The organism is Streptomyces krungchingensis (assembly GCF_054729265.1).
In genome coordinates this window covers 849544-961677 of record NZ_JBPUKY010000001.1, presented here as the reverse complement: position 1 = coordinate 961677, position 112134 = coordinate 849544, and the positions used below count along the sequence as shown (strand labels likewise).

The 112134-nt window shown below is 72.1% G+C and carries 107 protein-coding genes and 2 pseudogenes (2 of these 109 cut by a window edge); 56 read left to right on the top strand and 53 right to left on the bottom strand.

What is annotated here, in order from left to right; genetic code table 11:
- Both ACSYGO_RS04475 and ACSYGO_RS04470 read right to left on the bottom strand, forming a co-directional pair.
- Positions 1-729, bottom strand: the 5' portion of a protein-coding gene (locus tag ACSYGO_RS04475) for a SpoIIE family protein phosphatase (protein ID WP_460385814.1). Its footprint begins 1812 nt before the window's first position; the window shows 729 of its 2541 coding nt (coding positions 1-729); its start codon is at positions 727-729; its stop codon lies off the left edge, out of view.
- 215 nt (positions 730-944) lie between these two features.
- Positions 945-1859 carry a LysR family transcriptional regulator ArgP gene (locus ACSYGO_RS04470; protein ID WP_460385813.1) on the bottom strand — a complete coding sequence of 305 codons (915 nt, stop codon included), beginning with the start codon at positions 1857-1859 and terminating at the stop codon, positions 945-947.
- A 66-nt stretch (positions 1860-1925) separates the two neighbouring features.
- Between ACSYGO_RS04470 and ACSYGO_RS04465 the strand changes: the two genes are divergently transcribed.
- The 4 genes from ACSYGO_RS04465 to ACSYGO_RS04450 all read left to right on the top strand — a co-directional run bounded on the left by ACSYGO_RS04465 (position 1926) and on the right by ACSYGO_RS04450 (position 5323).
- Positions 1926-2537 carry a LysE/ArgO family amino acid transporter gene (locus ACSYGO_RS04465; RefSeq protein ID WP_426679318.1) on the top strand — a complete coding sequence of 204 codons (612 nt, stop codon included), beginning with the start codon at positions 1926-1928 and terminating at the stop codon, positions 2535-2537.
- A gap of 103 nt (positions 2538-2640) precedes the next feature.
- Positions 2641-3951 (top strand): MFS transporter, encoded by a 1311-nt coding sequence (locus ACSYGO_RS04460; RefSeq protein WP_460385812.1) that lies wholly within the window; start codon positions 2641-2643, stop codon positions 3949-3951.
- A 37-nt stretch (positions 3952-3988) separates the two neighbouring features.
- Positions 3989-4807 (top strand): methyltransferase domain-containing protein, encoded by an 819-nt coding sequence (locus ACSYGO_RS04455; protein WP_426679316.1) that lies wholly within the window; start codon positions 3989-3991, stop codon positions 4805-4807.
- Between the two features lie 147 nt (positions 4808-4954).
- Complete coding sequence (locus ACSYGO_RS04450; RefSeq protein ID WP_359504270.1) at positions 4955-5323, top strand: DUF6479 family protein; 369 nt, start codon at positions 4955-4957, stop codon at positions 5321-5323.
- 40 nt (positions 5324-5363) lie between these two features.
- Here ACSYGO_RS04450 and ACSYGO_RS04445 read toward each other — a convergent pair whose 3' ends face one another.
- On the bottom strand, positions 5364-6347 hold the full coding sequence (locus ACSYGO_RS04445; RefSeq protein ID WP_460385811.1) for an ATP-dependent DNA ligase: 984 nt from the start codon (positions 6345-6347) through the stop codon (positions 5364-5366).
- 156 nt (positions 6348-6503) lie between these two features.
- Entirely contained in the window at positions 6504-7403 is a 900-nt protein-coding gene (locus ACSYGO_RS04440; protein WP_460385810.1) for a Gfo/Idh/MocA family protein, read from the bottom strand.
- 274 nt (positions 7404-7677) lie between these two features.
- On the opposite strand from ACSYGO_RS04440, the gene ACSYGO_RS04435 reads away from it, so the two are divergent.
- Positions 7678-9102 carry a M1 family metallopeptidase gene (locus tag ACSYGO_RS04435; RefSeq protein ID WP_460385809.1) on the top strand — a complete coding sequence of 475 codons (1425 nt, stop codon included), beginning with the start codon at positions 7678-7680 and terminating at the stop codon, positions 9100-9102.
- A gap of 39 nt (positions 9103-9141) precedes the next feature.
- On the opposite strand, the gene glgB is transcribed toward ACSYGO_RS04435, so the two are convergent.
- The 5 genes and pseudogenes from glgB to ACSYGO_RS04410 all read right to left on the bottom strand — a co-directional run.
- Positions 9142-11400: a 1,4-alpha-glucan branching enzyme gene (gene glgB / locus ACSYGO_RS04430; RefSeq protein ID WP_460385808.1), complete on the bottom strand. Its 2259-nt coding sequence runs from the start codon at positions 11398-11400 to the stop codon at positions 9142-9144.
- Positions 11397-12776, bottom strand: a complete 1380-nt coding sequence (locus ACSYGO_RS04425) for a maltokinase N-terminal cap-like domain-containing protein (RefSeq protein WP_460385807.1) — start codon at positions 12774-12776, stop codon at positions 11397-11399. Before ACSYGO_RS04425 ends, glgB begins: the two co-directional genes overlap by 4 nt.
- A 53-nt stretch (positions 12777-12829) precedes the next feature.
- A complete protein-coding gene (gene treS / locus ACSYGO_RS04420; protein WP_460385806.1) occupies positions 12830-14551 on the bottom strand; it encodes a maltose alpha-D-glucosyltransferase in 1722 nt (573 codons plus the stop codon).
- Positions 14548-16533, bottom strand: coding sequence for an alpha-1,4-glucan--maltose-1-phosphate maltosyltransferase (locus ACSYGO_RS04415; RefSeq protein ID WP_460385805.1), 1986 nt, complete (start codon positions 16531-16533; stop codon positions 14548-14550). The genes treS and ACSYGO_RS04415 overlap by 4 nt, the downstream gene beginning before the upstream one ends.
- 81 nt (positions 16534-16614) lie before the next feature.
- Positions 16615-16806, bottom strand: a pseudogene (locus tag ACSYGO_RS04410) (DUF5133 domain-containing protein); the annotation flags it as partial.
- 305 nt (positions 16807-17111) lie between these two features.
- On the opposite strand from ACSYGO_RS04410, the gene ACSYGO_RS04405 reads away from it, so the two are divergent.
- The gene (locus ACSYGO_RS04405) at positions 17112-17627 is read left to right on the top strand and encodes a pep a2 (protein WP_432176036.1); all 516 of its coding nucleotides are present in this window, start codon (positions 17112-17114) and stop codon (positions 17625-17627) included.
- A 241-nt stretch (positions 17628-17868) separates the two neighbouring features.
- On the top strand, positions 17869-19263 hold the full coding sequence (locus ACSYGO_RS04400) for an FAD-binding oxidoreductase (RefSeq protein WP_460385804.1): 1395 nt from the start codon (positions 17869-17871) through the stop codon (positions 19261-19263).
- Here the strand turns inward: ACSYGO_RS04400 and ACSYGO_RS04395 are convergent, their stop codons facing one another.
- From ACSYGO_RS04395 to ACSYGO_RS04380, 4 genes are all read right to left on the bottom strand, one after another.
- Complete coding sequence (locus ACSYGO_RS04395) at positions 19264-20073, bottom strand: SAM-dependent methyltransferase (RefSeq protein WP_435225383.1); 810 nt, start codon at positions 20071-20073, stop codon at positions 19264-19266.
- Between the two features lie 35 nt (positions 20074-20108).
- Positions 20109-20609 carry a hypothetical protein gene (locus tag ACSYGO_RS04390; protein ID WP_426679955.1) on the bottom strand — a complete coding sequence of 167 codons (501 nt, stop codon included), beginning with the start codon at positions 20607-20609 and terminating at the stop codon, positions 20109-20111.
- Between the two features lie 197 nt (positions 20610-20806).
- Positions 20807-21043, bottom strand: coding sequence for a DUF397 domain-containing protein (locus tag ACSYGO_RS04385; protein ID WP_426679956.1), 237 nt, complete (start codon positions 21041-21043; stop codon positions 20807-20809).
- 3 nt (positions 21044-21046) lie between these two features.
- Entirely contained in the window at positions 21047-21913 is an 867-nt protein-coding gene (locus ACSYGO_RS04380) for a helix-turn-helix domain-containing protein (RefSeq protein WP_460385803.1), read from the bottom strand.
- A gap of 254 nt (positions 21914-22167) precedes the next feature.
- Here ACSYGO_RS04380 and ACSYGO_RS04375 point away from each other — a divergent pair, with 254 nt between their 5' ends.
- Complete coding sequence (locus tag ACSYGO_RS04375; RefSeq protein WP_426679958.1) at positions 22168-23580, top strand: hypothetical protein; 1413 nt, start codon at positions 22168-22170, stop codon at positions 23578-23580.
- 55 nt (positions 23581-23635) lie between these two features.
- On the opposite strand, the gene ACSYGO_RS04370 is transcribed toward ACSYGO_RS04375, so the two are convergent.
- Positions 23636-24457, bottom strand: a complete 822-nt coding sequence (locus ACSYGO_RS04370; RefSeq protein WP_460385802.1) for an SDR family NAD(P)-dependent oxidoreductase — start codon at positions 24455-24457, stop codon at positions 23636-23638.
- A 146-nt stretch (positions 24458-24603) separates the two neighbouring features.
- Between ACSYGO_RS04370 and ACSYGO_RS04365 the strand changes: the two genes are divergently transcribed.
- The 3 genes from ACSYGO_RS04365 (at position 24604) to ACSYGO_RS04355 (ending at position 26860) form a co-directional block, all read left to right on the top strand.
- Positions 24604-25245: an ATP-binding protein gene (locus ACSYGO_RS04365; RefSeq protein ID WP_460385801.1), complete on the top strand. Its 642-nt coding sequence runs from the start codon at positions 24604-24606 to the stop codon at positions 25243-25245.
- 284 nt (positions 25246-25529) lie between these two features.
- The gene (locus tag ACSYGO_RS04360; RefSeq protein ID WP_460385800.1) at positions 25530-26153 is read left to right on the top strand and encodes a DUF6624 domain-containing protein; all 624 of its coding nucleotides are present in this window, start codon (positions 25530-25532) and stop codon (positions 26151-26153) included.
- Between the two features lie 188 nt (positions 26154-26341).
- Positions 26342-26860 carry a hypothetical protein gene (locus ACSYGO_RS04355; RefSeq protein ID WP_426679961.1) on the top strand — a complete coding sequence of 173 codons (519 nt, stop codon included), beginning with the start codon at positions 26342-26344 and terminating at the stop codon, positions 26858-26860.
- Between the two features lie 16 nt (positions 26861-26876).
- On the opposite strand, the gene ACSYGO_RS04350 is transcribed toward ACSYGO_RS04355, so the two are convergent.
- Positions 26877-27419 carry a hypothetical protein gene (locus ACSYGO_RS04350; protein WP_426679962.1) on the bottom strand — a complete coding sequence of 181 codons (543 nt, stop codon included), beginning with the start codon at positions 27417-27419 and terminating at the stop codon, positions 26877-26879.
- 401 nt (positions 27420-27820) lie between these two features.
- Between ACSYGO_RS04350 and ACSYGO_RS04345 the strand changes: the two genes are divergently transcribed.
- Entirely contained in the window at positions 27821-28390 is a 570-nt protein-coding gene (locus tag ACSYGO_RS04345; protein WP_460385799.1) for a YbhB/YbcL family Raf kinase inhibitor-like protein, read from the top strand.
- Between the two features lie 264 nt (positions 28391-28654).
- Complete coding sequence (locus ACSYGO_RS04340) at positions 28655-29305, top strand: DUF4360 domain-containing protein (protein WP_359501837.1); 651 nt, start codon at positions 28655-28657, stop codon at positions 29303-29305.
- A 111-nt stretch (positions 29306-29416) separates the two neighbouring features.
- Here the strand turns inward: ACSYGO_RS04340 and ACSYGO_RS04335 are convergent, their stop codons facing one another.
- Complete coding sequence (locus ACSYGO_RS04335; protein ID WP_426679964.1) at positions 29417-29623, bottom strand: hypothetical protein; 207 nt, start codon at positions 29621-29623, stop codon at positions 29417-29419.
- Between the two features lie 211 nt (positions 29624-29834).
- On the opposite strand from ACSYGO_RS04335, the gene ACSYGO_RS04330 reads away from it, so the two are divergent.
- From ACSYGO_RS04330 to ACSYGO_RS04305, 6 genes are all read left to right on the top strand, one after another.
- Entirely contained in the window at positions 29835-30071 is a 237-nt protein-coding gene (locus ACSYGO_RS04330) for a chaplin (protein ID WP_426679965.1), read from the top strand.
- Between the two features lie 439 nt (positions 30072-30510).
- Positions 30511-31392, top strand: a complete 882-nt coding sequence (locus tag ACSYGO_RS04325; RefSeq protein ID WP_460385798.1) for a hypothetical protein — start codon at positions 30511-30513, stop codon at positions 31390-31392.
- 130 nt (positions 31393-31522) lie between these two features.
- Positions 31523-31774 carry a hypothetical protein gene (locus ACSYGO_RS04320; protein ID WP_359501830.1) on the top strand — a complete coding sequence of 84 codons (252 nt, stop codon included), beginning with the start codon at positions 31523-31525 and terminating at the stop codon, positions 31772-31774.
- Between the two features lie 15 nt (positions 31775-31789).
- A complete protein-coding gene (locus ACSYGO_RS04315; protein ID WP_426679967.1) occupies positions 31790-32989 on the top strand; it encodes an SPFH domain-containing protein in 1200 nt (399 codons plus the stop codon).
- Between the two features lie 210 nt (positions 32990-33199).
- Positions 33200-34753: a VCBS repeat-containing protein gene (locus ACSYGO_RS04310; RefSeq protein WP_460385797.1), complete on the top strand. Its 1554-nt coding sequence runs from the start codon at positions 33200-33202 to the stop codon at positions 34751-34753.
- A 453-nt stretch (positions 34754-35206) separates the two neighbouring features.
- Positions 35207-36673, top strand: a complete 1467-nt coding sequence (locus tag ACSYGO_RS04305; protein WP_460385796.1) for an FAD-binding protein — start codon at positions 35207-35209, stop codon at positions 36671-36673.
- A gap of 67 nt (positions 36674-36740) precedes the next feature.
- Here ACSYGO_RS04305 and ACSYGO_RS04300 read toward each other — a convergent pair whose 3' ends face one another.
- The 4 genes from ACSYGO_RS04300 to ACSYGO_RS04285 all read right to left on the bottom strand — a co-directional run bounded on the left by ACSYGO_RS04300 (position 36741) and on the right by ACSYGO_RS04285 (position 39672).
- Positions 36741-37688, bottom strand: coding sequence for a TauD/TfdA dioxygenase family protein (locus tag ACSYGO_RS04300; RefSeq protein ID WP_426679970.1), 948 nt, complete (start codon positions 37686-37688; stop codon positions 36741-36743).
- Complete coding sequence (locus tag ACSYGO_RS04295; RefSeq protein WP_432176047.1) at positions 37685-38536, bottom strand: class I SAM-dependent methyltransferase; 852 nt, start codon at positions 38534-38536, stop codon at positions 37685-37687. Before ACSYGO_RS04295 ends, ACSYGO_RS04300 begins: the two co-directional genes overlap by 4 nt.
- Before the next feature lie 291 nt (positions 38537-38827).
- Complete coding sequence (locus ACSYGO_RS04290; protein WP_095932136.1) at positions 38828-39295, bottom strand: peroxiredoxin; 468 nt, start codon at positions 39293-39295, stop codon at positions 38828-38830.
- Entirely contained in the window at positions 39292-39672 is a 381-nt protein-coding gene (locus ACSYGO_RS04285) for a DoxX family protein (protein WP_426679972.1), read from the bottom strand. Before ACSYGO_RS04285 ends, ACSYGO_RS04290 begins: the two co-directional genes overlap by 4 nt.
- Positions 39673-40174: 502 nt before the next feature.
- On the opposite strand from ACSYGO_RS04285, the gene ACSYGO_RS04280 reads away from it, so the two are divergent.
- Positions 40175-40348 (top strand): CsbD family protein, encoded by a 174-nt coding sequence (locus ACSYGO_RS04280; RefSeq protein ID WP_078629094.1) that lies wholly within the window; start codon positions 40175-40177, stop codon positions 40346-40348.
- Positions 40349-40711: 363 nt separating this feature from the next.
- Here the strand turns inward: ACSYGO_RS04280 and ACSYGO_RS04275 are convergent, their stop codons facing one another.
- The 4 genes from ACSYGO_RS04275 to ACSYGO_RS04260 form a co-directional block, all read right to left on the bottom strand.
- Positions 40712-41056, bottom strand: a complete 345-nt coding sequence (locus ACSYGO_RS04275) for a hypothetical protein (protein ID WP_432189280.1) — start codon at positions 41054-41056, stop codon at positions 40712-40714.
- Between the two features lie 228 nt (positions 41057-41284).
- Positions 41285-41641, bottom strand: coding sequence for a hypothetical protein (locus tag ACSYGO_RS04270; RefSeq protein ID WP_426679974.1), 357 nt, complete (start codon positions 41639-41641; stop codon positions 41285-41287).
- A gap of 137 nt (positions 41642-41778) precedes the next feature.
- Positions 41779-42159: an ATP-binding protein gene (locus ACSYGO_RS04265; protein ID WP_432189281.1), complete on the bottom strand. Its 381-nt coding sequence runs from the start codon at positions 42157-42159 to the stop codon at positions 41779-41781.
- A 153-nt stretch (positions 42160-42312) separates the two neighbouring features.
- Entirely contained in the window at positions 42313-42573 is a 261-nt protein-coding gene (locus ACSYGO_RS04260) for a WhiB family transcriptional regulator (protein ID WP_426679976.1), read from the bottom strand.
- 252 nt (positions 42574-42825) lie between these two features.
- Here ACSYGO_RS04260 and ACSYGO_RS04255 point away from each other — a divergent pair, with 252 nt between their 5' ends.
- The 3 genes from ACSYGO_RS04255 (at position 42826) to ACSYGO_RS04245 (ending at position 44934) form a co-directional block, all read left to right on the top strand.
- Positions 42826-43530, top strand: coding sequence for a GAF and ANTAR domain-containing protein (locus tag ACSYGO_RS04255; protein WP_426679977.1), 705 nt, complete (start codon positions 42826-42828; stop codon positions 43528-43530).
- A 271-nt stretch (positions 43531-43801) separates the two neighbouring features.
- On the top strand, positions 43802-44212 hold the full coding sequence (locus tag ACSYGO_RS04250) for an ATP-binding protein (RefSeq protein WP_095932128.1): 411 nt from the start codon (positions 43802-43804) through the stop codon (positions 44210-44212).
- Positions 44213-44496: 284 nt separating this feature from the next.
- Positions 44497-44934, top strand: coding sequence for a MarR family winged helix-turn-helix transcriptional regulator (locus ACSYGO_RS04245; protein ID WP_460385795.1), 438 nt, complete (start codon positions 44497-44499; stop codon positions 44932-44934).
- Between the two features lie 80 nt (positions 44935-45014).
- Here ACSYGO_RS04245 and ACSYGO_RS04240 read toward each other — a convergent pair whose 3' ends face one another.
- The 6 genes from ACSYGO_RS04240 to ACSYGO_RS04215 form a co-directional block, all read right to left on the bottom strand.
- Positions 45015-46784 (bottom strand): PP2C family protein-serine/threonine phosphatase, encoded by a 1770-nt coding sequence (locus ACSYGO_RS04240; RefSeq protein WP_426679979.1) that lies wholly within the window; start codon positions 46782-46784, stop codon positions 45015-45017.
- The gene (locus ACSYGO_RS04235) at positions 46781-47854 is read right to left on the bottom strand and encodes an anti-sigma regulatory factor (protein ID WP_432176051.1); all 1074 of its coding nucleotides are present in this window, start codon (positions 47852-47854) and stop codon (positions 46781-46783) included. The genes ACSYGO_RS04240 and ACSYGO_RS04235 overlap by 4 nt, the downstream gene beginning before the upstream one ends.
- Positions 47851-48246 (bottom strand): anti-sigma regulatory factor, encoded by a 396-nt coding sequence (locus ACSYGO_RS04230; RefSeq protein WP_426680034.1) that lies wholly within the window; start codon positions 48244-48246, stop codon positions 47851-47853. Before ACSYGO_RS04230 ends, ACSYGO_RS04235 begins: the two co-directional genes overlap by 4 nt.
- Positions 48247-48293: 47 nt before the next feature.
- A complete protein-coding gene (locus ACSYGO_RS04225) occupies positions 48294-48713 on the bottom strand; it encodes an STAS domain-containing protein (protein WP_432176052.1) in 420 nt (139 codons plus the stop codon).
- A complete protein-coding gene (locus ACSYGO_RS04220) occupies positions 48710-49609 on the bottom strand; it encodes an STAS domain-containing protein (protein ID WP_432176053.1) in 900 nt (299 codons plus the stop codon). The genes ACSYGO_RS04225 and ACSYGO_RS04220 overlap by 4 nt, the downstream gene beginning before the upstream one ends.
- Before the next feature lie 133 nt (positions 49610-49742).
- Positions 49743-50963, bottom strand: a complete 1221-nt coding sequence (locus tag ACSYGO_RS04215; protein WP_432176054.1) for a PP2C family protein-serine/threonine phosphatase — start codon at positions 50961-50963, stop codon at positions 49743-49745.
- A 197-nt stretch (positions 50964-51160) separates the two neighbouring features.
- Here ACSYGO_RS04215 and ACSYGO_RS04210 point away from each other — a divergent pair, with 197 nt between their 5' ends.
- The gene (locus ACSYGO_RS04210; protein ID WP_426679984.1) at positions 51161-51592 is read left to right on the top strand and encodes a MarR family transcriptional regulator; all 432 of its coding nucleotides are present in this window, start codon (positions 51161-51163) and stop codon (positions 51590-51592) included.
- Positions 51593-51804: 212 nt separating this feature from the next.
- Here ACSYGO_RS04210 and ACSYGO_RS04205 read toward each other — a convergent pair whose 3' ends face one another.
- On the bottom strand, positions 51805-52182 hold the full coding sequence (locus ACSYGO_RS04205; RefSeq protein ID WP_435225415.1) for an STAS domain-containing protein: 378 nt from the start codon (positions 52180-52182) through the stop codon (positions 51805-51807).
- 191 nt (positions 52183-52373) lie between these two features.
- On the opposite strand from ACSYGO_RS04205, the gene ACSYGO_RS04200 reads away from it, so the two are divergent.
- From ACSYGO_RS04200 to ACSYGO_RS04190, 3 genes are read left to right on the top strand one after another with little or no spacing between them, the layout of a single operon-like run.
- A complete protein-coding gene (locus tag ACSYGO_RS04200; protein ID WP_432176056.1) occupies positions 52374-52829 on the top strand; it encodes a MarR family winged helix-turn-helix transcriptional regulator in 456 nt (151 codons plus the stop codon).
- On the top strand, positions 52826-53797 hold the full coding sequence (locus ACSYGO_RS04195; RefSeq protein ID WP_426679987.1) for an ABC transporter ATP-binding protein: 972 nt from the start codon (positions 52826-52828) through the stop codon (positions 53795-53797). The genes ACSYGO_RS04200 and ACSYGO_RS04195 overlap by 4 nt, the downstream gene beginning before the upstream one ends.
- Positions 53757-54620: an ABC transporter permease gene (locus ACSYGO_RS04190; protein WP_426679988.1), complete on the top strand. Its 864-nt coding sequence runs from the start codon at positions 53757-53759 to the stop codon at positions 54618-54620. Before ACSYGO_RS04195 ends, ACSYGO_RS04190 begins: the two co-directional genes overlap by 41 nt.
- 43 nt (positions 54621-54663) lie before the next feature.
- Here ACSYGO_RS04190 and ACSYGO_RS04185 read toward each other — a convergent pair whose 3' ends face one another.
- Positions 54664-57396 (bottom strand): SpoIIE family protein phosphatase, encoded by a 2733-nt coding sequence (locus ACSYGO_RS04185; protein ID WP_460385793.1) that lies wholly within the window; start codon positions 57394-57396, stop codon positions 54664-54666.
- Positions 57397-57608: 212 nt separating this feature from the next.
- Here ACSYGO_RS04185 and ACSYGO_RS04180 point away from each other — a divergent pair, with 212 nt between their 5' ends.
- Positions 57609-57848, top strand: coding sequence for a DUF6296 family protein (locus tag ACSYGO_RS04180; protein ID WP_345645868.1), 240 nt, complete (start codon positions 57609-57611; stop codon positions 57846-57848).
- Here ACSYGO_RS04180 and ACSYGO_RS04175 read toward each other — a convergent pair.
- Positions 57809-58366 (bottom strand): GNAT family N-acetyltransferase, encoded by a 558-nt coding sequence (locus ACSYGO_RS04175; protein WP_426679990.1) that lies wholly within the window; start codon positions 58364-58366, stop codon positions 57809-57811. The genes ACSYGO_RS04180 and ACSYGO_RS04175 overlap by 40 nt on opposite strands.
- A 6-nt stretch (positions 58367-58372) precedes the next feature.
- Here ACSYGO_RS04175 and ACSYGO_RS04170 point away from each other — a divergent pair.
- A pseudogene (locus ACSYGO_RS04170) lies at positions 58373-58687 on the top strand (SMP-30/gluconolactonase/LRE family protein); the annotation flags it as partial.
- A gap of 357 nt (positions 58688-59044) precedes the next feature.
- On the opposite strand, the gene ACSYGO_RS04165 reads toward ACSYGO_RS04170, so the two are convergent.
- The gene (locus ACSYGO_RS04165; RefSeq protein ID WP_460385792.1) at positions 59045-59653 is read right to left on the bottom strand and encodes a hypothetical protein; all 609 of its coding nucleotides are present in this window, start codon (positions 59651-59653) and stop codon (positions 59045-59047) included.
- Between the two features lie 276 nt (positions 59654-59929).
- Between ACSYGO_RS04165 and ACSYGO_RS04160 the strand changes: the two genes are divergently transcribed.
- On the top strand, positions 59930-62320 hold the full coding sequence (locus ACSYGO_RS04160) for a M4 family metallopeptidase (RefSeq protein ID WP_432176062.1): 2391 nt from the start codon (positions 59930-59932) through the stop codon (positions 62318-62320).
- A 160-nt stretch (positions 62321-62480) separates the two neighbouring features.
- Here ACSYGO_RS04160 and ACSYGO_RS04155 read toward each other — a convergent pair whose 3' ends face one another.
- Entirely contained in the window at positions 62481-63101 is a 621-nt protein-coding gene (locus tag ACSYGO_RS04155) for an L-threonylcarbamoyladenylate synthase (protein ID WP_460385791.1), read from the bottom strand.
- Positions 63102-63236: 135 nt separating this feature from the next.
- Between ACSYGO_RS04155 and ACSYGO_RS04150 the strand changes: the two genes are divergently transcribed.
- Both ACSYGO_RS04150 and ACSYGO_RS04145 read left to right on the top strand, forming a co-directional pair.
- Positions 63237-64310, top strand: coding sequence for an NAD(P)H-dependent amine dehydrogenase family protein (locus tag ACSYGO_RS04150; RefSeq protein WP_460385790.1), 1074 nt, complete (start codon positions 63237-63239; stop codon positions 64308-64310).
- 8 nt (positions 64311-64318) lie between these two features.
- The gene (locus tag ACSYGO_RS04145) at positions 64319-64798 is read left to right on the top strand and encodes a carboxymuconolactone decarboxylase family protein (RefSeq protein ID WP_460385789.1); all 480 of its coding nucleotides are present in this window, start codon (positions 64319-64321) and stop codon (positions 64796-64798) included.
- 33 nt (positions 64799-64831) lie between these two features.
- On the opposite strand, the gene ACSYGO_RS04140 is transcribed toward ACSYGO_RS04145, so the two are convergent.
- Positions 64832-66475, bottom strand: a complete 1644-nt coding sequence (locus tag ACSYGO_RS04140; protein WP_460385788.1) for a GMC oxidoreductase — start codon at positions 66473-66475, stop codon at positions 64832-64834.
- A gap of 251 nt (positions 66476-66726) precedes the next feature.
- Between ACSYGO_RS04140 and kstD the strand changes: the two genes are divergently transcribed.
- The gene (gene kstD, locus ACSYGO_RS04135; RefSeq protein WP_460385787.1) at positions 66727-68532 is read left to right on the top strand and encodes a 3-oxosteroid 1-dehydrogenase; all 1806 of its coding nucleotides are present in this window, start codon (positions 66727-66729) and stop codon (positions 68530-68532) included.
- 9 nt (positions 68533-68541) lie between these two features.
- Here kstD and ACSYGO_RS04130 read toward each other — a convergent pair whose 3' ends face one another.
- From ACSYGO_RS04130 to ACSYGO_RS04090, 9 genes are all read right to left on the bottom strand, one after another.
- Positions 68542-69657 (bottom strand): PP2C family protein-serine/threonine phosphatase, encoded by a 1116-nt coding sequence (locus ACSYGO_RS04130; protein WP_426679999.1) that lies wholly within the window; start codon positions 69655-69657, stop codon positions 68542-68544.
- Positions 69658-69888: 231 nt separating this feature from the next.
- Positions 69889-71748 carry a M1 family metallopeptidase gene (locus ACSYGO_RS04125; protein WP_460385786.1) on the bottom strand — a complete coding sequence of 620 codons (1860 nt, stop codon included), beginning with the start codon at positions 71746-71748 and terminating at the stop codon, positions 69889-69891.
- A 433-nt stretch (positions 71749-72181) separates the two neighbouring features.
- Positions 72182-72844 (bottom strand): spherulation-specific family 4 protein, encoded by a 663-nt coding sequence (locus tag ACSYGO_RS04120; RefSeq protein ID WP_426680001.1) that lies wholly within the window; start codon positions 72842-72844, stop codon positions 72182-72184.
- Positions 72841-73767 (bottom strand): NAD-dependent epimerase/dehydratase family protein, encoded by a 927-nt coding sequence (locus ACSYGO_RS04115; RefSeq protein ID WP_460385785.1) that lies wholly within the window; start codon positions 73765-73767, stop codon positions 72841-72843. Before ACSYGO_RS04115 ends, ACSYGO_RS04120 begins: the two co-directional genes overlap by 4 nt.
- A 7-nt stretch (positions 73768-73774) precedes the next feature.
- Positions 73775-74488 (bottom strand): nucleotidyltransferase family protein, encoded by a 714-nt coding sequence (locus tag ACSYGO_RS04110; protein WP_426680003.1) that lies wholly within the window; start codon positions 74486-74488, stop codon positions 73775-73777.
- 31 nt (positions 74489-74519) lie between these two features.
- Positions 74520-75521, bottom strand: a complete 1002-nt coding sequence (locus ACSYGO_RS04105) for a GDP-mannose 4,6-dehydratase (RefSeq protein WP_460385783.1) — start codon at positions 75519-75521, stop codon at positions 74520-74522.
- Positions 75522-75686: 165 nt separating this feature from the next.
- Positions 75687-77060, bottom strand: coding sequence for a hypothetical protein (locus tag ACSYGO_RS04100; protein ID WP_460385782.1), 1374 nt, complete (start codon positions 77058-77060; stop codon positions 75687-75689).
- Positions 77057-78598, bottom strand: coding sequence for a GT4 family glycosyltransferase PelF (gene pelF / locus ACSYGO_RS04095; RefSeq protein WP_460385781.1), 1542 nt, complete (start codon positions 78596-78598; stop codon positions 77057-77059). Before pelF ends, ACSYGO_RS04100 begins: the two co-directional genes overlap by 4 nt.
- An 83-nt stretch (positions 78599-78681) precedes the next feature.
- Positions 78682-78954, bottom strand: a complete 273-nt coding sequence (locus ACSYGO_RS04090; RefSeq protein ID WP_432176072.1) for a hypothetical protein — start codon at positions 78952-78954, stop codon at positions 78682-78684.
- Between the two features lie 600 nt (positions 78955-79554).
- Here ACSYGO_RS04090 and nhaA point away from each other — a divergent pair.
- From nhaA to ACSYGO_RS04060, 6 genes are all read left to right on the top strand, one after another.
- Positions 79555-81444, top strand: a complete 1890-nt coding sequence (nhaA, locus tag ACSYGO_RS04085) for a Na+/H+ antiporter NhaA (protein ID WP_435225439.1) — start codon at positions 79555-79557, stop codon at positions 81442-81444.
- A gap of 174 nt (positions 81445-81618) precedes the next feature.
- The gene (locus ACSYGO_RS04080; RefSeq protein WP_460385780.1) at positions 81619-82506 is read left to right on the top strand and encodes a hypothetical protein; all 888 of its coding nucleotides are present in this window, start codon (positions 81619-81621) and stop codon (positions 82504-82506) included.
- Between the two features lie 37 nt (positions 82507-82543).
- On the top strand, positions 82544-83392 hold the full coding sequence (locus ACSYGO_RS04075; RefSeq protein ID WP_460385779.1) for a hypothetical protein: 849 nt from the start codon (positions 82544-82546) through the stop codon (positions 83390-83392).
- Positions 83393-83846: 454 nt separating this feature from the next.
- Positions 83847-85820 carry a M48 family metalloprotease gene (locus ACSYGO_RS04070; protein WP_460385778.1) on the top strand — a complete coding sequence of 658 codons (1974 nt, stop codon included), beginning with the start codon at positions 83847-83849 and terminating at the stop codon, positions 85818-85820.
- 233 nt (positions 85821-86053) lie between these two features.
- Entirely contained in the window at positions 86054-87253 is a 1200-nt protein-coding gene (locus ACSYGO_RS04065) for a beta-1,3-glucanase family protein (RefSeq protein WP_460385777.1), read from the top strand.
- Between the two features lie 90 nt (positions 87254-87343).
- Positions 87344-88201: a DMT family transporter gene (locus ACSYGO_RS04060; protein WP_426680013.1), complete on the top strand. Its 858-nt coding sequence runs from the start codon at positions 87344-87346 to the stop codon at positions 88199-88201.
- A 124-nt stretch (positions 88202-88325) separates the two neighbouring features.
- Here ACSYGO_RS04060 and ACSYGO_RS04055 read toward each other — a convergent pair whose 3' ends face one another.
- Positions 88326-89207 carry an RNA polymerase sigma factor SigF gene (locus ACSYGO_RS04055; protein WP_426680014.1) on the bottom strand — a complete coding sequence of 294 codons (882 nt, stop codon included), beginning with the start codon at positions 89205-89207 and terminating at the stop codon, positions 88326-88328.
- A gap of 531 nt (positions 89208-89738) precedes the next feature.
- Here ACSYGO_RS04055 and ACSYGO_RS04050 point away from each other — a divergent pair.
- Both ACSYGO_RS04050 and ACSYGO_RS04045 read left to right on the top strand, forming a co-directional pair.
- Positions 89739-90674, top strand: coding sequence for an anti-sigma factor RsbA family regulatory protein (locus tag ACSYGO_RS04050; RefSeq protein WP_432176078.1), 936 nt, complete (start codon positions 89739-89741; stop codon positions 90672-90674).
- A gap of 147 nt (positions 90675-90821) precedes the next feature.
- Entirely contained in the window at positions 90822-91193 is a 372-nt protein-coding gene (locus ACSYGO_RS04045) for a DUF5133 domain-containing protein (protein ID WP_432176079.1), read from the top strand.
- 89 nt (positions 91194-91282) lie between these two features.
- On the opposite strand, the gene ACSYGO_RS04040 is transcribed toward ACSYGO_RS04045, so the two are convergent.
- Both ACSYGO_RS04040 and ACSYGO_RS04035 read right to left on the bottom strand, forming a co-directional pair.
- Positions 91283-91693, bottom strand: a complete 411-nt coding sequence (locus ACSYGO_RS04040; RefSeq protein WP_426680017.1) for an STAS domain-containing protein — start codon at positions 91691-91693, stop codon at positions 91283-91285.
- 459 nt (positions 91694-92152) lie between these two features.
- Positions 92153-92299, bottom strand: coding sequence for a hypothetical protein (locus ACSYGO_RS04035; protein ID WP_426680018.1), 147 nt, complete (start codon positions 92297-92299; stop codon positions 92153-92155).
- A gap of 324 nt (positions 92300-92623) precedes the next feature.
- Between ACSYGO_RS04035 and ACSYGO_RS04030 the strand changes: the two genes are divergently transcribed.
- The 6 genes from ACSYGO_RS04030 (at position 92624) to ACSYGO_RS04005 (ending at position 97218) form a co-directional block, all read left to right on the top strand.
- On the top strand, positions 92624-94282 hold the full coding sequence (locus ACSYGO_RS04030; protein WP_432176395.1) for a PP2C family protein-serine/threonine phosphatase: 1659 nt from the start codon (positions 92624-92626) through the stop codon (positions 94280-94282).
- Positions 94279-95388 (top strand): cobalamin B12-binding domain-containing protein, encoded by a 1110-nt coding sequence (locus ACSYGO_RS04025; RefSeq protein WP_460385776.1) that lies wholly within the window; start codon positions 94279-94281, stop codon positions 95386-95388. Before ACSYGO_RS04030 ends, ACSYGO_RS04025 begins: the two co-directional genes overlap by 4 nt.
- The gene (locus ACSYGO_RS04020) at positions 95385-95768 is read left to right on the top strand and encodes an STAS domain-containing protein (RefSeq protein ID WP_460385775.1); all 384 of its coding nucleotides are present in this window, start codon (positions 95385-95387) and stop codon (positions 95766-95768) included. The genes ACSYGO_RS04025 and ACSYGO_RS04020 overlap by 4 nt, the downstream gene beginning before the upstream one ends.
- Before the next feature lie 215 nt (positions 95769-95983).
- Positions 95984-96352, top strand: a complete 369-nt coding sequence (locus ACSYGO_RS04015; protein ID WP_426680022.1) for a PRC-barrel domain-containing protein — start codon at positions 95984-95986, stop codon at positions 96350-96352.
- 51 nt (positions 96353-96403) lie between these two features.
- Positions 96404-96775 carry an STAS domain-containing protein gene (locus tag ACSYGO_RS04010; RefSeq protein ID WP_460385774.1) on the top strand — a complete coding sequence of 124 codons (372 nt, stop codon included), beginning with the start codon at positions 96404-96406 and terminating at the stop codon, positions 96773-96775.
- Positions 96772-97218, top strand: a complete 447-nt coding sequence (locus tag ACSYGO_RS04005) for an ATP-binding protein (RefSeq protein WP_426680024.1) — start codon at positions 96772-96774, stop codon at positions 97216-97218. Before ACSYGO_RS04010 ends, ACSYGO_RS04005 begins: the two co-directional genes overlap by 4 nt.
- A 36-nt stretch (positions 97219-97254) precedes the next feature.
- On the opposite strand, the gene ACSYGO_RS04000 is transcribed toward ACSYGO_RS04005, so the two are convergent.
- Together ACSYGO_RS04000 and ACSYGO_RS03995 are read right to left on the bottom strand one after the other, a co-directional pair.
- On the bottom strand, positions 97255-98205 hold the full coding sequence (locus tag ACSYGO_RS04000) for an ornithine cyclodeaminase family protein (RefSeq protein ID WP_460385773.1): 951 nt from the start codon (positions 98203-98205) through the stop codon (positions 97255-97257).
- Positions 98202-98978, bottom strand: coding sequence for an IclR family transcriptional regulator (locus ACSYGO_RS03995; RefSeq protein ID WP_460385772.1), 777 nt, complete (start codon positions 98976-98978; stop codon positions 98202-98204). Before ACSYGO_RS03995 ends, ACSYGO_RS04000 begins: the two co-directional genes overlap by 4 nt.
- 109 nt (positions 98979-99087) lie before the next feature.
- Between ACSYGO_RS03995 and ACSYGO_RS03990 the strand changes: the two genes are divergently transcribed.
- The 3 genes from ACSYGO_RS03990 to ACSYGO_RS03980 all read left to right on the top strand — a co-directional run bounded on the left by ACSYGO_RS03990 (position 99088) and on the right by ACSYGO_RS03980 (position 102621).
- On the top strand, positions 99088-100470 hold the full coding sequence (locus ACSYGO_RS03990) for an amidohydrolase family protein (protein ID WP_460385771.1): 1383 nt from the start codon (positions 99088-99090) through the stop codon (positions 100468-100470).
- Positions 100467-101546 carry a dipeptidase gene (locus tag ACSYGO_RS03985; protein ID WP_426680028.1) on the top strand — a complete coding sequence of 360 codons (1080 nt, stop codon included), beginning with the start codon at positions 100467-100469 and terminating at the stop codon, positions 101544-101546. The genes ACSYGO_RS03990 and ACSYGO_RS03985 overlap by 4 nt, the downstream gene beginning before the upstream one ends.
- Positions 101547-101634: 88 nt before the next feature.
- Positions 101635-102621, top strand: a complete 987-nt coding sequence (locus ACSYGO_RS03980) for an LLM class F420-dependent oxidoreductase (RefSeq protein WP_432176388.1) — start codon at positions 101635-101637, stop codon at positions 102619-102621.
- A 14-nt stretch (positions 102622-102635) separates the two neighbouring features.
- Here the strand turns inward: ACSYGO_RS03980 and ACSYGO_RS03975 are convergent, their stop codons facing one another.
- Entirely contained in the window at positions 102636-103406 is a 771-nt protein-coding gene (locus tag ACSYGO_RS03975; protein ID WP_460385770.1) for a hypothetical protein, read from the bottom strand.
- A 322-nt stretch (positions 103407-103728) separates the two neighbouring features.
- Here ACSYGO_RS03975 and ACSYGO_RS03970 point away from each other — a divergent pair, with 322 nt between their 5' ends.
- Positions 103729-105081 (top strand): transaminase, encoded by a 1353-nt coding sequence (locus ACSYGO_RS03970; protein WP_460385769.1) that lies wholly within the window; start codon positions 103729-103731, stop codon positions 105079-105081.
- 44 nt (positions 105082-105125) lie between these two features.
- Positions 105126-105566 (top strand): Lrp/AsnC family transcriptional regulator, encoded by a 441-nt coding sequence (locus ACSYGO_RS03965; RefSeq protein ID WP_028801407.1) that lies wholly within the window; start codon positions 105126-105128, stop codon positions 105564-105566.
- A gap of 94 nt (positions 105567-105660) precedes the next feature.
- On the opposite strand, the gene ACSYGO_RS03960 is transcribed toward ACSYGO_RS03965, so the two are convergent.
- Positions 105661-107856, bottom strand: coding sequence for an FUSC family protein (locus tag ACSYGO_RS03960; protein ID WP_460389672.1), 2196 nt, complete (start codon positions 107854-107856; stop codon positions 105661-105663).
- Between the two features lie 284 nt (positions 107857-108140).
- On the opposite strand from ACSYGO_RS03960, the gene ACSYGO_RS03955 reads away from it, so the two are divergent.
- A complete protein-coding gene (locus ACSYGO_RS03955) occupies positions 108141-108797 on the top strand; it encodes a GNAT family N-acetyltransferase (RefSeq protein ID WP_435228711.1) in 657 nt (218 codons plus the stop codon).
- A gap of 164 nt (positions 108798-108961) precedes the next feature.
- Here the strand turns inward: ACSYGO_RS03955 and ACSYGO_RS03950 are convergent, their stop codons facing one another.
- Complete coding sequence (locus ACSYGO_RS03950) at positions 108962-110416, bottom strand: MFS transporter (RefSeq protein ID WP_432187912.1); 1455 nt, start codon at positions 110414-110416, stop codon at positions 108962-108964.
- A 170-nt stretch (positions 110417-110586) separates the two neighbouring features.
- Between ACSYGO_RS03950 and ACSYGO_RS03945 the strand changes: the two genes are divergently transcribed.
- From ACSYGO_RS03945 to ACSYGO_RS03935, 3 genes are all read left to right on the top strand, one after another.
- Positions 110587-111042 (top strand): MarR family winged helix-turn-helix transcriptional regulator, encoded by a 456-nt coding sequence (locus ACSYGO_RS03945; RefSeq protein ID WP_426680509.1) that lies wholly within the window; start codon positions 110587-110589, stop codon positions 111040-111042.
- A gap of 98 nt (positions 111043-111140) precedes the next feature.
- Positions 111141-111755, top strand: coding sequence for a 3'-5' exonuclease (locus ACSYGO_RS03940; RefSeq protein ID WP_460385767.1), 615 nt, complete (start codon positions 111141-111143; stop codon positions 111753-111755).
- 88 nt (positions 111756-111843) lie between these two features.
- Positions 111844-112134, top strand: partial view of a LamG domain-containing protein gene (locus tag ACSYGO_RS03935; RefSeq protein WP_460385766.1) — the beginning only. Its footprint extends 399 nt past the window's final position; 291 of the gene's 690 nt are visible here — the first part of the coding sequence; the start codon lies at positions 111844-111846; its stop codon lies beyond the right edge, outside the window.

Genomic DNA, 112134 nt, shown 5'->3' with positions numbered 1-112134 from the left:
GGCCGCGGTCTCGCGCAGGGCGGCCATGAACAGGAGGGGTTCGTCGGGGGCGACGGCCGCGGCGAGGGCCTCCAGCGTTCCGGTGAATCCCGCGTGGTCGCTGCCGAGCAGGGCCCACAGACCGTCGTCCGCGATGACGCCGCCGTCGCCCGGGTCCCACGTGAACCGCCCGACGCAGCGCGCCGTGGGACCGTCGGCCGGGGGCCGCGTGCACATCGGCTCCCCGTCCCACCGGACGCCGGGCCCGTCCTTGTCCAACGCGGCCAGCGCCGCGCCCAGTTCCTCCGCCACCGCCGTCATCCGGTCCCGGTCCGGCAGCACCTCGGTGGCGTCCGAGGCCGACGGCCGCAGCACCGTGAGCACGCCGTACGACGTCGAGGCCCCCACCACCGGGACGTACAGCGAACCGAACGGGAACGGCAGGCCCGCCGCGAGCTGTGGATAGCGGCGCATGGTCTCGGTCGCGTCCGTCAGGAGGACCTCCACACCGAGCCGGTGGGCGTCCGCGACGGGGAAGGGCCGGTGCACGTCCATGCGCCACCAGGGCCGGAACAGCGGTCCCGGCAGACCCGCGAGCACGGCGAGCCGCAGCAGGCCCGGCGTGCTCGAACGCAGATAGACGCCCCCCGCGAAGCCGCGAGCCGCACGGATCGCATCCGTCACGGCCCCGCTGAGCAGGGCATCCAGGCTCTCCAGCGCCTGGACCTCACGCTCGGCGCTCCCAGTCATCGGTCTGCCCTCGTCCGCCCACCGTCAGGGGGGTACCACAGCAAGAATGCGCCTTCGAGGCCCCTGACCGCACCTCGGCGCCCGTACCGGGACAGGGCCGTGCGGCACCCTCGATCAGGGACGCGCCCGGCCGTGCCCAGCGCGAACATACAGGCTCACCGGGATGTTCAGGAGCCGTCCGGCACCTTGTGCTTCAGGAACCGTTCCGCGGTGATTCAGGAGCCGTCCCGCGTGACGAGGGTCTCGGCCGCGACGGCCGCGACAGCATCGGCCACCGACGCCAGCGCGGGGGAGTCCAGCTTCCACTGCTGCCAGTACAGGGGGACGTCGACGATCCGGCGTGGCGCCAGCCGGACCAGTCGCCCGGCACGCAGCAGTGGTCCGGCCTGCGCCTCGGGCACCATGCCCCAGCCCATGCCGGCCACGACGGCGTCCACGAACCCTTCCGACGTGGGCATGAAGTGCCGCAGCGCGCTCGCGGCGCCGCCGCCTCGCAGGGCACGCACGAACTCGTCCTGGAGGCCGTCGTTGCGGTCGAACACCACCAGGGGCATGTCGGCGATCACGTCGCGCAGCGGCGTCTCCGCCCTCAGCCACCGTGCGGCGAGGCCGGGGCTCGCGACCGGCAGATAGCGCATCCGGCCCAGGGCCCGCACGGAACAGCCCGTCACGGGGTCCGACGAGGAGGTCACGGCCGCCATGACCAGCCCCTCGCGCAGCAGTGCGGCGGTGTGGTCCTGGTCCTCGCGGCGCAGCTCGAAGCAGAGACGGAGGTCCTCGGGGACCCGGGTGAGCGCCGGGAGGAACCAGGTGGCCAGCGAGTCGGAGTTCACCGCGATGGACACACGCGTGGGCTCCCCGGGGCCGGCCATGCCGAGCGCCGCGTGCGCGTCGCGTTCCAGCCGGGCGAGCTGACGCGCGAAACGCACGACGACCTCGCCGGACTCCGTGGGCCGCACCGGCTTCGTCCGCATCAGCAGCACCCGGCCGGTGCGTTGTTCGAGCGCCTTGACGCGCTGGCTGACCGCCGACGGAGTCACATGGAGCGCCAGGGCCGCCGCGTCGAAGGTGCCCTCGTCGACCACGGCGAGCAGCGTGCGCACCTGGTCCACGGGCAGATCTGTCATCACGAGCGCTAATGATACGTAAGAATCTTTAGCTGTACTCCCGGCGATGTGCTCCATAACGTCGACGGCATGACAGCCGCTCTCACCGCCGCGACCGCGGGCTTCTGCACCGGTCTCTCGCTCATCGTCGCCATCGGCGCGCAGAACGCCTTCGTCCTGCGCCAGGGCATCCGCCGCGACGCGGTCCTCGCCGTGGTGGCCATCTGCGCGCTGTCGGATGCCGTCCTCATCGCCCTGGGCGTCGGAGGCGTCGGCGCGGTGGTCGTGGCATGGCCCGCCGCGCTCACCGCGGTCGGGCTGATCGGCGGCGGCTTCCTCCTCGTGTACGGGTTCCTCGCCGCACGCAGGGCCCTGCGGCCCTCGGCGCTGCAGCCGTCGGCCGCGCCGGCGGACTCACGACGGCGTGCCGTGCTCACCTGCCTGGCGCTGACCTGGCTCAACCCGCACGTCTACCTCGACACCGTGTTCCTGCTCGGCTCCGTCGCGGCCGACCGCGGGCCGCTGCGCTGGACGTTCGGGCTGGGCGCGGCGACGGCGAGCCTGTGCTGGTTCGTCGCGCTCGGCTTCGGCGCCCGGCTGCTCGGCCGGTGGCTGGCCCGGCCCGCGTCGTGGCGTGTGCTGGACGGTCTGGTCGCCACGACGATGATCGCCACCGGTGGCCTCCTGATCGCCGGGGCGTGAGGTCCGGCTCTGTGAACGTTGCGTCCCCCGGAGGACACGAACCGTTCCCGCTCGGTCATAGTGATCCCTGAAGCGAAAGATGTATCGAGCAATCAGGACGAGTGTGGACACGAGCGAAAGCAGCAAGGACAGCGGCCCCGGGACACACGACGAGGCCCCCGGGACACAGCCGCCGAACCGGAACGGGTGGCGCCGGTGGACCATGGACACCCGGCCGCTGCGCCGCCCCGCCTACCGTCGGCTGTGGTCCTCGACCATCGTCACGGCGGTCGGCAGCCAGCTCACCGCGGTCGCCGTGCCCAAGCAGATCTACGACATCACCGGCTCCTCGGCCTGGGTTGGCTACGCCAGCCTCGCCGGACTGCTGCCGCTGGTGGTCTTCGCGCTGTGGGGCGGCGCCATCGCGGACAGCATGGACCGGCGCAAGCTCCTGCTCGTCACCAACACCGGCATAGCCGTCACCTCACTGCTGTTCTGGGCGCAGGCGGTCGGCGGACTCGACTCCGTACTCGTCCTGATGGTGCTGCTCGCCCTCCAGCAGGCGTTCTTCGGCCTGAACTCCCCGGCGCGCAACGCCTCCATCGCCCGGCTGGTCCCGGCGGAGGAACTGCCCGCGGCCAACGCGCTCGGCTCCACCGTCATGCAGACCGGCCTGGTGGCCGGGCCGCTGCTCGCCGGCGCGCTCATCCCCGTCATCGGCCTGCCCGAGCTCTACCTGATCGACGCCCTCGCCCTGTGCGTCACCGTGTGGGCCGTGGCGCGACTGCCCGCCCTGCCGCCCCTGACCGACGGGCCGTCCAGGCGGGCGGGATGGCGCGAGGTCGCCGCCGGGTTCCGCTACATCTCCGTCCACAAGGTGCTGCTGCTGTCCTTCCTCGCCGACATCATCGCCATGGTCTTCGGCATGCCCCGCGCGCTGTTCCCGGAACTCGCCGCGCAGACCTACGCGCCGTACGGCGAAGGGCTCGCGCTCGGCCTGCTGTTCGCGGCGATCCCCATCGGCGCCGTGATCGGGGGCCTGATGTCGGGCACCTTCTCCCGGGCCCGGCGGCACGGCCTCATGGTCATCGTCGCGGTCGCGGCCTGGGGAGCCGCCGTCACCGGGTTCGGACTCAGCACCAGTCTGTGGGTGGCGGTGGCCTTCCTCGCCGCGGCCGGGGTCGCCGACATGGTCTCCATGGTGTTCCGCGGCGCGATCCTGCTGTCCGCCGCGACCGACGAGATGCGCGGGCGGATGCAGGGCGTCTTCACGGTCGTCGTCGTCGGCGGGCCGCGCCTGGCCGACGTCCTGCACGGCACGGTCGGCTCGCTCTTCGGACCGCGCGCCGCGGTCGCGGGCGGCGGCCTGCTGGTGATCGCCGCCGTACTGGGCCTGGCAGCCGTGACCCCCGCCCTGAGGCGTTACACGATCTGACGCCACAGCGGGCCGGGGTGGCTCTAGAGTGATCGCCATGGGGGCGACACGACCTACATCGCAGTTCCACGCGCCGAACAGCGGTGCCTCGACGGGCGTCGACCGGCTGGTGGGGGCGCTCGACGCGCAGGACGCCAATGACGGCGTCCGCCGACTGCGCGCCTGGGCGCACACGGCACTGGACGTACGGCCGGGGGAGCGGGCGCTCGACATCGGCTCCGGCACCGGTTCGCAGACCCGGCACCTAGCGGCCGCCGCGGCGCCCGGCGGCGCGGCTCTCGGCATCGAGCCCAACCCGGGGCTGCGCGCCGTGGCCGAGCAGCGCACGGAACCGGGCGGCCGGGCCCGCTTCATGGACGGCGACGCGCTCTCCCTGCCCGTGCCCGACGGCTCGATCGACGTGGTGTGGTGCGAGCGCGTGCTCCAGCACCTCCTCGAACCGGAGAAGGCCGTCGTCGAGATCGCCCGCGTCCTGCGCCCCGGCGGGCGGGTGGCCCTGCTCGACACCGACTGGGCGACCACGATCCTGCACCCGGGGGACCCGGAGACCGTCGCGGCCGTCACCTCCGGCGCGCTCTCGGCGGCGGCCGACCCGTACTCGGGACGCAAGCTCGTGGGCCGGCTGGCGGCGGCGGGACTGGTGGTCGACGACCGGGGTTCGCAGGCACTGCTCCAGGACCACACCACGGTCGCCTGGCCGCTGATCCGCATGCTGGGCGAGTCCGCCGTACGCCGCGGCCTCGTCACCGAGGCGCAGCGCGACCGCCTCTACGAGGACCTCACCGAGGCTGCCGCACAGGGGGCGCTGCACATGTCCGTGACCATGTTCGGGGCGGTGGCGCACCGCCCCGGGTGACCCGGTCGGCGTACCGGAGCGAGCGGTGGTCACCACGTCCGGTTTGAATGGGCATATCGTCCGAATCAAAGCGGAATACAATGGTATGGCCGTCGTCGCTGACGGAGGTACCGCAGTTTCCCCTGGCATTGGGGGTACACGAGCAACATGAACACCGCGACCTATGAAGTGATCGCAGCCAGCTCCGCGGTGAACGCGATCGCCGCCTTCGTCGGTGGTCTCGTCATCGCAGGTGCGCTCGTCTGGGCCGTCCGGATGGGCATCAGCGTGCGGCGCGAGGAGCTGGACCCGCCCACCCCCGAGGAGCAGCCCAAGCTGCCCGCCGAGGGGGCGATCCACGAGATCCGGGAGATGCGGGAACCCGACGAGGTCCCGCACGCCGTGGACGAGAGCGAACGGCTGATGCCGTACAACCTCCACGCCGCGGGCAGCAAACACGCCGACGATCAGCATCGCAAACGCTGGGTTCCCGGATCCAGCGGTTCCTTCGGAAGCGGCGGCCCCGGCAGGACCTGAACGGGCCGCGCGCAGCGGACATGACCGCCCCGTCGGGCGGTCATGTCCGTCTGTCGTGGGGGAGGTCGGCCGCCGAGTCCTCCGGGGCCAGGTCGGGGCGCAGCCGCAGCCAGGACGGCTGCCGCAGCAGACCGGCCCGGGTGCGGGTGCTGTAGCGGACCTCGCCCACCAGCCGTGGCAGCACCCAGTGCGCCCCGGTCACCCTCGGCACCGGGGTGAAGGGGCAGCGGTCCGTCGCGGCGGCCCGCAGCAGCCGGGCCAGCTCGGCGCGCTCCGTCTCGTTCCAGCCGGTCCCCACGCTCCCCACGTAGTGCAACACGCCCTCCGCGTCGCGCTGTCCCACCAGCACGGCGCCCGGAAGCCCGGCCAGCCGCCCCTTGCCCGGTGCCCAGCCGCCGACGAGGACGTCCTCGGTCCTCATGTTGCGGATCTTGATCCAGGAGCGTGAGCGCACCCCGGGCTCGTACACGGAGTCCAGCCGCTTGCACACCAGCCCCTCCAGACCGTTCTCCCGAGTGGCCCGCAGGGCCGCCTCGCCGTGGCCGACGAGCGCGACCGGGGTCGACCAGAACGGTCCGGCGAGAGCGAGCCCGTCCAGTTCCTCGCGCCGTCGCCCGTAGCGCAGTCGGGTCAGGTCCCCTGCGAGGTGCATGACGTCGAACAGCACGAGGTGCGCGGGGGCCTGCGCGGCACGACGAGCCGCCTTGCCCGGTGATCCGGCGAGCCCCATGCGGGACTGGAGCAGCTGGAAGTCGCCACGCCCGCGCTCGTCCAGGACGAGGATCTCGCCGTCCAGGATCGCCGGTGTTCTCCCCAGAGCGTCACCCAGCGGACGCAGCTCCGGGTACGCGGCGGTGATGTCCTCACCGGACCGGGCACGCAGCACCAGACTGCCGTCCCCGGGCAGATAGACCACGGCGCGCTGGCCGTCCTGCTTCGTCTCGTACGCCCAGCGCATGTCCTGGCCCCTGGGCGGGAGCGTGCCGGGCGTGGCGAGCATGGGAGCGATCAGCGGCAGTCTCACAGCTGTGTTCTCGACAGGCCTCGCGCGGCGCACGCTCGGGCGGCGGCCGTTTCGCCTGAACGGCGGCCCTCCTCCGTCCCCCTTGCCCGCCGGTCCCTACTTCGTACGGTGCCGCCGGCCCGGCCGTGCCGACGGCGACCGTGCCGACGGCCTCCGCTACCGGCCCTCCTCCAGCGCCTGGGCCATCAGGGTCTGCAGTCGCAGCCCGCGGTGCGCGTCGAGTTCGCCGGACCGTCCCGTCCGTACGGCCGTGGCGAACTCGCGGCGCAGCACGGGCCAGGACTCCTCGTGGTCGAGTGCCGAGCCGTCCAGGACCAGCTCGGGATGCCGGCCGAACAGCTCGATCCGCATGATGCCGCGCTCGACCTCGACCGAACCGGACAGCGAGGCCTGGCTGACCGCGCCCCCCTCGTGCTCGCAGGTGAGCTCGACCCACCGGCGGGGGTCCCCGGTGGCCCGCACGCGCAGGACGGGACCGAGGGCCGCGTCCAGCAGATCGAGGATGTGCGGCCCGATGTCCAGCAGTGCCCCGTGTTCCAGGCGCCACGGGGTCGCGAAGTCCCCGCCCAGGAAGGCACCGCCCACACAGCACGACCTCGCCCCGGAGACGTCGAGTTCGCGGGCCTCCGCCAGGAACCGCCGGGTCTCCGGGTGATAGCGGTTCGACAGGACGAGCTGGGAGACGACTCCGGCGCTGTCGATGGCGTCCACGAGCTCGCGCGCCGCGGGCAGATCGAGGGCCAGGGGCTTCTCCAGCAGCAGGGCCTTGCCCGCCTTCGCCGCCCGCAGCGCCAGTTCCGCCTGCACGTCGGGCGGAACGGAGAAGGCGACGGCCTCACAGGTGTCGAGCAGTTCCTCGAACGTCCCGGCGACGGCGGCCCCGTGGGGTGCGGCCGTCTCCCGCGCGGCCTCCGGGCGCCGGGCCCACACCGAGGCCAGCCGCGTCTCGGGCCCGGCGGCGAGCACGCGCGCGTGGACCATGCGTGCCCATGGCCCCGCGCCGACCAGCCCGACCGAGACGGGTGCGTGCGGCCAGTCGTGCGCGTTTCCGGTCACGAGGAACTCCTCTGCTGTGCTGTGTGGTGCGGGTGCGGGGCGTCCCGACGAGCCGACGCCCCGTCAGGACCAGGGCCGTCGAACCGCCTGACGAGCACACTTCACCACGCCGTCCCGCGATCCGGCCAGAGCCCCCCCCCGTCGCCGGGGCCACGACCTCCGCATCCCCCGGCCCCGCACCCGCCCGTAACTTGACCTGATTGAGGGGGATACCGGCCGAGGAGACTCATAGGCTGTGCGCGCGAGTGATCACCGTCGACCCGAAGGAGCGAACGTGACGCCACGCCCGCAGCAGGCCGCAAGACGCTCAACAGTCCTTCGCCGGGAAGCCGTTGTCGCCACCGTCCCCGTCGCCGTGGCGGCCCTGCTCGCCGCGGCCGGACCGGCGGCCGCGGGGACCGTCGGCCGGGCTGGAGCCGGAGATCCGTACTTTCCCCTCGCGGGCAACGGCGGCTACGACGTCCGTCACTACGACCTGACCCTCGGCTACGACCCGCACAGCCGTCACCTGGACGGCAAGGCGGTCGTCACCGCCCGTGCGACACAGCGCCTGACCCGCTTCGACCTCGACCTCAAGGGGCTGAAGGTCACCGGCGTCACCGTCGACCACGCCAAGGCGGCCTTCCGCCGCGACGGCCAGGAGCTCGTCGTCACACCCCGGCACGCCCTGTGCGAGGGGCAGGAGTTCAAGGTGACCGTCACCTACTCCGGTACACCGAAACCGGTCACCGACCCCGACGGCTCCCTCGACGGCTGGATCCCCACCGACGACGGCGCGTTCGTGGCCGGCGAACCCCAGGGAGCCATGACCTGGTACCCCGCGAACAGCCACCCCACGGACAAGGCGTCGTACGACTTCACCCTCACCGTCCCGAAGGGCTACACCGCCGTCGCGAACGGCCTCCTGCGCGGGCAGCGCACCACCCACGACCGGACCACCTTCCGCTGGCGGCAGTCCGAACCGATGGCCGCCTACCTGGCGACGGCGACCGTCGGGAAGTTCAAGGTCGAGCAGTACACCACCCGCGACGGGCTCAGGGTCTACAACGCCGTCGACCCCCGTGAGGCGACCGCCGCCGCGCCGGTCCTGAAGAAGCTGCCCTCGGTACTGGCCTGGGAGAGCGAGGTGTTCGGGCGCTACCCGTTCCGCGCCGCCGGCGCCATCGTCGACCGGGCACCGCAGGTCGGCTACGCGCTGGAGACCCAGACGCGGCCCGTGTACGACTCCGCACCCGACCTGGGCACCCTCGTCCACGAGAGCGCCCACCAGTGGTTCGGGGACTCGGTCTCCCTCACCCGGTGGAAGGACATCTGGCTCAACGAGGGCTTCGCGACGTACGCCGAGTGGCTCTACACCGAGCAGCACGGCGGCAGGAGCGCGCAGAAGACGTTCGACTCCCTGTACGCCAGTCCCGCGAGCAGCGATCTGTGGGCGTTCCCGCCCGGCGACCCCGGCAGCGGCGCGCACCTCTTCGACACGCCCGTGTACGCGCGCGGCGCCATGACCCTGCACAAGGTGCGCACCGCCGTCGGTGACCGTGCCTTCTTCCGCATCCTGCGGAACTGGGCCGCAGGGCACCGTGACGGTCACGGCACCACGGCCCAGTTCGTCCGCCTCTGCGAGCGGGAGTCCGGCAAGGACCTCGGGCACCTGTTCCACACCTGGCTGGAGACCGCGGGCAAGCCGTCCTCGTCGTGAACCTCGCCGCGACCGCGGCTCCGCTCCGCGGGGCGGCTCTCAGGCGGGGCGGAGCCAGACGGTGGCGAGGGGCGGCAGGGTCAGCTCGATGCTGGTGGGACGTCCGTGTGACGGCTCGGACTCGGTCTTGACGGGGTGGGAGGTGTGGATGCCGCTGCCGCCGTAGCGGGCGTGGTCGGTGTTGAGGATTTCCTGCCAGGCAGGGATGTCCTCGGGGACGCCGATGCGGTAGCCGTGCCGCACGGCGGGGGAGAAGTGCGAGACGGCGAGCAGGGGGGTGCCGTCGGCGTCGTACCGGATGAAGGCGAACACGTTGTCGTCCGCCGCGTCGGCGGTGATCCAGCTGAACCCGGAGGGGTCGGTGTCGCGCTGCCAGAGCGCGGGTTCACGCCGGTGCACCGTGTTGAGCTCGCGGACGAGGTCGCGGACACCGCGGTGGTCGGGTTCGGCGGGATAGGCGGGATCGAGCAGCCACCAGTCGGGGCCGTGTGCCTCGGACCATTCGGCACCCTGGGCGAACTCCTGCCCCATGAAGAGGAGTTGCTTGCCGGGGTGGGCCCACATGAAGCCGAGGTAGGCGCGCACGGTGGCCCGCTGCTGCCACCAGTCTCCGGGCATCTTGGAGACCAGTGAGCCCTTGCCGTGGACGACCTCGTCGTGGGAGATGGGCAGGACGTAGTTCTCGCTGTAGGCGTACACCATCGAGAAGGTCATCTCGTTGTGGTGGTACTTGCGGTGGATCGGCTCGCGCTGGATGTACTCCAGCGAGTCGTGCATCCAGCCCATGTTCCACTTCAGCCCGAACCCGAGACCCCCGTCGGAGGTCGGCCGGGTGACGCCGTCCCAGGCGGTCGACTCCTCGGCGATGGTGACGACGCCGGGGTTGCGGCGGTAGACGGTGGCGTTCATCTCCTGGAGGAAGGCGACCGCGTCGAGGTCTTCGCGTCCGCCGTGCTCGTTGGGGACCCACTGCCCGGGTTCGCGGGAGTAGTCGAGGTAGAGCATGGAGGCGACCGCGTCGACGCGCAGGCCGTCGATGTGGAACTCCTCGCACCAGTAGACGGCGTTGGCGACGAGGAAGTTGCGGACCTCGTGCCGCCCGTAGTCGAACTCGAGGGTGCCCCAGTCGGGGTGGGCGGCGCGCCGTGGGTCGGCGTGCTCGTAGAGCGCGGTTCCGTCGAATTCGGCGAGGGCCCAGTCGTCGCGGGGGAAGTGCGCGGGCACCCAGTCCATCAGGACGCCGATGCCGGCCCGGTGCAGGGCGTCGACGAGGTACTTGAAGTCGTCGGGGGTGCCCAGCCGTGCGGTGGGGGCGTAGAAGCCGGTCACCTGGTAGCCCCACGATCCGCCGAACGGGTGCTCGGCGAGCGGCATGAACTGGACGTGGCTGAAGCCCAGATCGGATATGTAGGCGGGGAGCTGCTCGGCGAGCTCGCGGTAGGTGAGGCCCGCGCGCCAGGACGGCAGGTGCACCTCGTACACGGAGAACGGCGCCACGTGCACCGGGCACTTCGCCCGCCCCGCCATCCACTCGGCGTCGTTCCACTCGTAGTCCGACTCCGTCACGATGGAAGCCGTGGCCGGGGGTGTCTCGGTGCGCCGGGCCATCGGGTCCGCGCGCAGTGTGCGGGTCCCGTCGGGGCGGGTGACGTCGAACTTGTACCGGGCGCCTTCGCCCATACCGGGGAGGAACACCTCCCAGATCCCGCTGGAGCCGAGCGACCGCATCGGGAAGCCGGCGTTCGTGTCCCAGTGGCAGAAGTCGCCGCAGACCCTGACCCCCTGGGCGTTCGGCGCCCACACGGTGAAACGGGTACCGCTCACACCGTCGACCGTCATGGGGTGCGCGCCGAGGGCCCGCCACAGCTCCTCGTGCCGGCCCTCGCTGATCAGGTGCAGGTCGAGTTCGCCCAGCGTGGGCAGGAAGCGGTAGGGGTCCTGCGTCTCGAACGGGGTGCCGTCGTACGTCACCGACAGTGTGTAGGCGGGGATCGCGTCGAGCGGCAGCACGCGCGAGAAGATCCCGTCGCCCGTGTTCTCCAGTTCGGTGCGCAGCCCGTCCACCACCACGGCCACGGACTGCGCGAACGGGCGCAGCGCCCGGAACACGACGCCGTCCGGGACGAGATGCGCGCCCAGCAGTGCGTGCGGGTCGTGGTGGGCACCCGACAGCAGACGCGCGCGGTCCGGCGCGTCCATCGGGGCGGAAGCGGCCGGCCGTACGCCGGCCGGTGCGATGCGGGCTGTCACGACTTCAGCCTCCTCGGGGGAAGGGGAACGGGTGGGACAACTGGTCATCGGACCTCGGCAGAGGCGAGGCGGCCGACCGCGGCCATCGGCACGGGCAGCCAGTCGGGGCGGTGTCGCGCCTCGTACAGCACCTCGTACACGGCTCGGTCCGTCTCGTAGGCGCGGAGCAGCTCGGGTTCCTCGCGGGGATCCCACTCCGCCTCGGCGGCGTAGCCCGCGCAGAAGGCCTCGCGGCAGCGTTCCGCCCACTCGGGCCGCCAGGGCTGGCGGGACCGGGCGGCGTAGTCGAAGGATCGCAGCATTCCCGCGACGTCGCGAACGGGGGACTGGAGGCGGCGGCGCTCGGCGAGCGGACGGGCCGGTTCGCCCTCGAAGTCGATGACGGACCATCGCTGCCCGGCCCGGAGCACCTGGCCGAGGTGGAGGTCGCCGTGGATCCGCTGCGCGGGCCGTACGCCCGAGTCGAGGGAGGCGAGCGCGTCGAACGCGGAGCGCAGTCCGGGCGCGTACGGCCGGAGTTCGGGCACCGAGTGGACGGCGGCGTCGAGTCGTCCGCGCATCGCCTCCGCGAGACGTCTGTTGCGGGGCGGGCTCGGCGCGTCGACGGGCAGGGCGGAGGCCAGGGCGAGGTGCACCTCGGCGGTGGCGCGCCCCAGTTCGTAGGCCTCGTCGGTGAAATCGCGGTCCGCGGCGAGGGATTCGAGGGCGAGGCTCCAGCCGTCGGTCGCCCCGGGCAGGAACGGCTGGAGCACGCCGAGTGTCGCCTCCTGCGGCTGCGAGGTCCGGAACCACGCGGCGGGGGCGGGGACCCGGGTGCAGCCCTGCCGGGCCAGCGCACGCGGCACCTCCAGGTCCGGGTTGATGCCGGGCTGGATGCGGCGGAACACCTTCAGGATGAACGAATCCCCGTACACCACGGACGAGTTGGACTGTTCGGCGTCCAGCAGCCGGGGAGCGAGACCGGTCGGCAGTGTCACCCGTATGTCGCGCTCGAAACGCAGCGGTCCCGCCGTGCCGGGCCGGCGCAGGCGCTCCAGCAGCAGTCCGGCGGCCCGGGTGTCGTGCAGCGCGTCGTACACCATGAGGCCGGAGAGCGGGCCCGCGCTCGCCCGGCCGATGACGGCATGGGCGAGCCGCGGCGGCACCACCTTCCGTATCCCGAGCAGGAGTTGGTAGCAGTCGTCGGCCGGGGGAGTGCCGGCACCCCCGGGGGAGCGGGAGTCGAGGAACTCCGTGCGGACCAACAGGTGCAGGCACCCCGGGTACAGCTCGGTCGACGACACCAGCGTCAGATCCGTGACGGGCCTGCCCTTGCCCGCGAACCAGCGCTGCCGGGGGAGCCACTCACGCAGCAGCCCGGCGAGCGAGGTCAGCAGCGGAGCGGGACCTTGGCCGCTCGGACGGTGCAGCGCGGTCTTCGCCATGGCGACACGTCCTTTCTTGGGCGGGCGGGCCGTGGGGGCACGGCGGCGGGCGTTCAAGATCGCCTGGCGGTGACGGGGGCCATCCCGGGGCGGAGGCGGAACCAGTAGAAGCCGTGTCCGGCGAGGGTGAGCAAGTAGGGGAGTTCTCCGATGGCCGGGAATCGCACGCCGCCGATGAGTTCGACGGGGTGGCGTCCGTTGAACTCGCGCAGGTCGAGTTCGGTGGGCTGGGCGAAGCGGGAGAAGTTGTGGACGCACAGGACGAGGTCGTCGTCGGCTTCGCGGAGGAAGGCGAGGACGGCGGGGTTGGAGGAGGGCAGTTCGGTGTAGGTGCCGAGTCCGAAGGCCTTGTTCTGTTTGCGGATCTCGATCATGCGGCGGGTCCAGTGGAGCAGGGAGGACGGCGAGGACATGGAGGCCTCGACGTTGGTGACCTGGTAGCCGTAGACGGGGTCCATGATCGTGGGGAGGAAGAGGCGGCCGGGGTCGCAGGAGGAGAAGCCCGCGTTGCGGTCGGGGGTCCATTGCATGGGGGTGCGCACGGCGTCGCGGTCGCCGAGCCAGATGTTGTCGCCCATGCCGATCTCGTCGCCGTAGTAGAGGATCGGGGAGCCGGGCAGGGAGAGCAGCAGGGCGGTGAAGAGTTCGATCTGGTTGCGGTCGTTGTCGAGGAGGGGGGCCAGGCGGCGGCGGATGCCGATGTTGGCGCGCATGCGCGGGTCCTTGGCGTATTCCGCGTACATGTAGTCGCGTTCCTCGTCGGTGACCATTTCGAGGGTGAGCTCGTCGTGGTTGCGCAGGAAGATGCCCCATTGGCAGTTGGAGGGGATGGCGGGGGTCTTGGCGAGGATCTCGGAGACGGGGTAGCGGGACTCGCGGCGGACGGCCATGAAGATGCGGGGCATGACGGGGAAGTGGAAGGCCATGTGGCACTCGTCGCCACCGGAGGGGAAGTCGCCGAAGTAGTCGACGACGTCCTCGGGCCACTGGTTCGCCTCCGCCAGCAGCACCGTGTCCGGGTACAGGGCATCGATCTCGGCCCGCACCCGCCTCAGGAACGCATGGGTGGCGGGCAGGTTCTCGCAGTTGGTGCCTTCGACCTGGTACAGGTACGGCACCGCGTCGAGCCGGAACCCGTCGATCCCGAGGTCGAGCCAGAAGCGGAGTGCCGCCAGGATCTCCTCCTGGACCCGGGGGTTCTCGTAGTTGAGGTCGGGTTGGTGGGAGAAGAAGCGGTGCCAGTAGTACTGCTTGCGGACGGGGTCGAAGGTCCAGTTGGAGGCTTCGGTGTCGACGAAGATGATGCGGGCGTCCTGGTACTGCTTGTCGTCGTCGGCCCAGACGTAGTAGTCGCCGTAGGGGCCGTCGGGGTTGGTGCGGGACTCCTGGAACCACGGGTGCTGGTCGCTGGTGTGGTTCATGACGAAGTCGATGATGACGCGCATGCCGCGCTGGTGGGCGGCGTCGACGAACTCGACGAAGTCGGCGAGGTCGCCGAACTCGGGCAGGACGGCGGTGTAGTCGGAGACGTCGTAGCCGCCGTCGCGCAGGGGTGACTTGAAGAACGGGGGCAGCCACAGGCAGTCGATGCCGAGCCATTGCAGGTAGTCGAGTTTGGCGGTCAGGCCCTTGAGGTCGCCGACACCGTCACCGTTGCTGTCCTGGAAGGAGCGGACCAGGACCTCGTAGAAGACGGCGCGTCTGAACCAGTCGGGGTCGCGGTCCTTGGCCGGAGTGTCCTCGAACGTGTCCGGGACGGGCTCGTTGACCATCATGCGGGTGACCCTCCGATCCGCGCTGCCGGGCCGACGGAGAACACATGCGCGCCGCCCGGACCCAGACGCACATAGTTGGCCCTGCCCCAGTGGTAGGTCTCGCCGGTGAGCTCGTCGCGCACCGGCACGGTCTCGTGCCGGTCCAGGCCGAGTCGCGGCATGTCCAACGAGACCGTGGCCTCCTGGGTGTGGTGGGGATCGAGGTTGACCACCACCACGACCACGTCCTCCCGGGTGCGCTTCCCGTACACGAAGACCGCTTCGTTGTCGGCCTCGTGGAAGTGGAGGTTCCTCAGTTCGTGCAGGGCCTTGTGACGCCTCCTGATCCGGTTCAGCCGGGTGATCAGCGGAGTGATGGTCCTGCCCGCGCGTTCGGCGGACTCCCAGTCGCGCGGCCGCAGTTGGTACTTCTCGGAGTCGAGGTACTCCTCACTGCCCGCTCCGACCGCGGTGTTCTCGCAGAGCTCGTACCCGGCGTACATCCCCCAGGACGGCGACAGCGTCGCGGCGAGCACGGCCCGCACCTCGAAGGCGGGCCGCCCGCCGTGCTGGAGGTGACCGGGCAGGATGTCCGGGGTGTTCACGAAGAAGTTGGGCCGCATGTAGGACGCCGCCTCGCCCGACAGCTCGGTCAGGTACTCGGTCAGCTCCTGCTTGGTGGTGCGCCAGGTGAAGTACGTGTACGACTGCTGGAAACCGACCGCCGCGAGCCGGTGCATGACCGCCGGCCGGGTGAACGCCTCGGCCAGGAAGATCACGTCGGGGTCCGTGCGGTTGATGTCGGCGATGACCTGTTCCCAGAACACCACCGGCTTGGTGTGCGGGTTGTCGACGCGGAAGATCCGGACGCCGTGGTCCATCCAGTACCGCAGGACGCGCACGGTCTCGGCGACCAGCCCCGGCATGTCCTTGTCGAAGGCGATCGGGTAGATGTCCTGGTACTTCTTCGGCGGGTTCTCGGCGTACGCGATCGTGCCGTCGGGGCGGTGGTGGAACCACTCCGGGTGCTTGTGCACCCACGGATGGTCGGGCGAGCACTGCAGCGCGAAGTCGAGCGCGACCTCCAGACCCTCCCGGCCGGCGCGGCGCACGAAGGCGTCGAAGTCGTCGATGGTGCCCAGGTCCGGGTGCACGGCGTCGTGCCCGCCCTCCGGCGAGCCGATCGCCCAGGGCACCCCCACGTCGCCGGGGCCCGCGGACAGCGTGTTGTTCGGGCCCTTGCGGAAGGTGCTGCCGATCGGGTGGATCGGCGGGAGGTACACGACGTCGAAACCCATCGCCGCGATCGCGGGCAGCCGCTCGGCGGCCGTACGGAAGGTGCCGTGCACGGCCGGATCCGACCGGCCGCTCTCCGACCGCGGGAAGAACTCGTACCAGGACCCGTACAGGGCGCGCTCACGCTCCACCAGCAGCGGCAACGGCTCCGAATGGGTGAGCCGTTCCCGCAGCGGGTGCTGCGCGAGGGCCGCGTCGGCGCGCGCGGTCAGCGCGCCGGCGAGCCGCGCCTCGGGTGAACGGGACTCGTCGCGCAGGGCGTTCGCGGCGGCGGCCACCGCGTCCCGGTCCGCTCCGTCCGGCATCGCGGCGGCCGCCTGCTCGTACAGGTCGGCGCCCTCCTCCAGGACCAGCCCCGTGTCCATACCGGCCGGGATCTTGATCTCGGCGGCGCGCCGCCACGCGGTCACAGGATCGCTCCAGGCCTCCACCCGATAGGACCAGTGACCTGCCTCCGCCGGAGTGACCTCGGCGCCCCAGCGGTCGCTGCCGGGGGTCAGTTCCCGCATCGGGGTCCACGGGCCGGGGGACCCGGCGGGATCGCACAGCACGACGTTGGCGCCGACGCAGTCGTGGCCCTCGCCGAAGAGGGTCGCCGTGATCCGGAAGGTCTCACCGGCGACCGCCTTCGCGGGGCGTCTGCCGCAGTCGACGACCGGCCGTACATCCACCAGGGGGATACGGCCGGTGTGCGTGTTCGCGTCCATGGGTCCTGCCTCCGCCGTCTTGGGTTTCGCCTCCGCCCCATCTGGGCCCGATCGTGTGATTCACACTCCTGCGGGAACGTCCTGCAGGTAGTGCTCGGCCGCGTCCGCGGCCTCCCGCGCGCAGCGCTTCCCCATCAGCACGCACAGGGTGTAGCCGGTGTTCTCGAAATTGCCCCGCACCACATGGTCGGCGGGGGCGGCGAGCAGCAGGCGTTCCCAGGCCCGGTATCTCTCCAGATGCCTGGCGACCTCGGGTTTGGCAGGCAGCAGCATCACGCCGGTCACCTTCCCACTCATCGGACCGTGCACGGCTTGCCTGGCTGGCGGGTGAAGGCCGTACACGCAGGGGCACCGGTCCCACGTGGAGACCGACGCCCTCACTCATGGTGCCTGTATGGACACCCAGCGTCTTGTTGGCTCTTCAACAACATTTCGGCGCCCGCTCGAGTTGCGCGAATGGAGTAGTGCTCTCACTCTGAGACTGACTCAGAAGCGATCACCGCTCACGCTTCGTGTTCGGGGCTCGGCCCATCCGGGCGAGAAGAAGCGGGAGCTTCGCCGGTGAGGAGCCAACGACGATGAAACCTGCAGTGCCCTGCTACTACCACCTCGACGTAGAGGTCAGCCCGGAACGAGTGGGACAGGTCAAACGCATCCTGGCCGCGCACCTCCGGTACTGGAACCTGGAGATCCTCGTCGAGTCCGTCTGTCACTGCGCCGAGGCGCTGCTCCGGACGATCGAGGAGCACGCCGCGGACAAGAACACGACCATCGAGATGTGGTGGAACGGTCAGCACCTCATCACCGCCGTCTCGGACAACAGTCAGGACATCGGCCCGCACAAGGCACCACAGGGCTGCCTTGCCCAGATCGCCGCGCTGAGCGACGGCTGGGGCTGCTGCGCCACAGGCGCCGGCGGGAAGATCATCTGGTTCTCGTGGAGGGCACGGGCGGCCGAGCGTGCCCCGCTGGTCCCCCCGGCCCCCGCCCCGAGTCTGCGGGAGGCTCGACGGACGCCCCGCCATGTCCCGCTCCCGGAGCCCGCGCTGTCGGTCTCGCGGGACCAGGTCGAGGCGGTCGCCGCCCTGGGGTGATCCCCTGACGGCGCCGGCCCGCCCGGCCACCCGAACGCCGAACGCGTCGATCCGGCATGGATCGACGCGTTCGGCGTTCCCCGCGGCGGGCGGGCCGTTCGGGCCCGGTGGACGAGGTCGGCCCGGCGCGTCCCCCGTGTCCGGGGACCAGAACAGGCACGAGCCGCGCAATGGGGGGAAACTGGAGCCGGGGCCCGGACCTGGAGCCCCGGAAACCGGTCCCCAGACACGGGGGATGCACATGTCCACTACACCGGCACAGGCGGCGCGGCAGGAACTCTCCGGCTTTCAGGGGGAGTTGATCGGTCCCGACGATCCCGGGTACGACGAGGCGCGCGCCGTCTACAACGCGATGATCGACCGCAGACCCGCCCTGGTGGCGCGTTGCACCACTCCCGAGGACGTCGCCCTGGTCATCGGCTTCGCCCGGGACCACGACCTGCCCCTGGCGGTGCGCGGCGGCGGCCATCACGGCGCGGGAATGGGAACGTGCGACGACGGGGTGGTCCTCGACCTCGCACCGATGAACGACATCGAGGTCGATCCGCGGGCTCGTACCGCACGCGTCGGCGGCGGCTGCCGTCTCGGCGAGGTCGACCGTGCCACCCACGAGCACGGGCTCGCCGCGCCGAGCGGCATCATCTCCACGACGGGCGTCGGCGGCATCACGCTCGGCGGCGGACTCGGACACCTCACCCGCAAGTGCGGGCTGTCCATCGACAGCCTCCTCGCCGCCGATGTCGTCCTGGCGAGCGGGGAGAAGGTGCGCGCGAGCGCCGACGAGAACCCCGACCTGTACTGGGCGCTCCGCGGGGGCGGCGGGAACTTCGGAGTCGTCACCTCGTTCCTGTTCGGGCTGCACGACGTGAGCACGGTCGTCGCCGGCCCCACCTTCTGGCCCGTCGACATGGGTGCCGAAGTCCTCACCGCCTACCGGGACTTCATCCCGCACGCGCCCCGCGAACTCGGCGGCTTCTTCCTGTTCGCCTCGGTGCCGCCCGCGCCGCCGTTCCCGGAGGAACTCCACCTGCGCAAGGTGTGCGGCGTCATGTGGTGCCGCATCGGCGACGACCCGGACGCGGCGGCCCGGGACATGGCGCCGCTCCTCGACGCCCTCCCCGAACCGCTGCTGCACGGCCCGGCGCCGATGCCGCACCCCGCGCTCCAGTCCGCGTTCGACGGGGTCTACCCGCCCGGCGACCAGTGGTACTGGCGAGCGGGCTTCATCGACGCGCTTCCCGCCGAGGCGATCGACCTGCACGCCAAGTTCGGTGCCGAGATGCCGACCTGGAAGTCGACGATGCACATGTACCCCATCGACGGGGCCGTGCACGACCATGCGCCGACGGACACCGCGTGGAGCTACCGCAGCTCCGGCTGGTCGGCCGTCTACGCGGGTGTGGACCCCGACCCGGCCAACGCCGACCTCGTCAGGCAGTGGAGCGTCGACTACTCCGACGCCTTGCAGCCGCACTCCGCGGGCGGCGGCTACGTGAACATGATGATGGACGAGGGCCAGGATCGGGTACGGGCCAGCTATCGCGACAACTACGCCCGGCTGGCCCAGGTCAAGGCCGCGTACGACCCGGGCAACCTGTTCCGCCTCAACCAGAACATCCAGCCGCCGCAGGCCTGATCACGGCTTGCGGGCCACGCCTCCGTGGACGTCCGTGGGCTCGGGCGACGTACCCGGCTCCGGGCGCCACAGCGGGCACGACACGATGCCGGGCTCGATCAGTTCGAGGCCCTCGTAGTAGGCCGTGATCTGGTCGGGGCTGCGCAGCACGTACGGAATCGCGCCGGTGTCGTCGTACCCCTGCTGGGCCTCCTTGAGCGCCGCGTCGGTGTCCGTGCTGTCGTAGTGCACGAAGTAGCTGCCGGAGGGCAGGGCGGCCTGGAGCCGGCGGACGATCGACTTGGCCTCCTCGTAGTCCTGGATGTGGCCCAGGATGCCCATGAGCATGAGGGCGACGGGCCGGTCGAAGTCCAGGATGCGGCTCGCCGTCTCGATGATCTTCTCGGGCTCGTGCAGGTCCGCGTCGATGTAGTCGGTGACGCCCTCGGGCGTGCTGGTGAGCAGGGCCTGCGCGTGCCGGAGTACCAACGGGTCGTTGTCGACGTAGACGATGCGGGACTCGGGCGCCACGCGCTGTGCGACCTGGTGCGTGTTGTCGTACGTGGGAAGGCCGGTGCCGATGTCGAGGAACTGACGGATGCCGAGCTCCTCGGCCACGAAGGTGACCGTGCGGATCAGATAGCCGCGCGAGGCGCGGGCCATCGTCTCGATGTTGGGGGCGACTTCGCGGTAGGCGTCGCCCGCCACCCGGTCGACCTCGTAGTTGTCCTTGCCGCCCATCCAGTAGTTCCAGATCCGGGCGGAGTGCGGCACCGTGGTGTCGATCTTGGACAGCGCCTCTTGGTCGGGGGTGGACTGGCCGTCTGCCATGGGAAGTCTCCTGCCGTGCGTCACGCGGTCGGTCATCAACTTATCGTCAACGTCTTTGTACAACAGCCGAGTTGAGAGATGGAGGGAGGTGCGGGGGCGCGGACCGGGTGGCCCGGGTCCATGGTGTCGAGGGTGATCACGGGGACGTGCTGGGACAGGGTGCGCAGGGCCCGCTCGTACGCGTCGACCGCCTCGGTGTCGTCGGCCTCGCCGGTGACGTGCAGGAGGACGCCGTCGCGTTCGGCCACCGCCTCCGCGAAGTCGAGCGCCTGGATCCATGTGACCCGCGAGCGCCCCCGGCGCAGCGGCCCGTAGACCAGTTCATGGACGAGGCTGCCGTCGATGGCCAACCGGCCCGGGGCGGCCAGGAGTTCGCGGTACGGCTGGGTGGGATCCACATGGTGGAGGTGTCCGCGCGAGCGGCGGATCAGGAATCCCTCCCGGGCCAGGTCCGCGATCAGACCGCTCCTGCCGATGCCGTCGGGACCCTCGACGACCAGCGTCCGGCACTGCGCGAGGGCCTGGTGGAGGATCATCCCCGCACCCACTCCCCTCCTGCACCCTCCCGGACGAACGACGCCACCAGTGTGAAGGCGACAACCCGCACGCCGGGAGTGTGCGTGCGGGTTGTCCGGTTGTGCGGGCGTAGTGGTGCGGGGCCGGTGCGGAACGCCGTACTCCGTGCGGGCCGCGGGCCCGACGGGCCTGTTGCGGCCCCGTGCGGTGCTGGGGCTCAGGCGATCAGGAAGTCGGCCTGGCCGGACTTGGCGCCCTGGAGGAACGCGATCATCTCGTCACGGGTGTACACCAGCGCGGGCCCCTCGGGATCCTTGGACTGACGAAGGGCGACGCTGCCGTCCGGCAGCCGCTTGGCCTCGACACAGCTTCCGCCGTTCGTGCCGCTCCAGGGCTTGACCCAGCCCTCGGTTCCCAGTTCGGCGGCGGACATGCCGCTGTGGACGGATCCCATGGATCACAACTCCTTACGCAGTTCACCCAGGATGGCCCTGGTCCGAGCGACCGGTTCCGCCTGCACGGACATCCGGTCCAGTACTTCGAGATAGCTGACGACGTCGTCCGGCCGGTCGACGTAGACCGCGCCGGCCAGGCTCTCCGTGTAGACGACGTCGGGGAGTTCGGAGAAGCCGAAGCGGAAGTGGTGGAAGGGCCCGAACGCACCCGGGTGCGCACCCACGCCGAAGCGCATGATCTGGATCCGGACCTTCGGCATGTCCAGAGCGTCGTGCAACCGGTCGATCTGGGCGCGCATCACCTCGGCTCCGCCCACCGGCCGGCGCAGTACCGTCTCGTCCAGAATGGCCCACACGGCGGGTGCGTCCGGCTTGGCGAGCAGGTCCTGACGTTTGACCCGCAGGGCGACGCGGCGGGCGATATCCTCCTTCGACTCGTTGGGAAAACCGACGCGCATGAGCGCGGTGGCGTACTCGTGCGTCTGCAACAGGCCGGGAACGTAGTGGGGTTCGTAGAGGCGGATGACGCTCGCCTCGCTCTCCAGGCTCACGTAGGCGCTGAACCACTCGGGCAGCACGTCGCGGTACTTGTACCACCAGCCCGGCTGGTTGGCCTCCCTGGCCAGGGCGAGGAAGTCGTCGATCTCCGCGGCCGGCACGCCGTACGTGTGCAGCAACTCCCGCACGTACGGGATGCGGAGTCCGACCTCGGCCTTCTCGATCCGCCGCACCGTCAGGGGAGTGACCTCGATCGCGCGTGCCGCGTCCTCGAACGACACGCCCGCCTGTTCCCTCAGGTGACGCAGTCGTTTTCCGAGGACCATCCGCAGGACGGTCGGCGCGCTGCCGCCAGGGCGGTTCTCGCTCACGTCCTACCTCCCGGGACGGCTGCCACAGCGTGCAGTGTGCCACGCGCTTCCTGACAGAGACAGAGCGATGCGAATCGTTCTGAAATTATCAGAACGCAGCTTGCACGTTGAGTCTGTCGGCGACCATAGTGATCGAGTGACCTGCCGCACATTCGGCTTCGGTCACAGACAACTGCGCCCGCCGGTACGGGACATGACGTCCCGCCAGACGAGCCGACCGGCGCAGCCGCACGCGGACGTGAGGCGAGACGGGGATGGCCACCGTGACCGACGGACAAGCAAGGAACGCCGGCAAGGCCCCCGCCGGGGGCAACAAGGTGCTGGCGGCCGCCCTCAAGGAGGCCGGTTGTTCCTACGCCTCGCTCGCCCTGCGCGTCAACGAGCTCGGCCGCCGTCAGGGCACGGACTCCCACTACGACAAGGCGTCGGTCACCCGCTGGCTCCAGGGTCAGCAACCGCGCGGAACCACGCCGGAGTTGATCGCCGCCGTGCTGTCCGAGCGGCTCGGCCGGGCCGTGTCCCCCGCGGACCTGGGCTTCCATTCCGATCAGCAGCGCCCCGTCGCGAGCAGGGCGCTCGTCTATGGCGAAGACGTGGCAGAAACCCTTCACACCCTGGCGGAACTGGGGTCCACCGACATCTCCCGCCGCAGCCTCCTCGGCGCGGTCCCCTTCGTGGCCGCCGCACTGACGAATCCACAACGCGAATGGCTGCTGTGGCTGCTGGAGCAACAGGAGTCCGGGCGTCCGACGGCGGCGGCGAGCGACGGACCGGTCGAGCAGGTGCACGCGATGATCGCCATGTTCGACCAGATGGACAACCATTACGGCGGCGGAGGAGTGCGCACCAGCATCGTGCACTACCTCTCCACCGAGGTCGTCCCCATGCTCCAGCGCCGGGGCACGCCGTCCCACCTGCGCCGTCGGCTGTACGCCGCCGCCGCGCGTCTCGCCGCGATGGCCGGCTGGAGTTCGTACGACGCGGGGGAGTACGGACTGGCTCAGCGCTATATGACGCAGGCCCTGAGACTGTGCGCGGAGGGCCGCGACCGGGTGCTCGGCGGTCAGATCCTGGCCGGTCTCTCCCACCTGGCCACCAACCTCGGCCGGCCGGACGAAGGGGTGGCCCTCGCCCGCGCGGGGATCGTCACCGCGCAGGGAGCCGGCAGTCCGCTGGGGCTGATGCGCCTGCACGCCATGGCCGCCCGAGGTCACGCCGCGCAGGGCCGCCACGGCGAGGCCTCCGAGGCGCTGCGCCTGGCCGACCGGCAGCTGGAGGCGAGCAAGGGGCCCGCGCAGGAGTCGGTGTGGGTTCGCTATCTCGATCACCACTATCTCCAGGCCGAGTCCGCCCTGTGCTTCCGCGACCTGGGTCTGGCCGCGCAGGCGGAGCGCACGGCGAGCGAGTCGCTCAGCGCCAACCCCGACCGGCGCAGGCGCCAGGCCATCAGCCGCTCCGTCCTGGCGACCGCCCATCTTCAGCAGGACCGTCTGGACGAGGCGGTCGGTACCGCGACCGAGGCGCTCGACACCCTCAGCACGGTGCACAGCGAGCGGTCGATCCAGGCCCTGCGGGACTTCCGCAGGCGGCTGGAGCCGCGCCGTCACGAGCCCGTGGTGCAGGAGTTCGAGCGCAGGTCGCGTGCCGTGCTGGGGGTGGCTGCATGACCCGGGCCCGGGGCGACGCCGGTCCTGCCGGTGCCCCGGCCGCGGATCCGGTGCCTCAGTACCCGTCCGGGGACGGGGCGTTCTGAGCCCGGTCCACCGGCAGGTGGGCACCGGAGATCCCGCTCGACCAGTCGGACAGCAGGAACGCCACGACCCTGGCCACCTCCTGCGGCGCCACCGGCCCGCCGCTCGGCAGCTCCGCCGCCACGAAGTGGGCGAACGCCTCGGGGTCCTCCCGGCGCATCCGGTCCCAGCGCCGGCCCGGGATGAGCATGGAGCCGGGGGAGACGGCGTTCACCCTGATGTTGTCCGGGCCGAGCTCCCGGGCGAGCGATGCGGCCAGATGGATCTGCGCGGACTTCGCGACCCCGTACTGGGCCGGGGGACCGGGCTTCCAGCCGGAGATCGACGAGATCACCACGACCGAGCCGCCGCCCGCCGCCCGCAGGTGCGGGACGGCCGCCCGTACCAGCCGGGCCGCGTGGCCGACGTTGACCTCCCAGGTGGCCGCCCAGTCGTCGGGGGCCGCCTGCTCGATGCCGCCGCCGCGGGATCCGCCCGCGCAGGCCACCACTCCGTCCAGACCGCCGAAACGTTTCGCCGTGGCCACGACAAAGTCTTCCAGTGCGCCGGGCGCGGTGACGTCGAGCGGCCGGGTGAACGTCTCCGCGTCCAGCGACGCCGTCAGTGCCTCCAGGTCGCGGACCGTACGGGCGCAGGTCGCCACCCGCGCGCCCTCGGCGGACAGCAGTCGCACGATCTGCTCGCCGAGCCCCCGGGTGCCGCCGGTGACCAGTACGCGCTTTCCGCGCACGCCGGACCAGCCGGTGTCGCCGTCCGCGTACACCGCCGTCCCTCCCCCGTCCACGTTCCTCACGCGATCGAACATACATCCCATGCCACTACGTGCCTGCAACCGGACAACCCGAATACCCCCTGGTCGCCCGGCTACTCCGGCGTGTTGGCTGCTGGGGCAGCCATCCAGACCGACCCCCCACCCGTGCTGCCTCCGAAGGAGGATCGATGACGGCATCCAGGGCGCATCGCCGCGGGCCGTCGCCCTCGCTGGCGGATGACGTCCCCGCGCGGCTGCCCGACGGCCGCGCGTCGGCGTGTGACGACCACGGGGCGGACGACCGGACGCCCGCGGCGCGGCCCCGGCCCGCCGAGGCGGCGGCCGACATCCCCTTCACCGCGGTGCCCGCCGTGCCGCTCCTGGCATCGGAGTCCGGGGCGACTCCGGCGGCGCCCGTGGACCAGGCCCACCTCCTGCGCACCACCGTCCCCGCCCACCCCTCACGCTCGCCACGCCTGCGGGCGATGGTCACCGAACACCTCAGGCACCTCCGGCTCGCGCCCGAGCACCTGGACAACGCTGTTCTCGCGACGGACGAACTGTTCGGCAACGCGCTCAAGCACGGCAGCCCCGACCGCGGCGACACCGTGACCGTCACCGTCGAGTACACCCGGTGCGAGCTGCGCGTCACCGTCGCCGACCGCTCGCCCGCCCTGCCGCGGCCGCGCACCGCGGAGGGGGCCGAGGAGTCGGGACGCGGGCTGGCCATCGTGGCCGCCCTGACCGACGACTGGGGCGTGGCCCCGCCCGACCCGGGCCTCACCGGCAAGAAGGTGTGGTTCACGCTGGTGCTCCAGGGACTGCCGTGAGCCGATCGCCGATGCGCCCGGCGACCGGCTCGGAGGGGCTGTCCGCCCCTGTGGCGGTCGACGGGGAGGTGCGGTCCGCGCCACCCACGGCAGGCGCGGGACCGCCCGCATCACCGGAGGCCGGCCGCCCCGCGCGGCCCGTGCCCTCGCCGGCCGACGGCGTACCGCTCGCGCCCGCGCCGCCTGCGCCGCCCGCGCCGCTCGCGCCCGCGGCGGTCTGCGAACCGTGGCGGCCCTTGCCTGTGCCTGCGCCTGCGCCCGCGTCTTCGGCGATGGGCGGAGAGGTGCCCGCCTCCTCGGAGGTCGTCGGCCGGGAGACGGCCTCGGGGTTCGGCCGACAGACGCGGTCCGATCCCCCGGTGGGCGCCGCGGCGGCATCGCCCGGGCTCACGACCGGGCGGCCGGTGGTTCCGGGACTCGCGGCGGCGCTGGCCGCGGAACTGCTGCGCCGGGTGGACGAGGAACGACGCCTGATGCGGCAGGCACGGACGGCCCCCGACCCTCGGTGGCACCCCGCCCTCGCCCGGTGCCGTGAGGACAACGCCGAGGCCCTCGCCACCGTCGTCCACCGGTACGGCTGGCCCGCCGCCGACCTGGTCGGCCTCCCCGCTTCCACCGCGGCGCTGATGATCCTGCTGCACGCCCCCTGCCTGGACTTTCAGCTCACGTGCCGCGACCTGATCGCCGACGCCGCGGCGGACGGGCGCTGCCCCGCCCTCCATCACGCGTACATCGCCGACCACTGCGCCGTGGAACTGGGCCGGCCCCAGTACTACGGCACCCGCGTCGACCCCGCGACGCTGCGCCCGTACCCCGTGCGCCGGCCGCAGACCCTCGACGAGCGTCGGCGCGACGTCGGCCTCGGCCCCCTCGACGAGCAGCTGAGCCGTCTGCGGGCCGGTGGATGAGACGCCTCGGGACGTGATGTGCAGCACGCGGGGAAATCCCTCCGCGGCGGCCGGGGAAAGGTTCTGGCTGCGCACGGCTTGATCGCCGATCAAGAAAGGCGAAATCCCTGGCCACGGCACGTTCGGCGCATTTGACACCTCATTGGGGCCACAGATAGGAAAAGCCCTCTGAAGTGGAGAGGTGGACTGTGCGCGAGCCGAACGTGGTCGGGGACTGGCAGGAGTACGACGAGCATGCCGGTCTGCGTGTCCGCGTCCATGGAGTGGAGAAGGCGGAGCCGCCGCGAGGACGCGACGACGCCGCCGACGGACTCGCCTACTTCGCTTTTCGAGTGACGGTCGAAAACCGAACGACCGAGCATTTCGGGATCCACCTGGAAGACGGCCAGATCGACATCCGCATCGGCGCCGACGGCGAGAGCGCATTCCTGGACTGGCGGAACTCCCAGTTCATCGAGGGTTTCGACGTCTACCCGCTGCGCCGGGCCACCGCCGTCCTCTTCGCCGCGGGAGCGGAGGCGTTCCTGCACCGCGTGGACATCCAGGTCCAGCTGAAGGTCGACGACGAGTGGACCGAGCGGTACCTCTGGGCGGGCGGCATCGACCCGTACGAGACCACTGTCGAGGCGGGCGCCCGTCCCGACACGGCCCGGGACAGCCTGGCCTGCCAGGTGAGCAACTTCCTCCGCAGGGAAGCCGAGTCCTGAGCCGCGACAGCGCCGGCTAGCGCTCCCCGGCCGGGTTCCCCTCCACCCACTGGATGAGGAGCTGACGCACGTACGGGTTGCCGTCCTGCGCGGCGTGCGCCAGCCGCTCCGCGCTCGCCCGCGCGGCGCGCCACTCCGCGGGGGTGTCCTCGTCGTGGGCGTGGTCGGCGGCGGCCAGCGCGTCGGCCGCCAGCCGGCGGAGATCCTCGGACAGATCGTCGTCGGCGGCGGCGCGGTACGCCTCGAGGCGCAGCCCCGCCATGTCACGGGAGGCGCTGTCGGAGGCCGCCGGGGGCTGGGCGTAGCCGCTGACGGCGATGACCGCACAGAAGGCGGACACGTCCTGGCGGCTCTGCCGCTGCCCCTTCGCGATGGCGGGGGCGAGCCACGAGGGGGCCTTCCAGTGGAGGACCGCGGTGGCCGCGGCGAGTGCGACGGCCAGCAGCACGACCGGGATCCATCCGCCCAGGAACCACCCGACCGGGCCGAGCACCAGAAAACAGACAGCGCTGCACATCCATATGCGACGGCGGCCGAGCCTCAGGTGTCGTGGATCCATGGGGCTCAGTGTCGCAGGCACACCGTCGCCGTGATGAGGCGGCGGGGCGATTCCCGCCCGGCTGCGCCACGGGCCCCGCGGCCGGCTCCGCGGCGGGCGTCGCCGTCTCCCGCGCCGACCGGAGGCACGTCTCAGGTCGGCGAGCGAATCGGCTCCCACCGGCGGCCGTCCGTTCCGCGTCACCGCCTCGGCGACGGCCACTCGACCCCGCCTCCGGCCGGCCCGGTGAGTCCACGAGGTGATGCGCCGCCTCGCTCGGGTTCACTCGCTCGACTCCGCCTCTGTATACGGATTTTGGCCAGACGTCGTGAGGTCCGCGGGGGCGGCGGGCGTCACGTGTCGCGAGTCCCGCACGGGGCGTCGCGCCGCCTGTCGGCCATCGCGGCGTTAGCGTGGCGCGTATGCGGCATCACGGTCGGCGGCGGGCCGGAGTCCTCGGGGCGTTTCTCGTGCTGTGCGTGGCCGGCTGCGGCGGCGGGGGAGGGGGTGGCACGTCGTCGGCGACCCCCGAGCTCAAGGCGTCGTCGAAGCTCGGGGTGTCGAGCCCCGCGTTCGCGGACGGCGGCACGATTCCACGCCGCTACACCTGTGACGGTGAGAACGTCTCACCGCCCCTGGACTTCTCCGGGGTGCCGCAGGGCGCCGCCGGGCTGGTCGTGCTGGTCGAGGACCCGGACGCCCCGGGTGGCACCTTCGTGCACTGGACCGTGTGGAGCGTCGATCCGCACGAGACGGCGCTGGCGGCGGGCGCCGTGCCGCACGGAGCCGTGCAGGGCCGCAACGGCTTCGGGAAGCTCGGATACGGCGGCCCCTGCCCGCCGGAGGGGAAGGCGCACCACTACGTCTTCTCGGTGTTCGCGGCCGACGTGAATCCGACCCTCCCCGAGGGGGCCGGGGCGGGCGATGTGAAACGCGCGCTGGCCGGGCATGTCACGGCTTCGGGGCAGCTGGTCGGCCGCTACGGCCGGTGACCGGCGGCCGGGCGGTGATTGGCCGGAGATCGCCCTGGCCGCCCCGGTCGCCGCTTCGTACGATGCCGTCACTCCCGGTCTTCACAGCTCCTTCACAGCCGGGGGAATGCGCATGCCTGATTGACATGTGCATGTTCAACCAACCCTTGATCCAACGCACTGGTCTGCGACGGCTCCTCGTCCGCGGGGAGCCGCACCCCCCATTCCAGGGCGGCGCACCGCGCGTGCCGCCGCCGGAACACCGACGCAATGGATTGGAGCCCCATGACTGGTGGGCTGCTACTGGGTGGCGCCATCGCCGCCCTGTTCGCCTCGGCACTCCCCGCGCACGACCCGTCCTCCGGGATCGTCGACCCGCCCCCGGACAAGATCGTCATCAAGGTCGCCACGGTGAACGGATCGGGATGTCCCCAGGGCACCGCGGCCGTCGCGGTCTCGCCGGACAACACGGCGTTCACGGTGACCTACAGCGACTACCTCGCGCAGGTCGGCGGCAATGCCGACCCGACCGCGTTCCGCAAGAACTGCCAGCTCAACCTGATCGTCCACGTGCCGCAGGGCTTCACCTACGCCATCGCCAGCGCCGACTACCGGGGCTTCGCCGCGCTCCAGCAGGGCGCGAGCAGCACCGAGAAGGCCTCGTACTACTTCCAGGGCTCGCCGAACACGGCCGCCATCACCCACCCGTTCCGGGGCCCGTACAACGACAACTGGCAGGCCACCGACGCCACGGACTGGGCCCAACTGGTGTGGGCGCCCTGTGGCGTTCAGCGGAACTTCAACATCAACACCGAACTCCGCGTCAACGCGGGGACGTCCACTCCCGGCAGCTCCAGCTTCATGACCATGGACTCGACGGACGGCGACATCAGCACCGTCTACCACCTGGCCTGGAAGGAGTGCCCGAGCTCCTGACCCCCGGCTCCCGGGGCTGAACACGCGCGTGCCCGGCCGGCTCCGTCGTGTCGGAGCCGGCCGGGCGTCGGCGGTTCGTCGACCGGCTCCGCCGCATCGGAGCCGGTCGCGTCAGGGAAGCAGCTTGTCGAGGGCTGCCGGACCTTCCTCCTTGAGCTTGCGCTCGGCCCAGGCGAGGTTGCGCGGGTTGATGTCGCGTCCCGCCGCGAGTACCAGGTCCTCGGCGGTCACGGCGCCCCCTGCACCGGTGTGCAGCAGCGAGTCGGGGGTCGCCCTGTCGTCGGACGGCGCGGACGCATCGGGTTGGCTCGTTGTCATGATCTCTCCCTGTTCCACGTGACCTGTTCTCACGCTACGGGCATTCCGCACCGCCCGCGCGACACGGCCCGCGGGCGCGTCCTGAGCCCGGACGCAAGCCGACGGGGCCGAATGGGAGGGGCAATCCGTTCGGGCGTACAACGATGTCGGTCGCGGCCCGTGCAGGTGATGGTGGAGGAACTCGCACCCCTGCGAATGATGGGAGCTTGACATGCGCATTCGTCTGATGGCCGCCGCCGGCCTGGCGACCGTGGCTCTTCTCGCCACGGCCGGGACTGCCGCCGCGGACGACCCCGACCCGGTCGGCGTCGCCGCGAACAGTCCCGGACTTCTGTCCGGCAATGTGATCCAGATCCCCGTGGACCTGGGTCTCAACCTCTGCGGCGACTCCATCGACGTGGTGGGCCTGCTGAACCCGGCGACCGACAACACGTGCACGGCCGACTGACGAAGCCGACACGTGTGCCGGGCAGGGGCTTCCTTGCCTGACTGAACGGTCACGTCCGCCGGGCAGGGATTTCCCTGCCCGGCGGACGCTTGTCTGCTTCCGGTCGGACATTCCGCCGTGTCGCAGGGGTCCCCGGGGCGTCTCCGGTGAGCGGCGCGTGGTGTGGTCGGTGTGATGTCGCTCGGTGCGCCTCCTCATGATGCAACTGCCTTTGGCGCGGCCGTCGTTGATGTGGTTTCGGTCAGTACGAGTCCGGCGGGACCGCCGGTGCGGGGCGTGGCGACGGCACCGTCCAGGGCTCTTTCCCGGACGGTGCGGGGTGCGTCGCCTCGTGGACGGTGAGCCGACGCCCGGTGTCCATTCATTGGTCTGTACATGACCATCGGGACGGGTCAGACTGTGCGCCGAGCAGCTCACCCCCCAACGAGGAGCAGACCTCATGCGCATGCCCGCACGGCAACGTTGTCACGCGGTCCTGGCAGGGCTCGTCACGCTCGCCACCGCCGTCGTCGTGTCCGTCGCCACCACCGCGCCCGCCCAGGCCGCCGACACCTGGACCGAGACGGGTTCGGACCGCGCCGATCCGCTGACCGAGAGCCAGGGCCTCACCTCGGTCGAGGTCCCGGCCGGCAGCCCCAACCACTACACGGGCATCGGCACCATTCCCATCGGTGTCAGCAGCCGCGGCTGGAACCACGTCGGAGACCCGGACGCCTCCTACAACGGCTACTACGTCGAGCCGTACCAGAGCGACTCCGGCAGCGCCAAGATGTTCCGGGTGCAGGCTCCGGGCGGCGCCTGGTCGGAGTACGTCCACGCGCTGAGCCCGGGCGAGGCCCTCAACAACTCGTTCGTCACCATCTCGCCCGGCGGCTCCTGGATGGTGTCCGGCGAGTGGGGCACGATGAACCGGCTCCTGGTGTTCCCGACGCCCGGCGTCAACTCGGGTACATCGCCCTCGGCGAACCTCCCGCAGGCGTCCACCATCAACCTGGACCACGCCGTACGCGACGTACAGGGCTGCGACTTCGTCACCGCGACGCGGCTGCTGTGCTCGTCCGACGACCCCGCGGGCACCCTCTTCGGCATCACCAAACCGCTGCTCCAGATCGACCTGTCGGGCGAGCCCAACGGCACGGCGGACGTGTCCGGTCACGTCACCGCCCTGCGTCAACTCCCCCTGCGCAGCGCCTGCTCGGGCGCGTTCGAGGCCGAGGGCATCGACTACGACCGGCGCACCGGCACCCTGCGGGTGATCGTCGTGTCGCCGGGCTTCTGCGTCCTGACCGACAGCAAGACCTACAAGTTCACCAGGAGTTGAGGCACACCGACAGCGGAACGGCCACCGGCCAGGGCGTCGGCGCGGGCACAAGATCGGCATGGGCGTAGGCGCCGGGCGTGCGGAGGTCTACTGTCGGTAGCAGTACCAGAGTGATGGGGGGCGGCCGGCTGTGGTGGAGGACGACGCCGTGATCGGCTGCACGGGGGAACTGCTCATCGGCACACGCGGATCGGCCGGTCCCGGCGAGATCCTCGTGCGGGTCCGGGGCGGATCCGAGACCTTCCTCGCCTGGTCGCCGGAGCCCCTGCCGACAGGGGCGACCGTGCTCGTGGTCGCGTCCCGCGGATGCCGTGCGGTCGACGTCATCAAGTGGGCCGACCCCCTGGAGGCGTTGGGCGGTCATCCCGCCGGCGCAGGCTGAGGAGGATGGACAACGATGTTCGGATACCGCGTTCCCGCTCCCGACCAGGCGATGCTGATCTCGGGAGGGAGGCGGGGACTCGGGGGAGCGCCCTTCCGGGTGGTGACGGGCCACGGCAAGTTCGTCCTGCCCGTCTTCCGCAAGACGCGCTTCCTCACGCTGTCGATGTGCGAGTCCGAGGTCACCGAGACCTGTGTCACCAAGCAGGGCATCTCCCTGCACGTCCGCGCCGTGATCGCGTTCAAGGTGGGCAACGACACCGAGAGCATCATCAACGCCGGACAGCGGTTCCTCTCCGACCAGGACCAGATGTCGGTGCTCACCGGGCGCATCTTCGCCGGCCATCTGCGCGCCATCATCGGCTCGATGACGGTGGAGGAGATCGTCACCGAACGGCAGAAGCTCGCCGCGGAGGTCCTGGACACCTCCAAGACCGAGATGGCGAAGATCGGGCTGATCGTCGACTCTCTGCAGATCCAGTCGATCGACGACGGCGACACCGGATACATCGACGCCATGTCCGCACCGCACAAGGCGGCGATCCAGCGGCAGGCCCAGATCGCCCAGGCCCAGGCCACCCAGGCGGCGGTCGAGGCCGAGCAGGTCGCGGCGCGCAACCAGGCCGAGTACGCGCGGCAGACCGCCGTGGTGAAGGCGGAGTACTCCGCCGAGGTGGACCGGGCCCAGGCCCAGGCCGCCCAGGCGGGACCGCTGGCGCAGGCCCACGCCCAGCAGGAGGTCCTCGCCGCGCAGACCGAACTCGCCCAGAAGCAGGCCGCGTTGCGACAGCAGCAACTGGTGGCCGAGATCGTGAAACCCGCCGAGGCCGAGGCCGAGCGGATCAGGGTGCTCGCCGTCGCCGACGCCGAGCGCATGAAGATCCAGGCCGAGGCCGCCGCCTCGCACGACCGTGTCGCGCTCGACCGGATGCTGATCGACCAGCTGCCGCAGATCGTCAAGGAGGCGGCGGGCGGGCTCGCCGGAGCCAACGTGAACGTCCTCAACGGCGCGGACGGCCTCGGCGAGATCGCGGCGGGACTGGTCGCCCAGGGGCTGACGATCCTGGACTCCGTCCGGCAGAACCTGAACGGCCAGAGCCCCGACACCCGCCCCGACAAGGCGGACGCACCGCTCGCACTCCAGGGCTACACCCGCACACCGGACGAGGACACCGACGAGGCCGGGCCGGAGAACGGCCGGACCGGCCAGGCCTGAAGCGTCCGGGCGGGCTCACCACCCGCCCGGAAGTCCGCGTTGCGCAACACATGTCACTGCTGTGTCACGGCCCCTCCGGGCGCCACAACTCCCCGGGCACGTGTCGTGTCGAACTGGGCGTGAATGAAAGGAACTTGGTCCTTTCATCACATTGACCACCAAGCCCGGCCATTCGACCCGGCCGCGTCTTCATCACACGGGGAGCAGGACATGACCAGCGCGCAGCGTGCGACCGGCACGACGACCTCCACCACCGGCACCACGGGTGCCCGCCGCGGAAGGGGCACGGCCGCCCTGGCAGCCGCGTCCTTCCTGCTGCTCGCGGGCCTCGGCATCGCCGCCGCACCCGCCTCCTACGCGGGCACCCCCGGCGGCACCCAGGCGAACGACCGCAACTCCGACTTCGACGGCGACGGCTACGACGACGTCCTCATCGGCGCGCCGGAAGGCACCGTCGACGGCAAGAAGGGCGCCGGCTTCGTCACCGTCCAGTACGGGGCGGCGGGCGGCATCGGTGCCGGCAACAGCGTCCCCAAGGCGCGTACCGCCGTCTTCAGCCAGTCCACCGCCGGCGTCCCCGGCACCTCGGAGACCTACGACTCCTTCGGTGCGGCCGTCGCCACCGGAGACCTCGACGGCGACGGCTACGACGACGCGGTCGTCGCGGCGCCCGGCGAGGACGTCGGGTCCCTGGAGGACGCGGGCCGCGTGACGGTGCTGTACGGCTCCAGGAGCGGACTCGGCCCGGCCCGGAGCGTCACGTTCGCCTCCGCCGCCCCGGCGGCCGGCGCCCGCTTCGGCGCCGCCGTCACGGCAGCGCGGCTGACGGGGGACACGCCCGCCGACGTCGTCGCCGTACTCGACCAGCAGGGCGCGCAGTTGTTCACGTACAGCGGGGGCGCACTGCGCCACACCGGCACGCTCGACACGACCGCGCACCCCGCCGGCCGGGCCGTCCGGCCCGCCTACGTGACCACGGGTGACTACGACCGCGACGGCTATGCCGACCTCGTCGTCTCCGGCTACAGCCCCGACGACGACTACACGCAGGGCTGGTCGGCGGTCTACTCGGGCGGCGAACACGGCCTGACCCACCTGCGCGACCTGCGCGGCGGCATCTCCACGGCCTCGGGCGACATCGACAACGACGGCTACGACGATCTCGTCACCGGCCAGAACAGCAGCCCCGACGACGAGGCGGAGGGCCTGACCGGCGGACTCGTCGGTGTCTACCACGGCGGCGAGGACGGCCCCGAGGGCCAGGACGGGCCCGGCAGCGCCCCCCGGTGGTGGACCCAGAACTCGCCGGGGGTGCCCGGCACCGGAGAGCACGGCGACGCGTGGGGCACGGAGCTGTCCGTCGGCGACAGCGACGGCGACGGCTACGCGGACGTGGCCGTCGGCGCACCCGGTGAGGACATCGGCACCGTGTCGGACGCCGGCGCGGTGTGGCTGCTGCGCGGCTCGGCGGACGGTCTGACCGCGACGGGTGCGCAGTCCTTCGACCAGAACACCCCCGGCATCCCCGGCACCGCCGAGATGGACGACACATGGGGCGCGCAGGTACGGCTCGCCGACACGGACGCCGACGGCCGCAGCGAACTCCTGGCCGCCGCGCCCGGAGAGGACACCGCGGACGGCGTGGTTTGGCACCTGCCCGCCGGCACCAAGGGCCTGGTGGCCGACGGTTCCTGGCTCTTCGGGGCGAGTGCGCTGGGCGCGCCGGGCGGCGACGCCCGCTTCGGTGCCGCCGTCGACGAGTGACCGTCGACCACCACTCGGTACGTCCCCAGTCGCGTCGGCGCACGCCTTTGCCCGCGGCACCGTGAACCCGGTCGCCGTCGTCCGACGGCGGCCGGGTGCCGGGACTCCGGCGGCGTCCGCGCAACGGGGTCGCGAGCAGGTCGGGGAAAAGGGCTTCGGCCGCGTCCGCGTGCCACGGCCGGCCCGTGCGCGGGCCATGTGCACCGCCCCAGGTGGCAGGCAGGCTGCACCGGCGGGCCGGACACGTCGCCCGGTCCGTGCCGGAGTGGGGGAGGCCGGTGCTTCGGGTCCGGTGGGGGCGGTCGCGTGGTCCGGTCCGTGCCGGAGTGGGGGAGGCCGGGGCCTCGGGGCGGGTGCGACACCCGCAACATCGTTTTCCCTTGGTTCAAGACCCAACTGCCTTATGATCGGCGGCAGTCGACCGCTGCATCCCGCCCGCCCCAGGAGGAGCGCGTGCCCCGGACCCCTTCGCGACGTACCGCACTGCACGGCCTCGCGGCCGCCGGAGCCGCGGTCATCGGATTCGACCCCTTCACCCGAAGCTGGGCGACCACCACGTCCGCCCGGCCGCTGACCGGCCTCCCGCCGCTGGACGGGAGCATCCACACCGACGACGCCTCGCTCGGGGCCGCCGCCGACGACTTCGGGCACATCGTCCACCGGCGTCCCGTCGCCGTTCTGCGACCGGGCTCGGTCCAGGACGTCGTCGCGATGATCCGCTTCTGCAACACACATCGCGTCAAGGTCGCTCCCAGGGGCCAGGGCCACGCCACCCAGGGGCAGGCCCAGGTCGACGGAGGGCTGGTCATCGAGACCACGCCGCTCGCGGACATCGGCCCGGTCGGACCGGGCAGCAGGACGGTCACGGTCGGGGCGGGCGCCAAGTGGAGCGACGTCGCCAAGGCCACGATCGCCCACGGACTCACACCACCGACCTTCACCGACTATCTCGAACTCTCCGTCGGCGGCACTCTGTCGGTCGGCGGTCTGGGCGGCCAGACCCACCAGCAGGGCGCCCAGGTCGACAACGTCACGGAACTCCAGGTCGTCACCGGCGCGGGCGAGCTCGTACGCTGCTCCCCGACCCGCCACCGCGACCTGTTCCTCGCCGTGCTCGCGGGACTCGGTCAGTGCGCCGTGGTCGTCGGGGCCACCCTGCGTCTGGTCCGCGCACCCGAGACCGTGCGCCACTACCTTCTGCCGTACGACGACCTGCGGGTCTTCCTCGACGACCAGCGACGGCTCGTCGAGGAGGGGCGCTTCGCCTACGTCGAGGGCCAGGTCACCCCGGACGCCGGCGGAGCCTTCCGCGGCTACCTCCTCGAAGCGGTCGCCTACGGCCCGCCCGTCGGGCCCGCTCCCGACGACGCCCGGCTGCTGAGCCGGCTGCGCCACGACCCGTCGGGCGTACAGAAGTCGGACCTTGCGTACTGCGACTTCCTCGACCGGCTCGCGCCGAGTGTCGCCGCGCTGAAGGAGGCGGGCCTGTGGGCGTACGCCCACCCGTGGCTCAACCTGCTGCTGCCCGGTCGCACGGCCGCCGCCGTCGCCGGAGCCGTGCTGGACGACCTCACCCCCGAGGACCTCGGCCCGGGTGTCGTCCTCCTCTACCCGCTGCTGCGCGACCGGCTCGGCACCCCACTGCTGCGCATGCCCGACGACCGAGTGCCGTACCTGCTGGCCGTCCTGCGCACCACCCCGCCCGACGACACGGCCACCGTCGACCGTCTGCTCGCCGCCAACCGCGCCGCCTACGACACCGTCCACGCGGCTGGCGGCACCCACTACCCGGTCGGTTCCGTCCCCTTCGCACCCGCCGACTGGCGCGAGCACTTCGGGCCCGCCTGGCGCCGGCTGGCCACCGCCCGGCACACCTACGACCCGCGCGGCATCCTCGTCCCGGGCCAGGGCATCTTCTGACGGAGGCATGCCCCGGAACGCCGCCGGTCACCCCTGGTGCCAGCGGCCCGGCGCTCACGGGCACCGCTCACCAACGCTGCGGCTCACTGCCCACGATCGGTACGGACGGCTTGCCGTCCGTACCGACCGGGACGTCCCCGGCGAGCATCACGCGGTGCATGATCCGCGGATGGTCCACGTGCGCGGTGTCCCCGGGCGCCAGATGGATCGTGGCCCGGTTGTCCCAGAAGGCCACGCTGCCCGGCTCCCACCGGAACCGGACCGTGTACTCGGGGCGGGTGGCCTGCTCCAGCAGCATCTCCAGGATCGCCCCGCTCTCCGGCCGGGACAGCCCGATGAGCTGCTCGATGTAGTAGCCGTTGACGAACAGGACCCGTTCGCCGGTCTCCGGGTGCACCCTCACCAGCGGGTGGTCGGAGGCGATCTGATGGTCCAGCAGATGGCGCAGGTACGCGTCGTCCCCGGGCCGCGTCTGGTAGCCGACACCGAGCCGGTGCTCGGCGCGCAGCCCGTCGACGAACTCCCGCACCGGCTCCGACAGACCCGCGTAGGCGACGGCCAGATTGGACCAGGTGGTGTCACCGCCGTACGGCGGCACGGTCTCGGCACGCAGGATCGTCGCGGCGGGCGGATCGACCCGGGCACCGTGGTCGCAGTGCCAGCCCCGCAGGAGCGAATGGCGCCGCCGGCGCAGCCACTCCTCGTGACCCATGCCGTAACGCCCGCCCAGTTCCAGCCGGTCGGCGGTCGTCTCCACCTCGGGGAAGTCCTTCGGTGACGCGCTGCCGCGCGAACGGAGGCGGACCGGCTCGCCGAACCGCCGTGCGAACGCGATGTGGGAGGCGTGGTCGAGGTGCTGGTCCCGGAAGAACACCACCTTCCATCGCAGCACCGCCTCCCGGATGCGGGCGACGACGGTGTCGTCCAACTCGTCGGCCAGGTCGACTCCGGTGACTTCGGCGCCGATGTGGCCGGCGACCGGCTTCACCTCGAGTCGTGCGACCTGGTCCGTCATGTGGGCTCCGTCGATCGTGCGGTCGATTCGTCGGGCTCCAGCATGACGTGTGGGCCCGTCGCCGGACAGGGCGCGTCGCGGTGGGTGACGCGGATCTTCGACTGACCGTGCGGCAGTTCCTCCCAGTCGTCCATGAAGCGACCGGCCAGACCGTGCTTCTCGGCCAGGGCCAGGAGGGTCTCGGTGCGGTAGTAGAAGTCCTCGCGCAGCACGTGGTGCTCCGCGCCCTCGGTGCGGTCGAAGGTGAAGTCGAACCAGCCCCCGGGGGCCAGCACCCTGCCGACGTGGGCGAAGCACTCCTCGATGACGGGGAGCGGGGAGTGGGAGAAGACGCTGTGCGCGTGCACCACGTCGAAGTGGGCGTCCGGCAGGAAACCCAGCTTCAGGTCGCGCACCGGGGTGAGCGTGGGGAGCTGCTTCTGGAGCTCCATGCGCACCATCGTGTCCTGCGCGGCCAGCAGGATGTCGGGGGAGATGTCGATGCCGTAGTAGTGCCCGGGTTCCAGGTGCCTGATGAACCGCCAGCCCGCCCGCAGATTGCCGCAGCCGATCTCCAGCATCCGGTGCTCGGGGCGCAGGCCGTGGCCGAGCAGGTAGTCGAACTGCAGGGCGCCCAGGGCGAGCCACCGCTCGTGGCTGCGGCTGCCGACGGCCGCGTCCGGGTCGGCACGTGTGTCGGAGCGCATCACCGCGCGGTAGTACGAGATGTGGTCCGGCCAGCGGTGGCGCAGCCACGCGTCGCGGGCGGCACGGGCGACATGACGGGGCACCCGCCCGGGGTGGCGCAGCGCGTAGGCGACGCGGTGCCCGAGGGCCGCGCGATTGACGGAGACGTTCTTGGCAGGCACGTGGGTGTGTCCTCCTCCTTCGGCACGCGCGCGGCGGCGGCACCGCGCGCCTCGCTGGTCTCGACCCCAGCTTCGGCCCTGCGGAGGCCCCGTGCACGCGCTCGTCCGGCCCGCTGCCGGGCGCATGCGGGCGCGGCCGACGTCACCCCGCCGGACGCCGTGCGGCCGTACGGGGGACGCCGGGGCGCCGGCGGAGAACGCCCGCCGGAGGAGGAACACCCGAGGGGACGCGGGCGGTGACCGAAGAGCGGCCGTGTCGCCCGGAGCGTCCGGCCGGCCCTTGTGGTCGCGTCAGCCCTTGTGGTCGCGCAGGACGGCGAGGGCGCGGTCGGCGTGCGCGCTCATCCGCAGCTCGCTCCGGACGATCTCCAGGACCGTCCGGTCCTGCGCGATCACGAAGGTGGCCCGCTTCGTGGGGGCCAGGGAGAAGCCGCGCTTCACGCCGAAGCGTTCGCGGACGACGCCCTCGGGGTCGGACAGCAGGGGGAACCCGAGTGTGTGCCGGTCGGCGAACTCCTGCTGCCGGTCGACCGGGTCACCGCTGATCCCGACGGGACTCGCCCCGGCGGCGGCGAACTCCGCGGCCAGATCACGGAAATGACAGGCCTCGGCGGTGCAGCCCGGGGTGAGGGCGGCCGGGTAGAAGAACAGCACCACGGGGCCGTCGGAGAGGAGTTCCGACAGCCGCCGGTCCGTTCCGCTCTCGTCCGGCAGCGTGAAGTCCTCGACCGTGTCCCCGACGTTCATCCGGCCCGTCATGACTGCCCCTGCGCGTTCCGGGCGACGCCGCGTGCCCACAGGACCAGCGGCACCTGGAGCGGAAGGCGTGCCAGCGCCGCGGTCCGCTGCGGGGCGGGGCGGTCCCGCCAGTCGACGGCCATCTGCACGTTCGCGGGGAACACGCCGACGAAGAAGGCGGCGGCGGCACGCGCGGCGGCGCGGCGCGTGCGGGGCGACACCAGACCGGCGGCCAGGGCCAGTTCGGCGACACCGCTCGCGTAGGTCCAGGTCCGCGGGGCGCCCGGCAGGGCCCGCGGGATGGTCGCGTCGAACTGGCGCGGAGAGACGAAGTGGGCTACGCCCGCCGTGGCCAGCAGGCCGGCGAGCAGCAGGGGTGAGCGTTCCGACCGTGGCACGGGTTCCTCCTCAGGGGGACACTGACGCGCGATATTACTGGACGGTAAGTGGAAGGGAAGTGCGGGGTGCACGCGCTTGCGGGACGCGGACGACGCCTGCGTACGCTCCTTGCCCGCTTGCCCGCTTGCCCGCTTGCCCGCCTGCCCCTTCGGTTCGTCCGACCGGACGGCTTGCGCCCTCGACGGCGCGACCGGCTCGGCATCGCCGCGGACGCACCCCGGGCGCACGGTCCGCACACGGGGTGTGCGCGGTGGTGCGCAGATGCCTCGGCTCACTCGCTGCCGACGGCCCGAACACCTACACAAAATGGAAGGGTGAACGGGTCCCGCCCACCATCCGCATTGGGGCGGGGCCCGCTCACCCGGACACGTTCCGGTACGGCGTTCACGACGATGTGCGGGAATCCGCAGGAATTCACGGCCGACGGCGTTTGGAGTTCCCTTTCACGGTGAGTCGTGGAGGTGGATCACATGTGTCGAGGCAGTGAGGATGTGAACTGCTGTGGCCAAGGACCAGAAGGCCAAAGCCAAGATGGAGCAGGCCAAGGGCAAGGCCAAGGAGACCGCCGGACGCGCGGTCGGCAACGAGCGGTTGACCGCCGAGGGCCGGACCGAGCAGGCGAAGGGTGACGCCCGGCAGGCCAAGGAAAAGACGAAGGACGTCTTCCGCCACTGAATGCGTCACGGACGACCGGCGCCGCATCAGGTGGCAACGCGCACCGAATCCGGTACCGGACGTCACGGAATCCGGTATTGGCGGACAGATGCCATCCGAGACGCTTTCACGGGGCCCGCAGCGCGAAGTCGCGGCGGGCCCCGTGGCATGCGCGCACGGAAAACCGCGGTGAGCGGCAGGCGTCGTGCACGCACGGCGATCCCCGTGAGGTTCAGGCACGCGCAGCGATCCCCGCAAGGGCCGTGCGCCTGCAGCGCTCACCGGAATCGGCGGTGAGTCGTACGGCCGCGCCCCGCGAGAGCCGCTTCGAGCGGCGACGCCCCCGCCGGGTCGGCGTCGGCGCCGCGTGAGCCGCGTCGTCCCTCAGGCCGTCAAAGCGTGCCGAGACGCACTCGCGACGCCTGCCGCGCCACGCGCCGCGGCGGCTGCGGCCCGCACCGGATACGTGGTCTTGCCCGGATCCTCCAGCGGGTCCCCCAGCACGATCCGGCCGGCGGCGTGCAGCGCGTCGCATTCGTCCGTGGGCAGCGCGACATGGCAGCCACCCCGTCCGTCGCCGGTGCGGGAGGGCTGCCAATAGCCGTACCTGCGGCGGCCGTTGGTGTGCACGGTGAGGAACACCGGGAACCGCCGCTCCGTGATCAGCCGCAGGACCTCGGCACCACCGGCGCCCAGCGGCGCGTGCGGGCGGGAAAGCGCGCGGAGCATCGTCACCGGCCTCCGCTCAGGACTCGCGGCACGGCGCGGCGGTGCGGGGTGGGCGTCATCTCCATGCGGCCTTTCGACGGACGGGGCGGATCACCTGCCGTCTGGGCGGTGACGTTCTCGCTGCTCAGCATTGTTCCTCAGGGCACTGACAATGCGGTCGGACGGTGCCCGTGGGCATCGTCCGGAGCCCGCGGCGTGCCCGGCGCGAGGCGCGTGCGGCCGTTCCGGTCAGCGATCGTGGACCGCCGTCTCTTCCTGATGCGCCCGGGCCGCGAGCTCGCCCTGGACGAAGGGATCGTCGGCAGGGTCGTACGTCCCCGCGCGGTCGGCCAGGGTCTCGGTGATCCGTGCCCACTCCTCCGCGACCGCCCGCGCGAGGAACGCGTCCTGGCCGATGAGCGAATCGTCCTCGGCCGCCTTCCTGGCGGCGGCCAGCGCGTTCTTGGCCGCGTGATGTCCCATCCCCGTCGCCGTACGGCGTACCCGCGACCAGGCGGCGTGCTCCTGCTCGGAGGGATGCGCCCTGGCGTCGCCCGGGTCGCCGCCGGGGGCGGGGTCCGGCATTCGGTCCTGCTGCAGGCTCACTGCTCCACCTCGTTCGCGTACCGGCGAGTGATGACTCCTCAGGCAGTCCCGTCTGCCCCCGCGAGCAGCACCGACACCTGTCGACGGAAGAACGTCCCGCCGAGCGGTGGTCGCCCCCGGACCGCGGGCCGGGGCGTTCACCAGGGGAGGAAGGCGTGCACGTCCTTGCCGTCGGGCCGCGTCACCACGCTCACCTGGTCGCAGAGCGCGTGGACGAGGTGCCAGCCGATGCCCCCGCCGCCCTCGGCGGGACGGAAGCGGCGTGGGGTCGGCGGGGTGCTGCTGCCGTCGCGCAACGTCACGTGCACGCCGTCGCGCGTGATGGTGGGGCGCATATGGAGCTCGAAGGGGCCGGGGGCGTACTGGATCGTGTTCGCGGCCAGTTCCGTCACCACGAGCAGGACGTCGTCCCAGTGCTCCGCCGCCGACGGCGGCGACGCCCGCGCGAGGTCGCGCAGAAAGCCCTCGGCGGCCAGGCGCGCGTCGGTCACGTTCTGCAGCCGACCCGCAAAGGTCATGGTGAGAGTCTCGATCTCCGCACCCGACCGGTTCTTGTCCCGACTGGGTTCGATTTCCATCGCGCCTTCCCGGATCTCGTCGGCCGGATTCCGTACTGCTTCGCGGTGTGGGGCCCGCGGGCGCGGACCGGGACCGGCCTCCCGTCGCCCCCTCTACGCCGTGGTGTCCCGCGATCGGCGACGGGCCTCGCGCCGCGCCAGCGCCCGCCGTTCGGCCTCGCTCGTGCCGCCCCAGATGCCGATGGCCTGGCCCGTGTCGAGGGCCCAGCGCAGGCACGCGTCACGCACGGGGCAGGCCCGGCAGACGGCCTTCGCCTCCTCGATCTGGAACACGGCGGGGCCCGTGTGGCCGATGGGGAAGAACAGGTCGGGGTCGACGGATCGGCACGCGGCGGATTCTCGCCAGTCGCTCATAGGACCTCCTTGGTCGTGAGGGGTCGTACTCATGGGTTCGGTCCCTTCTCGGGTCACCCTTGATCGCCCGGATGAAACAGGGGAGGTGCGATCGGACTCCGGTGGCGCGGCCCCGGCCCACCGGGATCAGGCAACGCGGCCCGGTCCCGGACGGGGCCGAAAGTGCCGGTCCGGCACGGTGCGCGCGGCCGGGTGGCAAGATGGAATCCCAGGTGAACGCGGGCGGCGTTCCGACGGATGAGCAGGTGGGACATGGCGCACGAGTCCGGCGAAGTGTGGCAGGAGTTCTCCGTCGCCCTGGCGGACATGGCACGTGATCTGCTGGCTCAGGATTCGGTCCAGGCCACCTTGGACCGGATCGTCGAGCACGCGACCGTACTGATCAACGGATGCGACGAGGCGGGCATCCTCACGGTGCGTCGGGGCGAGGTGCGAGCCCTGGCGGCGACCAGCGACGTGGTGCGCATGGCGGACCGGATCCAGCAGGATCTGCGTGAGGGCCCGTGCTTCGACGCCGTCACCGACCGGCAGCAGCTCTACGTCATCGAGGACCTGCGCCGGCCGCACGAGCGGTGGTCCAGCTTCGCGCCCGAGATGACGAAGCTCGGCATGGGCAGCATGATGGGCTTCCTGCTCTTCACGGACGAGGACGAGCTCGGCGCGCTGAACGTGTACTCCCACGTGCCGCGCACCTTCGACGAGTCGGCCCAGACCGCCGGCTGGATACTCGCCTCCCACGCGGCCGTCGCCTTCTCGGCGGCCCGCACCCACCAGCAGCTCGGGGACGCCCTGGAGACCCGTCACGAGATCGGCGAGGCCATGGGCATCCTCATGGAGCGGCACGGCCTGAGCGAGGAAGACGCCTTCAAGGTCCTGAAGAAGGCCTCGCAGGATCACAACATCAAGCTGCGCGAGATCGCCCGCCGCATCTGCGAGACGGGCGAGAAGCCCACGTAGCCGGGGGCGGGACCTGAGCGACGGGATGCCGCCCGCGCGGTCCGGCGGGGGCGCCCGCCCGGCCTCGGGGCACCGGTCGCCGGGCGCCCCGGATCCTGCGGCGCGGCGCCCGGGTGTGACCGGGATGTGAAGGTGAGTGATCTCATGACATGGGCTTGCCGGAGGCGGGAAGGAGGGCTGCAGCCCGCCCGGCACGTCGGCCGGACACCGGGTGGCGTCGCGTGCACGCGGTGCACGCCATCGACATCGACACGGCGAGGGAGGCCGAGGCATGACGACCGTCGAACCGCTCCCTGACTCCGGCTCGGTCTGCGACGCGAGGCTGGAGCGCGAGCCACAGGCGGCGGAACGCGCACGACGCATGGTGCGGACGTTCGTCGGCGGCCTGCCGGGGCACGTGCCGCGGGACGTCGTCGAGGCCATCACTCTGGTGGTGTCGGAACTGGTGACCAACGCCGTACGCCACGCGCGCGGCCGCTGGTGCAGCGTCGCCCTCCAGGACATGGGGTACGGGGTCGGCATCTCCGTCTCCGACGAGGACCCCTCGCCACCCCGTCCGCGCCGCGTGGACTACACGGGGCAGGGCGGCTTCGGCTGGCCCATGGTGCGACGTCTGTCCGCCGAACTGACCGTGAACTTCCGCCCGGACGGCAAGACCGTCCGTGCCGTCGTGCCCTTCTGAGAACCCGAGGACGAAGCATCATTCGCGATCCAGCAGCGACACCCGCCGTGACGGAGTCCTCCGCCGGCCGGGAGCGTGTCGCGAACCGGCCCCGGGGGAGCGCGTGATGACCCGTGGCGGATGACGGGGACGTGCAGCACGCCGTGGAGCCGGGAGACCACCGTCGTCCGGGGCCCGGGAGCCGTGCGGACGCGGGCCGTCAGCCGGGGCCCGGGAGCCGACCCGACGCGGGCGGTCGTCCGGAGCCCGGCAGCCCCCCGGCACCGGGAAGCCGCCCGGAAGCCGTGGCGGGCCGGATCGCCGACGCCGTGGAGACCCTCGTCGAACTGTGGACCTCCTCGGGCGAGATGGTCACCCCCCGGCTGTCCGCCCACCAGTTGAAGGCGCTGAAGGCCGTCGGCGGCCGCTCCGAGCTCAACCTCACCGAACTGGCCGACATGGTCGGCATCGCGCTGCCCGCCGCGAGCCGGCTGTGCGATCGCCTGGAGGCCGCTGGTCTGGTGCAGCGCGTCCCGCACCCCCACAACCGGCGCGCTCTGCAACTCCTGCTCACGCCCCAGGGCGGCCAGCTCCTCACCGAGATCGGTGAGCGCAGGACGCTGAGCCTGTCCGCCGTCCTGGCGGCCATGAGCCCCGTCCAACGGACCGCGCTGGACGAGGGGTTGCGGGCGTTCCGGGACGCCCGCCGCTCTCCCGGCGCCGGCAGCGGGGCGGACGGGTAGAGCCGATCAGGAGCTCGCCCGTCCCCTCGTACGGTCGGGCCCCGTACGGTCGGGCCCCCGTACGGTCGGCCCTCCCAGGATCAGGCGGAGGCCCCGCGCGCCCGGTCCACCGAGGGCGCCGTGACCGACGACCCGCCGATGTGGCACAGGAGCAGACAGACGTCGTCGTCCCGCTGCGAGTCGTACAGCATCGGATCCAGGATGCGGTCGGCCGCTCGCTCCAGATGATGGTCCAGGTCGGAGGTGCGCTGGGCCGCGAGCGTGTCGGCCAGGCGCCGGATGCCCGGGTCGATGCCCTGGGCCCTGCGCTCCACCAGACCGTCGGTGTAGAGGGCGAGTGTCGACCCCGGCGGCATGTGTTCCGTGTGGTCGCGGATTTCCTGGTGCAGCGGTATGCCCAGCATCGCGCCCGGCTTGGCGTCCAGGACCCGCACCCGGCCGTCCGGGCCGCGCAGCACCGGCGGCGGATGTCCGGCGGCGGCCCAGGTGACGGTCGTCTCCTCGGGATGGAAACGGGCGATGACCGCGGTCGCGTACAGGTCGGGCTGCAAGTGGTGCAGGAAAGAGTGCAGTTGGGTGAGCAGCCGGCCCGGCGTTCCACCGGCCACCGCGTAGGCGCGCAGCGCGGTGCGCAACTGGCTCATCATGACGGCCGCGTGCAGGCCGTGGCCGGTGACGTCGCCCATGACCGCCACGAGACCCCCGTCGGGCTGCCGGAAGGCGTCGTACCAGTCGCCGCCGATGTTCAGACCGTGGGTGGCCGGGAGGTAGCGCGCCGCGAGGCTGAGGCCGGGGGTGGCCGGCAGGTCGGTGAGTAGGGCGCGTTGCAGGGTCTCCGCGATGTCCCGGCTGTGCTCGAAGCGCTGGGCGTGGTCTATCGCGATGCCGGCCCGGCGGGCGAGTTCGACGAGCATGATGACGTCGTCGGAGTTCCACCGCTCCCGCGGCGAGGTCAGCGTCACCACCCCCAGGGGCGCGGTGCGGGCCGGCAGCGGGATGCACAGCAGGGCCTGCGTCGGGTGCAGAGCCGACGGCGGATGGTCGTCCACGCCGGGCAGCCCGCCCGGGTGGTCGGCGGCGTACTGGGGGCGGCCGGTGCGCGCGGCGGCGACGGCGGCCGCGGGGTGGGGGTCCTGCTTGTGGCCCGTGCTCTCCTCGGTGAAGAGCCACACCTCGGCGCTCTGGGCGTAGGCGGGGACCAGGAGTTCCGGCAGGCGGTGCAGGATCTCCTCGTGGTTGAGCGAGGCGGTGAGGTCCGCGCTGGCGTCGGCGAGGAACGTCAGTCTGTGCCGGGCGCTCTCCGCCTCCGTACGGGCCTCGCGTTCGGCGGTGAACAGCTCGCGCTGCACCCGCCCGGCCGCGTCGAGTTCCGCGTGCAGCGCCAGGACGCCCTGGTTGGTCTGGTGCAGTTCCTCCCGGTGGAAGGCGACCAGTTCCTCCTGCTCGGCGAGCTTGTCCAGGACCAGCGAGGTGTCCTCGTCGGCGCTGAGCAGGGCATCGGCCAGGACCGTGCGGCCGCCGGGCAGTTGTGCCGGGATCGCGCCGCCGCTGCCGTCCGGGAGGCCGACCGAGGTCTGCCAACCCGGCTTGTCCGCCGAGGCGTTCGCCTCCTGCTGACGGACGACGGCCGTGAGCCGCCCGCCGCGCTCCCCGGCCGTGGGCGCCGTGGTCCGCAGGGTCAACTGCCAGCTGCCGCCCTTGACGAGGCACTGTCGCAGCTGCGCGCTCAGGGCGGCGACGAGGCGCGTGCGGTCGAGGGGGGAGACACCGTGGGCGGCGGCGAGCCGGGCCGTGGCGACCCGCGCCCGGGCCGCGTCGTCGACCGTGGTGATCTGCCAGGTCTGCGTCATGTCTGAGGGTCCAGTGGGGTGGGGTTCAGCACGGCCACGGTGGTGTCGTCCCGCACGGGGCGGGCCGCACTGCTCGAATCGCGCACGATCACGGCTGCCGACACGGCGGGGTCCAGGGAGACGAGGGAGGCGACGGGCGGGGGAGCCCAGCGGCTGGGCAGACCGTCGCTGTGCAGGACGAGCACGCTGTCGGAGGCCCAGGGGGTCCGGGAGCCGGGCAGCCGGGCCGGACGGTGCGCGCCCACGATTCCGGGGTGCGACAGCAGCGGCCGCCAGGTGCCGTCGGCGCCCAGCCGGGCACCTACGTTGCCGATGCCGGCGAAGTCCAGCTGTCCGGCGGCGAGATCGAGCCGGGCCACCGCGATCGCTGCTCCCCGGGTGGCGCGCAGCGCGCCGTGCAACTCCCCGAGCAGGTCGGGCGGTGGCAGGTGCGCACACTGGCGCAGGAGTCGTACGGCCGCGTCGGAGGCTTCCGCGGCGGCCGGGCCGTGGCCGAGCCCGTCGGCCAGCAGCAGGGTCACGAAGTCGCCGGAGCGTATGCAGGCCCAGGCGTCGCCGGAGTGCTCGGCCGCCCGCAGCGGGATGTTGACGCCGCCCGCCCGCACCGGGGAGCCCGCCGTGGGGACACGTCCGGGCTGCTGCTCCCCGCGGGCCGCGTGGACGCGGGCCACGGCCACCGTGCCCTGCCCCGGCACGGTGTGCACGCCGAAGCCGTCGGCGATACGACGGCAGGTGCCGAGTCCGGCGCCCAGCGAGGCCGTCGTCGAATACCCGTCGCGCAGCGCCGCCGCGAGGTCGGGCATGCCCGGTCCGTGGTCGACGGCCACGATCTGGAGCCCGGGGACCTGCTCGTCGCCGGAGACCGAGAGGTCGGCCACCGGGGTGTCGATCAGGATCTGCCCGCCGCCCGCGTGCTTGAGCAGGTTGGTGGCGAGTTCCGTGGCGACGAGCGCGGCCACGGCCGTGCGTCCCTGGTCGAGCCCGGCGTGGCCGCACGCGGCCTCGGCCGCCACCCGGACGTCGCGGACCCGGGTGGAGTCGTGGACGGGGATGTCCCACACACGCGTCATCGGCCCTCCTTGCGCGGGTGGGGCGGACCGCCGACCCAGCAGATCACCGTGACGGCGGTGCCCTCGTCGGGACGGCTGTCGATGGAGAACTCGTGGACCAGGCGCCGGGCTCCGCCCAGTCCCAGCCCGAGGCCCCCGCCGGAGGTGTAGCCGTCGCTGAGCGCCCGCTGGACGTCGGTGATGCCGGGCCCCTCGTCCCTGAACGTCAGACGCAGGCCCCGAGAGATCCCGTTCGTCAGGGCGGTGGACTCGACCTGGCCTCCTCCGCCGTGCACCAGGGTGTTGCGGGCGAGTTCGCTCGCCGCGGTGACCAGCTTCGTCTGCTCGACGAGGCCGAATCCGAGCTGGGCCGCTGCCTGGCGCACGTGCTGGCGCACCCACGCGAGATCCATGTCCGAGTGGATCGGCAGGCAGGCGGTGACGGAGCCGGAGGTTTCCGTCACGGGCTCTCCCGGCGTACTGGACTGTGGGGGACGGGCGCGGACGCCCGGTCGAGCATCTGCATGGCCTGCTGGGCGTCGAGCGCGGTGCGCAGACCGGGCAGGGTGAGGCCCAGCTCGACCAGGGTGATGGCGACGGCGGGCCGCATGCCCGCGACGACCGTCTGCGCCGCGAGCAGTTTCGCCTGGGCGGCGATCTCCGCGAACACACGGCCCAGGAACGAGTCGACGATCTCGACGCCGGAGATGTCGATGACGACGCCGGTGACGGAACTGGCCTCGATGGCCTCGCCGATGTCGTGCTGCAGCTGTTCGGCGGCGCGGTCGTGCAACTCGCCCTGGAGCGTGACGAGCAGGACGTTGCCGAGCTTGAGCACGGGCACATGGGTGCCCGGGGAGCCGTGGATCGGGCCGGTCATCGCGCGCTCGTACCGGTGCGGTTCCTGTCCACGACCACGCTGCCCTGCTCGTGCAGCGCGTACGCGAGGGCATCGGCGAGGCTGGCCCGGGTGATCACCGATCCGAGGTCGATGCCGAGGTGGACGATGGTCTGGGCGATGGCGGGGCGGATGCCCGACACGATGCACTCGGCCCCCATGAGTCGGGCTGCCGCCACGGTCTTCATCAGGTGCTGGGCGACGAGGGAGTCCACGGTCGGCACCCCGGTGATGTCCAGGATGGCGAACCGGGCCTGCTGGCTGACGACTGCGTCGAGCAGGCTCTCCATCACGACCTGGCTGCGTGCGCTGTCCAGGGTGCCGATCAGCGGGACGGCGACGACACCGTCCCAGAGTTTGATGACGGGGGTGGCCACCTCCAGCAGCTGGAGGCGCTGCCGGTCGATGAGCTCCTGCCCCGCGGTGAGTGCCGTCTCCAGGACGACCAGCCGCAGGGTTCCCAGCAGGGCGGTGAGGGTGACCGAACGCTCCTCGGCCCGGCCGGAGGGCGAACCGTCGAGTTCGGAGCGCAGAAGTTCGGCGACCGGCGTCCGCAGGGCGGCCACCTCGTCGGCGATCTGGGTGGAACCGGCCCCCGTGCGGGTGCGCGACGCCACCATGCGTCCGAGCTGGTCGCGCACGGCGATGAAGCCCGCCGCCCCCAGGTTCTCGACCTGGTCCGCCACGGCCACCGCGGCCAGCGCCTCCACCACGGCCCGGCAGGCCTCCACGGCCTCGTCCCGGGACATCGTGAAGACGGTGCGGAACAGCGTCTCGTCGGCCCAGCGCTGGGCGATCTGCTCGCGGCGGCGACGCAGGAACGCCCCCACCTCCTGTGCCGACGATGTCCGCTCTCCCGCTGCCTCGTGGTCCGCCACCTGCTCGTCTCCTTCGGATGTCTGTACGCCTGCCGGTGCCGGGACACCTGCCACGGCATGATCTCTTGTCGTGCGACAACTGTAGCCACGGCCTGTGCGCGGACGACACCCGCTCGGCTCGTGGAGATCATCTTCAGGGGGAGGGGGTTTCCGCGTCCCGCCCGGGGCCGGTCTCCGGGCCCGCTTCGGCCGGCCGGCGACCGTTCCAGTCCAGGCACACCACCAGGGCGTCGTCCTCCGGCTTGGGCCTGCCGCGGTGCCCCGACAGTTCGCGCAGGACGGCGCGTGGCACCTCGGTGGCGGGCAGCAGTCTCGTGGAGGTGATCGCCTTGGCCAGCGCGTTCTCCCCGTATTTCTCGCCGCCCGGCCCGGTGACCGCGTACACGCCGTCACTGACGAACAGCAGCCGGTCGCCGGGTTCCACCTCGAATTCCTGCACGATGTAGTCGGTCTCCTCGAACATGCCCAGCGGCAGTTGCGCCTCGAAGTCGACCCGCTCGACGGTCCTGCCGCGCAGCCGCACCATCTGGGGCGAGCCCGCGTCGATGACCCGCATGCGTCCCGTGGACAGGTCGAAGTCGAGCATGAGGACCGACAGGTACGAGGAGCCACGGTACTGGGCGTAGATCGCCTGGTCGGCGAGGGCCGCCTGGTCCTGGAGGGCGATGCCCGCACGCCGGGCGTTGCGCAGGGCGTTGATGCCCAGATTGGTCAGCAGCGAGGCCTCGATGCCCTCGCCCATCCCGTTGGTGATGTAGAGCAGCAGGCGGTCGGCGCTGGACGACCAGTCGAAGTTGTCGCCGAAGATCGCGTACGCGGGCTCCAGTTGGGCGCCGAGTTCGTACTCGGGCCGCGAGCAGGAACGCCCCGGGAGCAGCTGCCACTGCATCTCGGCCGCCAGCGTCAGCCGGTCCTTGCGCCGCGCCTGGAGGTACAGGTCGGTGTCCCGTTCGGCCACGAGCACCTCGTGGGCGAGGACTTCCGCGATGTCGGCGAGCTCGGCCAGCGCGTCGGTGTCGCAGGCTCCCTGGGGCAGCATGACGGACAGGACGCCGAGCCGGTCGCCGCGCACCGTCACCGGGAGGTGCACCTGGCGACGGTCGCCGCTGTGCGGTTCGGTGAAGGTCTCCTGGGCGCCGAAGGCCCGGCCCTGCGGGCTGCTGTGCACTCCCACGGGTTCGAGTGTGTGCGGCAGGACGGAGACGGGCTGGAGCACGGTGAGTCCGTAGTCGGCCATGAAGAGTTCGACGGACTCGGCCGCGTAATGACGGCACAGCACGGCACGGACCGCGTCCAGCAACTGGTGGGGTGCCGCCGTGCGCAATGCCCGCTCCGCGGCCACGAATCTGTTCACGATGTCGGATATGCCATTCTTCGATCAGGGCGATGCCCGGTCCGCGCTCCTGGGGAGCGGTTCGGTCGTTGATGGGTACCGCTGTCTATTGTTTGGTCGTGTGGGAGCCTTTGCAGGCTGACAGCGCGCACGAAGACTGGGAGAGTGAGACGGTGACTTCCTCCGGCCCGCGTCCGCAGCCCAGCGAGGTGGCTCGTGTGACCTCCGAGGCGGCCGAGCTGCTGGAGATTCTGTGGGGGCGGGCCTCGACGGCACCGGTCTCGGCTTCCCAACTGCGCGTGCTGTTCATCCTGGAGCACAACGAGGGAATCAATCTGCGGACGCTCGCCGACGCGCTCGGCTCCACTCCGCCCTCGACGAGCAGGCTCTGCGACCGGCTCCAGGCGGTGGGGTACGTCGACCGGAGGCCCAGCTCCACCAGCCGCCGTGAGCTGCGCCTCTTCCTCAGCCCTCGGGGCACCTCGTTCCTCGAGGAGCTGCGGACACGCCGCGAGCAGGCCCTGGAGGCCGTGCTGGCGCAGATGCCCGCGGCCAAGCGGAAGGCGCTCGTGGAGGGGCTGGAGGCCTTCTGCACGGCCGCGGCGGCGCAGATGCACGAGGACGACACGATGGGCGCCGCCACGGCCTGACCGGCACGCTCCCGGCAGGCGGGCGCCGGCCTGTTCCGGTTCCTGCGCGGCTGTCGTCCCGAGTGGGCAGCCGAGTTCACCCACTGCAATGTCCCAGGTCCTTTCCGCATTCCGACGTCGATCACTTTGTTGCCTCACGGCTACAGTTGTCAAATGACAACTATCGATCCCGCGAGCGCGACGGTTCGCCGTTGCCGACGGAGCCGATGGTGCTAGCGGGGTGTGGCGTCCTCGGCCACGAGGGCCAGCGCGGCGTCCACGCTGTCCGAGGACGCGATCGCCAGGTTGACGCCGGTCAGGTCGAGGACGCGCCGGACGGCCGGCGCGGGCGAGACGAGGCGTATGCTGCCGCCCGCCAGCCGGGTCTCCTCGAGGGCCTTGAGTATGGCGTTGATGCCGGACGAGTCCATGAACGGGACCGAGGCCAGGTCGATCAGCAGGTGCCGGCGCCCGGCGCGGACCTGGTCGGACAGATGATGACGGAGTTCGGGGGCGGTCTCGACGTCCAGGTCCCCTTCGACGGTGACCAGGGCGATGCCCTCCCGGGGCAGTGTCACGTCGATGGACACGGGAGCTGGTTCGGCCGGCACGGTTCCCTCCAATGGACACTGACCCGTCGGAATCCTTCCGGCGTGCGGGACGCCGGCGAGCACGTTCCCGAGTACCCCTCGAAATGCGGTGCACACCCGGATCTTTCGTGCACGGACGGGTTCCGAAGGCTTGCCTGCTCTTGACCCTTCCTTTCCCGGGATACCTCTGTCACAGAGCTATCGTCGAAAGCGTGGAGCCAGAGACCTTTCCCGACACACTCGCCGACACCCTGGCCGGGGTGCAGCGCCTCATCCGGCGGCGGCTGCGCGGCGGCATGACGGCCCCGCGGCTGCGCGGCGCCGAGGTCGAACTGCTGCGGCTGGTCGCCGCCCGTCCCGGCATCGGTGTGTCGGAAGCGGCCAAGGAGCTCTGTCTCGCGGGCAACTCCGTCTCGACGCTGGTCAACCAGCTCGTGCGGGACGGCTATCTGCGCCGCGAGACGGACCCGGCCGACCGGCGCGCCGCGCGCCTTCTGCCCACACCTGCGGCCGGAGCCCGGCTGCGCGACTGGCGCGAGCGCCGGGCGGCACTCGTACGCCGCCAGGTGGACCGCCTGGACGACGCCGACCGCGCGGCCCTGGCAGCGGCGATCCCGGCGCTGCGCAAGCTGGCGGCGCACCTGCACGAGGAGGCCGAGGAGACATGAGGCGGTACAGCACCGACAGGGGAGACCCCGCCCGACGGGCCGGCCACGGCTCCGAAGCGCCCGACGGAGCCGGGAGCCCCGCAGCGGCCGACGGCCGGCCGGGGACGGGCGGCCGGGCGGCCCCGGAGCCGCCGGAGGCGGACGGCTGCGCGGTCACCTGCACGGGACTCGTCCACACCTTCGGCGAGACCACCGCGGTCGACGGGCTCGAACTCTCGGTCCGCGACGGCGAGGTGTTCGGCCTGCTCGGACCCAACGGCGCCGGCAAGACGACCGCCATCCGCTGCATCACCACGCTGCTGCCCGTCCCGGCCGGCACGATCCGCGTCTTCGGGCACGACGCCGCCGGCGAACGCATGGCCGTGCGCCGACTGCTCGGCTACGTGCCGCAGCAACTGTCCGCCGACTCCGGACTCACGGGACGGGAGAACGTGTCCCTGTTCGCCCGCGTCTTCGACGTCCCGCGCCGCGAGCGCACGGCGCGCGTCGACCAGGCACTCGCGGCGGTCGACCTGACCGACGCGGCCGACCGGCTCGCCAAGACGTACTCCGGAGGCATGGTCCGGCGCCTGGAACTCGCCCAGGCACTGGTCAGCGCGCCCCGCCTGCTGATCCTCGACGAGCCGACCATCGGCCTCGACCCGATCGCCAGGACCAACGTGTGGGAGCACATCAACGCCGTACGGGCGGCCACCGGAATGACCGTCCTCGTGACGACCCACTACATGGACGAGGCCGACCAGTACTGCGACCGCGTCGCGCTGATGCACCGCGGACGGATCCGCGCCCTCGGCACCCCGGACGAGCTGAGGACGGGCCTCGGCGAACGGCGGGGAACCGCCGCGAACGGTGAACTGCCCACGCTGGAGGACGTCTTCCGCGACATCGCCGGCAGTGGCCTCGACGACCGGTCAGGAGAGTTCAGCGATGTACGAAGCACCCGCCGCACCGCGTCCCGTGTCGGCTGACGGCGTGCGGCCGACGGGCGCACTGGACCTGCTCGTGGTCCCGCCGAGGGCCCGCACCGGCTGGCGGGTGCTGCCCGCCCGGGTCGGCGCGATGTGCGCCGTCGAGCTGCAGAAGCTCCGCCACGACCGCACCGAGCTGTACACCCGGGCGATCCAGCCCGCGCTGTGGCTGCTGATCTTCGGCGAGACCTTCACACGGATCCGCGCGATACCCACCGGGGGCATCCCGTACCTCGACTACCTGGCACCCGGCATCATCGCCCAGTCCGCGATGTTCATCGCGATCTTCTACGGCATCATGATCATCTGGGAGCGGGACGCCGGGATCCTCACGAAACTCCTCGTCACGCCGACCCCGCGCTCGGCGCTGATCACCGGCAAGGCCTTCGCCGCCGGCGTGAAGGCGCTGATCCAGGCCGTCGTGGTGATCGTCATCGCCGCGCTGCTCGGGGTGGCGATGACCTGGAACCCGCTGCGGCTGCTGGGCGTCGCGGTGGCCGTCGTCCTCGGTTCGGCCTTCTTCTCCTGCCTGTCCATGACGATCGCCGGCATCGTGCTCACCCGGGACCGCCTGATGGGTATCGGCCAGGCCATCACGATGCCGCTGTTCTTCGGTTCCAACGCGCTCTACCCGGTCGCCGTCATGCCCGGCTGGCTCCAGGCCGTCAGCATGGTCAACCCGCTGAGCTACCAGGTCGACGCCCTGCGCGGACTGCTGCTCGGCACGCACGCCCACCTGGCCCTGGACTACGGCGTCCTGGTCGTGGCCGCGGCGCTCGGCATCCTGTCCGCCTCGTCCCTGCTCGGACGGCTGGCCCGCTGAGCGTGCCCGCATCGCGTACCCCGGCGCACGCCACGGCGCCGGGTCACGGCAACGGCTGCTCGGCCCAGATCACCTTGCCGTCGGGCGTGTAGCGGGTGCCCCAGCGTTCGGCGAGCTGCGCGACCAGGAACAGGCCGCGCCCGCCCTCGTCCATGGACGCCGCGTAGCGCAGATGGGGTGAGGTGCTGCTGCCGTCGGAGACCTCGCAGATCAGCGTGCGGTCGAGCAGTACCCGAACCCGGATCGGGCCGTTGCCGTAGCGGATCGCGTTGGTGACCAGCTCGCTGAGGACGAGCTCGGTGGTGAACGCCATCTCCTCCAGCCCCCAGTCCGCCAGCCGGCGGGTCACCGAGGCGCGCACCTCGCCGACGGCCGCCGGCTCCGAGGGGACCTGCCAGTCGGCGATCCGGTCCTCGCCCAGGGCGTGCGTACGGGCGACGATCAGCGCGATGTCGTCGCTCGGCCGGGCGGGCAGCAGCGCGTGGAGCACGGCGCGGCAGGTCTCCTCGGGCGAGCGGTCCGCCCCGGCCAGGGCGGTGCGCAGCAGTCCCAGGCCCTCGTCGATGTCCCGTTCCCGGTCCTCGATGAGGCCGTCCGTGTACAGGACGAGCCGGCTGCCCTCCTCCAGGTCGAGCTCGGCCGTCTCGAACGGCAGGCCGCCCAGGCCGAGCGGCGGACCGGCCGGCACGTCGGGGAACTCCACACTGCCGTCCGGGCGCACCACCGCGGGCGGCGGGTGCCCGGCCCGCGCCACCGTGCACCGCCGGGACGTCGGGTCGTAGATGGCGTACAGGCAGGTGGCGCCGGTGACGGCGGACCTGCCCTCCTCGGACAGCTCGTCCTGGTCGATCCGGCCGACCAGCTCGTCCAGGAGGCCGAGGAGCTCGTCCGGCGGCAGATCCAGGGCGGAGAAGTTGTGGACCGCGGTCCGCAGGCGCCCCATCGTCGCCGCGGCCAGCAGCCCGTGGCCGACCACGTCCCCCACCACGACCGCGACCCGGGCGCCGGGCAGCGGCAGCACGTCGAACCAGTCCCCGCCCACCCCGGCCTGCGCGGGGAGGTAGCGGTAGGCGATGTCGAGCGCGTTCTGCTCGGGCAGGTTGCGCGGGAGCAGGCTGCGCTGGAGCGTCACCGCCATCGTGTGCTCGCGGGTGTAGCGGCGCGCGTTGTCGATGGAGACCGCCGCCCGCGCGACCAGCTCCTCGGCGAGGGCCAGGTCCTCCGAGTCGAAGGGCTCGGGCTTCTCCGAGCGCCAGAAGTTGACCACGCCCATCATGAGCGGGCCCACGCGCAGGGGTACGGCGATCAGCGAGTGGATTCCGTAGTCCACGACCCGCGCGGTGCGCTGGAGGTCCTGCGCGAGCCACCCGGGGGCGTCGCCGAGGGCGGGTTCGATGACCGCCCGCCCGGTGCGCAGGCTGTGGGCCTGGGGGGAGGAGGCCACGAAGCCGATGTGGTGGCCGACGGGATACAGCGGCGCGTCGCCGCGGATCCCGCCCGACGCCGTACGGCGCAGCCCGTTGACGGGGTCGGGCTCCTGCCCGTTCAGGACGGCGTCGGCGAGGTCCACGGTCACGAAGTCGGCGAAGCGCGGGACGGCCACCTCAGCGAGCTCCTCGGCGGTCCGCCGCACGTCCAGGCTCGTGCCGATGCCCACTCCGGCGTCGTACAGCAGCTTCAGGCGCTCGCGTGCCACCTCCGCCCGTCCGGACAGCGCGCGCAGCTCCGTCGAGTCGCGCAGGGTCGCGACGCTGCCCGGCGGGCCGCCCTGGAGGTCCGTGGGCCGCTGGTTGACGGCGAGCAGCCGGTCCCCGACCAGGTGCACCTCGTCGGTGACGATCTGCCCCGAGGCCAGCAGGTCCGCGGTGTCCGCGTCGAGGCCCAGGTCGAGCACGTGCCGGCCCTCGGCGTCCTCCGGCAGGTCGAGCAGCCGGTTGGCCTCGTCGTTGGCGAGCACGAGCCGCCCCTCGCCGCTGACGATGATCACTCCCTCCCGGACGGCGTGCAGCACCGCGTCGTGGTGCTCGTACATCCGGGTCATCTCGTACGGGCCCAGGCCACGCGTCTGGCGCAGCAGGCGCCGGCTCACGAGCGCGGTGCCCGCGGTGGCCAGGGCGAGTGCGACGCCGGCGGAGGTGAGGACGAGCGGCAGCTGCCGGTCGGCCACGCCGCCCACGTTCGCCGTGGTGATACCGGCCGACACCAGGCCCACGACCTTGCCCCCGGGGTCCTCGACGGGCACCGTCGCCTGCACCAGCGGACCGATGGTGCCGTTGACCTCCTCGACGACCGACTTACCGGCCACCGCGGGCGCGATCGTGCCGACGAACTTCTTGCCGATCCGGTCGGGCTTGGGATGGGTGTAGCGGATCCCGTCGGTGCTCATCACGACGATGAAGTCCACGTTCGACGCCTTGCGGGCCGCCTCCGCGCTCGGCTGGAGGATGGCGGTGGGGTCGGGAGAGCTCAGGGCCGCCCGGGTCCCCGGAGCGTGGGCGAACGTCTCGGCCACCGCGAGGGAGCGGTTGCGGGCCTCCTGAGTGCTGTCGTGCCGCACCTGAAGCACCAGGGCCACCACTGCGGACACCACCAGCAGCAGCACGATCACGACCTGAAGGACGAACACCTGTCCGGCGACGCTGCGCACACTGAGTGCCGACCGGGGCCCGGCGGACGCGCCGCGACGGTGCTTGCCCTCGTTCGACCCACGCTGAGGGAGCGGTGTGGTGGTGCGGCGGGTCGACTGAGCCCGGGTTCGACCCAATAGTCCGACCATGTGCTATGTCTACACTGCCCGGCGCCCGGAGGCGAGAGGCGTCGCACGACGTGAGGGGCCGCCGATGCCGGTCCCCGCAACGGGCCCGGCCCCCTGCCGCAGGGGCGGAACTGCTGTTGCCGCCGGGACGGGGCTGCCTTCACGAGGATCTGGCCGCATGATGGAGGAGGAAGTTTTTGCCCGCATTTGTGGCTTGAGCGCGGGAGGTCGTCATGAAGAACCCGGACCGTTTCCGGCTGTCCTTCACCCATCCGGGATCGGGCGGTGCCAGCGTCGTGACCGACGAGGTGGTCGTCGAGCGGACCGAGAGTCTCGGGCCGGGTGGCCACCCGGTGTACAGCGATCCCACAGGCATACTCCGTGCAGAGATCACCCCGGCGGGTGAGGTACGCATGCTGGCGAGCGGCGCCTATCAGTCCCCGCTCAACCCGTCCGCCGAACCGATTCCCTGAACCTGCCGGAGGCTTCGGGACGCGGAGGAGTCGGCGTCCCGAAGCTTTCGCACGTAACGGATCCCGGGGCGACCGCTCAACTCGACGTCGCCGACGGACACGAATCCCGTACGGGCGAGGACGGTCCGTGAACCGGCGTTGTCGACGGTGGTCCTGGCCCGCAGCTCGCGCAGACCGTACTCCGCGACGGCCAGGGAGCAGACCGCGTGCACCGCGGCCGTCGCCAGGCCCCGCCCGGCCGCGCGCTCGGCGATGCGGTATCCCAGTTCGGCCGAACCGTCCGCCACGTCGACCAGGTTGACCCGCCCCAGGACCTCGCCTCCGTCGCCCACGACCAGGTGGAAGATGCACAGGCCCGTTGCCTGCTCGGCGAGCAGTTCGGCGTGGCGTGCGTCGAAGCGGGCGAAGTAGTCGTCGCCGCGGTCGGGGATCGACGCGGCGAAATACGCCCTGTTCTCCTGCTCGAACTCCAGGAGAGCCGGGGCGTGTTCGGGGCGGAGGCGCTGGAGTTCGGGCATCCGGTCATGCTAGGCAGCGGCGGCCCACGGGGCGACCGGATTTGTGCCGGCCCGCTCCGCGCGGCGGGAACCTGTCGATTCCGCCGGTGCGCGTTCGTTCAGAGGGTGGGACGCCGGCGCCGTGCCGGTGCCGGACGAGGGCACATCGCCCCGGACGGCGGCTTGTCCGGCCGGCGCGTCTGGGTCGACCTGGGCGACGGCACCCCGGACGGCATCTGCGTCGACGCGCGGCGAGCTGTCTGGTACGCCGACGTGCCGAACCGCTGCTGCGTGCGCGTCGCGGAGGGCGGCAAGGTGCTGGACCGCGTCGACCTCGACCGTGGCGGCTTCGCCTGCGCGCTGGGCGGACCGGACGGCACGACCCTGTTCGTCGTGGCCGCGGAACGGCGGGATGACGGAGCCCGAGATGGTCACGCCCGGAAGCGGCCGGGTGCTGGCCGTCGAGGTCGAGGTGCCGGGGGCGGGCCGGCCGTGATCCTGGCGAGGGACGGCGGGGGAGCGGCGCGCTCCCGGGCGGCTCCCCGCGCCGGCGCGTGCGCCGGGCGGCGAGGGGCTGCGTGCCGACGCACGGTCGTCGTCGGTGGGGCTGCGCACCGAAGCTCTGCCCGCCGTCGGGGATTCATCCCAGGTGGCGCAGGGCGCCGATGCGCTGCCCGCTGTGGGAAGTCGCCTCGCGGGTCAGCCACCCGGCCCGGTAGGAGGACGGACGTCCACGACGACCGCGGTCCCGGCCGCGGCCCGGGTCTCGTACATCGTGATCACCTGACCCGGCTCGACGTGCAGCCAGCCCGACGGCACCAGCGGCACGAGCCGGATACGGCCCTGTCCGCCCGGTTCCAGGAGGGCGGTGCGCTCCACCCACATCCCGGCGATGCGGACCGCCGGCCCACCATCGGCGGTCCGCTCTCCGAGGTCCCACATCGGGCGGAGCACGCCGGCGCCGGGGACGGGCGTGGTGCGTGGCCCCTTCGCGGCCGGACGCAGCGTCAGATCGGCCAGCACCACGCCGTTGCGGAGCTCGGAGCACCGCCAGTGGCACCAGGCGGCGCTCCGCTCCAGCCGCAGCTCCTCGGCGGCAGCGGCGAGCGATTCCCAGAACGGCACAGGTAGCGGCCCGGTGTCCGTCAGCTCCTCCAGCAGACCGACGGCGAGCTCCCACTCGTCGGCGGCGAGGTACTCCCACACGTCGCCCACCGTGACGTCGTTCCCGGACGCCCGGTCCTCGGGCACCAACAGAGCGGCGGATTCGAGCAGTTCGAGGACGTCCATGTGCTGATTGTCGGACATCGCCCGGGCGTCCTGCTCCGCCGGTCCGTTGCGAGGAGAGGGGTCCCTGGGGGCGGGGCGTAGGGATAACCCTCGATCACCCCTCGATCGACCGCAAGGCCATGTCATGCATCGGTCAACAATGCCATCCTTCGTCCACCTGTCGTGCAGGCCTCACCCGGTCTGCCCACGGTCGCGTTCCCGCACACCCCAGCTCAGCTCGTCCCGGACAGCACAACCCCGTCTGCCCGGTCTGTCAGCGGCCGCCCCTACGCGGCCGAAGCAGTAGGAGTACGAGTGAGACGTATCCCCCGTCAGGCGACCGCGGCCGGAGCCCTGGTGGCCACCGCCGCTTTCCTGGCCGTCGGCATACAGACGGTCCCGGCAGCCGCCAAGCCCGCCCCCCACACCAGCCCCCTGCGCACCGGGGGACTGGAGGCCGCACTCACCCCGGCCCAGCACACGGCGCTGTTGAAGAACGCAACGCAGCGGAGCGCGGCGACCGCCGACTCCCTCGGCCTCGGCGCCAAGGAGAAACTGGTCGTCAAGGACGTCGTCAAGGACAAGGACGGCACCCTCCACACCCGCTACGAACGCACCTACGCCGGCCTGCCGGTGCTGGGCGGCGACCTCGTCGTCCACACCCCGCCCGCCTCCCTGGCCTCCGGCACGGTGAGCACCACCTTCAACAACAAGCGCGCCATCAAGGTCGCCTCCACCACGGCGAAGGTCACCAGGTCGGCCGCCGCGGGCAAGGCGCTGAAGGCCGCCCAGGCCCTCGACGCGCACAAGCCCGCCGCCGACAGCGCCCGCAAGGTGATCTGGGCCGGCACCGGCACCCCGCGGCTCGCCTGGGAGACCGTCGTCAGCGGCCTCCAGGACGACGGCACACCGAGCAAACTGCACGTCGTCACCGACGCCACCACCGGCAAGGAGCTCCACCGCTACGAGGGCGTCCAGACCGGCACCGGCAACACGCAGTACAGCGGCACGGTGACCCTGAACACCACGCTGTCCGGGTCGACTTACCAGCTGACCGACGGCACGCGCGGCGGGCACAAGACGTACAGCCTCAACAACGGCACGTCCGGCACCGGCACGCTGATGACGGACGCCGACGACACCTGGGGCACCGGGTCCGGGTCCAACACCCAGACCGCCGGAGCCGACGCCGCCTACGGCGCCCAGATGACGTGGGACTTCTACAAGAACACCTTCGGCCGCAGCGGCATCAAGAACGACGGGGTCGCGGCCTACTCGCGCGTCCACTACAGCACGGCGTACGTGAACGCCTTCTGGGACGACGACTGCTTCTGCATGACCTACGGCGACGGATCGGGCGGCACCCACGCCCTCACCTCGCTCGACGTGGCCGGCCACGAGATGAGCCACGGCGTCACCTCCAACACCGCGGGCCTGGAGTACTCCGGCGAGTCCGGCGGCCTGAACGAGGCGACCTCCGACATCTTCGGCACCGGCGTGGAGTTCTACTCCAACAACAGCAGTGACGTCGGTGACTACCTCATCGGCGAGAAGATCGACATCAACGGCGACGGCACCCCGCTGCGCTACATGGACAAGCCCAGCAAGGACGGCGGCTCCGCCGACAGCTGGTACTCCGGTGTCGGCAACCTCGACGTGCACTACTCCTCGGGCCCGGCGAACCACATGTTCTACCTGCTCTCCGAGGGCAGCGGCACCAAGGTCATCAACGGCGTCACCTACAACTCGCCGACGTCCGACGGTGTCGCCGTCACGGGCATCGGCCGGGCCGCGGCACTGCAGATCTGGTACAAGGCGCTGACGACGTACATGACGTCCAGCACCAACTACGCGGGCGCCCGCACCGCGGCGCTCAACGCCGCCGCCGCGCTGTACGGCACCAACTCCACCCAGTACGCCGGTGTGGGCAACGCCTTCGCGGGCATCAACGTCGGCAGCCACATCACACCGCCGTCCTCGGGCGTGACGGTCACCAACCCGGGCAGTCAGTCCTCCACCGTCGGAACCGCGGTGAGCCTGCAGATCTCGGCCAGCAGCACCAACAGCGGCGCGCTGTCGTACGCGGCGTCCGGTCTGCCCACGGGGCTGTCCGTCAACAGCTCCACCGGCGTGATCTCCGGCACCCCCACCACGGCGGGCACGTACAGCACGACCGTCACGGTGACCGACAGCACGGGCGCCACCGGCACCGCGTCCTTCACCTGGACCGTCAGCTCCTCGGGCGGCGGCACCTGCACCTCGACGCAGCTGCTCGGCAACCCCGGCTTCGAGTCCGGCAACACCACCTGGACCGCGACCAGCGGCGTCATCACCAACTCCAGCAGCCAGGCGGCGCACGGCGGTTCCTACAAGGCCTGGCTGGACGGCTACGGCACCACCAACACCGACACGCTGTCCCAGTCGGTGACCATCCCGAGCGGCTGCAAGGCCACGCTCACCTTCTACCTGCACATCGACTCCGCGGAGACCACGACCAGCACTCAGTACGACAAGCTGACGGTCACCGCCGGGTCGAAGACGCTGGCGACCTACTCCAACCTCAACAAGGCCTCGGGGTACACCCTGAAGACCTTCGACCTGTCCTCGCTCGCCGGCTCCACCGTCACGCTGAAGTTCAGCGGCGTCGAGGACTCCTCCCTGCAGACCAGCTTCGTCGTCGACGACACCGCCCTGACGACCGGCTGACCGGCACCGCCTGAACCACCGCGCATCCGCCGCGGCGTGGGTCCTCCGTGAGGACGGCCCACGCCGCGGCTCCGCGTTGTCGGCCGGGGTGCGCCGGCCTGCGGGGCGTGCCGACCGGGGGAGCGGAGGGCGGGAAGGCGCCGCTCGCGTGCCCTGAGGCTCACTCGAAGCGGGAGGGATCCCCCGCACCCAGGCGGACGATCTCCGGCCCCCCGCCGGAGAAGTCGATGACGGTCGTCGGTTCGGTGCCGCAGTCCCCGGAGTCGATGACCGCGTCCACCACGTGGTCGAGCTCCTCCTTGATCTCCCAGCCCTGGGTGAGGGGCTTGTCCTCGTCCGGCAGGAGCAGGGTGCTCGACAGCAGCGGCTCGCCGAGCTCGGCGAGAATCGCCTGGGCGACGACATGGTCGGGAATCCTGACCCCGACCGTCCGCTTCTTCGGGTGCAGCATCCGGCGCGGCGCCTCCTTCGTCGCCGGGAGGATGAAGGTGTAACTGCCCGGCGTCGCCGCCTTGATGGTGCGGAACGTGGTGTTGTCGAGGCGCACGAAGTGGCCCAGTTGCGCGAAGTCCTGGCACATCAGGGTGAAGTGGTGACGCTCGTCCAGCCGGCGGATCGAGCGGATGCGGTCGATCCCCTCCCGGTTGCCCAGCTGGCACCCGAGCGCGAAGCAGGAGTCCGTCGGGTAGACGATGAGCCCTCCGGAACGGACGATCTCGGCCACCTGGCCGATGATGCGCCGTTGCGGGTTCTCCGGGTGCACGTCGAAGTACTTGGCCATACGGCGAGCTTAGATCCGTCGCCGAGCCCCCAGGGCGACCGGCGCACGGCCCGGACGCACCGGCGCCGCACAGCCCGGGACATTTCACCGCTCACGGCTCTATGAACCTCGAGGTCCTCTGGCTACCCTCCGCGCATGATTTCCACGGTGGTGTGGGGTACCGGAAATGTCGGCCGCGCGGCCATCCGCGCCGTCGAGGCGCACCCGGCTCTGAAACTCGCCGCGGTGCTCGTCCACAACCCCGGCAAGGTCGGCCGCGACGCGGGCGAACTCGCCGGGCTCGACCACGGCCTGGGGGTCGCGGCGACCGATGACATCGACGCCGTCCTGGCCGGCTCACCGGGGGCCGTGGTGTACGCGGCGACCGGCGACATCCGTCCCGACGAAGCCCTCGCCGACATCGGCAGGGCGATACGCGCCGGGGCGGTGGTCGTCACCCCGGCTCTCTATCCGCTCTACGACCAGCGCAACGCCCCGCCGGAGTTCAGGGATCCGATGCTCGCCGCCGTCGCCGAGGGCGGCGGCTCCCTCTTCGTCTCCGGTGTCGATCCCGGGTGGGGCAACGACGTCCTGCCCCTGCTGATCAGCGGACTCGGCACCACGGTGGACGCCGTCCGCTGCCAGGAGATCTTCGACTACTCGACGTACGACCAGGAGGATTCCGTCCGTCAGCTCATCGGCATGGGGCACCCGATGGACTACGAGCCGCTGATGCTCGCGCCGTCCGTTCCCACCATGGTGTGGGGCGGGCAGATCCGGCTGATGGCCCGGGCACTCGGCGTCCAACTCGACGAGATCCGGGAGGCCACGGACCGGCGCGCGCTCACCGACACCGTGCGCACCCGCACGATGGGCGAGTTCGAGGCGGGCACCCAGGGCGCGGTGCGGTTCGAGGTGCAGGGGATCGTCGGGGGAGAACCGAGGATCGTCATCGAGCACGTGACCCGCATCCACCCGTCCTGCGCACCGGACTGGCCGATGCCGCCCGACGGTGACGGCGCCCATCGCGTGATCATCGAAGGCCGGCCGCGCATCCAGGTGACCGTCGAGGCCACCGACGAGGGTGAGAACCGCTCCGCCGGCGGCAATGCCACCGCCGTCGGACGGCTGGTGGGCGCCATCGACTGGCTGGTGAACGCGGAACCCGGACTCTACGACGCGCTCGACGTCCCGCTGCGTCCCGCAGTCGGCCGACTCGGAAGGAAGTGACCACGACCATGCACATCGACATTCCCGAGGGCCAGGAACCGATCGGCTACGTGTGGGGCGAGATGGTCCCCGGCATCGGTATGGCCGCCGCGAACTTCTCGCTGTCGGTGTACGAGCACACGACCCTGGGGCTGCGCGAGTTCGAGGCGGCGCGGCTGCGCATCGCGCAGATCAACGGGTGCCTGTTCTGTCTCGACTGGCGCACCGAGCGGGACGGGCAGAAGGTCGAGGAGGAGTTCGCCGACGCGGTGACCCAGTGGCGTACCACCGACGCCTTCGACGACCGCACCCGGCTGGCCGCGGAGTACGCCGAGCGGTACGCACTGGATCACCACGGTCTGGACGACGAGTTCTGGACTCGGATGACCGCGCAGTACAGCCAGCACGAGATCGTGGAGCTGAGCATGAGCATCGGCTCCTGGCTGGTGTTCGGCCGGCTCAACCATGTGCTGGGCCTGGACGCCGTGTGCGTGCTGCCCACCCACTGACGGGTCCGGGCCGCTCGGTCGGCCCGGTCACCGCTACAGATCGGTGGCGATGATCTTCTCGATGTTGCGCTCGGCGAGCGCCGTGATGGTGACGAACGGGTTGACGCTGGTGTTACCCGGGATGAGCGCGCCGTCGATGACGTACAGGCCCGGATGGCCGTGCAGACGGCCGTAGTTGTCGGTGGCCTTGTCGAGGACCGCGCCGCCCAGCGGGTGGTACGTGAGGTGGTCGCCCCAGATCTTGTACGTGCCGAAGAGATCGGTGCGGTAGATCGTCCCCTCCTTCGCGTTGATCTTGTCGAAGATCGACTTGGCCATGTCGATGGACGGCTGCTTCCAGGCGGTCTGCCAGTTCAGGCCGACGGTGCCCGTGCCGGCGTTCCAGGAGAACTCGGCGCGGTTCGGATTCTTGGTGATGGACAGGTAGAACGACGCGAAGGTCTCGATGCCGGTGGGCAGCGGTGCGACCTCGGCGAACGCGCCGCCCGCGGTCCAGTTGTCGATGCCGCCGCACGGAATGCTGGCCTGGAGCGCGCCGGTCGGGTCCCAGAGGTGGTTGGCGCGACCGCACATGACGTTGCCGTTGTCGCCCCAGCCCTTGCCGATCTGGTCGTTCAGGCCGGGCAGTGCGCCGGTGGCCTTCAGCTTGACCAGCAGCTTGCTCGTGCCGACGCTGCCGGCGGCGAAGAACACCCGGTCCGCGGTCACGGTCTTGGTGGCCGTGGTGTCCCCGGTGGTGTTGATCTGGTCGATGACGACCGTGTAGCCGCCGCCGGACGCCGAGGAGACCGAGGTGACCTTGTGCAGCGGTGAGACCGTGACCCGCCCGGTGGCCGCGGCCTGGGCGAGGTAGGTCTTCTGCAGCGACTTCTTGCCGTAGTTGTTGCCGTAGAGGATCTCGCCGGCCAGGGCCGACTTGGGGACGGTTCCGGCAGCCTCCTGTTCCATGTAGTCCCAGTCGTACACGTCGGGTACGAAGACGAACGGGAAGCCGGAGCGCTGGGCCTGCTTACGGCCGACCCGCGCGTACTGGTAGCAGTCCGCGCTGTCGAACCACGTCGGGTCGACGGTGCCCACGCCGAGACCACTGTTGGCGCGCGGATAGTACGTCGCGTACATCTCGTCGGCGTTCACCGACGGGAGCACGGCGCCGAAGTTCTCCCGTTTGGGGGTGACGGCCATGCCGCCGTTGACGAGCGAGCCGCCGCCGACGCCGCGGCCCTGGTAGACGATGATCCCGCCCATCTCCTCGGCGTCCAGGATCCCGGTGTAGCGGGGCACGTTCTTGTCGATCGGGAAGCCGAGGAAATTGCTGATGGGCTGCTTCGTCCTGGTCCGCAGCCAGAAGGACCGGTAGTCCGGGCTGGTCGTGTTGGCGAAGATCTTGCCGTCCGAGCCCGGGGTGTCCCAGGCCATGCCCATCTCGACCATCTGTACGTCGACACCGGCCTGGGCGAGGCGCAGTGCCGTGACGGATCCGCCGTATCCGGTGCCGATCACCAGGACGGGGACGTGGGCTCCTGAGGGGATCGGACCGGCGGCGGTGAGCGACCTCTGGGGCGCCGCGGCGGCCTGCCCCGCGAGCGTCATCGCTCCAAGAATAGAACCAGTTCCAGCAATGAATCTTCGCCGCGAAACACCCCTGGATTCGTTGTTGTACTGGACAGTCTCACCCATGTGACGCTCCTCACTGTCGATGGGTGAGAACACGTTCTACTGATACTTGCTTGTCAAGTCACTACATACCGGTTGGTAACTTCTGTCCGATCTTGGGGTGTTAGGGGGTCGGTGTCCGTGCCCCTTGACTTCACAAGACCCTCGCGCGACATTCCTGACTCCGCATCAGAAACCGTGGCGGCAGGCGCCCCACTGCCTCCCGGAGCACCCGCACGCCCCCACGTTCCCTCGCCCTGCTGGAGTGCCCTGCCATGTCCCCGAGCGCGGAACCCGTCGGACGCACCACCGCACCCTCCCCGGCACCCGGGCCCTCGCGGCGCCATGTGCTCGGCGCCGCGACGGGTGCCGGGCTCGCGCTCGCGACGGGCCTGCCGGGCACCGCCGCGGCGGCCGACCTCCCCCCGCTCGGCACCTTCGACGTCGTGGTGATCGGCTCCGGGGCGGCGGGCATGACCGCCGCACTGACGGCCGCCCGGAAGGGCCTCAGCTGCGTGGTCGTGGAGAAGGCCCCCACCTTCGGCGGCTCGGCGGCACGGTCCGGAGCGGGCATCTGGATCCCGAACAACCCGGTCGTCCTCGCCGCCGGAGTCCCGGACACCCCCGAGAAGGCCGCCGCCTACCTCGCGGCCGTGGTGGGCCCCGAGGTGTCCGCCGAGCGCCGGCAGGCCTTCCTGGACCACGGACCCGCCATGATCTCCTTCGTCATGGCGAACAGTCCGCTCCGCTTCCGCTGGATGGAGGGGTACAGCGACTACTACCCGGAGCTCCCCGGCGGACTGCCCCGCGGCCGGTCGATGGAGCCGGACCAGCTCGACGGCACCGTCCTGGGCGCCGAACTCGCGCACCTGAACCCGCCGTACATGCCGGTCCCGGCCGGCATGGTCGTCTTCAGCGCGGACTACAAGTGGCTCACCCTCGCCGCCGTGAGCGCGAAGGGCGCGGCGGTGGCCGCCGAATGCCTGGCCCGCGGCACCAAGGCGGCCCTCCTCGGCCAGAAACCCCTGACGATGGGCCAGTCGCTGGCGGCCGGCCTGCGCGCCGGACTGCTCTCCGCCCAGGTACCGGTGTGGCTGAACAGCCCGCTCACCGACCTGTACACCGAGGACGGCACGGTCGTCGGAGCGGTGGTCACCCGGAACGGCACTCCGGGTCTGGTCCGCGCCCGGCGCGGGGTGATCGTCGGTTCCGGCGGCTTCGAGCACAACGCGGCCATGCGCGCCCGGTACCAGCAACAGCCCATCGGCACCGAGTGGACGGTCGGCGCCAAGGAGAACACCGGCGACGGAATCCGGGCGGGGGAGCGGGCGGGCGCGGCGCTCGACCTGATGGACGACGCCTGGTGGGGGCCGGCGATCCCGCTGCCCGACCAGCCCTACTTCTGCCTCGCCGAGCGCACCCTCCCCGGCGGCCTGCTGGTCGACGCGGCCGGTGCCCGCTTCGTGAACGAGGCCGCCCCCTACAGCGACGTCGTGCACACCATGTACGAACGCAACGCGACCGCGCCCGACATCCCGGCCTGGCTGATCGTCGACCAGAACTACCGCAACCGGTACCTGTTCAAGGACGTCGCGCCGACCTTCGCGTTCCCCGACGCCTGGTACACCTCGGGCGCCGCGTACAAGGCCTGGACGCTCGACGCCCTCGCCGCGGCCATCCACGTGCCCGCGGCGGCCCTGCGCGCCACGGTCGGCCGCTTCAACGGCCTCGCCCTGAGCGGGCGGGACCCCGATTTCCACCGCGGCGACAGTGTCTACGACCACTACTACACGGACCCGGCGATCCTCCCCAACTCCTGTCTGGCCCCCCTCTGGCTCGCCCCCTTCCACGCCTTCCGGATCGTCCCCGGCGACCTGGGGACCAAGGGCGGCCTGCGCACGGACGCCCGGGCGCGCGTGCTGCGCCCGGACGGCTCGGTGATCCGCGGCCTCTACGCGGCGGGGAACGCCAGCGCCGCGGTCATGGGGCACAGCTACGCGGGCGCGGGCTCGACGATCGGCCCCGCGATGACCTTCGGCCACATCGCGGCCCTGGACATCGCGGCGGCCACCGCGTCCTGACTCTGCGCACTATTCGGTACGGTTCGTCTCCTCCTCGCCCGGTGTCAGGAGCAGCATGGTGACGTCGTCGCGGATCGAGGGACAGAACCGGGTGAGGTCCTCCCAGACGCTGTCGACCAGTGAGGCGGGCGACTCCTCGGCGAGCGCGGTCAGCCGCTCGGCCAGGGGATAGAAGGTCCCGTGCCTGTCCCGGCTCTCGGACACCCCGTCGGACGCCAGGAACAGCCGGTCACCCGGCTCCAGGCGGACGGTGCGGGTCTTCGGCGGAGCGATGTCGAACAGCCCCGCCCCGAGTGGCGCCCCCGCTTCGACATCGAGCTCGAACGCCTTCGTGCCGCGCAGCAGCAGGGGGTACGGATGCCCGCAGGACACCAGCCGGACCGCGCCGGTCCCCGGCGGGAAGTCCAGCAGCAGGGCGGTGGCGAACATCTCGGCCGGATGGTCGCCCGCCGAGTCCACCACCAGTCTGCGTTCGAGGCGCGCCGCGGTGGCCTTGAGGTCCCGCTGGTCGAGCACGGTCTCCCGGAACGCCCCGAGAAGCGAGGCGACGGTGCCCACCGCCGACAGCCCGTGCCCCTGCACGTCGCCCATCAGGGCCCGTACGCCGAAGGGCCCCGCCCGCACGTCGAAGAAGTCGCCGCCGACCAGCGTCTCGCTCTGCGCCGCCCGGTACAGACCGGAGCAGCGCACCGTCCCGACCCGCTCGGCGAGCGGCGGCAGGACGGCGAGCTGGGCGGCTTCCGCGACGCTCCGCACCGTGACCAGCTGCTTGTCCCGGCGCGTGCGCACCAGGGACACGAACACGCTGAGTACGGCGATGAAGGTGATGGTCAGCAGATCGGCGTTGCCCGGCCGGTTCAGTCCCAGGGCGGGGACGTTCAGCAGCAGCACGACGACGACTCCGAAAAGAGCCGTGGCCAGGGGCCCGTAGGAGAGCACGGCCATCGTCGGGATGGCACCGAGCAGGAAGCCGATGTCGAGTGGGTGGTCGGTCCCGAGTTCGATCGCGCAGATCACCGCCAGCAGGGCCGGTGGCAGTGCCCGCACCCAGCGCGGAGGAGGCGAGCCGCGCAGCCAGCCCTGCTTCTCGCCGTCCCGCCGACCCGACCCGGCCCTCCCGGCCATAGCGCTCCTCCTCATCCACCACGCTCCACCATTCGGCCGGGGTGCGCATTCCGGTCGGCCGGCAAACGGCTGGACGGGGCCGCGGGCGCCGGGCCCGCCCGGGCGATCCCGCGCAGGCGCGTCGTATGCGGGAACGGCTGCGATCCGTGACGGCACGCGGCAGGACGCCGCGCGGCGTCGGCTCGCCGCGGGTGGCGCCGGGGGCGCCCACCGCGGCGAACCGGTGCGGCGTCAGCCGTCGATGCGGTGCGTGCTCCAGAAGGAGGTCAGGTCCGTGCTGGTGGCCGCCTGGGCGGCCGCCTTGAACTCGGCCGTGGTCGACACGCCGTACCAGTGCGCGGTGGCGTAGTCCTTGAGCAGCTTGGTCATGGCCGTGTCGCCGATGAGGCGCCGCAGATCGTGCAGGGCGCACTTCCCGTACCCGTAGACGACGGTGGAGTAGCGGGACGAGTGGGCGTCCCAGTACGCCATCGAGTTGGTGATCTTCTCCGCCGAGGAGGCCCAGGAGACGCTGTTCCAGCAGTTGGTGCCGGTCTTGTTCAGGGCCAGATCGGTGGCGTAGTCGGTGAACGCCTCGTCGAGCCAGGGACTGGTGTACTCGTCGTCGCCGACGATCCCGTACCACCACTGGTGGCCGATCTCATGGGTCAGCGCCGTGGTGCTGACCAGGTCGAGGACGAAGCCGGGGTACTCCATGCCGCCGAACCAGTAGTTGTTGTCGATCACCGCGTCCAGCTCGCCGTAGGGGTAGGCGCCGAACCGCGAGGCGTGGGCGTCCACCGCGGACTTGGCCGTGGTGAGCATCGACTGCGCGTCGGTGGAGCTGATGGCCGAGACGGAGTAGACGTTGATGCGGGTGCCGGCGGTGGAGGTGCCGGAGATCTTGCTGAAGGGTCCCGCGGCCCAGGCGAAGTCGCGCACCTTGGAGGCGGTGGCCGTGGTGACCGTGCGTCCGCTGGAGCCGGGGGTGTCGACCGAGGTGCCGGTCGCCGGGACCAGCAGGGTGCTCGGGTGGTCGAGGGTCACCTTGAAGTCGGCGGCCAGGGAGTAGAACGACTCGCCGTTGTTCGTGTACGGGTCCAGGTGCCAGCCTGCGCCGTCCTTGACGGCGAGGACGGGCAGGGCGTTGCCGATGAAGCTGAACGCGCCGTCGTGGCCGAACCGGTCGGCACCGCTGGGGACGGTGATGCCCAGGTCGAAGCCGATCGTGGCGCTCTGGCCCTGCGGCAGCGGGGCGGGCAGGTCTATCTTCAGGGCGGTGCAGTTGACCGACAGGGCACCCGCGGTGCCGCCGGTGACATTGCTGACCTTGATCGGCATGGCCGAGCAGGTGCCGTGGTAGTTGTCCCACAGCCTCAGATAGACCTCGCTCAGCGGGGTCGAGGAGGCGTTGGTGAAGGTGGCGCTCTCGTGGCCCGTCCAGACCGTGCCGCTCGTGTCGCTGCTCAGGCTGACGGTGTACGAGGGGGCGGCCGGAGTGCGGGTGGAGTCGGCCGGCGGGGTCGTACCGCCCGAGGTGTCGAGCGCGACGTCGTCGACGACGAAGCTGGACTGGAGACTGGAGTCCTCGGTGCCGGTGAAGGTGAGGGTCACGGTCTGGCCGGCGAACGCCGACACGTCGAACGACTTCTGCGCGTAACCGGTGTTCTTGTCGAGGTTGGAGTAGGTCGCCAGTGTGGTGCTGCCGATCTTCGCCGTCAGCTTGTCGTACGCGATGGACGACGTCGTCTCGGCGGTGTCGATGTGCAGCCAGAAGGTGAGGGTGGCGCTGCTGCAGCCGGACGGGACGGTGACGCTCTGCGAGAGGGTGTCGGTGTGGGTGCTGCCGACGCCGCCGAGCCAGGCGAAGCTGGTGCCGCCGTGGGCGGTCTGGCCGGCGCGGTTGGTGATCACCCTGGTCGACGACTGGCTCCAGGGTGAAGTGCCGCTCTCGAAGCCGCCGTTGGCGACGACCTGCGTGGGGGTGCAGGCGGCGGCCGCGGGGGCCGCGGGCGGCGCGGCGGCCGCCGTTGTGCCGGGGAGCGACAGGGCGGCCAGCGCCGTGACGGCGAGCGCGCTCGCGGCGATGGCCTTGCGGGGGGTTGGTCTCACGCGAAACTCCTTTGAGGGGGCCGGGATCGCGGCCTGCTCGGTGCCGCCCGGACGGCGTGGGTGTGCCGCGGGCGGTCAGGGGCTTGTGCCTGACGGTTGCGTGATTGCTGGGGAGTTCTTCGGCGCCGCCCCGCAGCCGGGGCGACGACTGCGGGAAGCGTCGCAGATTTGACCGAGCCATGCCATCAGGTACGGGTAAAAGCCGCGTACTTCTGACTTCTCCCGGTCCGGCCGCGCGGGAGTTGCCGCATCACCGAGTCAACTGGATGCGCATATCGATGGTGTTGATGTATCGCGGAGCCGCCTCCGGGCACCGGCCGCGGGCTGCTGCCGTGTCGCCCGGGCTCGCACCCCGGCGACACGGCTGTCCCGCCTCGACCGTCACCCCGGCGACACGGCCGTCCCCTCCGGACGGACACCCGCGGCGCGGACCTCAGCCCTGCGGCTGGTCCAGCGCGGGCGTCAACCGGGACCACGGATTGGGCAGTTCGCCCGTGACCGGCCCGCACACCGCAGCGCCCCGGTCACGGGCGGTGCGGACGGCGAGCGGCACGAGGGCCTCGGGCACGCCGTACACGAGATGGCAGAAGTGGTCGGCCGGATGGCGCGAGGTCCACTCCGGTCTGCTGAACGCCGAGACGTACGTGGACCAGTGGCCCTCGAACGTGACGACCAGATCCGCCAGCCGCGCGTACCCCGGTGCCGGGTGGACGCCGGGATTGAGGACGACGGGAGCCGCACCGAGCCGCCGCACCGTCCGCACCAGCCTTCTGACGGTGGACAGTTCGGCCCGCCCCGACGGCACCCGGTCGAGGAAGCAGCCGTCCGTCGCGTACCACTCCCGGTGCCGGGCGACGTCGTCCGCGACCTCGTCCGGGTCCCTGGTGCCGTAGTCGGTGTCCACGTAACCGAGCAGCCGGGCCCCCGAGTCCCGCAGCGCGCCGGCCGCCGCGGTGAACGCCGGGTCGGGGCTCGGGCCCGGTCCGTCGGCGGGGTTGAGGATCACCGCGTACGTCCGGTCCGCCGCGGTGATCAGACGGTGCCAGGCGGCCGGGTCCTCGCCCGGATGGACGTACAGCGGGATCAGCAGGTTCATGGTGTGCGATCGCCCTCCCGCTCCAGGCCGGCAGGTTCCGTGACCGCGGCCCACAGCGCGGCCAGCGACTCGTCGAGCGAGTACGACGGCCGCCAGTCGAGGGCGTCGGCGGCGGAGGCGATGTCGGAGCACTGCCACGACACGTCGCCGGAGCGCACGGACCCACCGCCCTTCTCCTCGATGCGCCCCCGGAAGCCGGCGATCCGGGCCAGCGCCCGCACCAGGTCGCGCACCGGAACGGCCTGCCCGCCGCCGATGTTGAGCACGCGGGGCAGCGGTGCGGGCGCCGTCGCGGCGCGGGCCGCCGCCCGCGCCACGTCCCGTACGTCCACGAAGTCACGGTGGGCGGACAGGTCACCCAGCCGGATCACCGCGTCCGGATCCCCGCCGGCCTCGCGCAGCAGCCCGGCGATCCGGCCGGGCAGCCCCGCGGGCGGGGCGCCGCGCCCCACCGGGTTGCCCACGCGAAGGACCACCGCGTCGAGACCGGAAGCGGTCACCGTGATGGTCCCGGCGAGCTTGGTGGCTCCGTACGGCGTGACGGGCCGGGTGGCGGCCGACTCCGCGACGTCGACGTCCCGGGTGCCGGGACCGTACTCGGCGGCCGAGCCGAGATGGACGAGGCGTGCCGTGGGAGCGGCGTCGCGCAGGGCCGCGCACAGCACGGCAGGGCCACGGGAGTTGACCTCGGCCAGCGTCACGGCGTCGCCGCCGGTCGCTCCCGCGCAGTTGATGACCGCGTCGGGTGCCGCCGACGCGAGGGCCTTCGCCACCTGGCCCGTGCGGTCGGTGGCGAGGTCGATGCCGACCTCGGCGGCGGTCGAGCGGCCGCCTCCGAGCACCCGCACGCCCGGAAGGGCGCGCAGGTGCTCGGCGACGTGACCGCCCAGATAGCCGGTGAGGCCCAGGACGAGAATGCGCATACGGTGGTCAGGCTCCTTTGAGCAGCAGTGACTTGCGGGTGGTGAACTCGGCGTTGGCCCGGTCGTAGTCGTCGGGGCGGCCGATGTCGAGCCAGTACCCGTCGAACTCGTAGGCGTGCGGGGGGTTCTGGGTCCGGAGCAGATCGAGCACCAGCTCGTCGAAGCCGAGCGGCAGTCCCGCGGTGTACCCGTCGAGCGTGGACCGCGACAGCCCGTACACGCCCATGGAGACGCGGTAGTCCATGCTCGGCTTCTCGGTGAAGGCGACGACCTTGCTCGCGTCGGTGGTCAGGACCCCGAAGTCGATGTGGACCCTGCGCGCGTACGTGGCGATCGTCAACGGCGCACCGGAGGCGCGGTGCTGCTCCAGGACGTCGGCGTAGTCGAGGTCGGTGAGCACGTCGCCGTTCATCACGAGGAACGACTCCGGCAGACGGTCGCGCATGGTGAGCAGGGGGCCCATCGTGCCGAGCGGGCTCTCCTCGGTGGCGTAGTCGACGGCCATGCCCCACTGGGAGCCGTCGCCGACGTAGGCGCGGATGATCTCGCCGAGGTGGCCGATGGCGATGGTGCAGCCGGTGAAACCGGCCGTGGCGAGCTGGCGCAGCACGATCTCCAGGATGGCGTGCTGATCGCCGATGGGCACGAGCGGCTTGGGCAGTGCGGTGGTGTAGGGCCGCAGCCGGACGCCCTTGCCTCCCGCCAGGATCACTGCGTGCATGGGACTCCTCCTTCGTGGACGTACCGGTCGGTCAGATGTTGTAGATGCCGGTCTTGTAGCGGGCGAGGTTGGCCGGGTCGCGGAAGAACTCCACGGTGCGGGCCAGGCCTTGTTCGAGGTCGTGGGTCGGAGTCCAGCCGGTGGCCGCGGTGAGCCGGGTCGCGTCGGCGACCAGCCGCATCACCTCCGAGTTGGCGGGCCGGATGCGTTCGGAGTCCTCCCGTACGTCGAGGGCGGTGTCCATCACCTTGCCGATCAGCGCGACCAGGTCGCCGACCGAGATCTCCCCGCCGGTACCGGCGTTGAAGGTCCTGCCGACGACCCGGTCGGCGGGCGCGGTACCCACCGCGAGGAACGCCTGCGCGGTGTCCTCGACGTAGGTGAAGTCGCGGGTCGGGCGCAGATCGCCGAGGGTGAGGGTGCGTTCGCCCGCCGCGACCTGGCCGATGACGCTGGGGATGACGGCCCGCATGGACTGGCGCGGGCCGAAGGTGTTGAACGGCCGCAGCGTGACCACGGGGGTGTCGAAGCTCGCGTGGTAGCTGTCGGCCAGCCGGTCCCCGCCCGCCTTCGAAGCCGCGTACGGGGACTGCGTGTTGATGGGGTGGTCCTCGGTGATCGGCACGGTCCGGGCGGTGCCGTAGGTCTCGCTGGTGGAGGTGTGCACCAGCCGGGGCGTGCCCAGCGCGCGCACCGCCTCCAGCACGTTGAGCGTGCCGGTGACATTGGTGTCCACGTAGCTGTGCGGTGCCCGGTAGGAGTACGGGATGGCGATGAGGGCGGCCAAGTGGTAGACGCAGTCGGCGCCTTCGACCAGACCCCGGACCGAGCCGGGGTCGCGGACGTCGCCGAGGACGATCTCGACCCGGTCGAGGACGTCGGGGTGCAGTGTCTCCAGCCAGCCGTAGGAGGAGAAGGAGTTGTACTGCGCCATGGCCCTCACCCGGCACCCGGAGGCGACCAGCGCCTCGGTGAGGTGGGAACCGATGAAGCCTTCGGCTCCGGTGACGGCGGCGAGCGGTGCGGTGGTCAACTCTTGGTCCTTCCGGTCGGGTTGCGCAGGTGGTGTCCGCGTCTGGCGACGGTGTCGCGGGCGTCCCGCGACGGCCGCGGTCGTGTCCGGTCGCCCCGGCGGGATGCCGGGCGCGACCCGTGCGACACAGCGGACGGGATGAGAAGTCGGATGGGGCGGGGAGCCTCAGGAGTGCGGTGCGGGCCGGCCCAGCAGCCGCAGCACACACGCCGTGAGACACAGCGCGGCGGCGCCGCAGCACAGCGACAGCGGTCCCGGGCCCTTCGGCAGGTACGACAGGGTCGTCGCCGTGGCACCGGCCGCGGCGGCCAGACACACCCCGGCGGGCGGCCACGCGGCCCCGAACGCCTGGAGGAGCAGCGCGGTCCACAGCGTCGCCGCGAGCAGCAGCAGGGGTATCGGCTCGGCATCGGTCAGCAGCGCCGCGGGCAGCAGCGGCAGCAGATAGGCGCCCAGGCACAGAGCGAACACACCGGTGGACCGGAACAGGAAAGCGGCCGGTGTCGCGGTCGCCCGCAACGCCGCGAGCGACATCCCCCGGTACCGGTACAGCAGCCACTCGGCGGGTCCCATGCTGACCGTCAGCACGATCACGGCGTACGGGTGCTGCCGCCCCTCCAGCAGGACCAGCACCCCGGCGGCCAGGCCGAACAGCCCGTACGGCAGGGAGGGCAGCAGCGTCGGCCGGACGGCACCCGGCGCGGGCGCGACCGCCAGGGCGGCTCGCAGCGCCCAGCCCGCCGCGCCGACGGTGCCCACCACGGACAGCACCGGCAGCGCGACCCGGAGCACGGTGCCCGGCTCCCACCACGGCAGCACCACCGATCCGGCGACGACCGGGGAGAGCGCGGCCAGCAGCAGCCGTTCTCCGCCCAGCACCAGCAGGACCCCGGCCGCCGCGAGATACACCGATTGCGCGGTGGCCACGGCCACCGCCGTGCCGGTGCCGGCGAACGGGGCGCCCGCGACCGTCGCCAGGGCGGCGCCCAGCGGCGCGCCGGCCCGGAGGGTGAGACCCGCCTCGCGCCGTCCCGCGGCCATCCGCAGGTAGGCCCGGTGCCCGAGCGCCTGCCCCCAGGCCCACGACACCAGCCCGGCCACGACCAGGACGTCGGTGTCGCGCGCGGCGTGCCACACCCGGGCGGTGAGCAGATAGGCGAGTCCCGGCAGGGCGAACAGCACGCCGCGCAGGGCACAGCGCACATGGTCCGGCCGCCACGGGTCGGGTGGCGTCGCTGGCTCGGGAAAGGTGCGCGGCACCCGCTCGTACAGGGCGCAGGCGAGGGAGAACAGGTTCGGGTGCCCGTACCGCTCGTGGATCACCTCGGCGGTCAGGCCCTCCGACTCCAGCAGCGCGGCCACCTCGTAGGGGTGGACGGCCGGGCCGATGCGGTCGGCCAGTTCCGCGGCGAGCCGGTCGACCGCGTCCTGTGCCGGGTGGTCCGGCGCCGCCGTGACCGGGGCGCGGTGGCCGGCGAGCCGCAGCGACAGCATGTCGCCCTCCGCGCCGCCGGGTTCGAGGGCCATCGGTCCGCTCATCCGGCCAGACTCCTCGGCAGTGCGGCCCGCGGTTCGCCCGTCGGAGCTAGGTCGGCGGCGGTGCCGGCCTCCCACGGGTCGCGCAGGGTGAAGCCGCCGAGTGCCGACAGCTCCAGATAGATCGAGCGGAAGGTGTCGACGGTCTGGCGCAGGGTGAACTGCTCGACCACCCGGAGCCGGGCTCCCTCGCCCATCGCCCGGCGCCGCCCGGGATCGCCGAGCAGTTCCAGCGCCGCCGCGGCCATGGCGGCGGGATCGCGCGGCGGGACGACCAGTCCGGAGTCGCCCACGGCCTCCCGCACGCCGCCCACGTCCGTGGAGACGGTCGCCCGCCCGCACGACATGGCCTCGATCAGGGTGAAGGGGAATCCCTCACTGATGCTGGACAGCATCACGACATTGCCCGCCGCGTACGCGTCCTTGATGTCGTCGACGCGGCCCTCGAAGGTGACCGCGTCCGCGTGCCCGAGCTCGGCGGCCAGGGCCTCGCACCGTTCCCGGTAGGCCTCGCCGCCGCGCGGGGTGCCGCCGAACAACCGCAGCCGTGCGGCGGGCAGTTGGGCCCTGACGAGCGCGAACGCGCGGATGAGGGTCTCCAGGTCCTTGATCGGGTCGACCCGGCCCGCCCAGCTGAGCGTGGGTTCCTCCGGCTCGGGACCGGCCGGCGGGAAGGCGCTCGGGTCCACGCCGTTGTAGACGGTGCGGATGGACGCGGGGTCGGCGCCGCCCTGTTCCTCCCACAGCCGGTTGTAGCGGTTGCCCGGCGTGATCAGCGCGGCCCGCCGGTAGGTCTCCTCGGCGAGCAGCCGGAAGAATCCCAGGACGACGGCCTTGACCGGCCAGCGGTAGGGAGCGGTGCGGTAGCCGAGGTAGCGCTCGCGCAGATACACCCCGTGCTCCGTCAACAGCAGGGGCACGCCGTGCTGTTGGAGCGCGGCCAGTCCCGGCAGGACGGCGACGCCGCCGCTGACGGCGTGCGCCACTCCGTGTTCGGGCGGCGGCGCGGCCAGCGGACGCAGGGCGTGCTCCAGCAGGGCGGTGGCGGTGATGGCGTCGTGCAGGGTCGGCCGGGCCTCGCGCACGGCGAGCCCCGGGCGGTTCCACACGGAGGCGAGGATCGCGATGGCCCGGTCGCCGCGCAGGAAGGGACTCAGCTGCCCGTCGGCCGCCGCCGCCGCCATCTCGTACAGGGCGGTGCCGAACCGGTCCTCGGCACACGGGTCGAGCAGAGCGGTCAGGAACTGTTCGTAGGCGGCGGACAGCCGGTCGCGGCGGCGTCCGCGCGGCGGACTGCCCTCGGGCGGCGGTCCCCACATCGGGACCCCGACGACGCGCGAGACGTGGTCGGGCACGTCCCAGACGATCGGTTCACGTCCGGTTCCGGTGACGGCGATGACGTCGAAGTCCATGTCGGGCATGCCGACGACGAGTTGGTCGCACCAGACGCTCACGCCGCCGTGACTGTGCGGGTATGTGCCTTCGGTGAGCAGGGTGACGCGCGTCGCGCTGGGGCGTCGCGCGGCGTCGGGAACGTGCATCGATGTGCTCCACGGCCGAGGTGTGGGGTGGTCGGGCCTTCCCTGCCGCCGTGTGCGGCCGGGACCTTCGGTCGGTGCGCCGTTCAGTTGTCCGGGGCGCAGGGCACCTGCTCGGTCGCTCCGGCCGGTACCCGTGTGCGTGGAGTGCCGCTGGTCGCGTCCTGCTCGGGCACGTCGGCGGTCGCGTCCGGATCGGCCGCGATCGCGACGGTGGCCGGGCCGCCGTCACGCACGAGCAGCACCCGCCGGTCGATGCGGGGTGCGGTGGTGTCGGCGCGCGCAGCTCCGGCCGGTGAGCCGAGCGGGGCGCCGCGTGCGCCCGCGCCGAGCACGGTCGAGCCAATGGTCCGCTTCATGCGGTGAAGTTCCCTCCCCGGGCAGGGGTGAGTACTGCTCCCATGGAGCGGACGCACCCCCTTGCGTGACGCCGTCGCCCCCCTCAGACGCCGGTCGTCAACGCTTTCGTCGCGTCACATAGTGATGGCTCTGTGTAGTTTTCGTGTGCCTGCTGCGGAACATGACGGAAAAGAGCAGGCGACCGTCTGGTCGTGATCGAGGTTGACGTACATGTGCGGCGGTTGGCGCGTTGTCTGTGCCCCGGCCCGCGGTGGCCGGTCCGGTCGCCCCGGGCGAGGGAGAGCCGAGGCGGCCGGTCCGCGAGGCCCGCGCGGACCCGCCTTCGGCGGGCCCTCGGGGCGCCGGGTGGGCCGAGGTGGTGCTCACCCGGCGCCGGGACGCCGGCTCGTGGTCAGGAGCGGAGCGCGCGAGGCTCGAGGGTGTGCGCCAGGCCGCCGCCGCTGTCGGCGGCTCCGCGCGCCTCGGCCCGGAACAGAGCACGATGGGCGAGGGTTCACCTCGACGTACGTCCACGCCGCTCGGACCGCGTCCCGACCCGGACGCCGGCCCCGCCGAACCGGTCGGCGACAGGCACGGAGCGGGAGGAACGGGAGACGAGCATGCCGCCGACGGCGCCCCACCTGACCGGGCGGACCGAGTGCAGCTCGGACCTGCACACACCGCTGCGCGATTTCCTGCGCACGGAGACGGGCAGCGCCGCCGTGCTGCTCGCCGCCGCCCTCGCAGCGATGGCCTGGGCCAACCTCGCCCCAGGTGCCTACGAGACGTTCTGGGGGACGGAGCTGTCCGTCCGCCTCGGCGCGCGAGGGGTGGCCCTCGATCTGCGCGAGTGGATGAACAGCGGTCTGATGACGCTGTTCTTCTTCGTCGTCGGCCTGGAGGCGCGGCGCGAGTTCGACATGGGCGAACTGCGCGAACGCAGACGGGTCACCCTGCCGGTGATCGCCGGACTGGCCGGCATGCTCGTGCCGGTCCTGATCTACCTCGCGCTCAACACGGGCGAGTCCTCCGCGCAGGGCTGGGGCGCGGCGATGTCGACCGACACGGCATTCGCGCTGGGCATGCTGGCACTCCTCGGCGGACGCCTGCCCGCAGGCCTGCGGGTTTTCATCCTCACCGTCGCGGTCGTCGACGACTTCGTGGCCCTGGTCGTCATCGCCGTCGCCTACAGCGGCCCCATCGACTGGCCGGCCCTGTGGACCGCCGTCGGCCTGTTCGCCGTGATCCTCGCGGTGCGGGCCGCGCACGTCCGTCGCGGCGCGGCGTACGCGGTGCCGGCCGTCGCGACCTGGGTGGCGCTGGAGAGGTCCGGCGTCGACCCGGTCGTCGTCGGACTGGCCATGGGGCTGCTGACCTACGCGTACCCGGCCAGCCGCAGCGACCTGGAACGGGCGAGCGGGCTGTTCCGGCTGTTCCGTGAGCAGCCCACCCCGGAGCTGGAGAGGTCGGTGCGACTCGGCCTCGCCTCGGCGATCTCGCCCAACGAGCGGCTCCAGCGGATGTACCACCCGTGGACCAGCTACGTGATCGTTCCACTCTTCGCGCTGGCCAACGCCGGGATCACCGTCGACGGCGGCCGGCTCGCCGAGGCGTACACGTCGCCGATCACCCTGGGCATCCTGGTCGGCTACGTGGTGGGCAAGCCCGTGGGCATCGTCGGTGCCTCCTGGCTCGTCTCCCGGTTCAGCCGCGGGAACCTGCGGCCACCGGTCGGCTGGGGCGCCACCACCGCCGGAGGGGCCATCGCCGGGGTCGGGTTCACGGTCTCCCTGCTGATCGCGACCCTCGCCTTCTCGGGAGAACGGCTGACCCAGGCCAAGATCGGCGTCCTGAGCGCGGTCGTCTGCTCCTTCGCGACGACATGGCTGGTCACCTGGATCGTCGGCCGCCTGCCGGGCCAGGCACGCAGCCGTGCGCTGCTCGGCACCGGCGCGACGATCGTCGACCTGGTCCCGCCGGTCGACGTCGACCGCGACCACATCCGCGGTCCCCTGGACGCGCCCGTGACGGTCGTCGAGTTCGCCGACTTCGAATGCCCGTACTGCGGGCTCGCGGAGCCCGTCATCCGTGAACTGCTGGCCGACTACGGAGACGTCCGCTACGTCTTTCGCCACCTGCCCCTCGACGACGTCCACCCGCACGCCGAACTCGCCGCCGAGGCCGCGGAGGCCGCCGCCGAACAGGGCGCGTTCTGGGAGATGCACGACCTGCTCCTCGACCACCAGGGCGCCCTGCGGGCGGTCGACCTGCTCCGGTACGCCGAGGAACTGGGCCTCGACACCGAACGCTTCCACAAGGCCCTGCGCCTCCACTCCGGCGCGGCGCGCGTGGCCGAGGACGTCGAGTCCGCCGACCTGAGCGGTGTCTCGGGGACGCCCACGTTCTTCGTCAACGGCCGCCGCCATCACGGCGCGTACGACATCGAGAGCCTCACAGCCGCGGTGCGCGCGGCCAAGGAGCGGGCCCGGCTGAACCGACCGGCCGGCTGAGGCCGGCACCGCGGGCCCGCATCGCCGGACCGAGGGCCGACGGCCCGACAGGTGTGCGGGCGCAGGCACGAAAGGGTAACGAAGGACGCGTATCGCGTGACGGGGTGACCGCGAAGCGTAACGTCCTGCCTCCTGGGGCTCGTGGGGGAGCCTTCAGGTGGGGGAGGGGATGTCATGTCCGTCAGGACAAGTGCTGTCGGGCTGCCCGGATTTGTCCGGACCCGGCTCGTGGCGGCGATGGGCCTGGGGATTCTGTGCGCGGCGCTGACGGCGTGCGGGAACGGGGAACCGGAAGGCCGCGGAACGTCGGCGGCCGCGGCGAGCACGATCGCGGCCACGCCACCGTCCTCCGGCCCGCCCTCGCCGAGCGCGAGCGCCGATCCGACGCCCACGATCAGCGACACGCCGACGTCCGAAGCCGCCGACACGGTCACCGGCACACCGGACGAGGAGACGCTCGCACTGGGCGACGGGGAGGCCTCGGCGCTCTGGGGCAAGAAGTACAGCGGGACCGCCGACATCTCCGTCCGCGTCTACGACTACTGCAACGCCGACGGCTCCCGCCGCCTCGCGGACAGCCAGACCTATGCGGCGAACAGCACCCTCGATCTGGGCCGACCGCGCACGGGCGGCGACGAGACCGAGGACAACCCGTTCTCCCTGCTGTTCGCCGCGGGCGACCCCGCCCAGGCCGGCGCCGTGTCCTTCTGGTCCTCCGCCGTCAGCACGACCAGCGGCCAGGACCTGGCGGGCAACCCCCGCGATCCGCACCTGCTGCTGACCTACTGGGACGTGGACTGGTCCGGCGGCGAACTCGACGCCAGGCTCACCGACCCGCACACCAGGGAAGCAGTCGCCCTCAACCTCATCAACTGGTCCAGCCCGGTCGTGGCCTGCCGCAACGACCTGGGCTCGCTGCCCGGCGGCTACCCGCACGCCCTGGCCACCGGCACGACCTTCCGGGGCCCTCTCGACGCCTCCACGGCATCCCTCACGGCGGAGGGCACCAGCACGGACGGTCTCGTCGAGTTCCGCATCGAGTTCGAGGGAGCGGCTTCGTGACCTCCGGCATCCCGCACGTCCGGCACCGGGAGGCGTCATGACGGAGACCGCGCTCCTCGACCGCTGGAGCGTCCGGATCGCCGAGTGGGCCGCGCCCGGCGAGTCCGCACTGGCCGCGCAGACCGCGCGGACGTACGCGGCGGGCGGCGCCACGCGTCGTGGCCTCTTCTCCGGCGGCCGTCCCGCACCCGGCGGCATGGGCGGCGGCACGATCTCCGTGCTGCCCGACGTCCTGGACGCGCTGGCGTACGCCGCGGACGCCCTCAAGTCGGCCTTGGGCAGCCCGCAGTTGGGCAATGTGCTGTCCGTCTCCGGACTGGTGATCGGCCTGCGCGCGCAGCGTTCCGCGGGCACCCCACGGGACGACGTGACCGATCCGCCGCGGCCCGCGCGGGCGGCGGACGGCGGCGCCGGGACCGACGGAGAGCCGGAGCCGGAAGGATCGGAGCGTCCTGCGCGACCCGCGGGTGCGTCCACCTCCGGCGACCCTGCCGGGGCCGCGGCTGACACCCCGCCCGGAGATCCCGTTCCGTCCGGGACCGCTCCCCGGCCGGCGCCCGCACCCGCACCCGCCGCCGAGGCCGTGCGGGCCGCTCTGAGGATGAGCGAACGGCTTCGGGCCCGGGGCATGGACCAGGCCGCGGCCGACGAACTCGCCGCCGAGGTGACCGCCCGGCTGCTGGCGGAGGGCGAACCGGGCGAGGCGGCGGCGTTCCTGGACGCCCTCGTGGGCGAGGAACCGCCGCAGCCGACCTCGCGTGGCATCCGTCCGCGACTGCGCCGGCTCATCTCCGCCGCACCCGGCCTGCGTTCCCTGTCCCGCCGTCCGCGCGCCGGGGCCGATCCGCGACCCCCGCAGGACCCGGACGGAGCGGGCCGCGGATGACCGAGGCCGCGCCCGGAGACACCCGCGGACCTGGCCGGGCGCGGCGACCCGCGCGACCGGACCGACCGAACTGGCCGATACGGCCGTCCCGACCGGGGCCGGGACGACGGCGGGGCCCGTCCTGGCCGGGGCCGTCGAACCGACCGCGGCCGTCGAACCGACGGCGGTTGCCTCGACCACGGCCGGGGAGCCTGATCGGTTCGCGACGACCGAATCGACCGCTCGGGTCGAGTCCGTCCCGACCGAACCGACCGGCGTGGGCGTCCCTGCCTCGGCCTCGGCGACGGCCGGGTCCTTCCCGACCGAACCGAACGGCGGGCGCGTTCCGTCCGACCCGACCGCGGCGCCGGGGGCGGCCGGACGTGGTGACCCGGCAGCGCCCCGCGATGCCATGACCGGGCGAACAGCAGTCCGGCCGTCGGCGCGTGCGTGGGAGCCGCCCCCGTGGCTGTGGGTGACCCTGGCCCTCTTCGTGGTGCAGGTCCCCGCCCTGATCGGCCACGCCTTCGGAGTGGGCGACGGCCTGGGCCGGCTCGACGCGGCGGGCCGGGGCCGGTTCGTCACGGCGATGCTCAGCCTGACGCAGTTGTTGCCGCTGTTCTTCCTGCTGGGCGCCGTCCTCGCGCTCCTCTTCCCGGCGGCCCGCTGCCGCGCCATCGAGCGGCGCCACGGACTCCTGTCCCCGGATCATCCGCTGGTCGCTCCGACGCCAGGACCCCCGCCCGCACCGGTCGGATCGCCGGCGGAGCCGGACGCCAGGCCGGCGCCGATCGGATCGCCGGCGGAGCCGGATGCCGGGTCGACGCCGGCCGGATCGCCGACGGAGCCGGACGTCAGGCCGGCGCCGTCGGGTACGCCCGCACCGCACTTCCACCAGCAGATGCAGGCCTTCCTGGACGAGCACGCGCCGGGCACCCGGCTGCGCATCAGCACACGGTCCGGCCTGTCCGCCCGCGTCTATCCGGGCGACCGGAGGGCGCCACGGGTCGGGGTGTTCGCCCCGCTCGTGCACCTGTGGGACACGGACGTGGCGGCGGCCCGCGCGGTGCTCCTGCACGAGCTCGGGCATCTGCGCCGCGGTGAGCAGCATGTCGCCGGTCTCGGCAGCCCGTTCACCGCCCTGGTCCGAGTTTGGCCGTACGTGCTGGTGGTGTTCGTCGTCGTCCCCGTCGCCCTGCTCTTCGCCACGGGCAACGCGACCGCCACGCTGACGCTCGCCGAGGTGGTCCTGGTGCTGTTCAGCGTGCCCAAGGTGCTGCTCCTCGTGGTGGCCGCGCTGTGGTCGGCGGAGCTCGACGCCGACCGATGGGCCGTGCGCACCGCCGGTCGTGACGCCCTCGTCCGCGCGCTGCGCCGTCTGGAGCAGGGCGACCACGGCGGCCTGGCCCGGCTTCACCACCCGCCCGTACGGCTGCGGATCTGGTGCGCGACACGGCAGGAGAGCGGCGCGGTGCAACTCCTGTCGGCGCTGCTGTGGCCGAGCGCCCTCCTCGCCCAGCTCCTCCTGGCCGTGCTGGGCGCCGTGCCGGCGTACGAACTGCTGGGCGCGTCACGGGAACGAGCGACCCGGGAGGCGCTGGCGCTCGCCCATCACGCGCTCACCGCCGACCCCGCATGGTGGGTGACACTCGCCGTCGTCCTGCTGTGGCCGCTGGTGCGGCGCGTCCGCATCGTCTCCCGCGGCCGGATCCGGCGCCTCCGCGTCGCCCCCGGCGGCCGGATCGCGGTCACCTCGGCCAGGGTCCACGCGGCGGCGGTCCTGTTCCCCGCGACGGTCCTGCTCGCCGGATTGCTGCCCCTGGTGTCCCGCCCTTCGGGAGGAGTGTTCGCCGACGACGCCAACGACGCCTACGAGCGCCGTCCGGCTCCCACGGGCACGCCGAGCGGAAGGGCCGGCGGGGCGGGCGCGGCGGCGTGTCCCAGCCCTTCGGCACCGGCCGCGCCGCCGCGCCCGCGGGGGCTGCCGTCCTTCGCCGACGGGCCGTCGCCGGCACCGGGGGGCACGGCGTCGCCGCCGGCGGACGCGCCCCGGACCTTCCACGCCGTCGCCGTCGCCTCCCTCGAACCGCTGCCGGGAACCCGGGCCCAGCAGGCCGCGGCCTTCGGGGACCGCATGCGGCAGGCGCACTGGACACTGCACCACGACGGCCGTCTCACCGCCGACGTCCCGGAGGTCCCCGCTCTGCGCAGCACCGGTGTGCGCGGCACGACCCGATGGCTCACCGGGCGGCGCACGGACCACACCGACGTGAGCGCGACCGCGACCTGGGTGGAGGCCCGGCTCGTCGTCGCCCGGGACGGGACCCCCGTACGGCTGGACCTCGTCAGAGCGGCGTCGCAGTCGCTGCGGGCCGTGGTCGACTGCAAGGAGTTCACGACGACTTCGAGCACCGGCGTGCGGCTGTCCCTGACGCTCGGCCAGGAGTGAGCCCGCCTTCCCTAACTGAGGATTAAGGGCGCATTAAGCCCCTCGGGAGACCGGGACATAGTTCAAATATCCACGTCCCGGGGCGACTTGGGGGGCGGGCCGAAGGGTTGGCCCGGAGAGACCTCGTGCATAGCATCGGGGCCCATTGGCGGCGCTCACCCCACGTGTGAGAGCGCTCTCAATCATCCCCCCACCGCCTCGCAGAGGCACAAGTACCAAGGAGTACCGCACACATGACGCCTCGTCACCAGCGCAACCTCTCCCGCCGCAAGCTCCTCGTCGCACTCGGCGGCATGGCCGTGGCCGCACCGGCGATCGCCGCCGTCGCGCCGCACGCCCTGGCCGGGACGACGGACCGCACCACGAAGGCCGCCGCGGGCTCGCTCCCGCTGACGATCGTCAACGACAGCGGCTCCTTCGACAACGCGTCCGTGCACGTCTACATCGTCGGCAATCAGGACGGACAGCAGGTCCGTGTCACCCAGGACGGCACCCTGGCGCCCATATCCCTCTCGGACAACGGCGCGGACGGCTTCACGGACTACGCGCTCAGCCTCTCCGCAGGCGGCGAGACCCGACTCTCCCTGCCGTACATGTCCGGGCGCGTCTACGTGTCCCTCGGCGAGAAACTCAAGTTCAAGGCCGTGGCGGACGGCAACGGCAACGCGGCGCTCCAGTACCCGGCCGGGTGGGTCGCCTCCGACCCCAACTACGGAGTGCTGCACGACTGTGCCGAGTTCACCCACAACCCGTCCGGGATGTTCTGCAACACGACGATGGTCGACATGTTCAGCGTGCCCCTCAGCATCCGGCTGACCGGGGACAGGCAGCAGACCACGGGCACTCTGCGCGAGGGCGGACGAGCCGCCGCCTTCGCGGCCGTGCGCGAGGCCGAGGGGTTCGCCCAGCTGGTCGTGGACGACGTGCGCGTCATCGCTCCAGGTCACGGTCTCGACGCCGGTCTCTTCGGCAAGGACTACTTCGCCCCGTACATCGACGAGGTCTGGAGCACCTACACCGGGAAGGACCTCACCGTCACCACCAACGCCGGCACGTTCACCGGCCGGGTGCGCGCCGACACATTCACCTTCGACGGGCCCGCCGCGGTGTCCTTCAGCAAGCCCACCACCCGCGACGTCCTGTTCTGCGACGGCAACCTCGCCGCACCCAACGACGGCACGACCGGTCCGGTCGCCGCGGTCCTCGGTGCCGGATTCAACCGTTCCACCCTGCTCAGCGTGCCGGCCCAGCCCAGCACGGCCGCGAGCGACTTCTACCGGACCGACCTGACCAACCACTACGCCAAGGCGATCCACGCGGCGACCGAGGACGGCAAGGCCTACGGCTTCGCCTTCGACGACGTCGCCGACTTCGCCTCGTACGTCCAGGACACCGCCCCCACGGAGATCCGGCTCACCCTGACGCCCTTCTAGAGCTCCGGAGCGGTCCCCGGGCTGCTCCGCGCGGGTGTGCCCCGGCCGCCCCGGGAGGCCCGGGCCCGTTCCGGAAGGCATGGTGGAGGGGTGACTGTGCTGGCTGTGCTGTTCGCCCTGCTGGGGGCCGCGAGTAACGCGATGGGGACGGCGTTCCAGCGCAAGGCGGCATCCACCGTCCCGACCGGCGGTGGTCTGCGGCTGCTGATCGCACTGGCACGGCAGCCCGCCTGGCTGATCGGCATCGCGGGAGTGATCGGGGCCGCGGCCTTCCAGGCCCTGGCCCTCGTGAACGGGCCACTGGCACTCGTGCAGCCCCTGTTCATCCTGGAACTGCCCTTCGCCCTGCTCTTCGCCATCCCGCTGCTGCACCGGCGTCTGCCCCGCGCGGGCTGGTGGGCCGTCGCGGGAGTGGTCGTGGGCCTCGGACTGGTCCTCGGCTCGGCCGCGCCGTCGGGCGCGACACACCAGGCACCGATGACGCGATGGGTCCCGGTGCTGGTGGTGTGCCTCGGAGCCGTCGGCTGCGCGATCGCGCTGGCCCGGCCGGGGCGGCCGCCGCTGTTCCGGGCCGCCGTACTCGGCTCGGCGTCGGCCGTCAGCAACGCGCTGACGGCCGCGCTGCTGAAATCGTCCGCCGGGGCACTCGCCGACCACGGTTTCGACGCCTTCCTCGGCGCATGGCAGACGTACGGCTTCGCGGTGACCGGCGTCGGCGCCATCCTGCTGCTGGAGAACGCCTTGCAGGCGGGCCCCCTGGCCGCGTCGCAGCCCGCCCTCACCATCGGCGACGCGACGGTCAGCCTGCTGCTGGGCGTCGTCCTGTTCGAGGAGAGCATCCGCACTGGCTGGTGGCTGCTGCCCGAGGCCGTCGGCGTCGGGCTGATCCTGTGGGGTGTGGTGAGGCTGACCCGGGTCGTGCCGCACATCGGGGAACTGACGCACTGACCTACGCGCCGCAGAGAGCGTCCGGCACGGGTGCGCGCAGCGCGTCGGACACGTACGCATACAGCCCTCGGCCGCCGCCCCGACCCGGGGCGGCGGCCGACGGACCGGTCGCGGCGTGCGGACCTCAGACGACGGAGGGGTCGAGCAGTCCGGCGCGCAGCCGCTTGAGGATGCGGGTGATCAGGCGGGAGACGTGCATCTGCGAGATGTTCAGCTCCTCACCGATCTGGGCCTGCGTGCGCTCCTCGACGAACCGCATGTGAATGATCCGGCGCTGACGCTCGTCGAGTTCGGCGATCAGCGGTGCCAAGGAGTGGAAGTCCTCGACGAGCTCCAGCGACGGGTCGTCCTCGCCGATGAAGTCCGCGAGCACGGCCTCGCCGTCCGCCCCGCCGTCGGCGGTGAGCGCGGCGTCGAGGGAGGAGGAGTTGTAGCCGTTGGAAGCCTTGCGGGCCTCGATGACCTCTTCCTCGGACAGGCACATCAGCTCGGACAGCTCGCGCGTCGTCGGCGTACGGCCGAGGCGGGTGCGGAGTTCCTCCGTCGCCTTCGCGAGCTCGACCCGTGCCTCCTGGAGACGGCGCGGCACATGGACGGCCCAGCTCGTGTCGCGGAAGAACCTCTTGATCTCACCGACGATGTACGGCACCGCGAAGGAGGTGAACTCGACCTCGCGGGACAGCTCGAAGCGGTCGATGGCCTTGATGAGGCCGATCGTGCCGACCTGGACGATGTCCTCCATCTCGCCCTGACTGCGGCTGCGGAAGCGCGCCGCCGCGTACCGCACGAGGGAGAGGTTCATCTCGATGAGGGTGTTGCGCGCGTACTGGTATTCGTGCGTGCCTTCTTCCAGCACGGCCAGTCGGTCGAAGAACGGCCGGGACAGTTCGCGGGCGTCCTTGGGGCTGATCTTCAGCGGCTCGTCGATCTGAGGAAGGATCGCCTCCTCTGCCGTCACTGCCTGCTGTGCCGTGTCCGTCGCGTTCGCCTCCGCCACGGCTGCCATGCCGTCCACCCCATATCTCCGAAGGAATTGATGACAGGGCGCGTCTGCCCTGCTTCATGTGGGTCATGCCTGCCGGTTCCGGAAAATCTCTGGAAGACGATCTTCCACGGACGTCCCGGAGCCGGACCGATCAGTGCTTCCCCACGAAGCCGTCGTCCGGATGCAGTTCGCGCAGTGTCTTCTCGCGGGCCCGCCGGACGGTTCGGTGGACAGGTCCCGGGGCAGGGGAGCGCCGGGGCGCGCCATGGGCGGTGCGCCGGAGCCGCCGGGCACCGGGCCCGGGGCAACGGTCGCCGCGTAAACTGGGTTTCGGGGTGAGCATGTGGGCATGGAGCAGCGAGAAGGCAGGGTTCCGCCACTTCCGACCCCTCTGCGCCTCGGGACCGAGCCGCTCGCCCCGCGCGGCTGGAAGCGGGCTCTCACCTCCTTCACCTCCTTGTCCGGCCGCGGAGTTCACCGAGCGGCGCACTTCAGCGGTCGTGGCTCTCCCGCGTGGGCGCGGTGCGACGGCCGGGCGGCGGGGGCGGTGAGATGACGCCCGCGACACCGCCCGCCGAACCCTTCGCCCACCCCGCTCTCCTCTACGACGGCGACCGGGAGTACGTCGACGGCACCGCTCCCTTCGTGCGGGAGGGTCTGGCCGCAGGGCATCCGGTCGCCGTGGCCGTGCCGGTCCGACGGCTCGGACTGCTCCGGTCCGCCCTCGGCACGGACGCGGACCACGTCCGCTGGATCGACATGACCCAGGCGGGACGGAACCCCGGCCGGATCATTCCCTCGGTGCTGCGTGCCTTCGCCGACGCCCACCCGGGCAGGCGCGTGCGCATCGTCGGAGAGCCGATCTGGGACGGGCGGACGTCCGTGGAGTACCCGGCCTGCGTCCAGCACGAAGCGCTGATCAACGCGGCGTTCGGCGGACGCGACGTGACGATCCTTTGTCCGTACGACGCGCGGGCCCTGTCCGAGGACGTGATCGCAGACGCCCACGCCACGCACCCCGTCGTGATCCGTGCGGGCCGGCCCGGTGTCAGCCACGCCTACGACCCGGACAGCGTGCTCGCCCGCTACAACGAGGCGCTGCGGCATCCGCCGGGAGCGGCGGCGGTCCGGTTCGACGCCGAGTTCCTGCCGGCCGCGCGGGACTTCGCGGTCGACGAGGCGCGCGAGCGGGGGATGGGACCGGCTCGCCTGCAGGACCTGAACCTCGTCGTCGCCGAGCTGACGACCAACAGCGTCGTGCACGGGGGCGGTTCGGGGACGCTGCGGATCTGGGCCGAGGATGACCGGATCGTGTGCGAGGTGCAGGACGAAGGGCGCCTGTCGGACCCGATGGCCGGGCGGCGCCCGGTGCGGCCCGACCAGATCGGCGGGCGCGGACTGTTCCTCGTCCATTTCGTCTCCGACCTCGTCCGGGTGCACACCGGGAGGACCGGGACCACCGTGCGCAGCTATCTCGCCCGCACTTGATCTCTTCCGCCGCCCGCTCCCCCTCGGGCGGCCCGGCCTCGCCATGGTGCCCCGACGTGTGCGGACCGGCTTCGCGATTGCGCCAAAAGGGTTGTGAGAGGGGGTACTTGTGAATGAAGGGGCGACAGGCGGGCACACGAAGGCCAAATGGAGAGAGGAGCCCTCGCCGTGCTCGTGCCCGACCCGAAGGTAGTGCGGAGGCTGTTGACCCGCTACGCGTCACTGAAGATCGCGTACGCCGAGAAGGAAACCCTGGAGACAGCTCGCGCGCTCGAGGACGTCACCTACACGCTCTGTGTGATGACCGGGACCAACCGCGTCCATGACGCCGTGGCCGCCGCGGACGCCCTGCTGGTCGCCGCAGGCGGACAGCGCGGCCCCGCTGACGACGAGGGACGGGAACAGGCCCCCCTCCCCATGGCGCGTGTACGGCCGCCCGTCGAGGCGATCGCCGCGCACGGCCGGCCGGCCACCGCACCCGGCACCCGGGGCGGTGCCGTGCCCGGGACGCTCGTCTGACGGGGCGTGCCGTTCGCGTCGTACCGGTGAGGGGCGTTGTCGCCACCCCCGCGGGGGTGGCGACAACGCCCCTCACCGGTTGCCCGTCCTCAGGCGCCCGGCGTGCCCGTCCGGTCCTCGGGCGAGGGCCGCGCCGCCCGGGCGTCCACATGTGCCAGGGCCTCGTCGACGCTGTCCGCGAGCGCCACGGTGAGACTGACCCCGGTGAGGTCGAGGACGCGCCGCACGGCCGGTGTGGGAGCGATGACGTGCACGCTGCCCGCCACTTCGCGTGTCTCCTGGTAGCCCCTCAGGATGACGTTCATCCCCGACGAGTCCATGAACGGGACGCCCGACAGATCGAGAAGGAAGTGCCGGCGTCCGTGATGGAGCTGATTGGCCAGATGGTGGTGCAGCTCCGTCGCCGTGTCGATGTCCAGAAAACCGTCCACGGACAGCAGGGCGGCGTCCTCGCGGGGCACGGAGACATCGATGGACAACGGGTTCTGGGCTCCGGACATGGATTCCTCCCACAGCTAGGACAAGTAGGAGGCCTGGTAACCCGTTTGTTCGATTCGACGCATCGCGGACATGGATCTTTTTCGCCCGGGCCGCTACTCGCCCCGGTGCCGCCAGTACCAGACGAGGCCCGTGCAGGCCGCGCAGAGGAAGATCACGGGGAGGACCAGCCCAGGGATGCGGGCCGCCGTCATGACGGCGCCCCGGTGGGCGGCCGGGCCGAGGATTCCCCGGTGTTGGGCATGGCGTTCCGTTCGCGACGAGGCGTGGGCCCCCGGGATGCGCGCGGCGACGGGAGCAGGACGTGCGACGCTCGCACCCCGGGTGACGTGAAGTCAATGATGGCGGCAGGAACACCGTCGAGTCCCGGCCCGCGGAAGTGGACTTGTGTGCGAGGGCGTCCCGCGGCGCGCACCGCTCAGGTGCGAGCCGAGCGCACCCTGTGCGGCGGGCGGCGGCGGTCAGTGCCGTCCGCGCAGCCTGCCCAGGAGCCGCTGCGCCTGCGCCCGGCGACGGGGGTCCGCCGCGGCCCGGCGTACCTCCTCCGTGGCCCGCCGGCCCTGCGGGCTGCGGGCGAACTGCTTGATCCGGTCCACGATCTTGGGCATGACGGTCCTCCAGGCAGGGGTTCGCGGTGGTCGCTCGTACCGTGCTGCTACCCCGTCCCGGCCGGTGCAGGCCCGCGCGTCGGGGCGCGGCGGGCGGCGATTCCGCGCCCCGGTCCCGGTCGTCTCCCGTTCGACCGCCGGGCGGACGGGCGGGCGCGACATCTCTGGGCAGGGCCAAAACACATGGTGACCGCCACGGATGTTCTCGCAGGGACTTGGGGTGAGCGACTTGCAGTCGCACCGTCGGGCGCGAGATGGTTGTCGGAAGGAAACAATCCCAGCCGACCGGAAAGGTGGTGGGCCCGCCTGCGTGGGCCCTTGCTCGTGGACACTTCCCAGCAGCCCCCTGCCAGCCCGCGCAGTGTCGGCCTCGGCGCGACGTGGGGATCCGCCCCCTACCCCGTGGTGGTCGCGGACCCATCCGGTGGCGTGGTCGAACTGAACGCGGCGGCGGCCGCGCTCTTCCCGGGTGCGGCCACCGGCTCCTGGCTGACGGACGTGACCCCGGCGTGGATCGCCGACGCCCATGCCCGCGTCCGTACCCGCCCGGAGGGCGGCGAGTTCAGGTGGCCGGCCCACGGCGCGGTCGGGGACCGGACCTTCGAGGCGCATCCCACCTGCACCGACGACGGCGACGTGATGTGGTGGCTGGTCGACGACACCGACCGGCGGCTGGCCGAGGACGCCCTCAAGAGCGAACGCGAGCGCACCGCCTTCCTGGCCGGCGCGTCCAGCGCCCTGCTGTCGTCGCTGAATGTCGAGCGCTGCATGGAGGTCACCGCCCGCCTGGCCGCCGAACACCTCGCGGACGCCGCGGTGATCGTGGCGCCGCCGCGCGGCAAGAACGTACCGCTGACGTACTGCGGGCCCGACGGAGCGGTCACGCACCGCACCGTGCAGGACGACATCGACCTCCTGCCGGGACTCAGCGACGCCCTGCGCGGATTCCCGCCCGTCCCGTCCCGCTGGATCGATCCGGCCACCGTGCCGGCCTGGGCCGTCCCCGACGGCTTCGCTCAGCCCGTCGGCTCCGCCGTCGTGACACCGCTGCCCGGTCACGGGGTTCCGGCCGGCGCGCTGGTCCTGCTCCGGGCCTGCGACCGGGCGGCCTTCTCGGAGGGCGAGGAGATCTTCGCCCGGCTCTTCGCCTCGCGGGCGGGCGCGGCCATGTCGGCGGCCCGCATGTACGCCGAGCAGGCGGCCATCACCACCACGCTGATGCGTGAGCTGCTGCCGCCGCAGCTGCACAGCGTGCACGGAGTGGAGTTCGCCGGGAAGTACCGGCCCTCGGGCCAGGCCGACCGGGTGGGCGGCGACTTCTACGACGTCCACCCCGGTACGGACGCGGGCCAGGAGTCCCTCGTCGTCCTCGGGGACGTGTGCGGCAAGGGGCTGGAGGCCGCGGTGCTGACCGGCAAGATCCGCAACACGGTGCAGGCGCTGCTGCCGCTGGCCGACGACCATCAGCGGCTGCTGGGCCTGCTCAACGGAGCGTTGATGAACTCCCATCACGCCCGGTTCGCCACCCTGGCGCTCGCTTCCGTCGTCCGCCGCGGCGGCAATGTCCACCTGCGCGTCACCAGCGCGGGCCATCCCGCGCCGCTGATCGTGCGCGCCGACGGGCAGGTCGAACAGGCGCCGACACGCGGGACGCTCGTCGGCGCGTTCTGGGACATCAGCTCCACCACGGCGCACCTCGAACTGGCCCCGGGGGAGACCTGCCTCTTCTTCACCGACGGCATCACCGAGGCCCGCGGCGGCCCGCTCGGCGACGAACTCTTCGGTGCCGAACGGCTGGAGGCCGCGCTCACCCAGTGCGCGGGCATGCCCGCCGAGGCGGTCGTGGAGCATGTGCAGATGCTCGCGGCCCAGTGGGTCGGACGGGGCGGCCACGACGACATGGCGGCCGTCGCCGTCACCGCACCGCACCACGCGCACCTCAGTGCGGTGAACGGCCACACCCGGGGCAGGTACACCGCATGACGAGACGTTCCGCCTACGCCGACGGCGGCGTGGCACTCGACGACGCCCGGGAGCGTCTGTGGTCGGCGGTGCAAGGCGGCGACGAACACGGCGCCGTCGCCGTCGTCCTCGACGCCGCGAGATCCTCCGCCGACCTGGAGGCGGTGCTGCTCGACCTGATCGCCCCCGTCCAGGCGAAGGTCGGCGTGGAGTGGGCGGCGAACCGGCTGACCGTCGCGCAGGAGCACACCGCGACCGCCATACACGAGCGCGTCATCGCGGCTCTGGTCCACCACCCGGACCACCGCGCGGGCGTACCGGCCGGCCCCCGTGTCACCGTGGCCTGCGTGGACGGCGAATGGCACGCCCTGCCCGCCAGGCTGCTGTCCGAGGTGCTGCGGCTGCGCGGCTGGAACGTCGACTTCCTCGGCGCACACGTGCCCACGCCGCACCTCATCGCGCATGTGCACCAGACGGGCCCCCAGGCGGTCGCCCTGTCGTCCTCCATCCCCACCCATCTGCCCACGGCGCACAGCGCCATCACGGCCTGTCAGGCGACCGGCGTCCCCGTCATCGCGGGCGGCGCGGCGTTCGGACCCGACGGCCGCTACGCCCGCGCGCTCGGAGCGGACGCCTGGGCCCCGCACGCCAGGGAAGCGGCCGCGATGCTGGAAAGGGGCCTGAGCCGCCCCGATCCGCTGGCCGCCCACCAGGCCGTGGACGACCTGCCCCATCTGGCCGACCAGGAATACACCATGGTCGTGCGCACCACGCACCAGCTCGTCAAGGAGACGCTGACGGAACTGGAGGACCGGTTCGCGCCGATGCGCGGCTACACCGAACGCCAGCGCCGGCACACCGCAGAGGACATCGCCCACATCGTCGAATACCTGGCCACCGCGCTGTACGTCGCCGACGACGAGCTGTTCGCCCGGTTCATCCTGTGGACCGCGGACATCCTCACGGCCCGACGCGTTCCCGCCCGCAGCCTCGACCCCGCTCTCGACCTGCTGGCCGTACAGCTCAAGGATTTCCCGCGCGCCTGTCACGCACTGGCCCACGCACGGGAGGCGCTCAGGACCCGAACGCCAGCACAGAAGATCCCCGGCCCCGGAAAGCCCGCATGACCACTTCATATCCTCCGTCCTTCTCGCTCACCGTCGACGTCGAGACCACCGAAGCCGTGGTCCGCGTCGTCGGGGATCTCGACCACGAGACGTGCGACGAGTTGGTGAGCACCGTCCGACAGACCCTCGCCGGCCGGGCCGGTGGCCCCCACGGGGTCCAGGGGCTGCACGTGGACTTCGCCGGACTCGACAACATCGACTCCATGGGCCTTTCCGCCCTGCTGATGATCCGGCGTCAGACGGACGCCGCGGGGATCCGCCTGCATCTCGACGAGCGCCCGGCCGGCCTCGAACGGCTCCTGGACATCACGGGAACGCTCGCCCACCTCACCGCGCCCTGCGACGTGGGCCGAGGCGAGGAACGCCCGGGCGCCGGCTGACTGCTGGGCGGGGGCTCGGACGGAACGGGGGCGTGAGGGCATGCCCCGGGCGCGATCACGGCAAGGGAAAGTCCACCGAATGCAGGCCGGACGACAGGGTAATTGCAGCCCTGGAGCGCGACGCGGACGGATTTCCCCCCACCCGGCCTCCACCTGCCGGTTCTCGCCCAGAGCGGGAAACGCCGGTGGCGATGCCGGTGACACAGAAGGAGTACATGGTGACTGTCGACAGAATCTGGTCCTACGCCCCCGAGTTCGGTCATCCCGAGGCCCATGAACTCACCGGATACTCCGTCGAGGCGACCGACGGGACGATAGGGCATGTCGACCGGCAGGCCGACGACTCCGGCATGCGTCATCTGATCGTCGACACGGGCGTATGGGTGTTCGGGAAGAGCGTGCTCGTCCCCGTGGGTGTCGTGGCCGGAATCGACACGGAGAGCCAGAAGATCACCGTGTCGTGCACACGGGAGGAGATCAAGTCGGCCCCCGTGTTCAAGACCGACCGCGAGACGTTCGACCCCGCATACTTGGCCGACGTCGGCAGCTACTACCGAAGCCTGCCGGCCGGAAGGCCAGACTGATGGGCAGCGCGAGGCGTGCCCCCGACGGAGCAGACCGGAAAGAGTGTGCAGATGCCCGACGAGTTGCAGGCCACGGTCACGCACGGGGCGGCTCAAGACGCCTTCGTCGTACGCGTGGGCGGCGACATCGATCACGAGAGCGCCCCTCGACTGGAGGAGGCCCTCGACGAGGCGCACCGGGTGGGCGCCTCACGCACGGTCGTGGACCTCTCGGGAGTGGCCTTCGCGGACTCGTCGGTCCTGCACGTCCTCCTCGAAGCACAGCGTGCCCACCGGTCCCGCGACACCGTCATGCTGGTGTGCGGACCGTTCAGCGACATCGTTCGGAGGCTGTTCGAGGTGACAGGGACCGAGGGCTTCTTCGTCCTCGTGGACAGCGTGCAGGCGGCCTTGGCCCTCCCGGACCCGGCGACCGAGCGGTGAGCCACGTCAACGGCCTTCCGGCAGCTCACGAGAGTCTGGCCCCGTTCCCGGCGAGCGGGCACGCCATCACCACTGCGGCGGCGGCACGCGACCACGTCCGGACGTTGCTGCGCGATCACTGGAGTCCGCCGCAGGGCGGAGTGGGCCCGGACGCCGTCACCGACCTCCTCCTCGTCGTCTCCGAACTGGTGACGAACGCCATTCGGCACGGTGGGGGGCTGGCCGGCTTCACCGCGACGGTGACCGACGGCGGCATACTGCTCGACGTGCGCGACAACAGCGACGTCGTCCCCACCCCGGCCCACGGCAACGGCGAGTTCCCCCAGGGGCACCAAGTCAGCGGCTACGGCTGGCCGTTGATCATCCGGCTGTCCCGCGACATCACCATCGAACGGGGTCCGCGGGGCGGCAAGACGGTCAGGGTCTTCGTCCCCCTGGCGTGAAGCGGAGGGCAGTCAGGCCCGGCACGTGACCCGCGGTCACATCGCCATGGGCCGGCCCCACCCGCGCTCGACGGCCACGGCGTGGGCGACGTGCGCCGCGGCGACGTCGAGGGCGGCATGACCGGTCGACTTGAACAGTGTCAGTTGGCTCTCGTCCAGGCGGCCGGGGTGCCGCCCGGACAGGACGGAACCGAGGAGCGCGACGGTTCGCCCGGCCGGGAGGTCCTGCAACTCGTGGGCGCCGGACGGCGGACGGGTGTCCGCGGCGCCGGGCCACTCGGCGAAGAGAGTGGCGTCCCGCACGGTGTCGGCGTCCACCTCCGGACCGTGGGATCCGCCCACGGAACTGATGTGCGTGCCGGGCGAGAGCCAGTCGCGACGGATCACCGGTCGCAGGGCGCCGGTGCAGCAGAACACCGTGTCGGCTTCGCGGACGGCCGCCTCGACGGTGTCCGCGGCCCGGGCGGCCGGATGCGGCGCGGCCGCGCTCTCCGCGCGTCGCCGGTCGCGTCCGGCGACGACGACGGGGACGGTGGGGTCGAGCGCCGCCAGCAGGCCCACCTGGGCCCGGGCCTGCGCGCCGGTCCCGACGACGGCGACGCGCTCGGGCCGGGGCCGGGCCAGCGCGCGGGCGCTGAGCGTGGCGACCGCCGCCGTGCGGATCTCGGTGAGCGGCTCGGCGTCCATCAGACAGAGCGGGCTGCCGTCCTCGGCGTCGAAGAGGGCGACGATGCCGCGGTGGCTGCTGCGCCCCGGCCGGGCCGGATCACCGAACACGGAGACGAGCTTCGCCGCGAGGCCGAGCCCGGGAACGTAGCCGGGCATGGCTCCGAGCAGACCGCCGGGTGCGCGGGCCGCGATCCGGGGCGGCGCGGAGGCCTCGCCCCGGCCGATGGCGATCAGAGCCGTCGCCACGGCGTCCACGACACGCCGCGGGTCGAGCGCCGCGCGCGTCCGTGCGCCGTCGAGGAAGAGCATCTCGCTCATGCCGTCCCCTCCGTCGTCCCGGACGGCCCCGCCGAGCCGGTGAGGAGCGAGGACAGCGTGTCCGTCGCGTCGCGCAGGGCCCGGCGCAGTTCGGGCAGACGCGCCTCGTCGAACTCCGCGGCGAGGCCGACCACGGTCACCGCGCAGACGGGCCTGCCCGGTTGGGGCACGACCGCCCTGCTCAGCGAGGCGACGGGTTGTTCGTTGCGTCCGTACTCGACGGCGAATCCGGTGCGTTCGGTGCGCTCGACGTCGGCCAGCAGCCCCTCCGGACCGGTCAGCGCGTGACCTGCTTCCTCGGCGACGCCCAGATACGGGGCCCGCTCCGCGGGGGTCAGCGCGGCGACCAGGGCCAGCGGTCCGGCGAACCGGTGCACCGGCAGCGCCTCGCCCATCAGACGGGTGATCATCGAGAGACGGTCGGGGCGTACGACGTCGATCACCCGGGAGCGGTCGGTCTCCGGCACCTGGAGGTTGACCATCATGCCGGTGCGCCCGGCCAGCGCCGTGAGGGCCGGCCGGGCGAGGGCGACGAGCGAGTTCCGGGCGGCGGACGACGACAGCTGGAGGACCGCGGTGCCGGGCAGATAGCGGTCGCCCGCCCGCAGCACCCAGCCGCGGCGCACCAGGTCCAGCAGTACGCGATAGGCGGTCGCCCGGTGCAGGCCGACCTCCTCGGCCAGGTCGGTCAGGCGCGGGGGATGCGGTGAACGGGCCACGGCCTCGACCAGGTCGAGGGCCTTGTCGACGGCGGTGCGCGGTGCTTCGGGCAATGCCCACCCCTCCTTGTGGTGTCCGCGGCGGCGAGCGTACGGTAACGCATGTTTCGACAAGCGATACAGATGTTACGTACAGCGTAACAAACGACGATGCGAGGTGAAGATGGCGGACGAGGCTTCGGGCGCTCCGGTCCCGTACGCGCCCCCGGCTGCGGGAACCGTGGCGGTGTACCGGGGAGCCACCCTGTTCGACGGAACCGGGAGTCCGCCCCGGCCCGCCACGTCGATCGTGATCGACGGCCAGTACATCCGCGCCGTCGGCGACGACGCCGAGATCTCCGCCGAACTGCCCGCGGGCGCCGAGGTCTTCGACCTGGACGGCCGCTTCGTCGTCCCCGGCCTGATCGACTCCCACCAGCACCTCGCGACGCCCCCCGACCGGCCGGCGGCCGAGGCGGTGCTGCGCCGCCTCGTGTACAGCGGCGTCACCGCCGTCCGGGACATGGCCGACGACCTGCGGCAGGTGGGAGACCTCGCACGGGCCTCGCTCGTCGGTGAGATCCCCGGCCCGGACATCCGGTACGCCGCGCTGATGGCGGGCCCGGGGTTCTTCGACGATCCGCGCACCCACCAGGTCACCCAGGGCGAGGTGGCGGGGGCGGTGCCGTGGATGCAGGCCGTCACGGCCGACACGGATCTGCGCCTGGCGGTCGCCCTGGCGCGGGGCACCCATGCCGCGGCGATCAAGGTCTACGCGGATCTCGACCACGGCACCGTCGCCGCGATCACCGAGGAGGCGCACCGCCAGGGCATCCCCGTGTGGGCGCATGCCGCCGTGTTCCCCGCCACGCCCCGACAGGTCGTCCTGGCCGGCGTGGACAGCGTCTCGCACGTCACCCTGCTCGCCTTCGAGGGCCGGGACGCCGAACTGACGAGCTACAAGCACAAACCGCCGGTCGACCACGACCGGTTCGCCGCCGGCGACGACCCGGGCGTCGAGGAACTCTTCGCCCTGATGCGCCGACGCGGCACCGTGCTCGACGCGACCGCCGGAATGTGGGCGAGCGACGCCCTGGCCGGAGACGGGCCCGAGGCCGCGGCCAAGGCGGCGGCCGACTCGGAACTCGCGGCCCGCCTCACCGCGCAGGCTCACCGCGCCGGAGTCGACATCTGCACGGGCACGGACTACGAGACCGACCCCGAGGACCCGTTCCCCGCCCTGTACGAGGAGTTGGCGTTCCTCGTGGACCGCTGCGGGATGCGCCCCGCGGACGTGCTGTGCTCCGCCACGCTCCTGGGTGCCCGGAGCGCCGGCGCCGAGGACATGAGGGGAAGCGTCGAAGCGGGCAAGCTGGCCGACTTCGTCGTCCTGGACGCCGATCCGCTGGCCGACATCGGTCATCTGCGCAGCGTGTCGCTGACCGTCAAGCGCGGACGCCGCTTCGAGCGCAGCGACTTCGTACCCGAGGCGCCGCCCGCCACGACACACCACCGCACCCCGAACCCGGGCGACCGGCAGCCCCACCGCGTCGAGGAGACCCGATGACCACCACCCCCATGATCATCAACGCGCTCGGCCAGCTCGACAATCCCAACGCGCCCCGGTCGGCCGAGGCCGCCGCCGAGCTCAACCCGTCCAGCGAACAGCTCACCGTCGACGCCCGGACCCTGGCCGACGCCCGTGCGTCCGGCCTCACCGCGGTCAACGTCACCCTGGGGTACACCATGGGCGACATGCCGCCGTACGAGCACACGGTGCACGAGATCGCCGTGTGGGACCGCATCGTCCGCGACAACGAGGCCGACCTGCTCAAGGTCCGGACCGTCGCCGATGTGCACCGGGCCCACCGCGAGGGCAGGATCGGCGTCATCTACGGCTTCCAGAACGCCGTGGCCGTGGGTGAGGACACCGGTCGCGTCGCCACCTTCGCCGAACTCGGCGTCCGTGTCGTCCAGCTGACGTACAACCAGGCCAACCACATCGGCGACGGCTCGATGGCACCGGACAACCGGGGCCTGACCGACTTCGGCCACCGCCTGGTCGACGCGCTCAACGACCACCACCTCATGGTCGACCTGTCCCACAGCGGGGAGAACACCTGCCTCGACGCCGCGCGGAGTTCGCGCGTCCCGGTGTCCGTCAACCACACCGGCTGCCGCGCGCTCGCCGACCTGCCCCGCAACAAGACCGACGAGGAACTGCGCCTGGTGGCCTCTCGCGGCGGCTTCGTGGGCATCTACTTCATGCCCTTCCTCAACACCTCGGGACACGCCTGTGCTGCGGACGTCGTCGAACACATCGACCACGCGGTGAACGTGTGCGGCGAGGACCATGTCGGTATCGGCACCGACGGGACCGTCACGACCGTCGACGACCTCGACGCGTACCGGGACCGGCTCGCCGAGCACGTGGAACTGCGCCGTGCGGCCGGGGTCGGCGCGGCGGGGGAGCGCAGCGACACGCTGCCCTTCGTGCTCGACCTGCGCGGGGTGGAGCAGTTCCGGGAGCTGATCAGGCTCCTGGAACGCCGCGGGTACCGTTCCGAACGCATCGAGAAGATCATGGGCCGCAACTTCCTGGACTACGCGGGACGCGTCTGGGCTCCGGAGACCTCGGACTGAGCGCGGTCTTCTCGCGTCCCGCCCGCCCGGTCTCCGCGCCGGGCGGCACCCTTTCGTCCCCGGGCCGCCGGTCACTAGCGTGGCGGCCATGGAGATCAGCGTGGTCGCCGCAGCGCGAGAGGACGACAGCCCGGTCGACGAGCCCCTGAGGGTCGCGGCACTCGCCGACCGGCTCGGATACGGGGAGGTGTGGGCCGGCGAGGGGCCCACGTGGGACGCGTTCGTGCTCGCCACGGCCATCGGGCAGGTCACCGAGCATGTCGCGCTGACGGCAGGCCCGGTGCCCGTCTCCGTCCGTGACCCCTTCACCGTCGTCAGAGGCGCCGCCTCGGCCGCGGCCGTCGTCGGACGACCGGTCGGGGTGGCGCTGGGCACCTCCAGCAAGCGCGTCGTGGAAGGCGTGCACGGCCGTCCCCGCACCCGGCCCGCGGCCGAACTGGCGCGCGCCGCCGAGGCGGTGCGCGCACTGCTGCACGGTCGACCGGGAGAAGCGGTCGTGCCCGGCAGCGTGTTCCGGCGCCGCCAGCAGCCGCCCGGCGGGCCGCTCACGGTCGCCGCCTTCGGGGGCCGGGCGATCGCCGCCGCGGCCGGACACGCCGACCGCATGCTGCTCGACGTCGTCTCCCCGGACCAGGTCGTCGCGTTGCGCGCCGGACTCACCGCTGCCGCCGCCGAACTGGGCCGCACGCCGCCCCGGCTCGCCGCCTGGCTGCCCGCCGCCGTCGACCCGCGGCCCGAATCGCTGACCCAGATCCTGCGGAGCATCGTCGGCTATCTGACGGTGCCGGGCTACAGCGACGTGTTCGCCGAGGCGGGCTTCGGCGGGGCCGTCGAGCTGGCGCGGTCCGGAGCGACCCCCGAAGCACTGCTCGCCGCGCTTCCCGCCGAGGCGGCCTCCGCCGTCGCCCTGGTGGGAGACGCGGCCGCCGTACGAGCCCGCGTCGACGCCTATGCCGCGGCGGGACTGGACGAGATCGCCCTGGTGCCCGCCACCGCGGGCGACCCGGCCGGCGAACGCACGCTGACGGCGCTGGCCGACCTGCGGCCGGACGCACGGCGCGCAGCCACCTCGTAACCCTGGCTGCGGCGTCAGCCCGATGCCAGGAGGTGCGAGACCCGTTCGAGCAGCGCGCCCGGCGAAGCCGTGCCCTCGGTGGGTTCGCCGCCGGGGGCCGAGGCCGACGGCTCGCCGGTGCCGGCCGGGTCGTCGCCGGTGGAGGGCGAGGGAGAGCCGGTCGGCGGGGGAGTGGGGGACGGTCCCGGCGCTGTCGCGGTCGACCGACGGCTCGGCGAGGGCGCGGCCGTGCTGCGCGAGGGGCCGGGGCTCGGCCGCGTCCGCGTGGCCGAGCCGGCCGGTGCCGGAGCGGAGGAATCGTCGGCACGCACCGCGCCGCCCGCGATGTCGACCTGGGCCGTACCGGGCGGCGCGCCGATGCCGCCCTCCGGCGACGGTGACCGGACGGCGCCGCGCCCGGGGCCTTCACCCGGCGTCGCGGAACCGCTGCCCGCCTTCTCGTGCGCCCGCACCCCACCCGGCAGCGAGAGCCGCGGAGCGGCCGAGTCGGCGCCGCTCAGCACCGCCGCGAGCGTCGCCCCGAAGCAGACGCAGGACGCGGCCACCACCCAGCCCATCCTGCGCAGCCAAGTGCGCCGACGACCGCTCACGTCCACGAACACGGCTCCGTCCACCGGCGCACCGGGCGCGGATGGCGCCGGATCCCCGCCCGGGCCGGAGTCCGGAGCGGGCTCGACCGGGCCGACGCGCTGACGGGCCGGGCCCGTCTCCCCGGCCTCCCGAGCGCTCCCGCTCTCCCGTCCGCCGTGGTCCGCGCACGTGGACGCCCCCGTGATGCCTGCCATTCACCGCTCCTCGCTCATCCTCGACGCCGGTCCCGGCGCGCGGTCACGTGTCGCCGTGACCGGCCGCTCGGGAGGCGGGCGCGGGGGTCGCCCACCGACAGGACGGGGCGTGTCCGCGCTGATCCACTCATACGCAGGGCGTCGCTTTGTGACTCATTCCGACCGGATGTGATGCCTCCATGGGGCATCGAGACAGGGGAGATCACCTGTCGGCACGCATGATTCGATCGCTCATGCGATGGAATCAATCGTCAGTACTTGTCCACGCGACGTTTTCACTCGTAGCATCGCCGTATTCGGTCAGCATACGAAGGGCACTCCGATGGACCGCATCCGCCTGCAGCAGCTCCTGGCCCGTGAGAGCGCCGAAGCCGCGCGCCGCAATCCGCGGTCCGAGGCCGCCTACGCGCGGGCCGGCCACCTCTTCGGCCGGGTTCCGATGACCTGGATGAACAAGACCGCCGCGGGAGCCTTCCCCCGCTATCTGGACACCGCGCGCGGCGCCCGTGTCACCGACATCGACGGCCACGAGTACATCGACTTCTGCCTCGGGGACACGGGCGCCATGGCCGGACACTCGCCCGAGGTGGTGGCCGAGGCCGTCCGGCACCGGTTCACCGAACGCGGCGGCGCCACCGCCATGCTGCCGACCGAGGACGCCGAATGGGTGGGCGCCGAGCTCACCCGCCGCTTCGGACCGACACGCTGGAGCTTCTCGCTGACCGCGACCGACGCCAACCGCTGGTCCATCCGGCTGGCCCGCGCGATCACGGGCCGCCCGAAGATCCTGGTGAACAGCTACAGCTACCACGGAAGCGTCGACGAGTCGCTCATCGTGGTCGGACCCGACGGCCAAGGCACCGCCCGGCCCGGCAATGTCGGAGCCCCCTGCGACGTCACGCTGACCTGCCGGGTCGCCGAGTTCAACGACCTGGCACAGCTGGAACGCGAGCTCGCCCACGGCGACGTCGCCGCCGTCCTCATGGAGCCCGCCCTCACCAACATCGGCATCGTGTTGCCGGAACCCGGCTACCTGGAAGGCGTGCGCGCCCTCACCCGTCGGTACGGCACGCTCCTCATCAACGACGAGACGCACACCTTCTCCGCCGGACCGGGCGGCTGCACCGCCGCCTGGGGCCTGGAACCCGACGTGCTCACCATCGGCAAGGCGATCGGCGGAGGCATCCCGGCCGGTGCCTACGGGCTCTCGGCCGAACTCGCCGAGCGGCTGCTCGACCGCGACGACCTGGACCTCGTGGACATGGGAGGCGTCGGGGGCACCCTCGCCGGCAACGCCCTCTCCGTCGCCGCCATGCGCGCCACCCTCGAACACGTCCTCACCGACGACGCCTTCGGCCACATGTCGAAGCTGTCGGAGCGCTTCGAGGCCGGAGTGCGCGCGGGCATCGACACCTGGTCCCTGCCGTGGTCGGTGAGCCGTCTCGGGGCCCGCACCGAGTACCGGTTCGCGGACCCGGCACCGCGCACCGGAACGGAATCGGCCGCGGCGTCGGACACGGAGCTGGAGGACTTCCTCCACCTCTACCTCGCCAACCGCGGCATCCTGCTGACGCCGTTCCACAACATGGCGCTGATGTGCCCGGCCACCACGGAACAGGACGTGGACACCCACACCGAGGTCTTCGCCGCGGCCCTCGCCGAACTCGTCGGCTGACCCGCGCCGTTAATCTTGGACCGGGCCAGCCGGAGAGGAACAGCGTGGACGAGATCGACCGGGCCATCCTGCGTGAGCTGCAGATCGACGGGCGCATCGCGTATGCCGAACTCGGCCCCAAGGTGGGCCTGTCCGCGTCGGCGGCCCGCCAGCGATTGCAACGACTGCTGGACACCCAGGCCGTGCAGGTCGTCGGAGTCACCGACCCCATGGGCATGGGCGGGCAGTCGATGGCGCTGCTCGGCATCGCCGTGGACGGGGATCCGCGCGCCGTCGCCGACGAGCTGGCCGAGCGCCCGGAGGTCGTGTACTCGGTACTGACCTCCGGTGGCTTCGACCTGTTCGCAGAAGTGGTCTGCCCGGGGCCGCGAGAACTGCTGGACTTCGTCAACGACGTGGTCCGCCCCCTCGAAGGGGTCGGCAAGGTCCAGTCGTTCCCCTACTTCGGCATCCACACGCACCGGTTCCTGTGGAACGTCGGCTGATCCGAGCGCCGTCCGAGCCGACCGCACGGATCGCGCAGCGGCCGTACGGCACGTGCGTCGTCCGGCCGGGTCCAGCAGCGCGATCCCGAACCCCCTAGGCGACCGCGCTCCTGGCCGACGACCCGTCGGGCCGCGCCACCGGCACGTCCAGGGGCCGGGCCAGTCCGATCACGCCCTCGTCCAGCCGCTGAAGATGCCGCAGGACCCGGTCGGTCACCCGGTCGTGCCGGGGCGTACCCGGCCGGTCCGTCTCCAGCATGGCCGCGAGGCTCGCGCCGGTCTCGGCCACACCGTCGCTGTCCTCGTCCTCGACGCGGGCGATCAGGACGTCGATGTTGTGGGCGATGCGCCGGCCGGCCCCCTTCAGCCGCGGATCCGCCGCCACGGTCTTGCTGTAGGGGAGGAGTTCGGCCGTCGCCGCCAGCGATCGTGCGTGATAGGCGCACGTCTCCAGCAGCGCCACGACGTAGCGGGCGGTCTGGCGACGGGCCCGCAGCGGGGTGATCGGATGGGTGAGCGGCTGCGTGGAGGCGCGCAGATCGTCCAGTGCCGTGTCGAGATCCCGGGCCTTGTCCAGCAGGTCGATCGCCGGTCCTCCGCTGAGCTGTTCCACCGCCGCTCCCGTCACGTCGCCGAGCCGGGTCAGCACCGTGGCGAGGAGCTCGTCGGTACGGCGGTCGGTGTTGACCGGCAGGACCAGGGCGGCCGCGATCACACCGCAGGCGGCGCCGAGTGCCGTCTCCTCGATCCGCAGCACCAGCACATGGGTGCTGTAGGTGTTGAGCAGCGTGTACAGCAGCCCCAGCATCGCCGTCACGAAGAAGGACATCAGGGCGTACGAGAGCGGCGCGGTGAAGAACATGGCGAAGATGAACAGCAGGACCAGCGCGAACGCGGTCCAGGTGTGCGTGCCCACCAGGCCCGCCAGGCCGACACCGGCGACGACACCGACGACCGTGCCGAGCAGCCGACGGTAGCCCTTCACCAGGATCTCCCCGGTGGAGGCGGTGTTCAGGAAGACGACCCAGCAGGTCAGCACCGCCCAGTACCAGCGCTGGCTGGACAGGAGCTCGCCGCCCGCGATCGCCAGCGCCGAACCCACTGACACCTGCACGGCTGTACGGGTCGTGGGCCGCAGTCCCTGACGGTCGTCCGCGGCCGGCTCGTTCTCCTCGGCGCCTGCGATCGCGACGTCCTCCGCCTCCAGTTCCTCGCGCGAGCGCGCCGTGGCGGGCGAGTCGTCGGATTCGTCCTGCGGTCCGTCCAGGGCGAGCCGCAGTCCCAGGACGGCGCGCGCCGCCTCGCCGATGCCGCGGAACACGTCCTGCACGGCGGCCGAGGCGCGCGGCAGGTTCTCCTCGTCCCGGTACCCCAGCAGCCGGTTGCGCACCTGGGCCACGGCCAGGCCGCGTGTGTGCGCCACCGGGCGCATGACGAGCACCCGCAGCGCGTCGAGGTCGCGGCGCAGCGTCGCGGTGGTGTCGTCGTGCGGCCGGAGCCGGTCGCCCGGGGCGGGCACCGGCGCGTCGGGCAGATGAAGAGTCAGCGTGTCGGCGCGCTCGGCGCTCCGGGCGGTGAGCAGCAGGACACCCAGCCGCTCCGCGGCGATCTCGGCGTCGGCGACACGACGCTGCACCAGCGAGGCGGTGGCCCGGTCACCGGTGCCCTCCTCCAGCCGCCCCTGGATCATCATCGCGCTCTCGTGCAGACGCGCGGTGTGGTGTCGTACGTCGTCCAGCGCCTTGTCGGCCTCGTCGGGTCCGGCGTCGAGCAGGTCGATCTGGGCGGACACCAGTTGGGCGAGCCGTGTCCGGAAGGCCCGGCGCAGCCTGTCCAGGATGCGCTCCGGTGTCTCGGGCACGAGGGCGAAGCGCGCCACCGCACTGCACGCGAAGGCGACCGCCACGGTCGCGCACAGACCCGGCAGGGCGGCGGGCGAGGCCCCGACGAACAGCGCGACGAAGTACGTCTGGAACCCGATGAGTCCGAGCGCCGTGCCACGGTCCCCGAAGCGGCGGCCGTACACCGCGGCGAAGATCAGCGCGATGAAGAAGAGGTCGCCCGCGACGATCCGGGTGCTCAGCAGGGCGCCCAGCGAGAGCGCCGCGAGCGCCACCGGCAGACCGAGGGCGAGGGTGACGGCCTGCCCGCTCCGCTGCTTCTCCTTGAGGGCGAAGGTGGCGACCATGGCCGCCACGGAGCCGGCCACCAGATGGGTCACGGGAACCCCGAAGGGAGCCAGCACGGCGAGCGTGAGGGCGATGGCGGCCACGGTGCGCAGACCGGCCATGAGCCGCAGCAGTCCGGGGTCCGACGCCGCGAACCGGTCCCAGATCTCCGCCGGACGAGATCGTGTCCGCGCCGTCCCCCGGCCGCTCCCCGCGGTCTTCACGCGGTCGTTCTTCCCGGTCCTCACGTGATCGTTCTTCCTGCCTCTTTGCACCGCATGATCAGCGGTTCCAGCATGTCACGAGCCGTCGCCCCGCCGCCGGAGTGGTCGAGCCCCCGCGCCGACCCGGTCGAGAGGGCGTCAAACCACTTGTGGGAGCGCTCCCAAATAGTCAGGATGCCCCCATGGAGCCACAGCCGTTCATCCGTGCCTACCGGCCCGCCGACCGGGCGGACGTCGCCCATGTGTGCGTGAGCACCGCGGACGAGGGAGGGGACTCACGCGCCCTCTACCCGGACGAGGAGTTGATGCCGTCCCTGTTCGCCGAGCCCTACTGCCACCTGGAGCCCGAACTGGCCTTCGTCCTGGACGACGGAAGCGGCCGGGTGGTCGGCTACATCGTCGGGACCGCGGACACCGACGTGTTCGTCAGGGCCTTCCGGGACAAGTGGATCCCGCGCGTCGCCGACCGCTATCCCGCCCCCACCGCACCACCCGGCACACCCAGCGAGCAGATGATCGCGCTGCTGCACACGCCCGAGCGCATGCTCGTGCCCGAACTGGCCGATCACCCCGCGCACTTGCACATCGACCTGCTGCCGGACTTCCAGCGACGCGGCCACGGCCGGGCCCTGATGACCACCTTCCTGGCCGCGCTGTACGACCGCGGGGTACCCGCCGTCCACCTGGGCATGGTCACCGCGAATGTGGCCGCGCGGGCGTTCTACGACCGTCTCGGCTTCCACGAGCTCGACGTTCCGGACCCAGGTCCTCTCACGTACCTGGGCAGATCGACGGCCGTACGGTCGACGGCGCCCGGGGCGGCGCCGACCATCCCCTGACGACGTGTGAGGCAGGCCCGGCCGCCGCCGTGACGACTCCCGCGGGACGGCGCACGAGGCGCCCCGCGGGACGAAGGCCCGTCGGCCTCCCCGGTACGGCGAAGGCCCCGGCGGCCCGATGGCCGCCGGGGCCGCGACGCCGGCACGGACGCCGCTCCGGGTGATCAGGCCTCGACCGCGGCCGTCTCGGGCGCGGTGGCCGGGGCGCCCTTGCCGTCGCCCCCGGCGGCGCGGGCCGCCGGAATGACGGCCGCGATCGCCGCGGCGATCAGCGCGACCGCACCGCCGATGACGAGACCGGTCCGGAAGCCGTTCTCCGAGGTGAAGGTGTAGCCCGCCACGGACGTGGTCAGCTGCGCGAGGACGACACCGACCACCGCGGCGCCGACCGAGGTGCCCAGCGCACGCATCAACGTGTTGAAGCCGTTGGCGGCGGCGGTCTCGGAGAGCGGGACCGAGGTCATGATCAGGGCGGGCATCGAGCCGTAGGCGAGACCGACACCGCTGTTGATGACCATGCCGACGAGCATGAGGCCCCAGGCGGAGCCCATCAGCGCCAGCGACAGGCCGTAGCCGAGCGCGATGACCAGAACACCGCAGATCAGGGTGAACTTGGGGCCGCGGGCGTCGGTCAGCTTCCCGCCGAGCGGGGAGACGATCATCATCATGATGCCGCCGGGAGCCATCCACAGGCCGGCCGCGAGCATCGACTGGCCCAGGCCGTAGCCCGTGGCCTCGGGGAACTGGAGCAGCTGAGGGATGATCAGCATGCTCGCGTACATGCCGAATCCGACGAAGACCGAGGCGAGGTTGGTGAGCAGGACCCGGGGGCGGGCCGTGGTGCGCAGGTCGATCAGCGGGTCATGGGCCTTCAGCTCCCACACGCCCCACGCGAGCAGCACCACGACCGAGGTGCCGAGCAGGCCCAGGGTCGTCGCGGAGCCCCAGCCCCAGTCGGCGCCCTTGGAGACCCCGAGAAGCAGGCAGACCAGGCCGGCGCCGAGGCCGATCGCACCCAGTCCGTCGAAGCGCTGACCCTTGGCGCCGGCCGGTACGTCCGGCACGAGGAACCAGATCAGCGCGGCGATCGCCACGGCGAGCGCCGCGGAGCCCCAGAACAGCACGCGCCAGCTCGCGTACTGGGCGACCGCCGCCGAGATCGGCAGGCCGAGGCCGCCGCCGATGCCCATGGAGGCGCTGACCAGCGCGATGGACGAGCTCAGCTTCTCGGCGGGCACCACGTCGCGCAGCAGCGCGATGCCGAGGGGCACCATGCCCATGCCCATGCCCTGCAGACCGCGTCCGACGATCATGGGCGCGACCGAGGACGAGAGCGCGCACACGACGGATCCCGCCACCAGTGGAACGGAGCACGCGAGCAGCATCCGCCGCTTGCCCACGAGGTCGCCCAGGCGGCCGGAGACCGGGACGCACACGGCCGACACCAGCAGGGTGGCGGTGATCACCCACGCGGAGTTCGAGGGCGAGGTGTGCAGGATCTGAGGCAGCTCGGCGATCAGTGGCGTGACCAGTGTCTGCATGATCGCTGCCACGGTGCCGGCGAAGGCGAGCGTGGCGACCACGCCGCCTGCGCGGGCGGTCGGCTGGGGGGCGTCCATAGCGGGACTCCTCGTGTGTCTGTCTGCGGGAGCAAGGATGTGCATCGTACATGTCGTGTGCATAGCGCACGTGATGTGTCCCATACATGCACGTGTGGGAGGATGGATTCGGGCCGCACCGGAACGAGACGCGCAGGCGGCTTCGCTGAACACGAGGAGGCGGCACGCGGATGGTCAGGCCCACGCACGAGGTCGAGTACGAGCAGATGCTGCTGAGCCGCCACGGCCTCCTGCACTACAAGGGCGGCCGGACCAAGGACAGCGTGCTGGAGCGCAGCGCCTACATCCTGCTCAGCCGGATCCGCGTCCAGGGGCCGATGTCGATCGGTGAGCTGAGCGACGCCTTCGGGCTGGACGCGTCCACCCTGAACCGGCAGACCGCGGCGGCCATGCGCGCCGGACTCGTGGAGCGCATCCCGGACCCGGAGGGCGGCATGGCCCGCAAGTTCCGCATCACGGACGAGGGGGCGCGTCTGCTCGACGAGGAACGCATGGGGCTCATCCGCTCCCTGGACAACGTCATGGCGGAATGGCCGGACGAGGACATCGCCGCGTTCGCCTCCTATCTCCGGCGCTTCAACACCGACATCGAGCGCATCGGCGGACGCCCCTGGCCCCGGCCCTGACGGCCGCCGCCGTGCGCGCCGCGGCCCGGGGGCGCGGCGGCGACCGGACAGCCGGAAAACCGCATGCCCCGCGACGCGCGCCTGTCTAGGCTTCCCGCATGACCGAGCCCGGGGGACTCCTGAATGTCATCGACGTCGAGGCGACCTGCTGGGAGGGGCAACCCCCGCCGGGCGCGGTGAGCGAGATCATCGAGATCGGACTGACAGTCGTCGATCTGGGCACGGGTGAACGCGTCGAGAAGCACCGCCTCCTGGTGGCGCCGGCCCGATCGGCCGTCAGCCCCTTCTGCACCGAACTCACCGGGCTGACCCAGGAGGAGGTCGCGGCGGGAGTCGGCTTCACGGAGGCCTGCCGGATCCTGGCCGCCCGGCACCGCGCGGGCGAACGCCCATGGGCGAGCTGGGGCGACTACGACCGCCATCAGTTCACCCGCCAGTGCGGCGCCACCGGAACCACGTACCCCTTCGGTCATCGCCACACCAACGCCAAGGCGGTCTTCACCGACGCGCACGGCCTGCGCAAGCGGCCGGGCATGGCACAGGCGCTGCGCGTCGCGGGACTTCCGCTGGAGGGACGGCACCACCGGGGCGAGGACGACGCCTGGAACATCGCCGCCCTGATCCTCGGCCTCGTCGAGCGCGGGGCCTGGCCGGACCTTCCGGCGCCACGGAGGCAGCCCCCTCCGCCCGGTTCACCCCGACGGGTTGTTTGACGGCCGGTCGGGGCGCACGGCGTATGAGACACCGTCCGCCGGGGAGAACCAGGGACGTACGCGAACACCGTCGTCGAGGAGCCCGCGCGTGTCCGATGTCGTCTTCACCGCGGACTTCGCCTCGGCGAGGCAATGGGTCGCGGGGCGTTCCTGGGCCTATCCCGACGGCGGACCGGTCAACCCGGACGACGACAAGCTCGACCACCTCGTGGCGGATCCCGCCTACTCCCGCACGGGCACCTTCCGCGCCACCCGGCGGCCGGACGGCCGATGGGACGCCGGCCTCCTGACGACCGAGGGCAGCGACGACGGTTTCATGGTGCGCACCGGCGACGTCCTGGAGACGCGGGTGCGGCTTCCCGAGGAGACCGGCGCCTGG

Coding starts and splice junctions, on each gene's coding strand:
- ACSYGO_RS04395 (WP_435225383.1), bottom strand. CDS start 20,073: ATGGCAGACGGCCAGTCCACCCCCGACCAAGAGGCGCTGTCCAAGATC.
- ACSYGO_RS04455 (WP_426679316.1), top strand. CDS start 3,989: ATGGGGGCGACACGACCTACATCGCAGTTCCACGCGCCGAACAGCGGT.
- ACSYGO_RS04065 (WP_460385777.1), top strand. CDS start 86,054: ATGACGCCTCGTCACCAGCGCAACCTCTCCCGCCGCAAGCTCCTCGTC.
- ACSYGO_RS04230 (WP_426680034.1), bottom strand. CDS start 48,246: ATGGATCTCGCGTGGGTGCGCCAGCACGTGCGCCAGGCAGCGGCCCAG.
- ACSYGO_RS04275 (WP_432189280.1), bottom strand. CDS start 41,056: ATGCTCCGCGCGCTTTCCCGCCCGCACGCGCCGCTGGGCGCCGGTGGT.
- ACSYGO_RS04145 (WP_460385789.1), top strand. CDS start 64,319: ATGCACATCGACATTCCCGAGGGCCAGGAACCGATCGGCTACGTGTGG.
- ACSYGO_RS04255 (WP_426679977.1), top strand. CDS start 42,826: ATGGCGCACGAGTCCGGCGAAGTGTGGCAGGAGTTCTCCGTCGCCCTG.
- ACSYGO_RS04330 (WP_426679965.1), top strand. CDS start 29,835: ATGCGCATTCGTCTGATGGCCGCCGCCGGCCTGGCGACCGTGGCTCTT.
- ACSYGO_RS04375 (WP_426679958.1), top strand. CDS start 22,168: ATGGCCACCGTGACCGACGGACAAGCAAGGAACGCCGGCAAGGCCCCC.
- ACSYGO_RS04045 (WP_432176079.1), top strand. CDS start 90,822: ATGGAGAGAGGAGCCCTCGCCGTGCTCGTGCCCGACCCGAAGGTAGTG.
- ACSYGO_RS03950 (WP_432187912.1), bottom strand. CDS start 110,416: ATGGACGCCCCCCAGCCGACCGCCCGCGCAGGCGGCGTGGTCGCCACG.
- ACSYGO_RS04415 (WP_460385805.1), bottom strand. CDS start 16,533: ATGGACGCGAACACGCACACCGGCCGTATCCCCCTGGTGGATGTACGG.
- ACSYGO_RS03990 (WP_460385771.1), top strand. CDS start 99,088: ATGGCGGACGAGGCTTCGGGCGCTCCGGTCCCGTACGCGCCCCCGGCT.
- ACSYGO_RS04325 (WP_460385798.1), top strand. CDS start 30,511: ATGCGCATGCCCGCACGGCAACGTTGTCACGCGGTCCTGGCAGGGCTC.
- ACSYGO_RS04225 (WP_432176052.1), bottom strand. CDS start 48,713: ATGACCGGCCCGATCCACGGCTCCCCGGGCACCCATGTGCCCGTGCTC.
- ACSYGO_RS04130 (WP_426679999.1), bottom strand. CDS start 69,657: ATGGCCGGGAGGGCCGGGTCGGGTCGGCGGGACGGCGAGAAGCAGGGC.
- ACSYGO_RS04150 (WP_460385790.1), top strand. CDS start 63,237: ATGATTTCCACGGTGGTGTGGGGTACCGGAAATGTCGGCCGCGCGGCC.
- ACSYGO_RS04110 (WP_426680003.1), bottom strand. CDS start 74,488: ATGCACGCAGTGATCCTGGCGGGAGGCAAGGGCGTCCGGCTGCGGCCC.
- ACSYGO_RS04345 (WP_460385799.1), top strand. CDS start 27,821: ATGCGGCATCACGGTCGGCGGCGGGCCGGAGTCCTCGGGGCGTTTCTC.
- ACSYGO_RS03955 (WP_435228711.1), top strand. CDS start 108,141: ATGGAGCCACAGCCGTTCATCCGTGCCTACCGGCCCGCCGACCGGGCG.
- ACSYGO_RS03980 (WP_432176388.1), top strand. CDS start 101,635: ATGGAGATCAGCGTGGTCGCCGCAGCGCGAGAGGACGACAGCCCGGTC.
- ACSYGO_RS04365 (WP_460385801.1), top strand. CDS start 24,604: ATGACGGCATCCAGGGCGCATCGCCGCGGGCCGTCGCCCTCGCTGGCG.
- ACSYGO_RS04175 (WP_426679990.1), bottom strand. CDS start 58,366: ATGCCCGAACTCCAGCGCCTCCGCCCCGAACACGCCCCGGCTCTCCTG.
- ACSYGO_RS04025 (WP_460385776.1), top strand. CDS start 94,279: ATGACGAGACGTTCCGCCTACGCCGACGGCGGCGTGGCACTCGACGAC.
- treS (WP_460385806.1), bottom strand. CDS start 14,551: ATGATGGTCAACGAGCCCGTCCCGGACACGTTCGAGGACACTCCGGCC.
- ACSYGO_RS04390 (WP_426679955.1), bottom strand. CDS start 20,609: ATGATCCTCCACCAGGCCCTCGCGCAGTGCCGGACGCTGGTCGTCGAG.
- glgB (WP_460385808.1), bottom strand. CDS start 11,400: ATGACCAGTTGTCCCACCCGTTCCCCTTCCCCCGAGGAGGCTGAAGTC.
- ACSYGO_RS04240 (WP_426679979.1), bottom strand. CDS start 46,784: ATGACGCAGACCTGGCAGATCACCACGGTCGACGACGCGGCCCGGGCG.
- ACSYGO_RS04400 (WP_460385804.1), top strand. CDS start 17,869: ATGTCCACTACACCGGCACAGGCGGCGCGGCAGGAACTCTCCGGCTTT.
- ACSYGO_RS04335 (WP_426679964.1), bottom strand. CDS start 29,623: ATGACAACGAGCCAACCCGATGCGTCCGCGCCGTCCGACGACAGGGCG.
- ACSYGO_RS04315 (WP_426679967.1), top strand. CDS start 31,790: ATGTTCGGATACCGCGTTCCCGCTCCCGACCAGGCGATGCTGATCTCG.
- ACSYGO_RS04180 (WP_345645868.1), top strand. CDS start 57,609: ATGAAGAACCCGGACCGTTTCCGGCTGTCCTTCACCCATCCGGGATCG.
- ACSYGO_RS04035 (WP_426680018.1), bottom strand. CDS start 92,299: ATGCCCAAGATCGTGGACCGGATCAAGCAGTTCGCCCGCAGCCCGCAG.
- ACSYGO_RS04000 (WP_460385773.1), bottom strand. CDS start 98,205: ATGAGCGAGATGCTCTTCCTCGACGGCGCACGGACGCGCGCGGCGCTC.
- ACSYGO_RS04340 (WP_359501837.1), top strand. CDS start 28,655: ATGACTGGTGGGCTGCTACTGGGTGGCGCCATCGCCGCCCTGTTCGCC.
- ACSYGO_RS04055 (WP_426680014.1), bottom strand. CDS start 89,207: ATGGCAGCCGTGGCGGAGGCGAACGCGACGGACACGGCACAGCAGGCA.
- kstD (WP_460385787.1), top strand. CDS start 66,727: ATGTCCCCGAGCGCGGAACCCGTCGGACGCACCACCGCACCCTCCCCG.
- ACSYGO_RS04350 (WP_426679962.1), bottom strand. CDS start 27,419: ATGGATCCACGACACCTGAGGCTCGGCCGCCGTCGCATATGGATGTGC.
- ACSYGO_RS04120 (WP_426680001.1), bottom strand. CDS start 72,844: ATGAACCTGCTGATCCCGCTGTACGTCCATCCGGGCGAGGACCCGGCC.
- ACSYGO_RS04310 (WP_460385797.1), top strand. CDS start 33,200: ATGACCAGCGCGCAGCGTGCGACCGGCACGACGACCTCCACCACCGGC.
- ACSYGO_RS04185 (WP_460385793.1), bottom strand. CDS start 57,396: ATGGTCGGACTATTGGGTCGAACCCGGGCTCAGTCGACCCGCCGCACC.
- ACSYGO_RS03940 (WP_460385767.1), top strand. CDS start 111,141: ATGACCGAGCCCGGGGGACTCCTGAATGTCATCGACGTCGAGGCGACC.
- ACSYGO_RS04195 (WP_426679987.1), top strand. CDS start 52,826: ATGAGGCGGTACAGCACCGACAGGGGAGACCCCGCCCGACGGGCCGGC.
- ACSYGO_RS04090 (WP_432176072.1), bottom strand. CDS start 78,954: ATGAAGCGGACCATTGGCTCGACCGTGCTCGGCGCGGGCGCACGCGGC.
- ACSYGO_RS03985 (WP_426680028.1), top strand. CDS start 100,467: ATGACCACCACCCCCATGATCATCAACGCGCTCGGCCAGCTCGACAAT.
- ACSYGO_RS04405 (WP_432176036.1), top strand. CDS start 17,112: ATGAAACCTGCAGTGCCCTGCTACTACCACCTCGACGTAGAGGTCAGC.
- ACSYGO_RS04080 (WP_460385780.1), top strand. CDS start 81,619: ATGTCCGTCAGGACAAGTGCTGTCGGGCTGCCCGGATTTGTCCGGACC.
- ACSYGO_RS04385 (WP_426679956.1), bottom strand. CDS start 21,043: ATGGGATCCGTCCACAGCGGCATGTCCGCCGCCGAACTGGGAACCGAG.
- ACSYGO_RS04075 (WP_460385779.1), top strand. CDS start 82,544: ATGACGGAGACCGCGCTCCTCGACCGCTGGAGCGTCCGGATCGCCGAG.
- pelF (WP_460385781.1), bottom strand. CDS start 78,598: ATGCACGTTCCCGACGCCGCGCGACGCCCCAGCGCGACGCGCGTCACC.
- ACSYGO_RS04235 (WP_432176051.1), bottom strand. CDS start 47,854: ATGACGCGTGTGTGGGACATCCCCGTCCACGACTCCACCCGGGTCCGC.
- ACSYGO_RS04020 (WP_460385775.1), top strand. CDS start 95,385: ATGACCACTTCATATCCTCCGTCCTTCTCGCTCACCGTCGACGTCGAG.
- ACSYGO_RS03945 (WP_426680509.1), top strand. CDS start 110,587: ATGGTCAGGCCCACGCACGAGGTCGAGTACGAGCAGATGCTGCTGAGC.
- ACSYGO_RS03975 (WP_460385770.1), bottom strand. CDS start 103,406: ATGGCAGGCATCACGGGGGCGTCCACGTGCGCGGACCACGGCGGACGG.
- ACSYGO_RS04250 (WP_095932128.1), top strand. CDS start 43,802: ATGACGACCGTCGAACCGCTCCCTGACTCCGGCTCGGTCTGCGACGCG.
- ACSYGO_RS04450 (WP_359504270.1), top strand. CDS start 4,955: ATGAACACCGCGACCTATGAAGTGATCGCAGCCAGCTCCGCGGTGAAC.
- ACSYGO_RS04260 (WP_426679976.1), bottom strand. CDS start 42,573: ATGAGCGACTGGCGAGAATCCGCCGCGTGCCGATCCGTCGACCCCGAC.
- ACSYGO_RS04015 (WP_426680022.1), top strand. CDS start 95,984: ATGGTGACTGTCGACAGAATCTGGTCCTACGCCCCCGAGTTCGGTCAT.
- ACSYGO_RS04140 (WP_460385788.1), bottom strand. CDS start 66,475: ATGGGTGAGACTGTCCAGTACAACAACGAATCCAGGGGTGTTTCGCGG.
- ACSYGO_RS04010 (WP_460385774.1), top strand. CDS start 96,404: ATGCCCGACGAGTTGCAGGCCACGGTCACGCACGGGGCGGCTCAAGAC.
- ACSYGO_RS04265 (WP_432189281.1), bottom strand. CDS start 42,159: ATGACCTTTGCGGGTCGGCTGCAGAACGTGACCGACGCGCGCCTGGCC.
- ACSYGO_RS04290 (WP_095932136.1), bottom strand. CDS start 39,295: ATGACGGGCCGGATGAACGTCGGGGACACGGTCGAGGACTTCACGCTG.
- ACSYGO_RS04300 (WP_426679970.1), bottom strand. CDS start 37,688: ATGACGGACCAGGTCGCACGACTCGAGGTGAAGCCGGTCGCCGGCCAC.
- ACSYGO_RS04050 (WP_432176078.1), top strand. CDS start 89,739: ATGACGCCCGCGACACCGCCCGCCGAACCCTTCGCCCACCCCGCTCTC.
- ACSYGO_RS04465 (WP_426679318.1), top strand. CDS start 1,926: ATGACAGCCGCTCTCACCGCCGCGACCGCGGGCTTCTGCACCGGTCTC.
- ACSYGO_RS04115 (WP_460385785.1), bottom strand. CDS start 73,767: ATGCGCATTCTCGTCCTGGGCCTCACCGGCTATCTGGGCGGTCACGTC.
- ACSYGO_RS04100 (WP_460385782.1), bottom strand. CDS start 77,060: ATGAGCGGACCGATGGCCCTCGAACCCGGCGGCGCGGAGGGCGACATG.
- ACSYGO_RS04165 (WP_460385792.1), bottom strand. CDS start 59,653: ATGTCCGACAATCAGCACATGGACGTCCTCGAACTGCTCGAATCCGCC.
- ACSYGO_RS04155 (WP_460385791.1), bottom strand. CDS start 63,101: ATGGCCAAGTACTTCGACGTGCACCCGGAGAACCCGCAACGGCGCATC.
- ACSYGO_RS03970 (WP_460385769.1), top strand. CDS start 103,729: ATGGACCGCATCCGCCTGCAGCAGCTCCTGGCCCGTGAGAGCGCCGAA.
- ACSYGO_RS04040 (WP_426680017.1), bottom strand. CDS start 91,693: ATGTCCGGAGCCCAGAACCCGTTGTCCATCGATGTCTCCGTGCCCCGC.
- nhaA (WP_435225439.1), top strand. CDS start 79,555: ATGCCGCCGACGGCGCCCCACCTGACCGGGCGGACCGAGTGCAGCTCG.
- ACSYGO_RS04190 (WP_426679988.1), top strand. CDS start 53,757: ATGTACGAAGCACCCGCCGCACCGCGTCCCGTGTCGGCTGACGGCGTG.
- ACSYGO_RS04425 (WP_460385807.1), bottom strand. CDS start 12,776: ATGGCGAAGACCGCGCTGCACCGTCCGAGCGGCCAAGGTCCCGCTCCG.
- ACSYGO_RS03960 (WP_460389672.1), bottom strand. CDS start 107,856: ATGGCCGGTCTGCGCACCGTGGCCGCCATCGCCCTCACGCTCGCCGTG.